Annotated in this window: 104 protein-coding genes and 1 pseudogene (2 of these 105 running past the window's edge); 44 read left to right on the forward strand and 61 right to left on the reverse strand. The window is 68.9% G+C overall.

The window, feature by feature from the left end:
* The 3 genes in view from ACZ63D_RS12995 to ACZ63D_RS13005 are tightly spaced (at most 28 nt apart) and all read left to right on the forward strand, a layout consistent with a single transcriptional unit that may run on beyond the window.
* A protein-coding gene (locus ACZ63D_RS12995) for an aldehyde dehydrogenase family protein (RefSeq protein ID WP_465354475.1) crosses the window boundary here: on the forward strand, positions 1-1,289 show its 3' portion. The gene continues 211 nt to the left of window position 1, outside the view; only the last 1,289 of its 1,500 coding nucleotides appear in the window; the start codon falls outside the window, past its left edge; its stop codon occupies positions 1,287-1,289.
* 28 nt (positions 1,290-1,317) lie between these two features.
* The gene (locus ACZ63D_RS13000) at positions 1,318-2,439 is read left to right on the forward strand and encodes an NDMA-dependent alcohol dehydrogenase (RefSeq protein WP_465354476.1); all 1,122 of its coding nucleotides are present in this window, start codon (positions 1,318-1,320) and stop codon (positions 2,437-2,439) included.
* Complete coding sequence (locus ACZ63D_RS13005) at positions 2,436-3,374, forward strand: AAA family ATPase (protein WP_465354477.1); 939 nt, start codon at positions 2,436-2,438, stop codon at positions 3,372-3,374. Before ACZ63D_RS13000 ends, ACZ63D_RS13005 begins: the two co-directional genes overlap by 4 nt.
* Positions 3,375-3,393: 19 nt before the next feature.
* On the opposite strand, the gene ACZ63D_RS13010 is transcribed toward ACZ63D_RS13005, so the two are convergent.
* A complete protein-coding gene (locus ACZ63D_RS13010) occupies positions 3,394-3,582 on the reverse strand; it encodes a hypothetical protein (RefSeq protein ID WP_465354478.1) in 189 nt (62 codons plus the stop codon).
* Here ACZ63D_RS13010 and ACZ63D_RS13015 point away from each other — a divergent pair.
* Positions 3,569-4,306, forward strand: a complete 738-nt coding sequence (locus tag ACZ63D_RS13015; protein ID WP_465354479.1) for a vWA domain-containing protein — start codon at positions 3,569-3,571, stop codon at positions 4,304-4,306. The two genes, ACZ63D_RS13010 and ACZ63D_RS13015, sit on opposite strands and share 14 nt — an antisense overlap.
* Positions 4,307-4,361: 55 nt before the next feature.
* On the opposite strand, the gene mftR is transcribed toward ACZ63D_RS13015, so the two are convergent.
* Together mftR and ACZ63D_RS13025 are read right to left on the reverse strand one after the other, a co-directional pair.
* On the reverse strand, positions 4,362-5,030 hold the full coding sequence (gene mftR / locus ACZ63D_RS13020) for a mycofactocin system transcriptional regulator (protein WP_465354480.1): 669 nt from the start codon (positions 5,028-5,030) through the stop codon (positions 4,362-4,364).
* Positions 5,031-5,160: 130 nt separating this feature from the next.
* Positions 5,161-6,015 (reverse strand): haloalkane dehalogenase, encoded by an 855-nt coding sequence (locus ACZ63D_RS13025; protein ID WP_465354481.1) that lies wholly within the window; start codon positions 6,013-6,015, stop codon positions 5,161-5,163.
* Between the two features lie 89 nt (positions 6,016-6,104).
* On the opposite strand from ACZ63D_RS13025, the gene ACZ63D_RS13030 reads away from it, so the two are divergent.
* On the forward strand, positions 6,105-6,575 hold the full coding sequence (locus ACZ63D_RS13030) for a MarR family winged helix-turn-helix transcriptional regulator (RefSeq protein WP_465354482.1): 471 nt from the start codon (positions 6,105-6,107) through the stop codon (positions 6,573-6,575).
* Between the two features lie 6 nt (positions 6,576-6,581).
* Here ACZ63D_RS13030 and ACZ63D_RS13035 read toward each other — a convergent pair whose 3' ends face one another.
* On the reverse strand, positions 6,582-7,046 hold the full coding sequence (locus tag ACZ63D_RS13035) for an Lrp/AsnC family transcriptional regulator (RefSeq protein ID WP_465354483.1): 465 nt from the start codon (positions 7,044-7,046) through the stop codon (positions 6,582-6,584).
* Between the two features lie 173 nt (positions 7,047-7,219).
* Between ACZ63D_RS13035 and ACZ63D_RS13040 the strand changes: the two genes are divergently transcribed.
* Together ACZ63D_RS13040 and ACZ63D_RS13045 are read left to right on the forward strand one after the other, a co-directional pair.
* Positions 7,220-10,663: an indolepyruvate ferredoxin oxidoreductase family protein gene (locus ACZ63D_RS13040; protein WP_465354484.1), complete on the forward strand. Its 3,444-nt coding sequence runs from the start codon at positions 7,220-7,222 to the stop codon at positions 10,661-10,663.
* 571 nt (positions 10,664-11,234) lie between these two features.
* Positions 11,235-12,605 (forward strand): IniB N-terminal domain-containing protein, encoded by a 1,371-nt coding sequence (locus ACZ63D_RS13045; protein WP_465354485.1) that lies wholly within the window; start codon positions 11,235-11,237, stop codon positions 12,603-12,605.
* On the opposite strand, the gene ACZ63D_RS13050 is transcribed toward ACZ63D_RS13045, so the two are convergent.
* The gene (locus tag ACZ63D_RS13050; RefSeq protein ID WP_465354486.1) at positions 12,599-13,405 is read right to left on the reverse strand and encodes an SDR family NAD(P)-dependent oxidoreductase; all 807 of its coding nucleotides are present in this window, start codon (positions 13,403-13,405) and stop codon (positions 12,599-12,601) included. The two genes, ACZ63D_RS13045 and ACZ63D_RS13050, sit on opposite strands and share 7 nt — an antisense overlap.
* A gap of 14 nt (positions 13,406-13,419) precedes the next feature.
* Positions 13,420-14,850 carry an MFS transporter gene (locus ACZ63D_RS13055; protein ID WP_465354487.1) on the reverse strand — a complete coding sequence of 477 codons (1,431 nt, stop codon included), beginning with the start codon at positions 14,848-14,850 and terminating at the stop codon, positions 13,420-13,422.
* 52 nt (positions 14,851-14,902) lie between these two features.
* Here ACZ63D_RS13055 and ACZ63D_RS13060 point away from each other — a divergent pair, with 52 nt between their 5' ends.
* The gene (locus ACZ63D_RS13060; RefSeq protein WP_465354488.1) at positions 14,903-15,625 is read left to right on the forward strand and encodes a TetR/AcrR family transcriptional regulator; all 723 of its coding nucleotides are present in this window, start codon (positions 14,903-14,905) and stop codon (positions 15,623-15,625) included.
* 555 nt (positions 15,626-16,180) lie between these two features.
* On the opposite strand, the gene ACZ63D_RS13065 is transcribed toward ACZ63D_RS13060, so the two are convergent.
* From ACZ63D_RS13065 to ACZ63D_RS13085, 5 genes are all read right to left on the reverse strand, one after another.
* A complete protein-coding gene (locus ACZ63D_RS13065; RefSeq protein WP_465354489.1) occupies positions 16,181-16,978 on the reverse strand; it encodes a sigma-70 family RNA polymerase sigma factor in 798 nt (265 codons plus the stop codon).
* 212 nt (positions 16,979-17,190) lie between these two features.
* Entirely contained in the window at positions 17,191-17,694 is a 504-nt protein-coding gene (locus tag ACZ63D_RS13070; RefSeq protein ID WP_465354490.1) for an SRPBCC family protein, read from the reverse strand.
* Complete coding sequence (locus ACZ63D_RS13075) at positions 17,691-18,047, reverse strand: metalloregulator ArsR/SmtB family transcription factor (RefSeq protein WP_465354491.1); 357 nt, start codon at positions 18,045-18,047, stop codon at positions 17,691-17,693. The genes ACZ63D_RS13070 and ACZ63D_RS13075 overlap by 4 nt, the downstream gene beginning before the upstream one ends.
* A gap of 41 nt (positions 18,048-18,088) precedes the next feature.
* Entirely contained in the window at positions 18,089-18,451 is a 363-nt protein-coding gene (locus ACZ63D_RS13080; RefSeq protein WP_465354492.1) for a DUF5313 family protein, read from the reverse strand.
* A gap of 20 nt (positions 18,452-18,471) precedes the next feature.
* Positions 18,472-19,338, reverse strand: a complete 867-nt coding sequence (locus tag ACZ63D_RS13085) for an RNA polymerase sigma-70 factor (protein ID WP_465354493.1) — start codon at positions 19,336-19,338, stop codon at positions 18,472-18,474.
* Between the two features lie 135 nt (positions 19,339-19,473).
* Between ACZ63D_RS13085 and ACZ63D_RS13090 the strand changes: the two genes are divergently transcribed.
* On the forward strand, positions 19,474-20,208 hold the full coding sequence (locus ACZ63D_RS13090; RefSeq protein WP_465354494.1) for an SDR family oxidoreductase: 735 nt from the start codon (positions 19,474-19,476) through the stop codon (positions 20,206-20,208).
* Positions 20,209-20,369: 161 nt separating this feature from the next.
* Here ACZ63D_RS13090 and ACZ63D_RS13095 read toward each other — a convergent pair whose 3' ends face one another.
* Both ACZ63D_RS13095 and ACZ63D_RS13100 read right to left on the reverse strand, forming a co-directional pair.
* Positions 20,370-20,915: an HAD family acid phosphatase gene (locus ACZ63D_RS13095; protein WP_465354495.1), complete on the reverse strand. Its 546-nt coding sequence runs from the start codon at positions 20,913-20,915 to the stop codon at positions 20,370-20,372.
* Positions 20,916-21,117: 202 nt separating this feature from the next.
* A complete protein-coding gene (locus ACZ63D_RS13100) occupies positions 21,118-22,032 on the reverse strand; it encodes an oxidoreductase (RefSeq protein WP_465354496.1) in 915 nt (304 codons plus the stop codon).
* 100 nt (positions 22,033-22,132) lie between these two features.
* Between ACZ63D_RS13100 and ACZ63D_RS13105 the strand changes: the two genes are divergently transcribed.
* From ACZ63D_RS13105 to ACZ63D_RS13125, 5 genes are all read left to right on the forward strand, one after another.
* Positions 22,133-23,320, forward strand: a complete 1,188-nt coding sequence (locus ACZ63D_RS13105) for an amidohydrolase (RefSeq protein ID WP_465354497.1) — start codon at positions 22,133-22,135, stop codon at positions 23,318-23,320.
* 86 nt (positions 23,321-23,406) lie between these two features.
* Positions 23,407-24,762, forward strand: a complete 1,356-nt coding sequence (locus ACZ63D_RS13110; protein ID WP_465354498.1) for a serine hydrolase domain-containing protein — start codon at positions 23,407-23,409, stop codon at positions 24,760-24,762.
* Positions 24,763-24,822: 60 nt separating this feature from the next.
* On the forward strand, positions 24,823-28,581 hold the full coding sequence (locus tag ACZ63D_RS13115) for a serine/threonine-protein kinase (protein ID WP_465354499.1): 3,759 nt from the start codon (positions 24,823-24,825) through the stop codon (positions 28,579-28,581).
* A complete protein-coding gene (locus ACZ63D_RS13120) occupies positions 28,578-29,858 on the forward strand; it encodes a hypothetical protein (RefSeq protein WP_465354500.1) in 1,281 nt (426 codons plus the stop codon). The genes ACZ63D_RS13115 and ACZ63D_RS13120 overlap by 4 nt, the downstream gene beginning before the upstream one ends.
* Complete coding sequence (locus ACZ63D_RS13125; RefSeq protein WP_465354501.1) at positions 29,855-30,829, forward strand: alpha/beta hydrolase; 975 nt, start codon at positions 29,855-29,857, stop codon at positions 30,827-30,829. Before ACZ63D_RS13120 ends, ACZ63D_RS13125 begins: the two co-directional genes overlap by 4 nt.
* A gap of 40 nt (positions 30,830-30,869) precedes the next feature.
* Here ACZ63D_RS13125 and ACZ63D_RS13130 read toward each other — a convergent pair whose 3' ends face one another.
* The gene (locus tag ACZ63D_RS13130) at positions 30,870-32,306 is read right to left on the reverse strand and encodes an aldehyde dehydrogenase family protein (protein ID WP_465354502.1); all 1,437 of its coding nucleotides are present in this window, start codon (positions 32,304-32,306) and stop codon (positions 30,870-30,872) included.
* Positions 32,307-32,447: 141 nt separating this feature from the next.
* On the opposite strand from ACZ63D_RS13130, the gene ACZ63D_RS13135 reads away from it, so the two are divergent.
* Positions 32,448-33,887 (forward strand): GMC family oxidoreductase, encoded by a 1,440-nt coding sequence (locus tag ACZ63D_RS13135; protein WP_465354503.1) that lies wholly within the window; start codon positions 32,448-32,450, stop codon positions 33,885-33,887.
* Between the two features lie 545 nt (positions 33,888-34,432).
* On the opposite strand, the gene ACZ63D_RS13140 is transcribed toward ACZ63D_RS13135, so the two are convergent.
* Genes ACZ63D_RS13140 through ACZ63D_RS13150 form a run of 3 tightly spaced genes read right to left on the reverse strand, consistent with a single transcriptional unit; the run spans position 34,433 to position 38,717 of the window.
* Positions 34,433-36,043: an amidohydrolase gene (locus tag ACZ63D_RS13140; RefSeq protein ID WP_465354504.1), complete on the reverse strand. Its 1,611-nt coding sequence runs from the start codon at positions 36,041-36,043 to the stop codon at positions 34,433-34,435.
* Between the two features lie 3 nt (positions 36,044-36,046).
* Positions 36,047-36,835, reverse strand: coding sequence for a MoaF C-terminal domain-containing protein (locus ACZ63D_RS13145; protein ID WP_465354505.1), 789 nt, complete (start codon positions 36,833-36,835; stop codon positions 36,047-36,049).
* 10 nt (positions 36,836-36,845) lie between these two features.
* Complete coding sequence (locus tag ACZ63D_RS13150) at positions 36,846-38,717, reverse strand: primary-amine oxidase (protein ID WP_465354506.1); 1,872 nt, start codon at positions 38,715-38,717, stop codon at positions 36,846-36,848.
* 142 nt (positions 38,718-38,859) lie between these two features.
* Here ACZ63D_RS13150 and ACZ63D_RS13155 point away from each other — a divergent pair, with 142 nt between their 5' ends.
* The 4 genes from ACZ63D_RS13155 to ACZ63D_RS13170 are packed head-to-tail and all read left to right on the forward strand — an operon-like array spanning position 38,860 to position 41,336.
* Positions 38,860-39,576: an SDR family NAD(P)-dependent oxidoreductase gene (locus ACZ63D_RS13155; RefSeq protein WP_465354507.1), complete on the forward strand. Its 717-nt coding sequence runs from the start codon at positions 38,860-38,862 to the stop codon at positions 39,574-39,576.
* Between the two features lie 16 nt (positions 39,577-39,592).
* Positions 39,593-40,390, forward strand: coding sequence for an SDR family NAD(P)-dependent oxidoreductase (locus tag ACZ63D_RS13160; RefSeq protein WP_344286145.1), 798 nt, complete (start codon positions 39,593-39,595; stop codon positions 40,388-40,390).
* A gap of 15 nt (positions 40,391-40,405) precedes the next feature.
* Positions 40,406-40,867, forward strand: coding sequence for a hypothetical protein (locus tag ACZ63D_RS13165; protein ID WP_465354508.1), 462 nt, complete (start codon positions 40,406-40,408; stop codon positions 40,865-40,867).
* 4 nt (positions 40,868-40,871) lie between these two features.
* Entirely contained in the window at positions 40,872-41,336 is a 465-nt protein-coding gene (locus ACZ63D_RS13170) for a hypothetical protein (protein WP_465354509.1), read from the forward strand.
* 377 nt (positions 41,337-41,713) lie between these two features.
* Here the strand turns inward: ACZ63D_RS13170 and ACZ63D_RS13175 are convergent, their stop codons facing one another.
* The gene (locus ACZ63D_RS13175) at positions 41,714-42,397 is read right to left on the reverse strand and encodes a TetR/AcrR family transcriptional regulator (protein WP_465354510.1); all 684 of its coding nucleotides are present in this window, start codon (positions 42,395-42,397) and stop codon (positions 41,714-41,716) included.
* Positions 42,398-42,461: 64 nt separating this feature from the next.
* Between ACZ63D_RS13175 and ACZ63D_RS13180 the strand changes: the two genes are divergently transcribed.
* Both ACZ63D_RS13180 and ACZ63D_RS13185 read left to right on the forward strand, forming a co-directional pair.
* Positions 42,462-43,217 carry an SDR family oxidoreductase gene (locus ACZ63D_RS13180; protein ID WP_465354511.1) on the forward strand — a complete coding sequence of 252 codons (756 nt, stop codon included), beginning with the start codon at positions 42,462-42,464 and terminating at the stop codon, positions 43,215-43,217.
* A gap of 29 nt (positions 43,218-43,246) precedes the next feature.
* Entirely contained in the window at positions 43,247-43,576 is a 330-nt protein-coding gene (locus ACZ63D_RS13185; protein WP_465354512.1) for a nuclear transport factor 2 family protein, read from the forward strand.
* Between the two features lie 46 nt (positions 43,577-43,622).
* Here ACZ63D_RS13185 and ACZ63D_RS13190 read toward each other — a convergent pair whose 3' ends face one another.
* The 12 genes from ACZ63D_RS13190 to ACZ63D_RS13245 form a co-directional block, all read right to left on the reverse strand.
* The gene (locus tag ACZ63D_RS13190; protein ID WP_465354513.1) at positions 43,623-44,318 is read right to left on the reverse strand and encodes an ABC transporter ATP-binding protein; all 696 of its coding nucleotides are present in this window, start codon (positions 44,316-44,318) and stop codon (positions 43,623-43,625) included.
* The gene (locus tag ACZ63D_RS13195; protein WP_465354514.1) at positions 44,315-46,033 is read right to left on the reverse strand and encodes a branched-chain amino acid ABC transporter ATP-binding protein/permease; all 1,719 of its coding nucleotides are present in this window, start codon (positions 46,031-46,033) and stop codon (positions 44,315-44,317) included. The genes ACZ63D_RS13190 and ACZ63D_RS13195 overlap by 4 nt, the downstream gene beginning before the upstream one ends.
* Positions 46,020-46,880 carry an ABC transporter permease subunit gene (locus ACZ63D_RS13200; protein ID WP_465354515.1) on the reverse strand — a complete coding sequence of 287 codons (861 nt, stop codon included), beginning with the start codon at positions 46,878-46,880 and terminating at the stop codon, positions 46,020-46,022. Before ACZ63D_RS13200 ends, ACZ63D_RS13195 begins: the two co-directional genes overlap by 14 nt.
* Positions 46,881-46,910: 30 nt before the next feature.
* Positions 46,911-48,089, reverse strand: coding sequence for an ABC transporter substrate-binding protein (locus tag ACZ63D_RS13205; RefSeq protein WP_465354516.1), 1,179 nt, complete (start codon positions 48,087-48,089; stop codon positions 46,911-46,913).
* A gap of 97 nt (positions 48,090-48,186) precedes the next feature.
* Positions 48,187-48,573, reverse strand: coding sequence for a nuclear transport factor 2 family protein (locus tag ACZ63D_RS13210; RefSeq protein ID WP_465354517.1), 387 nt, complete (start codon positions 48,571-48,573; stop codon positions 48,187-48,189).
* A gap of 11 nt (positions 48,574-48,584) precedes the next feature.
* A complete protein-coding gene (locus tag ACZ63D_RS13215; RefSeq protein ID WP_465354518.1) occupies positions 48,585-49,352 on the reverse strand; it encodes a MoaF C-terminal domain-containing protein in 768 nt (255 codons plus the stop codon).
* Positions 49,353-49,504: 152 nt separating this feature from the next.
* Positions 49,505-50,446, reverse strand: coding sequence for an AraC-like ligand-binding domain-containing protein (locus tag ACZ63D_RS13220; protein WP_465354519.1), 942 nt, complete (start codon positions 50,444-50,446; stop codon positions 49,505-49,507).
* Between the two features lie 82 nt (positions 50,447-50,528).
* Positions 50,529-51,581: a 3,4-dihydroxyphenylacetate 2,3-dioxygenase gene (hpaD, locus tag ACZ63D_RS13225; protein ID WP_465354520.1), complete on the reverse strand. Its 1,053-nt coding sequence runs from the start codon at positions 51,579-51,581 to the stop codon at positions 50,529-50,531.
* Complete coding sequence (gene hpaE / locus ACZ63D_RS13230; RefSeq protein ID WP_465354521.1) at positions 51,578-53,086, reverse strand: 5-carboxymethyl-2-hydroxymuconate semialdehyde dehydrogenase; 1,509 nt, start codon at positions 53,084-53,086, stop codon at positions 51,578-51,580. The genes hpaD and hpaE overlap by 4 nt, the downstream gene beginning before the upstream one ends.
* Before the next feature lie 2 nt (positions 53,087-53,088).
* Entirely contained in the window at positions 53,089-54,033 is a 945-nt protein-coding gene (gene dapA / locus ACZ63D_RS13235; RefSeq protein ID WP_465354522.1) for a 4-hydroxy-tetrahydrodipicolinate synthase, read from the reverse strand.
* Positions 54,030-54,722, reverse strand: coding sequence for a GntR family transcriptional regulator (locus ACZ63D_RS13240; protein WP_465354523.1), 693 nt, complete (start codon positions 54,720-54,722; stop codon positions 54,030-54,032). The genes dapA and ACZ63D_RS13240 overlap by 4 nt, the downstream gene beginning before the upstream one ends.
* On the reverse strand, positions 54,710-56,155 hold the full coding sequence (locus ACZ63D_RS13245) for a fumarylacetoacetate hydrolase family protein (protein WP_465354524.1): 1,446 nt from the start codon (positions 56,153-56,155) through the stop codon (positions 54,710-54,712). Before ACZ63D_RS13245 ends, ACZ63D_RS13240 begins: the two co-directional genes overlap by 13 nt.
* A 216-nt stretch (positions 56,156-56,371) precedes the next feature.
* Between ACZ63D_RS13245 and ACZ63D_RS13250 the strand changes: the two genes are divergently transcribed.
* A complete protein-coding gene (locus ACZ63D_RS13250) occupies positions 56,372-56,632 on the forward strand; it encodes a hypothetical protein (RefSeq protein ID WP_465354525.1) in 261 nt (86 codons plus the stop codon).
* Positions 56,633-56,766: 134 nt separating this feature from the next.
* On the opposite strand, the gene ACZ63D_RS13255 is transcribed toward ACZ63D_RS13250, so the two are convergent.
* A complete protein-coding gene (locus ACZ63D_RS13255; RefSeq protein ID WP_465354526.1) occupies positions 56,767-57,834 on the reverse strand; it encodes a DmpA family aminopeptidase in 1,068 nt (355 codons plus the stop codon).
* Positions 57,831-58,442 carry a TetR/AcrR family transcriptional regulator gene (locus ACZ63D_RS13260; RefSeq protein WP_465354527.1) on the reverse strand — a complete coding sequence of 204 codons (612 nt, stop codon included), beginning with the start codon at positions 58,440-58,442 and terminating at the stop codon, positions 57,831-57,833. Before ACZ63D_RS13260 ends, ACZ63D_RS13255 begins: the two co-directional genes overlap by 4 nt.
* 157 nt (positions 58,443-58,599) lie before the next feature.
* Here ACZ63D_RS13260 and ACZ63D_RS13265 point away from each other — a divergent pair, with 157 nt between their 5' ends.
* The 5 genes from ACZ63D_RS13265 to ACZ63D_RS13285 all read left to right on the forward strand — a co-directional run bounded on the left by ACZ63D_RS13265 (position 58,600) and on the right by ACZ63D_RS13285 (position 66,176).
* Complete coding sequence (locus ACZ63D_RS13265; RefSeq protein ID WP_465354528.1) at positions 58,600-59,997, forward strand: APC family permease; 1,398 nt, start codon at positions 58,600-58,602, stop codon at positions 59,995-59,997.
* A gap of 75 nt (positions 59,998-60,072) precedes the next feature.
* Positions 60,073-61,026, forward strand: coding sequence for an MsnO8 family LLM class oxidoreductase (locus ACZ63D_RS13270; RefSeq protein ID WP_465354529.1), 954 nt, complete (start codon positions 60,073-60,075; stop codon positions 61,024-61,026).
* A gap of 131 nt (positions 61,027-61,157) precedes the next feature.
* The gene (locus tag ACZ63D_RS13275; protein WP_465354530.1) at positions 61,158-62,087 is read left to right on the forward strand and encodes an ABC transporter ATP-binding protein; all 930 of its coding nucleotides are present in this window, start codon (positions 61,158-61,160) and stop codon (positions 62,085-62,087) included.
* On the forward strand, positions 62,084-63,433 hold the full coding sequence (locus ACZ63D_RS13280; protein WP_465354531.1) for an ABC transporter permease: 1,350 nt from the start codon (positions 62,084-62,086) through the stop codon (positions 63,431-63,433). The genes ACZ63D_RS13275 and ACZ63D_RS13280 overlap by 4 nt, the downstream gene beginning before the upstream one ends.
* Before the next feature lie 4 nt (positions 63,434-63,437).
* A complete protein-coding gene (locus ACZ63D_RS13285; RefSeq protein ID WP_465354532.1) occupies positions 63,438-66,176 on the forward strand; it encodes a bifunctional YncE family protein/alkaline phosphatase family protein in 2,739 nt (912 codons plus the stop codon).
* 208 nt (positions 66,177-66,384) lie between these two features.
* Here ACZ63D_RS13285 and ACZ63D_RS13290 read toward each other — a convergent pair whose 3' ends face one another.
* Both ACZ63D_RS13290 and ACZ63D_RS13295 read right to left on the reverse strand, forming a co-directional pair.
* Positions 66,385-67,080: an AMIN-like domain-containing (lipo)protein gene (locus ACZ63D_RS13290; protein WP_465354533.1), complete on the reverse strand. Its 696-nt coding sequence runs from the start codon at positions 67,078-67,080 to the stop codon at positions 66,385-66,387.
* A 155-nt stretch (positions 67,081-67,235) separates the two neighbouring features.
* Positions 67,236-68,543: a lipase family protein gene (locus ACZ63D_RS13295; RefSeq protein ID WP_465354534.1), complete on the reverse strand. Its 1,308-nt coding sequence runs from the start codon at positions 68,541-68,543 to the stop codon at positions 67,236-67,238.
* 618 nt (positions 68,544-69,161) lie between these two features.
* On the opposite strand from ACZ63D_RS13295, the pseudogene ACZ63D_RS13300 reads away from it, so the two are divergent.
* The 4 genes and pseudogenes from ACZ63D_RS13300 to ACZ63D_RS13315 all read left to right on the forward strand — a co-directional run.
* A pseudogene (locus tag ACZ63D_RS13300) lies at positions 69,162-69,341 on the forward strand (hypothetical protein); the annotation flags it as partial.
* A complete protein-coding gene (locus ACZ63D_RS13305) occupies positions 69,338-69,682 on the forward strand; it encodes a PadR family transcriptional regulator (protein ID WP_465354535.1) in 345 nt (114 codons plus the stop codon). The pseudogene ACZ63D_RS13300 and the gene ACZ63D_RS13305, both read left to right, overlap by 4 nt.
* Positions 69,683-70,298: 616 nt before the next feature.
* On the forward strand, positions 70,299-71,264 hold the full coding sequence (locus ACZ63D_RS13310; RefSeq protein ID WP_465354536.1) for a hypothetical protein: 966 nt from the start codon (positions 70,299-70,301) through the stop codon (positions 71,262-71,264).
* Positions 71,265-71,303: 39 nt separating this feature from the next.
* Positions 71,304-73,034: an arabinofuranosyltransferase AftB family protein gene (locus ACZ63D_RS13315; RefSeq protein WP_465354537.1), complete on the forward strand. Its 1,731-nt coding sequence runs from the start codon at positions 71,304-71,306 to the stop codon at positions 73,032-73,034.
* Positions 73,035-73,250: 216 nt separating this feature from the next.
* Here the strand turns inward: ACZ63D_RS13315 and ACZ63D_RS13320 are convergent, their stop codons facing one another.
* Entirely contained in the window at positions 73,251-73,730 is a 480-nt protein-coding gene (locus ACZ63D_RS13320) for a carboxymuconolactone decarboxylase family protein (RefSeq protein ID WP_465354538.1), read from the reverse strand.
* A gap of 135 nt (positions 73,731-73,865) precedes the next feature.
* Between ACZ63D_RS13320 and ACZ63D_RS13325 the strand changes: the two genes are divergently transcribed.
* Positions 73,866-74,831: an EamA family transporter gene (locus ACZ63D_RS13325; protein ID WP_465354539.1), complete on the forward strand. Its 966-nt coding sequence runs from the start codon at positions 73,866-73,868 to the stop codon at positions 74,829-74,831.
* On the opposite strand, the gene ACZ63D_RS13330 is transcribed toward ACZ63D_RS13325, so the two are convergent.
* On the reverse strand, positions 74,806-75,282 hold the full coding sequence (locus ACZ63D_RS13330) for a (2Fe-2S)-binding protein (RefSeq protein WP_465354540.1): 477 nt from the start codon (positions 75,280-75,282) through the stop codon (positions 74,806-74,808). The genes ACZ63D_RS13325 and ACZ63D_RS13330 overlap by 26 nt on opposite strands.
* Before the next feature lie 8 nt (positions 75,283-75,290).
* Entirely contained in the window at positions 75,291-77,627 is a 2,337-nt protein-coding gene (locus tag ACZ63D_RS13335; RefSeq protein ID WP_465354541.1) for a molybdopterin cofactor-binding domain-containing protein, read from the reverse strand.
* A 184-nt stretch (positions 77,628-77,811) separates the two neighbouring features.
* Between ACZ63D_RS13335 and ACZ63D_RS13340 the strand changes: the two genes are divergently transcribed.
* Complete coding sequence (locus ACZ63D_RS13340; protein ID WP_465354760.1) at positions 77,812-79,431, forward strand: sigma-54-dependent Fis family transcriptional regulator; 1,620 nt, start codon at positions 77,812-77,814, stop codon at positions 79,429-79,431.
* 129 nt (positions 79,432-79,560) lie between these two features.
* On the opposite strand, the gene ACZ63D_RS13345 is transcribed toward ACZ63D_RS13340, so the two are convergent.
* From ACZ63D_RS13345 to ACZ63D_RS13370, 6 genes are all read right to left on the reverse strand, one after another.
* Positions 79,561-79,710, reverse strand: a complete 150-nt coding sequence (locus ACZ63D_RS13345) for a hypothetical protein (protein ID WP_465354542.1) — start codon at positions 79,708-79,710, stop codon at positions 79,561-79,563.
* 369 nt (positions 79,711-80,079) lie between these two features.
* On the reverse strand, positions 80,080-80,565 hold the full coding sequence (locus ACZ63D_RS13350) for a hypothetical protein (protein ID WP_465354543.1): 486 nt from the start codon (positions 80,563-80,565) through the stop codon (positions 80,080-80,082).
* On the reverse strand, positions 80,562-81,602 hold the full coding sequence (locus ACZ63D_RS13355; RefSeq protein ID WP_465354544.1) for a DNA polymerase III subunit beta family protein: 1,041 nt from the start codon (positions 81,600-81,602) through the stop codon (positions 80,562-80,564). Before ACZ63D_RS13355 ends, ACZ63D_RS13350 begins: the two co-directional genes overlap by 4 nt.
* A 54-nt stretch (positions 81,603-81,656) precedes the next feature.
* Positions 81,657-82,496, reverse strand: a complete 840-nt coding sequence (locus ACZ63D_RS13360) for a DUF4111 domain-containing protein (protein ID WP_465354545.1) — start codon at positions 82,494-82,496, stop codon at positions 81,657-81,659.
* A gap of 18 nt (positions 82,497-82,514) precedes the next feature.
* Positions 82,515-83,123, reverse strand: coding sequence for a CatB-related O-acetyltransferase (locus tag ACZ63D_RS13365; protein ID WP_465354546.1), 609 nt, complete (start codon positions 83,121-83,123; stop codon positions 82,515-82,517).
* Between the two features lie 60 nt (positions 83,124-83,183).
* Complete coding sequence (locus ACZ63D_RS13370; RefSeq protein ID WP_465354547.1) at positions 83,184-83,813, reverse strand: DUF5701 family protein; 630 nt, start codon at positions 83,811-83,813, stop codon at positions 83,184-83,186.
* 94 nt (positions 83,814-83,907) lie between these two features.
* Here ACZ63D_RS13370 and ACZ63D_RS13375 point away from each other — a divergent pair, with 94 nt between their 5' ends.
* Positions 83,908-84,537: a TetR/AcrR family transcriptional regulator gene (locus ACZ63D_RS13375; RefSeq protein WP_465354548.1), complete on the forward strand. Its 630-nt coding sequence runs from the start codon at positions 83,908-83,910 to the stop codon at positions 84,535-84,537.
* A 201-nt stretch (positions 84,538-84,738) separates the two neighbouring features.
* The gene (locus ACZ63D_RS13380; protein ID WP_465354549.1) at positions 84,739-86,262 is read left to right on the forward strand and encodes an MFS transporter; all 1,524 of its coding nucleotides are present in this window, start codon (positions 84,739-84,741) and stop codon (positions 86,260-86,262) included.
* Between the two features lie 123 nt (positions 86,263-86,385).
* Here ACZ63D_RS13380 and ACZ63D_RS13385 read toward each other — a convergent pair whose 3' ends face one another.
* Positions 86,386-87,231 carry an SAM-dependent methyltransferase gene (locus ACZ63D_RS13385; protein WP_465354550.1) on the reverse strand — a complete coding sequence of 282 codons (846 nt, stop codon included), beginning with the start codon at positions 87,229-87,231 and terminating at the stop codon, positions 86,386-86,388.
* Positions 87,232-87,315: 84 nt separating this feature from the next.
* Complete coding sequence (locus tag ACZ63D_RS13390) at positions 87,316-88,461, reverse strand: pyridoxal phosphate-dependent aminotransferase (protein ID WP_465354551.1); 1,146 nt, start codon at positions 88,459-88,461, stop codon at positions 87,316-87,318.
* A 108-nt stretch (positions 88,462-88,569) separates the two neighbouring features.
* On the opposite strand from ACZ63D_RS13390, the gene ACZ63D_RS13395 reads away from it, so the two are divergent.
* Positions 88,570-89,328 (forward strand): GntR family transcriptional regulator, encoded by a 759-nt coding sequence (locus ACZ63D_RS13395; RefSeq protein WP_465354552.1) that lies wholly within the window; start codon positions 88,570-88,572, stop codon positions 89,326-89,328.
* Between the two features lie 44 nt (positions 89,329-89,372).
* On the opposite strand, the gene ACZ63D_RS13400 is transcribed toward ACZ63D_RS13395, so the two are convergent.
* The 8 genes from ACZ63D_RS13400 to ACZ63D_RS13435 form a co-directional block, all read right to left on the reverse strand.
* Entirely contained in the window at positions 89,373-90,860 is a 1,488-nt protein-coding gene (locus tag ACZ63D_RS13400; RefSeq protein ID WP_465354553.1) for a CoA-acylating methylmalonate-semialdehyde dehydrogenase, read from the reverse strand.
* 78 nt (positions 90,861-90,938) lie between these two features.
* Positions 90,939-91,733 (reverse strand): SDR family NAD(P)-dependent oxidoreductase, encoded by a 795-nt coding sequence (locus ACZ63D_RS13405; protein WP_465354554.1) that lies wholly within the window; start codon positions 91,731-91,733, stop codon positions 90,939-90,941.
* Positions 91,730-92,893, reverse strand: a complete 1,164-nt coding sequence (locus tag ACZ63D_RS13410) for a glycine C-acetyltransferase (RefSeq protein WP_465354555.1) — start codon at positions 92,891-92,893, stop codon at positions 91,730-91,732. Before ACZ63D_RS13410 ends, ACZ63D_RS13405 begins: the two co-directional genes overlap by 4 nt.
* On the reverse strand, positions 92,890-93,441 hold the full coding sequence (locus ACZ63D_RS13415) for a cysteine hydrolase family protein (RefSeq protein WP_465354556.1): 552 nt from the start codon (positions 93,439-93,441) through the stop codon (positions 92,890-92,892). Before ACZ63D_RS13415 ends, ACZ63D_RS13410 begins: the two co-directional genes overlap by 4 nt.
* Entirely contained in the window at positions 93,438-94,766 is a 1,329-nt protein-coding gene (locus ACZ63D_RS13420; RefSeq protein WP_465354557.1) for an MFS transporter, read from the reverse strand. Before ACZ63D_RS13420 ends, ACZ63D_RS13415 begins: the two co-directional genes overlap by 4 nt.
* Positions 94,767-94,806: 40 nt before the next feature.
* Positions 94,807-96,519 (reverse strand): hydantoinase B/oxoprolinase family protein, encoded by a 1,713-nt coding sequence (locus ACZ63D_RS13425; RefSeq protein ID WP_465354558.1) that lies wholly within the window; start codon positions 96,517-96,519, stop codon positions 94,807-94,809.
* Positions 96,516-98,594 (reverse strand): hydantoinase/oxoprolinase family protein, encoded by a 2,079-nt coding sequence (locus tag ACZ63D_RS13430; RefSeq protein ID WP_465354559.1) that lies wholly within the window; start codon positions 98,592-98,594, stop codon positions 96,516-96,518. The genes ACZ63D_RS13425 and ACZ63D_RS13430 overlap by 4 nt, the downstream gene beginning before the upstream one ends.
* A gap of 532 nt (positions 98,595-99,126) precedes the next feature.
* A complete protein-coding gene (locus tag ACZ63D_RS13435) occupies positions 99,127-99,888 on the reverse strand; it encodes an alpha/beta fold hydrolase (protein WP_465354560.1) in 762 nt (253 codons plus the stop codon).
* A gap of 67 nt (positions 99,889-99,955) precedes the next feature.
* Between ACZ63D_RS13435 and ACZ63D_RS13440 the strand changes: the two genes are divergently transcribed.
* Entirely contained in the window at positions 99,956-100,375 is a 420-nt protein-coding gene (locus ACZ63D_RS13440) for a MarR family winged helix-turn-helix transcriptional regulator (RefSeq protein ID WP_465354561.1), read from the forward strand.
* On the opposite strand, the gene ACZ63D_RS13445 is transcribed toward ACZ63D_RS13440, so the two are convergent.
* Positions 100,318-101,370 carry a helix-turn-helix transcriptional regulator gene (locus ACZ63D_RS13445; protein WP_465354562.1) on the reverse strand — a complete coding sequence of 351 codons (1,053 nt, stop codon included), beginning with the start codon at positions 101,368-101,370 and terminating at the stop codon, positions 100,318-100,320. The genes ACZ63D_RS13440 and ACZ63D_RS13445 overlap by 58 nt on opposite strands.
* 84 nt (positions 101,371-101,454) lie before the next feature.
* Between ACZ63D_RS13445 and ACZ63D_RS13450 the strand changes: the two genes are divergently transcribed.
* Positions 101,455-101,853, forward strand: a complete 399-nt coding sequence (locus ACZ63D_RS13450) for a VOC family protein (RefSeq protein ID WP_465354563.1) — start codon at positions 101,455-101,457, stop codon at positions 101,851-101,853.
* A 52-nt stretch (positions 101,854-101,905) separates the two neighbouring features.
* On the forward strand, positions 101,906-102,442 hold the full coding sequence (locus ACZ63D_RS13455) for a phosphoribosyltransferase family protein (protein WP_465354564.1): 537 nt from the start codon (positions 101,906-101,908) through the stop codon (positions 102,440-102,442).
* A gap of 149 nt (positions 102,443-102,591) precedes the next feature.
* Here ACZ63D_RS13455 and ACZ63D_RS13460 read toward each other — a convergent pair whose 3' ends face one another.
* From ACZ63D_RS13460 to ACZ63D_RS13485, 6 genes are all read right to left on the reverse strand, one after another.
* A complete protein-coding gene (locus ACZ63D_RS13460; protein ID WP_465354565.1) occupies positions 102,592-104,286 on the reverse strand; it encodes a bifunctional diguanylate cyclase/phosphodiesterase in 1,695 nt (564 codons plus the stop codon).
* A gap of 218 nt (positions 104,287-104,504) precedes the next feature.
* Entirely contained in the window at positions 104,505-105,413 is a 909-nt protein-coding gene (locus ACZ63D_RS13465) for an SAM-dependent methyltransferase (protein WP_465354566.1), read from the reverse strand.
* 218 nt (positions 105,414-105,631) lie between these two features.
* Entirely contained in the window at positions 105,632-106,657 is a 1,026-nt protein-coding gene (locus ACZ63D_RS13470; protein WP_465354567.1) for a hypothetical protein, read from the reverse strand.
* Positions 106,654-107,199 (reverse strand): RNA polymerase sigma factor, encoded by a 546-nt coding sequence (locus tag ACZ63D_RS13475; protein WP_465354568.1) that lies wholly within the window; start codon positions 107,197-107,199, stop codon positions 106,654-106,656. The genes ACZ63D_RS13470 and ACZ63D_RS13475 overlap by 4 nt, the downstream gene beginning before the upstream one ends.
* Positions 107,186-107,434: a hypothetical protein gene (locus ACZ63D_RS13480; RefSeq protein ID WP_465354569.1), complete on the reverse strand. Its 249-nt coding sequence runs from the start codon at positions 107,432-107,434 to the stop codon at positions 107,186-107,188. The genes ACZ63D_RS13475 and ACZ63D_RS13480 overlap by 14 nt, the downstream gene beginning before the upstream one ends.
* A 206-nt stretch (positions 107,435-107,640) precedes the next feature.
* Entirely contained in the window at positions 107,641-108,234 is a 594-nt protein-coding gene (locus ACZ63D_RS13485) for a TetR/AcrR family transcriptional regulator (protein WP_465354570.1), read from the reverse strand.
* A 78-nt stretch (positions 108,235-108,312) separates the two neighbouring features.
* Here ACZ63D_RS13485 and ACZ63D_RS13490 point away from each other — a divergent pair, with 78 nt between their 5' ends.
* From ACZ63D_RS13490 to ACZ63D_RS13505, 4 genes are all read left to right on the forward strand, one after another.
* Positions 108,313-109,710 (forward strand): cytochrome P450, encoded by a 1,398-nt coding sequence (locus ACZ63D_RS13490; protein ID WP_465354571.1) that lies wholly within the window; start codon positions 108,313-108,315, stop codon positions 109,708-109,710.
* A gap of 135 nt (positions 109,711-109,845) precedes the next feature.
* Positions 109,846-110,412 (forward strand): TetR/AcrR family transcriptional regulator, encoded by a 567-nt coding sequence (locus ACZ63D_RS13495; protein WP_465354572.1) that lies wholly within the window; start codon positions 109,846-109,848, stop codon positions 110,410-110,412.
* Positions 110,413-110,468: 56 nt separating this feature from the next.
* On the forward strand, positions 110,469-110,966 hold the full coding sequence (locus ACZ63D_RS13500) for a nitroreductase family deazaflavin-dependent oxidoreductase (RefSeq protein WP_465354573.1): 498 nt from the start codon (positions 110,469-110,471) through the stop codon (positions 110,964-110,966).
* Complete coding sequence (locus ACZ63D_RS13505) at positions 110,966-111,421, forward strand: NUDIX hydrolase (protein ID WP_465354574.1); 456 nt, start codon at positions 110,966-110,968, stop codon at positions 111,419-111,421. The genes ACZ63D_RS13500 and ACZ63D_RS13505 overlap by 1 nt, the downstream gene beginning before the upstream one ends.
* A gap of 134 nt (positions 111,422-111,555) precedes the next feature.
* On the opposite strand, the gene ACZ63D_RS13510 is transcribed toward ACZ63D_RS13505, so the two are convergent.
* Positions 111,556-112,107 carry a GlcG/HbpS family heme-binding protein gene (locus ACZ63D_RS13510; RefSeq protein WP_465354575.1) on the reverse strand — a complete coding sequence of 184 codons (552 nt, stop codon included), beginning with the start codon at positions 112,105-112,107 and terminating at the stop codon, positions 111,556-111,558.
* 185 nt (positions 112,108-112,292) lie between these two features.
* On the opposite strand from ACZ63D_RS13510, the gene ACZ63D_RS13515 reads away from it, so the two are divergent.
* A protein-coding gene (locus tag ACZ63D_RS13515) for a sensor histidine kinase (protein ID WP_465354576.1) crosses the window boundary here: on the forward strand, positions 112,293-113,025 show its 5' portion. The gene runs 386 nt beyond the window's last position; only the first 733 of its 1,119 coding nucleotides appear in the window; the start codon lies at positions 112,293-112,295; the stop codon falls past the right edge of the window.

A 113,025-nucleotide genomic window follows, 5' to 3' on the forward strand; every position in this document is an offset into this window, starting at 1 on the left:
TCGACGAAGGACCGTGGGCGGCGATGAAGCCGAACGAGCGGGAACGGCTGATCTGGCGCATCGGCGATCTGCTGTCCGAGCGGGCGGAGATCTTCGGCCAGCTGGAGGCGCTCGACAACGGCAAGTCCGCGGCGATCGCGACGGCCGTGGACACCGGCTGGGCGGCCGACGTCTTCCGCTACTACGCGGGCTGGGCGACCAAGATCGAAGGCAGCACAGTGAACGTGTCGATGCCCTTCGCGCCCGACGCGCAATTCCACGCCTACACGCTGCGCGAGCCGGTCGGCGTGTGCGGGCAGATCATCCCGTGGAACTTCCCGTTGCTGATGGCCGCGTGGAAGATCGCGCCGGCGCTCGCCGCGGGCAACACCGTGGTGCTCAAGCCCGCCGAGCAGACGCCGCTGACCGCGCTGCTGCTGGGCAAGCTGTTCGAGGAAGCCGGATTCCCGCCCGGCGTGGTCAACATCGTCACCGGTTTCGGCGACGCCGGGGCCGCGCTGGCCGCGCACGACGGCGTCGACAAGGTCGCCTTCACCGGCTCGACCGAGGTGGGCAAGAAGATCGTCCAGGCGGCGAGCGGCAATCTCAAGAAGGTTTCCCTGGAACTGGGCGGAAAGAGCCCGAACGTGGTGTTCGCCGACGCCGATCTCGACCTCGCCGTGCCGGGTTCGGTCAACGCCTGGATGTTCAACCACGGCCAGTGCTGCGTCGCCGGAACCCGGTTGTACGTGGAGGACACGATCTTCGAGGAGTTCACCCAGGCGGTCGCGCAGGCGGCGAGCCAGGTGAAGATCGGACCGGGCCTCGACCCGGAAACCCAGCTGGGCCCGATGGTTTCCCAGGAGCAGTTCGACCGCGTTTCGCGCTATCTCGGCGAAGGCCTCGCCGACGGCGCCCGCGCGCTCACCGGCGGAAAACGCTGGGGCGACACCGGATACTTCATCGAGCCGACCGTTTTCGTGGACGTGAAACCGGAATTCAGCATTGTCCGGGAAGAAATCTTCGGCCCGGTCGTGGCGGCGATGCCGTTCAACGCCGAACAGGGCGTCGCCGCCGCGGCCAACAACAGCGAGTACGGACTGGCCGCCGGGGTCTGGACGCGCGACGTCGCGAAGGCGCACCGTACTGCCAAGGAACTGAAGGCAGGCTCGGTGTGGGTCAATCAGTACAACGGCTTCGACACGGCGATGCCGTTCGGCGGCTACAAGCAGTCCGGCTGGGGCCGGGAACTGGGTGCGGCCGCGCTCGACCTTTACACGCAGACCAAATCCGTGAACATCGCGCTGTGATCCGCCCGCTCGAACAAAGGAGTTCCCGATGAAGACGAAAGCCGCGGTCGTCTACGAGGTGGGCAAGCCGATCGAGGTGGTCGAACTCGACCTCGAAGGCCCTGGCGAGGGCGAGGTGCTGATCCGGTACACGCACGCCGGGCTGTGCCATTCGGACGTGCACATCGCGCACGGCGACCTGGAGGCCCGGCTGCCGATGGTGCTCGGCCACGAGGGCGCGGGCGTCATCGAGGACGTCGGCCCCGGCGTCACCCGGGTCAAGCCGGGCGACCACGTGGTGTGCTCGTTCATCCCGAACTGCGGCGTGTGCCGCTGGTGTTCCACCGGGCAGCAGGCGATCTGCGACATGGGCGCCACGATCCTCGAGGGCTACCTGCCCGGCGAGCGATTCCCGTTCAGCGGCCCCGGTCCGGTCAAGGAGTACGGCGCGATGTGCATGCTCGGCACGTTCAGCCAGTACTCGACCATCCACCAGAACTCGGTCGTGAAGGTCGACGACGACCTTCCGCTCGACAAGGCGGTGCTCGTCGGCTGCGGCGTCCCGACCGGATGGGGTTCGGCGGTCAACGCGGCCGACGTGCGCCCGGGCGAGACGGTGATCGTGTCCGGGGTCGGCGGCATCGGCATCAACGCCGTGCAGGGCGCGCGCTACGCCGGCGCGAAGAACGTGATCGCGCTGGATCCGCTGGAGAACAAGCGGGAGAAAGCGATGGAACTCGGCGCGACGCACGCGGTCGCGACGCCGGAGGAAGCCGCGGAGCTGGCGCAGTCGTTCACCAACGGCAACGGCGCGGACAAGACGATCGTCACCGCGGGCATCGTCACCGAGGAGATCGTGACCGGTGCGTTCAACGCCACCGGCAAGGGCGGCACGATCGTGCTGACCGGGCTGAACAAGCTGTCGGTGAACAACGTCAATCTCCCCGGTTCGATCCTGACGCTGTTCAAGAAGACGGTGAAGGGCAGCCTGTTCGGCGACTGCAACCCGACCGTGGACATCCCGAAGATCCTCGGGCTGTACCAGAGCGGGGACCTGAAACTGGACGAGATCATCACCCGCACCTACACCCTGGAGCAGGTCAACCAGGGGTACGACGATCTGCTGGAGGGCCGGAACGTGCGCGGCGTGCTGGTCCACGACGCGCCGTGACGGCTTTGTCCGCGGGCTGCGAGCCGGTTTCCGGTCCGCGGCCCGCGGTTTCCCTCCTGGCCGAGGACGTCGTCGGCCGCCGCCGCGAAATCGAACTGCTGCTGGCCGGTCTCGACTGCGGTGCGCACGTCGTGCTCGAAGGTCCGCCGGGCACGGGCAAAACCACGCTGCTGCGTGCGGTCGCGGAAGCTGGCGGTTCGCCGTTCGTGTTCGTGGAAGGCAACGCCGAACTGACCCCGGCCCGCTTGGTCGGGCAGTTCGACCCGTCGCGGGTACTGGCCGAAGGCTACGTGCCGGAGACCTTTGTGGACGGTCCGCTGATCGAAGCACTGCGCGTCGGCGGCCTGCTCTACGTCGAGGAGGTCAACCGGATCCCGGAGGAAACGCTCAACGTCCTGATCACCGTGATGTCCGAAGCCGAACTGCACGTGCCGCGGCTGGGCCGGGTACGCGCGGCGGACGGATTTCGCTTGGTAGCAGCCATGAATCCATTCGACGCGGTCGGCACCGCGCGGATCTCGTCGGCCATCTACGACCGGGTCTGCCGGATTGTGATGGGCTACCAAAGCCAAGCCGAGGAAAGCGACATCGTTGCCCGGCGCGGTCCGTCGGTGCCTGCCGAATGGCGTGACCTCGTCGTGGATTTGGTGCGCCGCACTCGCGAGCACGCCGACGTACGGGTCGGTTCGTCCGTCCGCGGCGCGATCGACGTGGTGCGGCTGGCGGTTTCGCTGGCCCGCATCCGCGGCGGCTCGGCCACCGACTGGCGAATCGGCTACGACGCCGCGCTGGCCGCTTTGTCCGGCCGGATCGGCCTGCACGAATCCAGCGGCCGCACCGCGGAATCGGTCATCGACGAGCTGTACGCGGCGGTTTTCGGGGCGGAATCCCCTTCGCCAGATCCGGAAGGGAGTGAACCGCCGGGGGAAGCCTGAGCCCGCCACCGGCGGGCCCTCAGCAACGACCACCCCGGCCAGGTTCGGCGCGCAGCAGCACCACGCCGCGTTCGGAGCTTTCCCGCAACGGCCGGTTCGCGGAAATCTCGCCCGAGGTCGGCGTTCTGGACGAAGAAGCGTTCAGCGCCGTCTTCCGCGAGGACGCGGACGAGGCAATGGCTTTGCTGGTCGAAATGAGCAAAGCCACCGACGAATCCTTGCGCGCCGCCGCCCGCGGCCTGGCTCGCCGCCTGATGATCGACGTCGCGCGACGGGGGATAGCACGCGGCCAGGGTGTGGGAAAGCTGCGCCGAGACCGGGCTGACCGGGGCGGCGAACTCGACCTCGACAGGTCGCTGCCCGCGTTGGTGGACGCGGCGGCAGTCGGCGGCGTTCCGGCATTGGACGACCTTGTGGCACGCCGGTGGGCCAGGCCGGAATTGGCTCTGTGCTTGGTGATCGACACAAGCGGTTCGATGACGGGCGCACGGCTGGCCGCTGCCGCGCTTACCGCGGCGGCGTGTTCGTGGCGGGCTCCGGTGGAACACGCGGTGGTGTCTTTCGCCCGGACGGCGGAGATCATCCGGCCGTTGCGGTCGTCTCGGTCGAAAGCGGCGGTAGTGGAGTCGGTTTTGTCGTTGCGCGGCCACGGCGTGACAGCACTGGCGGCGGCACTGCGCAAGGCGAACGAACAACTCGCGGCGTCGCGGGCGGCTCGCAAGACGGTGCTCCTGCTGTCGGACTGCCGGGCGACGGACGACCAAGATCCGCTGCCCGCCGCCCGGGCGTGCGAGGAACTGCTGATCCTCCCCCCGGCCGAGGATTGCGACGAGGCCGAACGCCTGGCCCGCGACTCGGGCGCGCGATGGCATCCCCTCAGCGGTGCCGCGGCTGCTCCCGCCGCGCTGGCTGCCTTGCTGGATCGTCCGTGAGGTCCTCGTGCGCGGCGAAGCCGGTTCTAACCGGCATTGCCGCGCACGACGTCGCTTAGGCGGGAGCGTCGGGTTCGTCGGTGAGGACCTCGTCGGCGAAGCCGGCGGCGAGGGCGCGCAGGGCGGCGTCGAGGTAGAGGGTCAGGTCCGCGTCGGCGCGGGCGGACCAGCGCTCGTAGGCCGCGCGGCAGGTGGCCAGCACCGCGCGGCCGACGGCGAGGGGGTACAGCGAGTCCTCCGGCTGACCGGTGCGGCGGGCGACGAAGCTGGTCACCGCGCGCTCCCAGGCGTCGTAATGCCGGGTCGCGCTCGCCGCCAATTCCGCGACCGTGCCGAGAAGGTTCATCCGCATCCGCAGTTCGGGCACGTCCTCGGCGCGGTAATGGTTGGCGGCCAGCACAGCGCGCCGGACCGCCTCCAGCACCGGCAGGTCGTCCGGGGTCTCGGCGAGCAGCGCGCGGATGGTGTCCACTTCGGAATCGAACTCGTTCCACAGCACGTCCGACTTCGCGTCGTAGTACCGGAAAAAAGTCCGTTTGCTGACCCCCGCCGCGCTGGCGATCTGGTCGACCGTGGTTTCGTGGAAGCCCTGTTCGGTGAACAGCCGCAGGGCGATCTCCTCCAGCTGCCGGGCGCTGGTGCCGCGCGGGCGGCCGCGGCGGGGTTTGCTCCCCGGGGCTCCGGACGGCTCCGCGGGCGGCTCGGCGGACGGGTCAGCGGACATGCGGATGCCGTTCCCTCCGGTGCGGGAGTTCTTTCGCCGGGTGACACTACTCGCCCGCCGGGTGGCTGAGCGCGTCCACCGGGACCGTCCCGGCCGCCAGACTGCCCATTGTGGACAGACTGGCGACGCCCTAGAGCAGATGCCGACGCGCCCACGAGCTGATCGCCTTGGCGATGGCCTCCGGCTGGTCTTCCTGGGCGTGGTGACCCGCCGGTCCGCAGTGCTCGATTTCCAAGGCGGCGATATTCGCCGCACACCATTCGGCGATCTTCTGGCCGATGAGCAGGGTGGGCGAGGAATCGAAGGTGAGCAGCAGCTTGGGGACGTCGTCGCTGCTCGCGAGCCACTTTCCGTACTGCTCGACGCGCTCGGCGACATTAGCGGGCTGGCCGTCCAGCGGCAGCGAGCGCGCCCATTGCAGGATCGGGCGGCGGCTCTCCCTGGTCGGGTACGGCTGGCGGTAGACGGCCAGGTCCGCTTCGGGCACCGGGTTCAGCACGCCGCCGGTGAAGGCCGATTCCAGGAAGAAATTCCGGTCGAGCACCAGCGCCTCGCCCTCCGGTCCGCGCATGGCCTCGGCGCGGGACCGCGGCCCCTCGCCGAGTTCTCGCCAGGACATCGGCCGCACGATCGTTTCGAAGAAGGCCACGCCGCGCACGCGACCGGGGTGGCGGGCCGCCCAGTCGAAGGCCAGCGCGCCGCCCCAGTCGTGGCCGACGAGCACCACGTCGTCCAGTTCCAGCCGGTCGAACCAGGCGTCCAGGTAGCGTGCGTGGTCGCCGAACCGGTACGGGATCTCGGGTTTGCCGGATCTGCCCATGCCGATGAGGTCGGGAGCCAGCAGCCGGGCGGGGGCGTCGAACTTCGCCAGCACGGTGCGCCACCCGTGCGACGAGCCGGGGTTTCCGTGCAGGAACACCATCGGTGCGCCGCTGCCGGTTTCCTCGTAGTGGATCGACGAGTCCAGCACGGTGAGCTCGGGCATCGGGCCCTCCTAATCGTTAGTCTGACTAACCCTGTGCCGGGAACGCTAGTTCGTTAGTCCGACTAACGCAATAGGGGTAGGCTGCGGCCATGAGCAAGCGATCCGATCTCGCGGAACCAGCCGGTCAGCGCACGGCCGCGCGGCTGCGCCGGTCGCGCACCCGGCAGCTGTCCCTGGCCGCGATCCAGTCGGACCGCCGGGTCAACGAAGCGCTCGCGCGGATGAACGCCCGCAAATGGCACTACGCCGTGCTCGCGACCCTGGCGGAATTCGGGTCCGCGAGCCAGGCCGAGCTCAGCGACCGGACCGGCATCTACCGCAGCGATCTGGTCGGGGTCGTCACCGAGCTGACCGAGCGCGGGATGCTGGACCGCTCGCCCAATCCGGCCGACCGGCGGCAGAACTCGATCACCCTCACCGCGCAGGGCCGCCGTCACCTGCTCAAACTGGACAAACTGCTGGCCGAAGTCGAGAACGAGGTGTTCGCGCCGCTGACCCCGGCCGAACGCGAACAGCTCAGCCGGCTGCTCACGCTCCTGGTTGAGGGTCCGCGCCCCTGAGCCCGGTCACTCCGGAGCGGGCCGGTCCTGCCCGCGCACCCACGAATCGAGCACGATCAGGGTCCGCGTGCTGGTGATCCGGTGGCTGCGCCGCAGTTCGTCGATGGTGCTCTGCAGGTGCGCCATGTCGCGGCTGCGCAGCCACACCACCGCGTCCGGGTCGCCGGCGATGGTGAACACCGCCTGCGCCTCCGGGATCCGGGTGGTCGTCTCGACGATCTCCGCGACGTTCGTGCTGCCGAAGAACCTCAGCTGCGCGAACGCCTCGATGCCCCAGCCGAGTTTCGCGGGGTCGACCTGCACGGTGAAGCCGGTGATCACGCCTTTCTCCCGGAGCCGGTCGACGCGCCGCTTCACCGCGGCGGTGGAGAGCGACACCCGTCCGGCGATGTCCGAGAACGTGCGCCGGGCGTCCTCGCGGAGCAACGCGATGATCTCGTGGTCGGTCGCGTCCAGCAGTTCCTCGGCCATGCGCGGCATCGTACGCAACAGATCTGCCGGAACGGGCCTCTCGCGCGTCATCCTTTGCGTCCTTGCCACTACAGTGGCCGGGCACGTTGCGCCGGGCTCAGGCGTGGGGTGAGGTGGCTCACGTCCCAGCGGCGGGTGCCCGTGGGCTGATGGCGTGCGGAAGGGAAGTGCGGATGAACGCCTTCACGTTGGAAGACCGGTACGTGCGCGAAGCGGGCACTGTCTACTTGACCGGGGTGCAGGCGCTGGTGCGGGTCCTGCTCGACCGGATCCGGCTGGACCGGCAGGCGGGCGCGGACTCGGCGGCCTTCGTGTCCGGGTACCAGGGTTCGCCGCTCGGCGGATTCGACCTGGAGCTGGCGCGGCGCTCGGCGTTGCTGGCCGAGCACAACATCGTGCACAAGCCGGGCGTCAACGAGGAACTCGGCGCGACCGCGGTCATGGGCAGCCAGCTCGCCGCCCGCGCGGGCACGATGCGGCACGACGGCGTGGTCGGCATGTGGTACGGCAAGGCTCCGGGCCTGGACCGGGCCACAGATGCGCTGCGGCACGCGAACCTCGCCGGCACCGATCCGCGCGGCGGCGCGGTCGCGCTGGTCGGCGACGACCCCAACGCGAAATCCTCGACCATCCCGTGTGCGTCCGAGCACGCGCTCGCCGACCTCGCGATGCCGGTGTTCTTCCCGGCCGATGCGCAGGACGTGCTGGAGCACGGCAGGCACGCGGTCGAACTTTCCCGCGCGAGCGGGCTGTGGTCGTCGATGAAGATCGTCGCGAACGTCGCCGACTCCGGCGGCACCGCGCTGGTCGATTCGGCGTGGACCGCGCCGGAGATGCCCGAGGGCGCGTACAAGCACCAGCCGAACAGCCGTCTGCTCGGGCCGGAGCTGATTACGCTCGAGCACAGCCTGCACCGGGTCCGGCTGCCGCTCGCGATGGACTACGTGCGGGCCAGCGGAATCAACCGGATCGTCCGATCCGGACCGGGCGACCGCGTCGGCATCGTCACCGCCGGGAAGTCCTATTTGGACCTTCGGCAGGCGCTGCGGATGCTCGGCCTCGGCGAAGCCGAACTGTCCCGCTACGGCATCAGGCTGCTCAAGCTCGGCGTCGTGTACCCGGTCGAACCGGAGATCATCAGGGAATTCGCCGACGGTCTCGACGAAATCCTGGTGGTCGAGGAAAAACGCGCGCTCGTCGAACCGGCGATCAAGGAAATCCTCTACGGCCGCACCGGCGCGCCGCGCGTGTACGGCAAAACCGATCCGCGCGGCCAGGTGCTGTTCACCGAACTCGGCGAACTGGACCCGGACCGCATAGCCAGCGGTCTGGCCAAGCGCCTGCCGGACGCGGAACCGGTCGCGGCGTGGAAACAACGGCGCCGCCGCGAGCGGATTTCCGTGCCGCTGCTGGCCCGCACGCCGTACTTCTGCTCCGGCTGCCCGCACAACTCGTCCACCAAGGTCCCGGACGGCACGCTCGTCGGCGCCGGAATCGGCTGCCACACCATGGCTTTGTTCATGGAGCCGGAACAGGTCGGCGAGGTCGTCGGGCTGACCCAGATGGGCGGCGAGGGCGCGCAGTGGATCGGCATGGCCCCGTTCGTCGAGACCCCGCATCTGATGCAGAACATCGGCGACGGCACGTTCATGCACTCCGGCAGCCTCGCCGTGCGCGCGGCGGTGGCCGCGGGCGTCGACATCACCTACAAGCTGCTTTACAACTCCGCGGTCGCGATGACCGGCGGTCAGGACGCGGTCGGCGGGCTGTCCGTGGAGAAGGTCGCCGCGCTGCTGCTGACCGAGGGCGCGGCGAAGGTCGTCATCACCTCGGACGCGCCGCGCCGGCTGCGGAAGCGCAAGCTGCCGCGCGGGGTCGAGGTGCGGGACCGGTCCGAACTTCTTCGCACGCAAGAAGAACTGGCCGCGCACCGCGGGGTCACGGTGTTGATCCACGAGCAGGAGTGCGCGGCGGAGAAGCGACGCAAACGCCGTCGCGGCAAGCAGGAAACGCCCGCGCGCAAGGTGTTCATCAACGAACGCGTCTGCGAAGGCTGCGGCGACTGCGGCGTGAAGTCGAATTGCCTTTCGGTGCAACCGGTCGAGACGGAATTCGGCCGCAAAACCCAGATCCACCAAGCGTCGTGCAACGTCGACTACTCGTGCCTCGACGGCGACTGCCCGTCGTTCCTGACCGTCGTGCCGACCGGCGAGGTCAAGCGGCGGCATCTCGCGCCGATCAGCGCGGAAGACCTGCCAGAACCGGAGAAAACCCGGTCGGACGTCGCCGTGCGGATCACCGGCATCGGCGGCACCGGCGTGGTCACCGTCGCGCAGATCCTCGGCGTCGCCGGAGTTCTCGACGGCAAGCAGGTGCGCACCCTCGACCAGACCGGCCTCGCGCAAAAGGGCGGCGCGGTCGTCTCGGACGTGAAGATCTCCACCGGCGCCGTCGAGCAAGCCCCGAAACTCGCGAACGGGGAGTGCGACCTCTACCTCGCCTGCGACGCACTGGTCGCCGCCGACCCGGCGTACCTCGGCGTGGCCGACCCCGGGCGGACCGTCGCCGTGGTGTCCACTTCGGAGGTCCCGACCGGCCGGATGGTCGTGGACAAGGAAGTGTCCTACCCGGACCAGTCGAGCATCCGCGGCGCGCTCGGCGACGCGACCGCTGCCGGGCACTACCTCGACGCGCGCGGCCTGGCCGAGCAGATCTTCGGCGACGACCAGTTCGCCAACATCCTCCAGCTCGGCGCGGCCTACCAGACCGGCTCGCTGGCGGTCACCGCGGAAAGCCTGGAACAGGCCATCACGATCAACGGGACCGCGGTGGAGACGAACCTGCAGGCGTTCCGGCGCGGCAGGCAGCTGGTCGCCGACCCGGACGCGCTCACCGCGGAACTCTCCTCGGGATCGGACAGCCCGGCCCCCGCCGCGGCCGACGCGGAAGCGGTCCGCCGGGTGCGTGCGCTGGTGCGGGCCGACGGCGAACTCGCCCGGGTGCTCGACCTGCGCATCCCGGACCTGATCGCCTACCAGGACGAGCGGTACGCGCGGGAGTACGCGGAGTTCGTCGAGCGGGTCCGCACCCGCGCCAGCGCGTCGGTGACCGAGGCAGTCGCGCGGAATCTCTACAAGCTCATGGCCTACAAGGACGAGTACGAGGTAGCGCGGCTGTCGCTGGATCCGCAGCTGACCGCGGAAATCGAAGCCCAGTTCGGCGTCGGCACGCGGTTCGCGTACCGGCTGCACCCGCCGGTGCTGCGCGCGCTGGGCATGAACCGCAAGATCAGCCTCGGCGGCCGCGGCTTCCGGCCCGCGTTCGCGGCGCTGCGGGCCATGCGAAAACTCCGCGGGACGAAGCTGGACCCGTTCGGCCGCGCGGAGGTCCGCCGGGTCGAGCGGGCGCTGATCGGGGAGTACCGGCAGGCGCTGACGCGCGCGCTCGAGGTGGCCGACCGGGGCGACGCCCGGCTGGTCGAACTGGCCGCGCTGCCGGACTCGGTGCGCGGATACGAGGAGATCAAGCTGGCGAACGTGGCGGCGTACCGGCGGCGGCAGGAAGAGCTGCTGCGGGAGCTGGAGATGCCGGACTCGGTCCGGGTCGCCACTGCCTGACCCGAACCTGGCTGGACGACCCGTGCCGGATTCGGTGCGGGTCGTCCAGCTTGGGGTTTCGGACGAGGTTTGCGCTGTGATCGTGACGTAATCCGCGAAGGCGTCCGAAAAAGGAAACGAGATCGGCTCCTTCCTGCACTTTTCCCGGTGTATTCCGCGCCCGCCTTCTCGGCGGCAGCGGAAACGGCGGGGGATCGGGCGAACCCGGCCTTTCCGCCGTTCCGGCCTCCCGCCCGGCCCGGAAAGCCCTGCGGCTGTCACACCTTCGGGTGGTCCTGGGGAACCTCTCCGGGCGACTCGCGTCCGTCCCCCGATCGGTGGGGTGGGCGGCGCTCGGCGGGGTGGCGCGCGGGCAAGGCCGTGACCAGCGCGGACGCGGCAAATCCCCTAATGCCCCTAATCGGGGGAGCGGCGAAGTCCCTAGTGGGTGCCCCGGCTAACCCGGGCGACCCCCCGATGGCGGGCATTCGGCGGAGTCCTATGTTCGGAAAAGGAGCCGGCTCTGGGGCCGGCTCGTCCGTTTCCCGGACACCCCACCCCGATCCGTTTTCACCACAGGAGAATACAAACTATGGGCCCGGTGCAGACGCTGCACGAATTCGCGCTGAACCTCCTGAACGACCCGCAGTCGCTGGCGGAGTACAAGGCCGACCCGCAGGGGGTGCTGAACGGCGCCGGCCTGGGCGAGCTGAACCCCTCGGACGTCCAGGACATCATGCCGCTGGTCATGGACAGCGCCCCGCTGCCGGCCGCCCCCGCCGTCCCGGCCGTTCCCGCGGTGCCGGGCGTCCCGGCCGCGCCGAGCATCCCGGCCGTGCCGGGCGTGCCCGCCGTCCCGGGCGTTCCGTCCGCTGACCTGGGCCGGGCTTTCGACCAGGTCAACGCCGCCGCCGAGCCGGTGGCGCACGAGGCGGGCCAGGGCCTCGGCGGTCTCGCCGGCGCCCTGCCGAACCTGAGCCCGGTCTTCGAGGGCGTCAGCAACGTCGCGGGCGCGACCGGCCTGAACACCGTCACCCACGGCGCGCTGGGCGCGGTCTCGGGCGTGCTGGACCACGTCGCCGCCGCGACCCACCCGGTCCCGGTGGTCGGCCCGATCCTCGACGCCGCCGCGATCGACACCCAGCACACCGTGAACGCGGTGGGCGAGCACGTCTTCGACGGCAAGCTCGTCGGCTCCGCGGTGGACGCGACCACCAACCACCTCGGCGACGCGCTGACCTGGAAGGCCGTCGTGGCCGAGTCCGGCAAGCTCCCGGTCGTCGGCGGCCCGGTCAGCGGTCTCGTCGAGGACGTCCGCCAGGGCGGCTCGCACCTGCTGGGCACCGTCAACGAGGCGATCGGCTCGACCCCGGTCGGCGTCCACGGCGACGACGTCCGCGCCGACCTGACCCAGGCGGCGGGCGACCTGACCTCGGCCGGCGACCTGTCCGGCACGCTGGACCACGCGACCGGCGGCGCGCTCCCGGCCGTCCCGGGTCTCCCGGGTCTCCCGGCGATCCCGGGCGCGGGCGAGCTGCCGCAGGTTCCGGGCGTTGGTTCGCTGCCGCAGGTCCCCGGTGTCGGTTCGCTGCCGCAGGTTCCGGGCGTCGGCTCGCTGCCGCACGTGCCGGGTGTCGGTTCGCTGCCGCAGGTCCCGGGTGTCGGCGAGCTGCCGCACGCCCCGGCGCTGCCGGCCGCCCCGAACGCGGGCTCGCTGACCCACGCCATCGAGGGTGCGACCGCGCACGCTCCGGCGGTCAACGCGGCCGCGCAGCACGTCACGAACACCGTGCACGACGCGGTCGAGACCGGCACTCAGCACGTGACGGCCGGCGAGCTGCCGGACGCCTCGCACACCGCGCCGGTGCTCAACGAGGTGCAGAACCACGTGCACGACCTGGCCAACGGCCTCGAGTCGCACGCGGGCAACCTGCACCTGGACAACCTGCACCTGGGTCACTGATCCTGGCGCACTAAGGGTTTTCCCGCCGCGGGCCCGGACCGGACGAGGTCCGGCCCCGCGGTGTTTTCCGTACCGGGCAGCAAGGACAGCAAGAGCCGCCCGTCGCGGAAGAGCCCGCCGGTCGGGCCGCCGGGCGGCAACGTCGCGGCCCACACGACGCCGCGAGCGCTTTCCAGCGCCGGGCGCGCCGTGTCCTCGTCGCCGCGCTCGGGATGGGTCGCGGTCTCTCCCGGATCGACGGCGTTGACGAGGATCGAGGTGCCGCGCAGTGCCGCGGCGAGCACCCCAGTAAGAGTATTCAGCGCGTGCTTGGCGAAGGAATGCGCCGGAGCGCGCAGGCTCGCGCCGAGGTCGAGCCCGGTGGAGATCTGCAGCGCGGAAACGCTGGAAACATTGACGATCCGGCCCGCTGGGGCGGCTTTCAGCAGCGGCAGCACCAGTTGAGTCAGTTGCCAGGGGCCGAGCACGTCGATGTCCAATGTGGACTGGACGGCGGCCAGATCGGCGTCGAGTGCGGACAGCGTGGCGAAATCGACGGTGTCGCTGGCGTTGTTGATCAAGACGTCGAGGTGGCCGAAGGAATCCGCGAGGAACTCGGCGGCAGCGGTCATGGTGGCGAGATCGGTGAGGTCGAGCCGCACCGCGGTGGCGTCCGGGAGCCGCGCGGCAAGGGATTCGGCTTTCGCTAAATCGCGAGCGGTGAGGGTTACGTGGTAGTCCTGGTCGGCCAGAAGACGGGCGATGGCGAACCCGAGTCCGGCGGCCCGGCTGGTTCCGGTGATCAGAGCGGTTTTCGGCATGATGGTCTCTCCGGTCAGTGCGCCGGACGTTTCGGAAGGAATCCGACGAGGGCCAGTGCCACGAGGCACAGACCGGCGCAGAGGCCGAAAACCAGTTCCGCGGCAGGAATCCACGACGGTGCGGCGGCCGGCCCGACGCGGGTGAAGAACATCGTGCCGAGCGCGGCGACGCCGATCGCTCCGGCGAATTGCTGGGCGGCGTTGAGCATTCCGGAACCACTGCCGACTTCTTCTCCAGTGGCGTCGCCGAGAATAAAATCGAAAAGCGGAATGAACAACAACCCGGAACCAGCACCGGCGATGAACAATGCGGGAGCCAGTTGCCAAATGGTGCTGGCAGTACCCGAATGCGCGATCGACCACCACAGGGCGAGCAAGCCGACGACCGCGATGGCCAGTCCTAAGTGGAGTGACGCACGGCCGAGTTTCGCGGCGAGCACCGCGCCGGACAAGAGAGTCGCGATCGCGGTGCCCGCGGCCCACGGGAGCAAGGCGAACCCAGACCGCAACGGCGTCCAGCCGAGCCCAGACTGCAACAGCAGGTTCACCACGAGCACGAATCCGCTGAGCGAGGCGTAAAACGCGCCGGTGATTAGCAGCCCGAACACGAAGCCGCGCTTGGAAAACAAGGACGGCGCGATGACCGGATGACTGCTGCGGCGTTCAGACCTCGCGAACAACCCGAAGGCGACCACACCGGCGGCCATCAATACGTACGTCCACACTGGCCAGCCGAGTTCGCGGCCTTGGATGAGCGGGACGATGAGCAGCGCGGACGCCACGGTGAGCAGGCCGACGCCGCGCAAGTCGAGCCGAGCGTCGCGGTCCTCGCCGCTGTACCGCGGCAGCACGCGCAAGGCGAGCAGTCCGGCGAGGACGCCGAACGGGACGTTGATCAGGAAAATCGAGCGCCATTCGCTGCCGAACAGATTGAGGTGCAGCAGCCATCCGGCGAGGATCGGTCCGGCGACGGTGGCCAGACCCATGATCGGGCCGAACGGCATCAGGGCTTTGCGCAGCTGATCGGGCGGGAACACGACCTTCACCAGCGCGATGCCCTGCGGGATCATCGCCGCGCCGAACAGGCCTTGGCACCCGCGGGCCGCGATCAGGAATCCAGGGCTGGGCGCGAGCCCGCAAGCCAGCGACGCGAGCGTGAACCCGGTCATGCCGAGCAGGAACAGCCTGCGCCTGCCGAGCAGATCGCCGAGTCGGCCGGAGGTGACGAGGCCGAGCGCGAACGCCGCGGTGTAAGCCGACAGGACCCACTGCAGAGTCACCGGCCCGCCGCCGAGATCCGCGCGAATCGACGGACCGGCGAGAGCGGCGACGCTGGTGTCGATGAGGTCCATCAGGTCGGCGATCACCACGACCACCAGGACCAGCCACGCCTGAGCCAGCGGAAGCGATCTGGCAGGCGGGGACGAACTAAGTTCAGTAGCCACGAACTAAGTTCTAAGTGACGAACTAAGTTCGTGTCAAGCTATAGTGACGGGCATGCCCGCTGCTCCCCGAGAACGCCGCGCCGCCCGGCACGCGTCCACCAGCGCCGAGGCCGCGCCCAAACCGCGGAAAGAACCCATCACGGTCGACCGGATCACCGACGCCGCGCTGCAGGTCATCGCCACCGAGGGCTACGACGCGCTGACCGTCCGCCGGGTCACCGCAGTGCTCGGCACGGGCCCGTCGTCGCTGTACGCGCACATCGTCAACAAAGAGGACCTCGACGATCTGCTCATCGGAAGGCTCTGCGCACAGATCGAACTGCCCGAACCGGACGCGGCGACCTGGCGGCAGCAGGTGCTGGACGTCTACGGGCAGATCCGGGATCTGTACCTGAAGTACCCGGGCGTGTCCCGCGCCGCGCTCGCGATGGTCCCGACGCACCTGGAGACGCTGCGGGTCAGCGAGGGAATTCTGGCGATCCTGCTGGCTGGGGGGATCGAACCGCAGACTGCGGCGTGGGCGCGGGATTCGCTCACGCTCTACGTCACCGCGTATGCCTGGGAACAGTCGCTGATGCGACAACGGCAGCAGCACGGCGGGGAGTGGGTGCTCAGCCGGGAGGAACTGATCGACCGGTTCACCGCGCTGCCGGAGGAGAAGTTCCCGCACACGCGGCAGTACGCGGCGGAGTTGACTTCTGGTGCGGGGCATGACCGGTTTGCTTTTACGATCAACCTGATCACGCGGAATCTGGCCAGCGGGGTTTCGGGGTGATTCGCACCGGCGCGTGGTGCGGCGGATGTCCGGTCGTGCGGTGGAGTTTCGCCGTCGCTCGGCCGAGGCTGACCGGTTTGTCTTCGCGGCCAACCTGATCGGACCTCTTTGGAACTGCGGGATGGCCCGGCGGTGTGCCCTCGCTGTCGCGAGGCTCGCCTGGCGATCGGCGGCGCGGCGGCATCCGGGGTGGTTCGCCCGCATTCGGGTCGCGCGGAAAGTTCATTAGCGGGGCTTCGAGATTGCCTGATCGCCGCAGTCCGCCCTCCTGGGCGGTTTGCGATCGGCCTCGGCTGATTCTGCGGCGAACGGTTCGCCCGCACCCGGGTAGCCGGGGGCTCGCTAGCGGGGTTCCGGGATTGCCGGGTCCCGCTATCCAGGGCTGTTCGCGGTCGGCCTCAGCTGGTTCCGCGGGTGCCGGGTCGCGCGGAAGTTCGTTAGCGGGGCTTCGGGATCGCCGGGCCGCCGCAGCCCGCCCTCCAGGGCGGTTCGCGGTCGGCCTCAGCCGGTTCAGCCACGACCAGTTCGCCCCCACCCGAACCGCCCTGAGGCTCGCTACCGAGGCCCCGGGATCGCCGGATCGCCGCAGCCCGCCATCCGGGGCAGTTCGCGGTTGACCTCCGCCAGTTCGGCGGCCACCGCGTGGCAGGGTTCGCAGGACGCGAGGTGGCTGGCCAGTACTCCGGCGCGGCGGGCGGGCAGGGTGCCGCGCAGCCACGCGCCCATCCGGCGGCGGACTTCCTGGCACTGCGGCAGTTTCGCGTCGGGCACTTGGACTTGCAGGTACGCCTGCCGCAGTCCCTCGCGGGCGCGGCGGGCGAGCACGGCGACGCCGTTCGGGGAAACGCCGAGCACCGGCGCGAGTTCGGCTGGGGTGTCGCCCTCTGCCGACATGCGCCAGAGCACGGTTCGCCAGCGGCCGGGCAGGGTGCGGTAGGCCGACCACACCAAGCGGTCTTCCGAGCGCATGACGGCGAGTTCGTCGGCGCCGCCGTCGAGAGTCACCGGTTCCGGGACTGTCGCGTAGAGATCGATGCGGTTTTCGTGGCGGCTCCAGCGGGCGAAGAGATTACGCATCGTGGCCACGAGATACGCCGGCGCGTTCGACTCCGGGCCGCCGCCCGCCGCGACCGTGCTGAGCACGCGCGCGAAGGCTTCGGCGACCAGGTCGTCGCGTTCGGCTTGCTGGCGCACCAAACCGGCGGCGACGCGGCGCATCAGCGTGACGTGCCGCCGGAACAATTCCCCGCCGGCCTGGCAATCTCCGGCGCGTACGGCGGCGAGGAGTTCAGCGTCGGTGCGCTCGTCCTCGTCCGCGTCGGCGACCAGCGTGCTGCCCAGTGTCGCGTCCACCGTGCACCTCCCACCGGACTGGCCCACACCTCGTCACGCGGGACTACTGAAAGTAACTGGTACAGCAGTGTACTCCATATGCCGCACAACGCCGGGCAGTCGGGCGCGCGATTCCTGGCCGGCCGCGACTGTCAGCCGAACGGGGAAGTCGGGGCCGCTCAACGACATTTCGTTCGGCGGCCGACTGTCCGAAGTGGACTATTGACGTCCGGTCAGGAAAACTTTCCGGCCAATTCGGTGAAATAGGGCGTCATCGCCGGGTGATAGTCGGCGAAGTCCGGTTTCGGGGCGCCGTCGAAGGAGGCGGTGAGCAAGTCGAGGTAGTACTCCCAGCCCGGCCCGGCGTCCCGGATCTTGCCCGCGGAGTCCAGGTGGTGCACCAGCCGGAGTTCGGTCGCCGCGCCCTGGGGCTCCAGCAGCAGCTCCATCCGCCAGGCCCCGGATTCGTCGGTGGACGAAACAGCCAGCCGGCGCGGGGGCTCGCAGGCGTCGACGCGGAGGTCTATCCAGGGTTCCCCCTCCTCGAACACCATCTGGACGCGAATCATCCGACCGGGTGCCCCCTCGCCGTCCCAGGGGCCGAACCAGCGTGCGGTGCGTTCCGGTTCGGTGAGCGCGGCCCACACGTCGTCGATCGGGGCGCGGAAAGTGCGGGGCAGAACGAGGTCGATGCCCTCGGCGAGGCGGTGCGCGGTGGCGGTGGGCACGGGCTTCATGCGGTGTGTTCCTCTCCGGAAACGGGGTTCCGAGGGCGTTCGCGGCGGGTGCGGTGGACCTCGGTTTCGAGTGCGTCGAGCCGCTGCTGCCAGGCGGGCGGGGCGAGCAGCTGGGTGAGCCAGGCGGCGAGTTCGGCGAAGCCTTCCGGGGCGAGGGTGTAAAACCGTTGCCTGCCCACGAGTTCGTCCCGCACCAGTCCGCTTTCCCGCAGCACGCGCAGATGCCGCGACACCGCGGGCCTGCTGATTGCGAACCGCGCGGCGATCTCCCCGGCGGGCAGCCGCTGGTGCCGCAGGAGCGCCAGGATGTCCCGCCGCACCGGGTCGGCGATCGCGCTGGCGGCCAGATCCACGGCAAAAGCGTAACCTATGGGTTACGCGTCCGGCAAGCGCCTCACGGCCACGTGGACGCGCCGCCGCGGCGTTTGCGGACTTCTTTCCCGGTGCCACGCGGGAAACCATGCTTGGCGAGCCGGACTTCGGCGAGTTCGTCGGCACTGGTGACGGTGAGGAAAAGGCTCAGCAGCAGGCTGATCAGCAGCGCGGCGACGATCAGCCCCGCGGGCATCGGCGTGACCAGCGTGAGCACGACGTAGCCCGCGATCAGCCACGGCAGCGCCTCCACGAAGATCCGGAACACGAAGCGCAGCACCCAGGTTTTCGCGGTCGCGTCGTGCAGCACCCACTCGCGGTACTCCTCGGGGAGTACCCCGCCGTAGACATAGTGCAGCCAGCGCACCGGACCGGGTCGCTTCATCCCCGCCGGGTACCCCGTGCTCAGGCGGCGTACGCCCCGAGCTTGGCCGGGTTCATCAGCCAGAACACGCGGTGGATGCCCTCGGCCGACGCCGACACGGTCAGCACCGCGGTGACCGTCCCGCCGTTGCTCACCACTGCCGCGGGCTGGCCGTTGACCTCGCTCCAGCGCACCTCGGTGCCCGGCCAGAACCGGTCGGCGAACGCGCGGACGTACTTCGCCACCGTGACCGCGCCGAACACCGGGATCCGCGTCGCGCGAACTGCGCCGCCGCCGTCGGAGTAGCTGACGACGTCCTCGGCGAGGAGTTTCTCCAGCGTCGCCAGGTCTCCGCTGCGTGCGGCGTCCACGAACGCCGCGAGCAGCCGCCGCTGTTCCGCCGGTTCGACCGGCGTCCGGCGTTCCGCGGCGAGGTGTTTGCGCGCGCGGCTGACCAGCTGGCGCGCGCTCACCTCGGTGGTCTGCACGATGTCGGCGATCTGCTGGTACGGATAATCGAACGCTTCGCGCAGCACGTACGCCGCGCGTTCCGTCGGCGGCAGTTTCTCCAGCAGGAACAGCACAGCCACCTCGAGCGCGGCGGCCCGCTCGGCGCCGAGCTGCGGGTCGGCGGAGGTGTCGACGGGTTCGGGCAGCCACGGCCCGACGTAGGTTTCGTGCCGGGCGCGCGCGGTCTGGCTCGCGGTGATGGCCAGCCGGGTCGTGGTGGTGGCCAGGAACGCGCCGGGGTTGCGGACGGCCGAGCGGTCGCAGGTCTGCCAGCGCAGCCAGACGTCCTGCAGGAGGTCCTCGGCGTCGGCGACGCTGCCGAGCATCCGGTAGGCGATCCCGAACAGCCGCGGCCGGACCTGTGCGAACACCGAGGCGGCCTCGGCGATTTCGTCCATCGGCGGCGCGTTCCTTCCTGCTTCTGGCGGGCCTTCGCGAGCTTAGCGGGCCGGGGTGTCACAAATCGGCGCGCTGTCCGGTCCTGACTGGCGACGCCCGCGGCAACGGCCGCGGCGGAAACGGAGGGAACGGGCATGAAGATCGTCGTCATCGGCGGGACCGGGCGGATCGGTTCGCAGGTCGTGCGGCTGCTGGAAGGGCACGAGGTGGTGGCTGCCGCGCCGAGCACCGGCGTGGACACCTTGACCGGCGAAGGACTGCCCGGCGCGCTGCGGGGCGCCGACGTGCTGGTGGACGTGTCGAACTCGCCGTCGTTCGCGGACGACGACGTGCTGGAGTTCTTCCAGCGCTCGACCGGGAATCTGGTGCGGGCCGCGCGCGAAGCCGGGGTCGGCCATTTCGTCGCGCTGTCTGTCGTCGGCACCGACGAGCTGCCGGATTCCGGGTATCTGCGCGCGAAGGCCGCGCAGGAGAAGCTGATCCGGGAAAGCGGTCTGGCCTACACGATCGTGCGCGCGACGCAGTTCTTGGAATTCGCGGTGGCGATCGCGGACACTTCGACGGTGGACGGCGTGGTGCGGCTTTCCGACGGCGGCACACAGCCGATCGCGGCGGAGGACGTCGCGGTGGCGGTCGCGCGGGCCGCGGAGGAGCCGCCGGTCGGCGGGATCGTCGAGATCGGCGGTCCGGACGTGCTGCCGATGGACGAATGGATCCGGCGGGTGCTGACCGCGCGGAAAGACCCGCGCGAGGTGGTGACCGACCCGGACGCGAAGTACTTCGGGACGCTCCTGGGCAAGGACAGCCTGGTGCCCGCGGAAGGAGCGTGGCGGGGGAAGGTCGGGCTGGCGGAATGGCTGAGCCGGTAAAGCTCGTGAGTGGGGGGGGGGGGGGGGGGGGGGGGGGGGGGAGAGGGGGGGGGGGAGGGGGGGGGGGGGGGGGGGGAGGGGGGGGGTGGGGGGGGGGGGGGGGGGGGGGGGGTGGTGCGGGCCTTCCTCCCCCCCCCCCCCCCCCCCCCCCCACTCACGAGCTAGGAAAGCTGGCCGTCGTAATCCGGCAGCTTGAAGCCCTTTTCGTAGTTCCCGCCCTCAAGGTCGGTGGACCGGTTCCCGATGTTCGCCGTGATCGTGTAGCCCTGGCCGGTCAGTTCGGCGCGGCAGCGCTGCTTGCCCTTCGCGGTGCTCTCGCCGGACTTTCGAGTGCAGATCGCGTCGATCGGATAGCCCGCGTCGCTCAACTGCGTGCGCGCCGAGGAAGAACTGGTCCGCGCCGTGACGAACAAGACGGACACCTTGTGCTGGTCCGCCCATTGAGCGACCGCGAGCACCGGCCGGTTCGGCTCGCCGGGGTGGTATTCGGTTTCGAGCGAGGTGTTGTCGATGTCCAGCACGATCGCCAGTCCGGACCCGCCTCGCGCGACCCGGTCGGTCAGCCACGGAATGGCCGGGCCGACGGCTTCGCGCACGTCGGCCTGCCATTGGTCGTAGCTGGGCAACTCGGCCGCCGAGGCCGTGGCCGGGGCGGCGATCAGCCCGGCGACGGCGAGAATCGCGGCGCAGGCGGTTTTGACGTTCATCGGCGCGTTTTCTCCTTAGCGTGGCGGAAACTGCCGCCGATCACGCTAATCGCGCCTGGACTTCGGCCGCACCCGTCCTTCGTCGGTTAATCAAGCGAACGGAATTCGCGAGCTATTCATCGGAAACTTTCGCCAGGTTTTCCGTGGTGCAGCGGGGTGCTGACCGTGCGCGAGCCGGACGGCCAGCACCCCGGATCTGTCGTTAGCCGGCGATAGTGTCCAATTCGGCCAGGACGTCCGCGGGCAGTTCCAGATCGGCCGCCGCGACGTTCTCCCGCAAATGCGCGACCGACGAGGTGCCGGGGATCAGCAGGATGTTCGGCGACTGGTGCAGCAGCCAGGCCAGCGCGACCGCCTTCGGGCTGGCGCCGAGCCGGGCGGCGACGTCGTCCAACGTCGAGGACTGCAGCGGGCTGAACCCGCCGAGCGGCCAGAACGGGACGTAGGAAATACCCTGCGCGGCAAGGGATGCGATCAGCTTCTCGTCCCCGCGGTGCGCGACGTTGTACCAGTTCTGCACGGTGACCACCGGCGCGATCGACTGCGCCTCGGCCACCTGCTCGGCGTCGACCACGCTCACGCCGAGTTCCTTGATCTTGCCTTCCTGGCGCAGTTCGGCGAGCGCGCCGAACGGTTCGGCCAGCGAACCCGGCACCGGCGAGTGCCCGTCCGGTCCGCCGCCGACGCGGAGGTTCACCACGTCCAGCGCCTCGACGCCGAGGTTGCGCAGGTTCGACTCCACCTGTTCGCGCAGCTGCTCGGGCGAACGCTCGTGGATCCAGCCGCCGTTGTCGTCGCGCACCGCGCCGACCTTGGTGACGATCTGCAGCCCGTCGTAGGGCGCGAGCGCTTCGCGGAGCAGTTCGTTCGTCACGTACGGCCCGTAGAAGTCGGCGGTGTCGATGTGGTTCACGCCCAGTTCGACGGCCGTGCGCAGGACCGCGAGCGCCTCGTCGCGGTCGTTCGGCGGCCCGAAGACGCCGGGGCCGGCCAGCTGCATCGCGCCGTATCCCAGGCGGGCGACGGTGTGCCCGGCCAACGTGAACGTCCCGCCGGGGAGGTTGTCGGTCAATGTTCCGCCCTTCTTTCGTGCCGCGCGGTCGCGGCTGCCGTCCATGGTGCGGCCCGCCGCGCAGCGCGGCCAGTACCCCTCGGTCCTGGGAGTGTCAGGGCCAGGCTCACGGGCACTCCCTGCTCAAATTTGGTATACCATTAACATGGCTTCTCTCACTGTGACCGGCGTGCGCCCGTGGGGCGGCGCCCCGGCCGACCTCGTCCTCGAAGGCGACCGCATCTCCGACGTCCGGCCCGCGGGTTCGGCCCCGGTCGAAGGCGAGCGGATCGACGGCGCGGGCCTGCTCGCGCTGCCCGGGTTCGTCAACTCGCACGCGCACGTCGACAAGAGCTGGTGGGGCAAGCCGTGGGTGTCCTACGGCGGGGTCGCGACCACCGAAGGCCGCATCGCGCACGAGCGGGCCGAGCGGGACGCGCTGGGGATCCCGAGCGTCGAGGTCGCCGAGACAGTGCTGCGCGAGTTTCTGCGGCACGGCACCACCGCGGCGCGCAGCCATGTGGACGTCGACCTGGGGCTCGGCCTGCGCGGCATCGAAATCGTGCGGGAGGCCGCGCAGCGGCTGGGCGGCGCGGTAGAGGTCGAGATCGTGGCCTTCCCGCAGGACGGCGTGCTGCGGCGGCCCGGCGTGCTCAAGCTGCTCGACGAGGCCGCGGCGGCGGGCGCGGGCCGGATCGGCGGTCTCGACCCGGCGGGCATCGACCGGGACCCGGTCGGCCAGCTCGACGGGCTGTTCGAGATCGCCGAACGGCGGGGCGTCGGCCTCGACATCCATCTGCACGACGGCGGCGAGCTGGGCGCGTTCCAGTACGAGCTGATCGCCGACCGGACGGTGCGCGCCGGGCTGCAGGGCAAGGTCACCGTGTCGCACGGCTTCGCGCTCGGCGAGGTTCCCCCGGCGCGCCAGGCCGCTCTGCTCGACCGGATCGCCGAGGCGGGCATTTCGCTGGCGACCGTCGCGCCGGTGCGGACGGCTCCGCTGCCCTGGACTGAGCTGTCCGCGCGCGAGGTGCCGGTCGGCCTCGGCACGGACGGAATCCGCGACCTCTGGTCTCCGTACGGCGACGGCGACCTGCTGCGCATCGCGCTCGGGTTCGCCCGGTTGCACGGCCTGCGGACGGACGAGGAACTGACCGCGGCGGTGGAACTGGCGACGCGGCGGGCGGCGTCGTTCGTGGACCGGGACCGGCATGATCTGGCGCCGGGCTGCCGGGCGGACGTCGTGCTCGTGGCGGCGGAGAACGTGCCGGACGCGCTGACCCGGGTGCCGGTGCGGTCGCTGGTCATCGCGGGCGGCCGGGTCGTGGCGCGGGACGGGGAAGTGCTGATCTGAGACGTTCGTCCGGCGCTCCAGGCGAGCGCGGGTTTTTCCGTGGCTGAGACGAACTTTCCGCCTCGGCGCGGCGCTACCTTCCCGGGATGGACAAGCTCGACGCTCTCCGCACGCGGCTGGACCAGGAACTTCCCGCCCTGCTGGAACACCACCGCGTTCCCGCCGCCGTGCTCGCAGTGGCCGTCGGCGACGAGACGGCCACCGCGGCCGCCGGGGTGCTGAACCTCGGCACCGGCGTCACCGCCACGGCCGATTCGGTATTCCAAATCGGCTCGATCACCAAGGTCTGGACGGCCACCCTCGTCCTGCAGCTCGTGGACGAGGGCCTGGTCGACCTCGACGCCCCCATCCGGCAGTACCTCCCCGAGGCCAAGCTGGGCGACGCGGGCATCACCGTGCGCCAGCTGCTCAGCCACACCGCCGGATTCGAGGGCGACCTGTTCACCGACACGGGTCCCGGCGACGACGCGGTGGAGAAGTTCGTCGCGACCCTCGACGGCGTCGCCCGGCTTTTCCCGCCCGGGGAAATGTTCTCCTACAACAACGCCGGGTATGTCGTCCTCGGCCGGCTGGTCGAAGTGCTGCGCGGCAAGCATTACGAGGACTGCCTTCGCGAACACCTCGCCATTCCGCTGAACCTCCGGCAGTTTTCGCCGAACGCCAATGACGCGATCCGTTTCCGCGCCGCGATCGGGCATCTCGAACCCGAAGCGGGCGCCGGGCTCGTGCCCGCGCCGTTCTGGTCGATGCTGCGGTCCAATGGTCCGGCCGGGTCGTCGCTCGCGATGTCCGCGGCGGATTTGCTCTCCTTCGCCCGCATGCACCTTTCCGGCGGAGCCGGAGTGCTGAGCGCGAAGAGCGCCGCGGCGATGCTGGAGCGGCAGGTCAGCCTTCCGCCGCTCGGCATCATGGGCGACGCCTGGGGGCTCGGCTGGGAACTGTTCGACACCCCGGCTGGCCAGGTCTACGGCCACGACGGCAACACCATCGGCCAGGCGGCGTTCCTCCGACTGGTTCCCGAAAGCGAGCTGGTGGTGGCGTTGCTGACCAACGGCGGCGACGCGATGAGCCTGTACGCCGACCTCGTTCCCGCGCTGCTCAAGGAATTCGGAGGCGTCGAGGTGTCGCCGCCGCCCCGGCCGCCCGCCGAGCCGCGGCCGTTCGCCGCCGACCGGTATCTCGGCACTTACGCCAGCTCGGTCGCCGATCTCGTGGTCTCCCAGGACGAAGAGGGCCGGGTCTGGCTGGAACAACGTCCTAAAGGGACAGTCGCGGAGCTGGGCTCCGCGAGCAAATCCGAACTGGTCCTGCTCGAAGGCGACACGTTGATCCTTCGCGAGGCGCAGGGCGGGATCCACCTGCCGCTGGTCTTCCTCGGCGACGACGGCACCGGCCGGGCGCGATACGTCCATTCGGGGAGGGCGACCCTGCGCGCCGGGTAACCGGAAGGCTTTGCCCGAACCGAACGACCCGGCGGCCGTCCCCGGGTAAGGTTTTACCTCGTGGCCGCTGATCTGGGGTGGAATACGGGGCAGACGCGGATCTACGCTGCCGACGGCCGCCTCCTCGGCGCGGGCGTGCTGATCGGCGGCCGGTACGTGCTGACCTGCTCCCGGGCGGCCCGCGACGAAACCGCCTTCCGGGTCGAATCGGCCGGTCTCGCGGCGCTGGCCGGGCTGGTCCCGCCGCTCGCGGGCGCGCGCGGCGACCTGGCGCTGCTCGAACTGGACACTCCGGTGCCGCACGGCGCCACGCTCCGGCGAAAGGTCGAGCCCGGGCGGGAAGTCCGGATCCACAGTCTCCCGCTCCGCCTCGGCTACGGCATCTGGGTGCGCGCCACCACGGGTGCGGCCGAGGGCGAACGCGTGCCGCTCACTCTGCTGGAGGGCCGCCTCGATCCGGATCTGTCCGGCTGTCCCGCGTTCGACCGCGCCACCGGGCGGCTGCTCGGCATCGTGGTGGTGGACTACGCGGTGCGGCTGGTTCCGGCGGACACCGTGCTGGCGTACTTCCCCCAGCTGCGCGAATGGGTGACCGACGATTCGGCGGTCGAGGACCGGCTCGACGAACTCCTCGTCCGCACCGGCGCGCTGCCGCCGCCGGTCGCCGGCGACCTGCGGGTCGCGCTGCCGAAAGCGGTCCCGCCGGACCCGTTCGACGCCGTGCTGACGGACGCGGCGCTGCCGGAGCGGCACCGGTTTTGCGTGGAATGCGGCAATCCGGTGGGCCGGAGCGAGGCCGGGCGGCCCGGCCGGGTGCGCGGCTACTGCGTGCACTGCGGCACCCCGTTCACCTTCCTGCCGACCCTGGAACCGGGCACGGTCGTCGCGGACCGGTACGCGGTGCTCGGCTGCCTCGCGCACGGCGGGTTCAGCTGGATCTACCTCGCCCGCGACCAGGCCGACGGCGGCCGGTTCGTGGTGCTGAAGACCTTGATCAGCGAACGGGACCGCGGCGGTGCGCTGGCCGCCGCGCAATCCGCCGTCGTCCCGCAACTGCTGGAATTGGACCATCCGAACGTTGTCCGCACCCTCTCGCACGTCGAGCATCCGGACCCGGAAACCGGCCAGCCCACCGGATATCTGGTGATGGAGTACGTGCGCGGGATTTCGCTGCGGACAGTGTTCCAGCGCGCGAAGCGGCTGCGTCCGGAGCACGTCGCCGCGTACGGGCTGCAGTTGCTCGATGCTGTCGGCTACCTGCACGAACAGGGGTTGCTGTACGTCGATGTGAAACCGGACAACGTGCTGCAGGACGGCGATCGGATCACGCTCGTCGATCTCGGCTCGGTGCGGCGGGAGAACGACCGGGACAGCGCGATCGTCGGCACCCCGGGCTATCAGCCTTCGCGGGCCGAGCTGGAACGCGAAGGCCTCAGCGTCCGCTCGGATCTCTATTCGGTCGGCCGGACCATGGGGGAACTGCTGCGGGCGTGTTCCGGGTTCTCCGGCGGTCTCGGCCGGAGAATGCTGGAGGACCTGATCGACCGCGCGACCGCGGATTACGCCAACCGGTTCGCCACCGCCGAGGACATGGCCGAACAGCTGCGCGGAGTCTTGCGGCAACTGCTCAGCGAGCGCACTCGCCTGCCGCATCCAGCTGAGTCACAGGTCTTCGGCGAGCCCGGCGGACCTGTCGCGGCCGGGCTCGGCGTGCCCGAGTGGGATGCCTGGGCGGACGGGCCTCCGCTGCGTGCCGACGGCGTGCCGAAGCACGAGGACGCGGTGGCCGCGTTGCCGTCCGTGCTTCCGGCCGCTCGCGAAGAAATCGCCGAGGGCTGGCGCAGTGCTGTCCTGGCGTTGGAGGATGAAAGAGTCGAGGAGGCCGAAGGCCGGTTCCGCGAGTGCGCGCGGCTGGTGCCAGGTGAGCTGGCACCGTTGCTGGCCTTGGGTTTCTGCGCGGAACTGCTGGGCGCTGATGCGGCGCGGTACTACGAAGCGGTGTGGGTGCGCGACCGGGACATGGTCGCGGCGGCCTTCGGGCTCGCCCGGAGCCGGCTCGCGCTGGGCGACCGCGTGGGCGCGGCCGCGGTTCTGGACGAAGTGCCCGCGGCCAGCGGGGGATCCAACCTCGCCGCGCGGGCCGGTGCGGTGCGGGCGCTCGCCGCGACCGGGCCGGAGGAAGAGCTGCCGAGCCTGGACGAAGCCGTCGCCGCCTGGTCCCGGCTCGGCGAGCTGGACTTGGCCGAGGACGAGCAGGATCGCCTCACCGCGCTGGCTGGCGAACCGCTGCTGCGGCTGGCGGCCGAAGATCCCGCGTCCGCCAGGCGGCTGCCGGATCTGCGTCAGGTGAAGCACGATCTCGCGCACATCTACTGGGAGCACGCGAACCGGGCGTGGTCGATGCTGCGGGAGCACGCGAGCCGGGTGCGCGGCCTCGAGGTGCCGGGACCGGTTTCGGCCCCGAAAGTCGTGGTGCATCATCCGCGCTCCCTGCCGTCGCGGATTTCCAGCATGACCGTGAAGTTCACGGTCACGGCCGGCGACGGCGGCCCGGTGCGGCTGTTCGTGCGGGATTCGCCGGGGTGCGTGGTGTACCGGGTCGACCAGCTGGCTCCGACGGAACTGCCGCTGCCCTTGCCACAGCGGCAGTTCAGCGATCTGGTGCTCGATCTCGGGCAATGGGGCGCGGGGGAAACGAGGAATTACGCGTTGAGTCTGCTCGTGCCGTCGAGGTTGCCGGTCGGGCACGAGCATCAACTGGCCGCGATGTGGGTGCAGCAAGGCTCCGCGCGGTCGGAGGCGGAGACCGTCTCCGTGCGGCTGACCGACGACCCGGCCGAACTCTCCCGGACGCCGATCGGGCAGCACTTGGGCATCGAGGCCGCGGTGGACGCCGCGTTTTCCGCGTACCGCGTGGGAAATCTGGGCGCCACGCGGGAAGCGCTGGGCTCGGCGGTGACTCTGGCGGCGGCGCAGCGGAACGAGGCCGTGCTGGGCCGGCTGCGGTTGCTGGTGGACATCGTGGACGCGGAGAGCGGGCTGGTCAGTCTTCGCGGACCGCTGAACGGGGAAGACTTCCTTTCCGAGCGGATTTCGGTGCGGTTCCGGGAGCCGGTCGCCGCCGACGCGCCGGAGCTCACCGACGTGGACTACGACATGGTGGCACCTATTGAGGGGGTTTACGGGACGGTGCTCAGCGCGCGGGTCGATTCCCGGCGCGTCGACTCGCGCCGGGCGGATTCCCGGCGGGTCGATTCCCGCCGAGCGGATTCCCGCCGGGTCGACTCGCGCCGGGCCGATTCGCGCCGCGTCGATTCCCGGCGGGCGGATTCGCGGCCCGCTACCTGGCGTACCGGCCGGGTCGGCTACCCGGTGCGGCCCGAGCAGCTGGATCCGGACCCGCTCCGCCTTCGGCGCGTGGTCTGGAAAGGGTGGCGGAGGAACGAGGCGAGACCTCCGGACGACGCCCCGCCGCCGGAGCCGGGCTTGCTGGCGGCGACCGTCGAATGCCTCCCCGACGCCCCGGTGGTCGTCGGGAAGGTGGTGCGAGTCGCGGTTTCGGTGCGGCGCAAGGAACCCGCGGCCGAACCCGCCGGGGTGGTGCGGGTCCGGGTGCTGCTCGACGCCCCGCCCGGCGTGGCCCAGCCGATGTCGCGGATCGGCTGGATCACCGGCGACCGGCTGCGGGATCCGGCGGAATTCGACGTCGTCCCGCTCGCACCGGGGCCGCTGCGGCTGGTGTTCCGGATCTACCGCGAGCACGACGCCCAGCTGCTCCTGGAAATCGCGGCCGCGCTGCCGGTGGAGGTGCCGTCATGACCCGACAGCTGAGCGCCGAGGTGACCGTCGACAACACCGCCGGGCTGAGCCGTGTCGCGGTGCCGCCGTACAACCGGGCGCGGACGGTCAACCTGCGGTTCCTGGAATTCCCCGGGGCGCCCGGGCTGATCGTGCAAGCGTGGGGCAGCGCGTTCCCCGAGGACGGCGGCGGTGGCTACCAGGGCCGGATCGCGCACAGCCTCGGCGAGCTGAACTCCCGGATCGACATCCTCCGCGAAACGTGGCAGCGGCACGTCGTGGACCTCGCCGAGCGGACCGAACGCGGCCCGCGCCGGCACCCGTTCGCCGACGGCTGGGATCTGTCCGGCCGTCCGGAACTGTTGCGGCGCGCGGGTTTCGCGCTCGCCGACGCGGGTTACCTGATGTACCGGTTGCTGTTCGCCGGTCCCGACAGCGGGCTGCGGCGGATCCGGGCGCTGCTGGAACTGGCGCTCGCCGAGAGCGAGAACGTGATCAGCATCGAATCGGACAGCCTGATCGTGCCGTGGGGAATGCTGTACACGTCGCCGCGGCAGCCGGACGAGTATCCGGAGGAAGAAAACTGGTCGCTCGCCGGGTTCTGGGGCTACCGGCACGTCGTGGAGCACACCTTCTCCCGGGTCGACGACTTCGACGCGCGGATCACTGTGGACGGTGGCAAACCGGTGGTCGGGCTCAACGTCGACCACGGCGTGGACCGCCAGTTCCCGGACACGCCGTACATCGCGCCGGTGGTCGATTTCTTCCACGGCCGGGCCGAAGTGGTGCTGCGGCCCGACAAGAAAACGCTGGCCGCGCACTTCCGCAGCCGCGATTTCGCCGACCACGTCACGTATTTCGGCTGTCACGGCAAGGTGAGCGGCTCCGGTGGCTTGGTCGAACAGCCGTATCTGAAGCTCGGCGACGGCGAACGGATCTACGGCACCGACTTGATCGCGTGGCTGGCGGAAGCGCCGCTGCCGACGCGGCCGTTCGTTTACGTCGGGGCGTGCCAGGGCGGGCAGGTGACGTCGGCGTTCTACTCGGCGTTCGGAAAAGCGTTGCTGGGCAACGGCGGACGCTGCCTGATCGGACCGCAGATCGACCTGCCTCCCGCGTTCGCGTGCGAGTATTCGCGGCGGTTGTTCACCGAATTCATCGATTCGGGCGCGAAACTGGGCGACATCGTGCGTTCGCTGGCGCGCACGTTCGCCGACGAACACCACAATCCGCTCGGGCTGATGTTTTCGCTGTACCGCGGGATCGACGTGCATCTGTGGCAGGAAGGGCGACCGTGACCGAACCGGTGATCCTGGACCTCGACGAGCACGGCGATTTCGTGGACCCGGAAACCGGAAACCCGGTGCCGGCCGAGGCGACGCCGCGCTTTCTGGCCCGGTGGCTGGAAGTTCCGGAGACGGCCACCGACATCGTCGTGTTCGTGCACGGCTGGCAGAACAACCGGGAAACCGCCGACCGGCGAGCCCGGCAGTTCTTCGGCCTGCTGGAAGAACGCTACGCGGACGGGTCTTACGAAGGAATCGGTGCGTGGCAAGGGTTTTACGTCATGGTGCGCTGGCCTTCGATGAGCAACCCGTTTATCACCGGCTACCGGCGGATCCGCGATCGTGCGCACAAGATGACCACCGACGGGCGGGCCGCGGAAGCGCTCGGCCAACTGCTCGGCTATCTCAACGCGGAACGTCAATTGCCCGGCAACGCGCCGAGTTTGCGGACCGTCACCGGCCAGTACCTGCATTGCGTCGGCCATTCCTTCGGCGGCCGGTTCGTGTTGGAAGCGGTGCAGTCCGCGGCGGGGGACGGCCCGCCGGTGCTCGGCTGGGACCGGGCGGATCCGCGTTATCCCTACACTGTGGACACTCTGCTGGTCTTTCAGATGGCGGCCCGGCCGGACATTTTCACCAGCCGTTTCGCGCCGGTGCTGCGCGACGCCCCGATCAACGGACCGATCGTGCTGACCCGTTCCCGCTTCGATCGCGCCACCGGCTTGTGGCATCGGCTCGCGGAGGGCGTGCGGGGGATCGGGAACATCGGCGTCAAAGCCCCGGCCGACGAGATCGCGAACACCGTGCTGCACAAGGTGACAGCGGAGTATTCACGGTCCGAAATGGACCGGCGGATCGTCAACGTCGAGTCGGGCTGGCGGTTCCGGCGCGGGCGGTGGTGGAATCCAGCCGGGGCGCATTCGGACATCTGGTACCCGGAGTCGGCGCATTTGCTGCTGTCGCTGGCCGAACTGGCCCGCTGAACGAGGCTCGGCGGTCTGGCCCGCCGAGCCCCGGAAGCGTTCAGTAACCGTAGTGCAGCCAAACAGCTTTCGTTTCGGTGTACGCGTCCAGCGCCCACGGACCCATTTCGCGGCCCCAGCCCGATGCCTTGTAACCACCCCACGGCGCGGCCATGTCCGGAATCGGCGGCATGTTCACGAATACCGCACCCGCGCGGATCCCGTCCGCATAGCGTTGCGCGGTACGGATGTCGCGGGTCCACACGGTCGCGGCGAGGCCGTACTGCGTGTCGTTCGCGCGCGCGACCAGCTCGTCCGGGTCGTCGTAAGGTGTCACCGCCAGCACCGGGCCGAAGATTTCCTCCCGCATGATCGTCATGGTGTCCGTGACGCCCGCGAACAGCGTCGGCTGGTAGAAGTAGCCTTCGCGGTCTACTTCCGAACCCCCGGTGATCAGGTCCGCGCCTTCGGAACGGCCGGTGGCCACCAGGTTCGCCACGTGCCTGCGGTGCTTGTCCGACACGAGCGGCCCGACTTGCGTCGTCTCGTCCAGACCCGGCCCGACCCGCAGTCCGGCGAGTCCGGCGGCCATCTTCTCCACGAATTCCTGCTCGCGCTTGCGGTCGACGTAGAACCGCGTGTACGCCGCGCAGACCTGCCCGGTGTTCAGCGTCGCGCCGGCGAGGTTGCCCGCGACGGCGGCGTCCAGGTCGGCGTCCGCGGCGATGATGCTCGGGGCCTTGCCGCCGAGTTCGAGGGTCAGCCGCTTGAGGTTGGATTCCGCGCTCGCCGCGGTGATCAGCTTCCCGACCGCGGTGGAACCGGTATAGGAGACGTGGTCGACGTCCTGGTGCGAGCTCAGCATCGCGCCCACCGGACCGTCGCCGGTCACCAGGTTGACCACGCCCGCTGGGATACCAGCCCGCTCAGTCAGCTGTACCAGCCGGATGCTGGTCAGCGGCGTGACCTCGCTGGGTTTGATCACCACGGTGTTACCGGTGGCCAGCGCGGGCGCGAGCTTCCACACGAGGATCATCAGCGGGAAGTTCCACGGCGTGATCAGCGCGTTGACGCCGACCGGCTCGCGGCGCGTGTAATGCAGGGTGTCCGGGAACGAAACCGGGTTCGTGGTGCCCTGGATTTTCGTGACCCAGCCGGCGAAGTACCGCAGGTGCTCGGCCGCGCCGGTGACGCTCACCTGGCGCGAGATGCCGATCGGCTGGCCCTGGTCGCGGGTTTCCAGCGCGGCGAGTTCCTCGTGGTGTTCGTCGACGAGGTCGGCGAGGCGGAACAGCAGTTTCGCCCGCTGCACCGGCGCGAGCCCGGCCCACTCCGGCGACGTCAGCGCGCGACGCGCGGCGGCCACCGCGGCGTCGACGTCGGCCTGCGTTGCCGTCCCGACGTCTTCGAGAACCGCGCCGGTGGCCGGATCGCGGGTCGGGATGGGCTCCCCGCCGGCCTCGGTCCACTGACCGTCGATGAACAGGCGTGTCGCCATGGTGCTCCCTAGTCCCGATCTTCTGGTCGCTCCCGAGTATCGGCGCGCGGCGGGCGAGCGGTCTTGTCCGCGAGGGCACGCCCGTTGTCGGCGAGTGAAGACAATTCCGGGCGGAGCCGGGGGACCGGTCAGGATCAGCACATGGACGTGATCGTGGCAGGTGCGGGTTCGGCGGGCTCGGTGGTGTGCCGGCGGCTGGTCGACGCGGGCGCGAAGGTGACGCTGCTGGAAGCGGGCGGACCGGACACGAACGCGGCGATCCACGACCCGTCGCGCGCGGCGGAACTGTGGCACGGCGCGGAAGACTGGGATTACTACACGGTGCCGCAGCCGCACGCCGGAAACCGCAGGCTGCACCTGCCGCGCGGCAAAGTGCTCGGCGGCTCGCATTCGCTGAACGCGATGATCTGGGTCCGCGGCGCGGCGGCGGACTACGACGGCTGGGACCTGCCCGGCTGGTCCTGGGACGACGTGCGCCCGGTGTACGAACGGATCGAACGCGACCTGCTCGACCTGGAACGGCACGACCCGCTGCAGCCGATCCAGCAGTCCATTGTGGACGCCGCGCAGGAAATCGGCCTGCCGTTCAACGACAATTACAACGATGGCACCCTCGACGGCATCTCCGTGCAGCAGGTCACCATGACCGGCGGACGGCGGCGCAACACCTGGCTCTGCTACGCCGAACCGGTCGCCGGGCAGATGACCGTGCACACCGGTGCGCTAGTGCATCGGGTGCTCTTCGACGGCGATCGCTGCATCGGCGTGCAGGCGGAGATCGACGGCAAACTGGAATCGCTGTTCGCCGACCAGGTCGTGCTCGCCGCCGGCGCGCTGGCGTCCCCGGCGATCCTGCTGCGCAGCGGAATCGGCCCAGCCGACGACGTCGCCGCGCTGGGCCTGGACGTCGTCGCGGACCTGCCGGGCGTCGGCGAGAACCTGCACGACCACCTGCTGTCGCCGGTCATCTTCGCCACCGACCGGCGAGAGGTCGCCCCGCCGCGGACCGGGCTTTCGGTGACGCAGACGCACCTGTTCTGGCGCAGCCGCCCGGGACTGCCGGTGCCCGACACCCAGCCGATCCACTTCAGCGTGCCGATGTACGAACCGTGGATGACCGGACCGCCGACCGGGTTTTCCCTGATGGCGGGCATGATCACGCCGCAAAGCCGCGGAACGCTGCGGCTGCGCAGCGCGGATCCGGCCGAGATGCCGCTGATCGATCTCGCCGCCCTCGCCCACCCGGCGGATTTCGAGAGCCTGGTCGCGTCGGTAGAACAATGCCGGTCGATCGGCCGCGCCCCGGCACTGGCCGAAGAGTGGGGCGCGCGAGAGCTGTACCCGGGACCGGCGGACGTCCGGGAGTACGTCCGCCGCACCGCGATCACCTACCACCACCAGGTCGGCACCTGCCGGATGGGAACGGACGAGCTGGCGGTGACGGACCCGACGCTGGCGGTGCGCGGCGTGTCCGGCCTGCGGGTCGCGGACGCCTCGGTGCTGCCGCGGGTGATCAGCGGGAACACGAACGCGCCCGCGGTGCTGATGGGGGAGCGGGTGGCGGAGTTCATGCTGGGGTGAGGGATTCGTGCGTGGCGATCGCGGTTCTCACTGCGATTGCCACGCCCTCAAGTCCTCGGTGGCGGGCGGTTGTGGGGTGCGGTTCTGGACGGGCATCATCCCTCGGTGGCTCGGTGGCTCGGTGGCTCGGTGGCTCGGTGGCTCGGTGGCTCGGTGGCTCGGTGGCTCGGTGGCTCGGTGGCTCGGTGGCTCGGTGGCTCGATCGCTTGGCAGTTGGGCTGCTCGGTCGCTTGGCAGCTCGGCGTCGCTGGGCTGCTCGGCTGCTCAGTCGCTTGGCAGCTGGGCTGCTCGGTCGCTTGGCCACCGTGCTGTCACGGCACGGCCGCGCTGTCGCGGATTGGTGTTCCTTGCCCATGCCCCCGCGGAGCAAACCCCCGCCCACCTCGGGGGGACGGCCCTTGCCCAGTCTATCCGCCCCCACCGACACTCCCGGCCCCCTCAGCCAGGTTGTCCACAGCAAGCGCGAGTTGGGGAAAAGCCCCGCACGCGCCGCAGGGGTCGTGCGGGACGAGTCCGGTCAGAACCGGTACCGCCCCGCACAACCCTCAATCTCGCGCGAACACCCGCTTGCCGCCGAACCACGTCTCCCGCACCGTGATCCCGGCCAGTTCGTTCGCCGGGGTCTTGAACGGATCCTGGTCCAGCACCACGAAATCCGCCGACTTTCCCGGCGTCAGCGAGCCGGTCACGTCGTCCAGCCCGCAAGCCCGCGCCGAGTTCAGCGTGAACACCTGGATCGCCTCGGCCAGGGTGATCGCCTGCTCCGGCCACAGGCTTCCCGGATGCCTGCCGTACGGGTCCTGCCGCGTGATCAGGCCCTCGATGCCTTCCCAGGCGTTCGGGGATTCGCTCACCGGCCAGTCCGAACCCCCGGCGACCAGTGCGCCGGTGTCCAGCAGCGCCCGGTTCGGCTGCATGCGCGCCGCGCGTTCGGCCGGGATCACCTGCGCGATGGCGTCCGGGATCACGCCGGGAACCCACAGGAACGGTGAGATATCAGCCGACACGTTGAGTGTCGCGAATCGTTCCAGATCGTCCGGGTGGATGAACTGTCCGTGCGCCACCTGGATTTTCGTCGTGTAGTCGCCGCGGGCGCGCAGGGCACCGGCAGCGTCCAAAGTGGCCCGGACGGCCGCGTCGCCCGCGCAGTGGATTTTCGCGGAAAGCCCAGCCGCGGCCGCGACGTCCAGCCAGCTGGAGAGTTCTTCGGGCGGCATCGTGGTGTCGCCGCAGAAGCACTCATGGTGCAGGTACGGCTCCAAGAACGCCGCGGTGTGCGCGGGCGGCGTGCCGTCGAGGAAGATCTTCACGAAGTCCGGCCGGTGGTGCTCGCTGCGGTACGCCGCGGCGCGGTCGAGCAACGGTTTGCCGATCGGGTCCGCGCCGAAGATCGGGTCGTTCACCAGCATTGACGACACTACCCACGCGGCCAGTTCGCCCGCGTCGTCCAGCGTTTTCAGCGCGGCGAGGATATCCAGCGTCGCCCCGGCGTCTTGAAACGCCGTAATGCCGTACGAGTGCAGGATTTCGATCGCCCGCCGCGACGCTTCGGCGTGCTGCTCGGCGGTGAGCGTGCGGGTGTCCCTCATCGCCCGCTCCACTGCGAGGCCTGCGGTCTCGATGAGCAGGCCGGTCGGTGCGCCGCTGTCCAGGTCGCGGTGGATCGTGCCGCCCGCCGGGTCCGGAGTGGACTCGGTGATCCCGGCCAGTTCCAGCGCCCGGCTGCTTGCCCACCGGTTGTGCCGGCTGTCCTCCATCAGCACCACGGGCCGTCCGCCCGCGGCTTCGTCCAAGGCGCGCCGCACGGAGTCGTGGCCGAGCTCGGTGGCCAAAGTGGACGGCCAGGCCCCGCCGACCACCCACTCGTCCGGACCGAGCTTCGCCGACCATTCCCTTACCGCAGCGAGGATTTCGTCGAGACCCGAGCCGCTTTCCAGGCGCAGTTCGAACAATTCCCGCCCGGCGAGGGCATGGTGGCTGTGCACGTCCACGAACCCCGGCAGCACGAACGCGCCGCCGAGATCGACGACCTCGGTGTCCGGACCAGCCTCAGCGGCGGTGATCCGGCCGTTCTCCACCGCGAGCGAGGTCGCCCACGGCCGGTCTTCGTCCACTGTGTACACAGTGGCGTTGGTGAGGAGCAGTTCAGGCGCCACGGGTCACTGTCCAGCAGGGTCGTAGTTCGGCGAATAAACGGTGTTGCTGAGCAGACGGCCGTATGCGCCGAAGGTGAAGTGCGTCGGCGTCTTGCCATCTTCCGCGAGCCCGAACAGCGAACCGTGCGAACGCAGCTCCCGCACGTTGCGGTGGTCTGCGACGGTCACCGAGGCGCACGGGATGACCTTCTCGCGCCAAGTGAACACGTAGATTCCCGGCCGGATCTGGTAGACAGAATTCTCGTCGGTGTCGGCGAGCCCGCGCTCCGGACCGGAGAGGCACTGCCAGCTGTACCAGTGCGGGGTGAGGTAGACGTGCTCGTACGCGTGCTCTTCGCTGTAAACCCACTGCACGCGGCGGCCGATCAACGCCGTGCTGGGCGCGATTTCCTCGCCGTGCGCCTCGCGGCCCTGAATGGTCGCGGGACGGAACCGTTGTGTCACCCGGGGAAGTCCGTCGCCGATGGTGCTCGTGATGAGCAGCGCACGGCCCTGGCGCACGTCCAGCAGCAGGCTGTACGAGGTTTCCGCGCCTGGGTGGAACTGCACGTAGAAGAGTCCAGCGTCCACGAGGAATGTCTCGGACGCGGTCTCTCCGGTGGTGCCGTCTTCGTCCCAGGACGCCTGGCCGCCGGAGAAGCTGATCGAGAACGCGCCGCCATCAGCACAGTCCAAAGTGAACGACTGGTTGTCGAGATCGTCCACAGTGGCCGCTTTGTTGGCGTCGAAGCCGGGAGCGAGACCGTCGAGCGGAAGCCAGGTGGAGGTGTCGGACAGATTGGTCGCGGGCATGGAGCCTTCCTCAGTGTTCACAGTGGCCGTGGGCGGCCGAGGGCAGGTCGAGTGCCGGGTTCCGGTCGCAGAACCCGTAGGGGCGCAGCATGAATCCGGAGTAGTCGACCGGCATCACCGGCCAGTCCTCCGGACGGGGGATGTGCGTCGGTCCGAAGACGTGCCACAGCACGACGTCGGTGTCGTTGACGGAGCGGTCGGCTGCTGTCCACGCGGGCAGGCCAGCACCGCCTGGGTGCGCGTTGGGCCGGTCGCCGGCGGGGAAGCGTTCGTCCGGCGCGTACGGCGTGACCCATAGGTGGTTCGTGGCGAAGGTTGCGCGCTGGTACACCGACGATTCCGGTTGTGCCATAAGGGTTGCCGACGGTCGCGGCACGAGCTGGTAGGCGGTCGGCGCGCCGAGCCGGTTCGTGTGCTCGGTGCTGCGCACCTCCCACACCCGCGCTGCCGCCGGGTTCGCGTGCCGTTTCGCTTCCTGCTCGGTGCGCAGTTCCGTGGCCTTCCACGTGAAGGCGTTGCCATACGGATTCTCGTCGCCGATCGGAATGCCGACCGCGTCCACTTCGTACACCGAGTTGCGCTGGCCGTCGACGGCGAAGTCGAGCCGGGCGCAGAACAGGTGCTGGTGCACCGGTGCGAACAGGCCAGGCGCGATCTCGGACGCGTGCGGCTGCGCGGACCCCGGCTCGGCGGCTCCGGAGAAGACGATGCCGGTTGCCTTGGCCTCGCATTCGATGGTGCCGTCGAGGTAGAGATACCAGAAGAAGCCGTAGTCGTAATTGCCGATGGTGGAGATCGATGAGATCACCAGCCGGCGCGAGCGGCGGACCTCGGCCTTGCCGTCGAGATCTGTGTGCTTCCAGAGGATTCCGTAGTCCTCCTCGTGCATGCAGATCGCGTTCGGCACGCGCACCGGCTGACCGTGGTCGTCGGCGAGGAAGGCGTCGAAATAGTGGATCACGCCGAGGCAGTCGCAGCCGAGGCGCAGGCTGTTGCCGTTCTTGCCGAGCAGGTATTCGCCAGCGTCGAAGTAGCTGATCCAGAACCGGCCGATTGATGTATCACCGTAGGGAACAACCATCTCAGGCACCGACGCGCGATATAGCACCGAACGGTCCTGGAAGGTCAGCTGATGCAGGGTGAGGCCTTCACGCGCGTTGAAGCCGACGCGCAGCTGCCAGCCCTCCCAGGTCACCAGCGAGCCGTCGACCTGGAAGCTCGGGCCTTCCGGCTGGGTGATCTCGATCGGCTTGAGCGTGGTGCGCGCGGGATGGTGGCCGTAACGGCCGGAGTCCTCCGGGACAGCGGCGTCGCCCTCGTCCTCGACCCGGAGCACGCGCTGCTCAGTGAGGTTGAGGTGCGTGACGAGGCCCTCGACGGGATGCGCCCAGGGGCTGTCGGTGCTGTCTTCGCGCAGGAAGGTGAGCGAACGGATGACGCGGCCAGTCTCGTCCTCGCGGCCGAAATAGCCGGGAGCGAGCGGGGCGCAGAACGCGTGCTCGATGCGGTCGCCGAGGCCACGGCGGTGCATCGCCGCCTGCCATTCCGGGGAGGCCTTCGTGATGGCCTCGGCCAGGTCATATTCCTCGAAGAGATACGGAGGCTGGCCCTCGCCGCACTTCTCGTGGCTGACCAGCTCCCCGGCGGTCACCGAGACGACCGCGTCGGCCGATTCGCCGGTCGCGGTGTCGAGCAGGGTGAACTGGATCCGGCGGTCGGCCGGGGCTCCGGCCAGCACGGCGGCCTTGTCCGGCTCCACCGGGAGGACCTGCGGAAACCGGGTCGTCTCGGTGATCAGCCCCTGTGCCTCCAGCACCGCCCGGCCGGCGGCGAGCTCGTCGGCGGTCAGCGGGTCAAGGGGGTGCGGGTGTGCGTTGCTCATGGTGTCCCTTCGCGCTCCTCGCCGCAGTGTTCGCGGTGGCCCGGGGGCAGCGGTAGCCGGGCAGCGGGGGTCGTGCGGTCGCTGACAACAAGGATGCACTCGTTGCCAATCCCCGCGGCGGCCGTTGCTGCACGATTGCCGGATGCGACTCGATCTCTCCGGCAAGGCCGTGCTGATCACCGGTGCCGCGTCGGGCATCGGGCTGGCCTGCGCGCGGGCGTTCCTGGAAGAGGGCGCGCGGGTCGGCGTCCTGGACCGGGTCCGGCCGCCGTCGCTGCCCGGGGACGTCGTCGCGGCGCGGGCGGACATCACCGACGAGGCGCAGGTCGCCGCGGCGGTGCAGCTCGTGGCGGAGTCGTTCGGCGGGATTGACGTGGTAGTCGGCTGCGCTGGGATATCAGGACCGGTCGGACGGCCGCTCGCCGAAACCAGCGCCGAGGACTTCACGTCGGTGCTGGCGGTGAACGTGCTGGGGCAGTTCCTGGTCGCGAAGCACGCCCGGCCGTGGCTGGGAGACGGGAGTTCGATCGTCTTCCTCGCCAGCGATTCGGCCTTCGTGTGCGCGCCGGGGATGGTGCCCTACTGCGCGTCGAAGGGCGCGGTGGTGTCGATGACGCGGGCGCTGTCGGTCGAATTCGACGGCGTCCGGGTCAATTGCGTGTGCCCGTCGGTGGTCGATACGCCGATGGCGCGCGGGGATCTGGGGGATCTGCTGGACGCACCGGGATTTCCGGTGCAGGCGGCCGAGGACGTCGCCCAGCAAGTGGTGTATCTGGCTTCCGCGCGGGCGCGGACGGTGAACGGACAGGCCTTGCTCGCCGACTTCGGCGTATCCGCTCGGTCTGGGTTTCCTGCTTGAGAGGGAAGGAAAAACGATGGCAGACACGCGAGTCGTGGCGATTACCGGCGGAGGGACGGGCATCGGGGCCGCGGTTGCCCGGCGGTACGCCGGCGAAGGTGCGCAGGTCGTGGTCCTGGGGCGGCGGCGGGAGCCGCTGGAGAAGGTAGCGGCGGAGACCGGTGCGCACGTGATCGCTTGCGACGCCAGCGTCCGGGAGGACGCGGAGGCGGCGATCGCGGAGATCCTCGAGAAGTACGGCAGGTTGGACGTAATCGTCGCGAACGCCGGCGGGCACGGGTTGTCTTCGGTGGTGGACACAGGGGACGAGGAGTGGGAAATCGCGCTCCGGTCCAATTTGTCCAGTGCGTTCGTGTTCTGCCGGGCGGCATTGCCTTCGCTCGTCGAAAGCGGCGGGCAGGTCGTGATCGTTTCTTCGCTGGCCGGGTTGTTCGCCGGGCCGAATGTCGCCGGGTACACCGTGGCCAAGCACGCGCTGATCGGCTTGACCCGGTCTATCGCGCGGGACTACGGGCCGCGCGGAGTCCGGGCAAACGCGGTGTGCCCGGGGTGGGTCCGGACGCCGATGGCGGACGGCGAGATGGAGCAGTTCGCGGAGGCGGCCGGGTTCGACGGCGGGCACGACGAGGGGTATCGCAGGGTGACGGCCGAGGTGCCCTTGCGGCGTCCGGCGGAACCGGAGGAAATCGCTTCCATCGTGCGGTTCCTCGGGTCTTCGGAGTCGTCGTACATCACCGGTGCGGTGCTGGTCGCCGATGGCGGGGCGCACGCGGTCGACTTGCCCACCTTGGCCTTCGAGCGGGCCGGAATGTAGCCCCATAATGGCCGGATGACGTTCGAGCGCGACTGGGCCGAGAAGACCGCGACAGCCAACCAGCGGTTCGCGGACAAGGCCGTCGCGATAGCCCGGGAAGTCGAAGGACTGCTCGGGCACGAGGCCATGACCTACCCGCGGCACCCGGTCGAGCGCGCGCGAGACGCGCTCGCCGACCGGGTGTTCGCCCTCCTGGCCGCGGCGCGCGACGCCAGCACGACCTTCTACAACGTCGACCGGGTGCCGGTGGCGATCGTGTCCGACGCTTACGGCGACGATGGGGTCGAGAACGTGGCCGACGCCGCTGGCACGCTCGCCGCCGCGATGGCGCGAGCCGCCACCGTCCTCACTGGCGTGGTGGACAGCCAGTTCAAAGACGCCGACACGCAACAGTGGCTCACCGGCGTCCTCGACGACGTGCGCAACGCCGCCGCTGCAGTCCTCCGCGAGGCGGCCAACCGACGTCCGGCGATCTGACGCCATGCCGCCAGAAGCGACGCAAGCCGCCGCCCGGGCGCGATTGCTGGGATATTTCACCGAAACCCTCCGGACGCTGCCGTCCGGATCGGCCCTGGTGCTGCGGCATCCGGACCTGCCGAAGGCGGTGTTCCACAACGGGGTGACCCTGTCCGACGATTACGGCCGCGACGAATCCCGGCGCATGTTCGACATCGCCTACTGGGTGCTCGGAGCCACCGCCGAGACGGCTGATCAGTACCTCGACCTGACGATGCGTTCGTGGCGCGACCAGGGCTGGGCGACGGAGTTCCACGCGGAACCGCCGCTGTCCGCCGGTTATGCGAGCACTTCCGACGGATACGGGTTCGCGATTCGGCGGAGTATCAACGGATATCTCAGCATGGCGGGGACGACGCCTGTCTTCGATGCGGACTCGGTTGAGGGGGAGCCGTTTCCGGCGCGGATTGATCGCCCGGTGGTTGGTTAGGCGGGAGGTCCGGCGGGTTCGGATCTGGCGCAGGACCAGCTGATATCTCAGCTTCGGAGGTGACCCTCTGGCTTCGCCGTGGACTCGCCTGAGAGGGACTCGTTTCCTGGCCGGATTGATCGCGCGGTGGTTGGTTAGGCGGGGAGGTTCGGTGGGTTCGGATCCGGCGCAGGACCAGCTGATATCTCAGCATCGCAGGTGACTCTCCGGCTTCGCCGTGGATCCGGCTGAGGGAGATCCGCTTCCTGGCCGGAGTGATCGCCCGGCGGCGAGCTAGGCGGGGACTTCCGACGGGTGCGTATCCGCGATCCGGCGCGACCCCAGCTGATATCTCAACACCACGGCCCACCCCCATCACCGCGGACACGCCCGCAGAATCAGCCTGATTCCGCCAGCGTCCGCAGCCACTTCGTCAGCAGTTGAGTCTCCGCGGCCCCCAAAATGCCCGGATTCGCCGCGGCGTGTTCCAGCACGCGGTGAATCTCCGCGTGCCGGTCGGCGGCGGCAGTGCCGGTGATTGCGGCGATCGCACCTTCCCTGACCGCTACCGAGAGTGGGCGGTCCTCCTCGGCGAGGATGATCTGCCGCAGCGTGACGCCGATGTTCGCCACGAGGATGTGCGCGGCCGCCTGGTCCGGCGGGACCGTGAGCCGTCCCTGGTCGGCGGCGGCCCTGGTCAGGGCGCGCAGCATCGCGCTGGGCCGTTCCTGCGCCTCGGGTGCGTAGCCGGGGCGAACCTGGCCGTACATGAGCGTGTAGAAGCCGGGATTCGCGATCCCGAAGGCGACGTGCGCGTCCCAGCCGTCGCGCAGGTCCTGGATCGGGTCGCCGGACGGCTCGTGCGCGCCTTTTTCCGCCAGGTACAGGTCGAAACCGCGCTCGACCACCGCGTCCAGCAAGCCCTGTTTGCTGCCGAAGAAGTGGTACAGCGTCGGCATTTTCACGCCGGCTTGAGCGCAGATCGCGCGCAGCGAGATGTCCTCGCCCGGGGTCGCGGCGACCTGCTCGGCGGCGGCGTCCAGGAGCCGGGTCCGCGTATCCGCGTTCGCAATCTGTGTCACACCGCTACAGTAGTCTGTATTGCAGTGATACAGTCGTGCATATCAGCGATAAAGAGAGGTGCGCATGACCGATCACACGCTCAACGGCAAGAACGTCCTTGTCGCCGCGGGGGCGAAGAACCTGGGCGGGCTCGTCAGCAGGCAGGCCGCCGAGGCCGGCGCGAACGTCGCGATCCACTACAACTCCGAGTCGACCCGTCCGCAGGCGGAGGAGACTCTCGCCGCGGTCGAGGCGGCGGGCGGGAAGGGCGTCGTCCTCACCGGCGACCTGACCGTCCCGGCGAACGTGGAGAAGCTGTTCGTGGACGCCGAAGCCGCGCTGGGAAAGATCGACGTCGCGGTGAACACGGTGGGCAAGGTGCTGCGCAAGCCGATCGTCGAGACCACCGAGGACGAGTACGACTCGATGTTCGACATCAACTCGAAGGCGGCGTACTTCTTCATCAAGGAAGCGGGCAAGAACGTCGCCGACGGCGGCAAGATCATCACGATCGTGACCAGCCTGCTCGCGGCGTTCACCGACGGGTACTCGACCTACGCGGGCGGCAAAAGCCCGGTCGAGCACTTCACCCGTGCCGCGGCGAAGGAATTCGCCCCGCGCGGGATCTCGGTGACCGCGGTCGGGCCCGGCCCGATGGACACGCCGTTCTTCTACGGCCAGGAAACCCCGGAACGGGTCGAATTCCACAAATCGCAGGCGATGGGCGGGCAGTTGACCAAGATCGAGGACATCGCCCCGATCGTGTCGTTCCTCGCGACGTCCGGCTGGTGGATCACCGGGCAGACTATCTTCGCCAACGGCGGCTACACCACGCGCTGAGTTTCACCCGCGACAGCAAGGGAATCGCTATGTCCGAAGTGGAGATACCGGAACCGGTGGCGTCGTTCGTCGACGCGGTGAACCGGCACGACGACGCCGCGTTCCTGGACGCCTTCACCGAAAACGGCGTCGTGGACGACTGGGGCCGGTCGTTCGCCGGGCGCGCCGGAATCAAAGGCTGGAGCGACGTCGAGTTCATCGGCTCGCGCGGCGTCCTGACCCCGGAAGAGGTCACCGTCTCCGGCGACGTCGTCACCGTGGTCGGGGACTGGCGGAGCAACCACGCCAACGGCCGGTCGAAATTCGTCTTCGACGTCGACGGCGACCGGATCGCCAAGATGACCATCCGGGAAGGCTGACCGGCCGGGGTGCGGACGTCCCACCGCGGAACGTCCGCACCCCGGGTCAGCTGGTGCCCAGATACGCTTGGTGCAGGGTGTCCGGGTTGTCCAGCAAGGGCTGGGACTCCCCGGAGTAGGTGACCTTGCCGGACGAGACGACCAGGGCTTCCTGCGCGACTTTCAGTGCCAGGTGGGTGAACTGCTCCACCAGGAGAATCGCCGCGCCCGCGTTGGCGAATTCGGTGACCGCGGGCAGGAGCCTGGTGAACACGGCCGGGGCCAGGCCCAGCGACATCTCGTCGATCAGCAGGAACTGGGGTTTCGCGGCGAACGCCCGGCCCAGGACTACCATCTGCTGCTCGCCGCCGGACAGCAGCGCGGCGGGGGAGTTCTTGCGTTTCTCCAATTCCGGGAAAAGGGCGAGGACTTCCTCGACGCCCGCTGGGGTTTTGGCGGTCAGCCGCAAGTTTTCCAGGACGGTCAGGCCCGCGAAGACCGCCCGTCCTTGTTCCACGTGCGCCAGTCCGAGCCGTGCTCTGGCCACCCGCGAATGTTTCGTGACGTCCGTGTGTCCAACGTGGATAGTGCCGGTCGCGGCGGGAATCACGCCGGACAGGGCTTCCAAGAGGCTGGTCTTGCCCGCGCCGTTCGGGCCGACCAGTGCGGTGATCTTGCCTGGCTCCAGCGTCAACCCGACGTCGGCGATGACCGGACCCGCACCGCGCGTGACGGTCAGGTTCTCGATTCGCAGCGTGCTCACAGCATCTCCGTTTCGCCCAGGTAGGCCTTCAGAACCGCCGGATCGGCCAGCACCTCCGCCTGCGGGCCGCTCGCCAGCACCTCGCCGAAGTCGAGCACAGTCAGGGTGTCGCAGACCGACCGGACCAGGTCCAGGTCGTGTTCGATGATCAGCACCGAGACACCGAATCTGGCCGGAACCTGGCGCAGACGTTCGCCGAAAGCGACGTGTTCCTCGTGCGGCAGGCCCGCCGCCGGTTCGTCCAGAAGCAGCACTTGGGGTTTCGCCATCAGATGGCCCACGACTTCGACCAGGCGGCGCGCGCCCACGTCGACGCGATCCAGCGGTGTCGCTGCTGGCGGGCAGCCGAAGAACTCCAGTGCGGCGGCGACTTCGGCGGCGGGCGGGCGCCGGCGGGCGACGAAGCGGACGTAGGCCTCGATCGTCAGTCCTGCTGGGACCCGGTCCTGCTGGAACGTCCGGCGGAGACCGGAGCGGGCGCGCTGCGTCGGATTGCCGGTGAGCGGACGGTCGGCCAGTTCCACGGTTCCTTCGGCTTGCGGCAGGAAGCCGCTGATGGCGTCGACCAAAGTGGACTTTCCCGCGCCGTTCGGCCCGATGACGCCGAGGACTCCGCCCTTCGGAACGGCCAAGTCCACTCCGGACAATGCCTTGACTTGCCCGAAGGTGACGCTCAGGCCGCGGACGACCAGCACCGGCTCGCCAGGCGGCAGGCGCGGAGGTTCCTCGTCCAAGGCAGTGATCTGCACCCCGGCGCTGGCCCGCGAGCGACGACGCCACAGTTCGCGGATCGCGGTCCCCAGGTTGCCGCGGCCAGCCAGGGCTTGGATGCCCAGCAGGCCGAAGATCACGTAGCCCCAGTCCTGCGGTACGCCCCATCGCTTCAACAGCTCTGGTACAGCAACCCAAAGGACTGCGCCGAACACTGCCATATCAATCAGGTGCGCACCGGACATGATCGCCAGCACGTACAACGCCAGCGATTGCAGCGGAGCGAAACTGGTCGGGAACGCGAACCCGACCTGTGCGGTGAGCAGGCCGCCGCTGATGCCGCCCAGAGTGGCACTGACTGCGAAGGCGGAGAGTTTGGCGGTGCGGACGCTCGCGCCTGCCGCGGCGGTGCCGCGTTCGGAGAACGCCACCGCGGCCCAGCTGCTGCCCCACGGACCGCGCCGGAGGAAGTGCACGAGCAAGGCGCAGACGATCAGGACGATGACGCAGAGCAGGAAGTACGCGTTGTCGTCGGCGACCAAGGACGGCCGGTCCACTGAAACGCCTTCGGTGGTGCCGGGGAACTGGATTTCCACCAGGGTCACGTCGGCGGCCGCGGCCAGGCCGAGCGTCACCACCGCCAGGTTGATGCCGCGCAGCCGCAGTGCGGGGAGTCCGATAAGGACACCGACCACGCCTGCCGCCAGACCGCCCAACAGCAGCCAGAAGAGAAAGCCGCCGGGGGCGTGAACGACGTTCAGCGCGGAGACGACCCACGCGCCGATCGCGCCGAAGGTCAACTGGCACAAGGAGATCATGCCCGCGCTGCCGGTCACCACGCCTAGACCGAGCAGGGCGATGGCGGCTACAACGACGCTGATGCCGAGGTAGGCGAAGTAGCCGTTGAGGCCGACGGTCAGGCCGATTCCGGCTAATACCGCGACCACCGCGACGACCAGTGGGGTTCCGAAGCGGGACACTGCGCCCCGGTCAGCGAGCTGCATCCCACACCTCCTTGCGCTGAGACCACACGAGCAGGCCGACGATGGCCAGGAACGGGACGAAATTCCGCACTACCGAAAGCTGGTCGACCTGTGCGAGCGCGCCTTGCAGCATGCCGAGCACCAGCCCGCCGACGACGGCGAGGTCCAGCCGGCGGAACCCGCCGAGCAGGGCCGCCGCGGCGGCGGGAACGACCAGCATCGACAGCGAGGTGGCGTCGTTTGACTGGGACGGAGCGACAATCACGATGATGATGGTGCTGATCAGTCCGGTGGCGCCCCACACCGCCGCACTGAGACGTTTCGCGGGGATGCCTAACAGCTCAGCTGTTGTCGGGCGTTCCGACAAAGCACGCAGTGAGATACCAACGGGCGTTTTTGTCAGTATCAGCCGCGCAGCGAAGGCGATCACCACAGCCAGCGCGACCGTCACGACCGTCACCTGGCTGATCACCACCCCGCCGACGGTGAAGGCCGGACCGGCCAGCAACGCCTGGAACGGCTGCGGTTTGTTGCCGAACAAGATGAACGACAGCGAGATCAACAGCAGCAGCACCGCGACCGTGACGGCCGAACGGGTGCCAGTGCCCGCTTCGGCCAGCCAGGTCGAGACGACCCAGCCGATCAGCACACTCAGCACCCCGCCCAGCAGCACGCCGAGCACCACTGCCAGCCATTCCGGCAGTCCGCCGTGGACCGACAGCGCCACCCCGACGTAACTGCCGAACATCCCGGTGGCCGCCTGAGCGAAGTTGACGACCCGGACCAGCCGCGACATCAGAGTCAAGCACACCGCCAGCACCGCGTAAAGCCCGCCGGCGGCAAGTCCGGCCAGCGCTCCCTGCACCATTGCAGTCTCCTCTTTCCAGACCGGATCGGGTCAGCGCCGCGGGATCCGCAGCCAGTCGGTACCGGCGATCTGCCACCGGTTGGCGCCCGTCGCGAGCTTCACCGGCCAGCCCGCGATGTTGTCGTGATGCGTCTGCCCGGGACCGAACACATACGGCGTGCCGACCATCGGGTCCGAGATCGGCTTCATCTCACGCAGTGCCTTCGTCACCGATTCCCGGGTGATTTCGCCCTGCATGCCGTTGAGCACCTGCAGGAAGTACTTCGCCGCGAGGTAACCGCCCTGGCTGAACGAGGTCAGCGGAATGTTGTTGCGGGTCATGAGATCCCGCCATTCCTTGGTGCGCGGGCTCGAGGGGTCGGTGAACGGGTAGAACTCGGCGGGAACGTAAACCCCGGCACCGGCGTCCGAAACCGCCTTCGCGTACTGTTCACTGTAGACACTCGTGAGCAGCAGCCAGGTCACGTCTTTCCAGCCCTGTGCCTGCGCGGCTTTCAGCTGGCCGATCGAATCGGGCTCGACCGGGTTGACGGTCACGGCTTTGCACCCGGCGGCACGGGCCTTGACGATGTAGGGCGTGTAATCGGAACCGTTGTATGGCACGGTCGCGTCGACGTACTTCAGTTTCTTGCCGGTGATTTTCGACCATTCGTCGATGGCCGCGCGGTAAGATGGCAGCGTGTTCCCGGCGATCTCTAGCAGCGCGCACATGTCTTGCAGGTGCAGCACTTCGGAGCCGTACAGCAGGGTCAGTGTCATGTCATGGAACGGCCCGACGTTGGCGGGCCCGATGTTCGGGCTGGTGAAGCACGACGGGTCGACGCCGATTCCGGAGATCGACAGCACCTTTTCCTGCTGGTAATACTTGGCGTTGATCTGGCATTCGATGAGGCTGGACGAACCGACCAGCGCCACCGCCTGGTCGCCGCCGACGATTTCGCGCGCGGCGGCCGCCGCGGCGGCGGGATCGCCCTTGTCGTCGATGGCGTGGTATTCGATCTTGCGCCCGTGCACGCCGCCCGCCGCGTTCGCCGCGTCGAACACGGCCTTGGCGGCCTGGGAGGATTCCGGGAAAGTGGCGGGTCCGCTCAACGCGTTGACCGAGCCGACCACGATCGGTCCGTTCGGATCGGCGGTGCCCGCGCAGCCCGCCGCGACCAGCGTGACGAGCACGGCCGAGGCGAGCGCGGGCAGGAACTTTCTCATCATGGCTCGGCTTTCCGGTCCGCAATGACCAGAGGGGGGAGGGGAGAGAGAACGGGGGCGGTGCCGGGGGAAGGACCGGCACCGCCGTCGCGCGGGAGGTTCAGTCGGTCGCCGCGGCGACCGGGGCGGAATCGACGATCTGCTCGAAGCTCGCGACCTTGTCGCCGTCGAACTTCCACACGTGCGCGACCCGGGCGGTGAAAGCCTTGCCGGACTTGCGATTCGTGCCGGTGTACGTGCCGAGACCGACAATCGAGTCTCCAGCGTCCAGCAGCGCGGACAAGGTGAACGTGTAGCCGTCCCAGTCGCGCGCGATCGCTTCGAAAACGTTGCGCCGCACCTCGTCCGGGCCGGTATAGGTGCCCGCGTAGGGGAATCCGGCGGCCTCGGTCCAGGTGGTTTCGGGGCCGATCGGGGCGAGCATGCCGTCGAGGTCGCCGCGGTCGCTGGCCTCGTAGTGCGCGGTGATCACGTCCATATTGGACACGGGAGAACTCCTTAGACAGGCTGGACGTCGGGGTAGCTGATCGAGCCGAGCGGGTAGATGTGCCCGCCCGCGCGGGAATGCTCGGACCGGCCGTCGCCGGTGATGCCGAGGAAAACGCCGGTGGTGCGAAGGTCGTAGCCGAGGTCGTGCAGCCACACGCTGGCCACCGCGATCCGGAATTCGCGGAAGCAGAACAGGTACAGGCCGTCGGCGAACTTCCAGACGGTCGACAGGTCCACGTCGCCGTGCCCGCGCTGCACACCCTCGACGCACTGCCAGCAGTAGCGCTCGGAGGAGAGGTAGACGTGCTCGTACAGGTGGTTCGGGCTGTAGCGGTAGACGTTGCGCTTGCCGATGAGGTCCCGCGACGGACCGGGCACGTCTCCGGTCGGCTCGCCGCCGTCGGTGGTGCCGGCGTGGAAGGTCTGCGAAACCCGTGGCGTGCCTTCGATGTCCTCGTCGCCGATCACCGACCGCACGGTGAGCGCGCGATGCGTGGTGGTCGAGTAGACGACGGTAAGGGCCTCGCCCTCGACGCTCGTCAGCGGCAAGTTCACGAAAAAGACGTCGGGACGCACGGCGACCGCGTCGTACGGGTCCTCGACGCCGTTGCAGGTAAGCCGTTCGCTGTCGAGGAACCGCAGTTCGAGCTTCGCTCCGTCGTCGAGCGTGACGGTGAGTTCCCGCCCGGAGAGGTCCGCGTTGGGCAGCCGGTAGGTGTCGATCCCGGCGGCGAACTCGTCGTAGGTGCGCCATTCGTCAGGGGAAGGGTCGGACATGCCCATCATGCTCGCCGCGTCCCGGCCCGGGAGCGAATGTTCATGCGCTGGCGGGCAACTCCCGGACGCTCGCGGTCAATACCAGCGGATTCGCGGTGGAACGACAACGGCGCCCCCGGTGACCGGGAGCGCCGTGAGTGTCGTGGATCGGGTCAGCCGCGGGCGCGCAACTCACTGGGCGACTGCGCGAACGCCGCGCGGAACACCCGCGAAAAATGCGCCGCGTCGACAAATCCCCACCGCGCCGCGATCGCCGCCACCGGACGTGCCGCCAGCAACGGATCCCGCAGGTCCCGGCGGCAATGCTCCAGCCGCCGCTGCCGGATCCACCCCGCGACCGTCGTTCCCTGTTCCTGGAACAACCCGTGCAAATGCCGCGTGGAGATGTAATGCTCCGCGGCGATCTGCGCCGGACCGAGATCGGATCGGGACAGGTTGGCGTCGATGTAGCTGCGGATCCGCCGCATCAGATCGTGGTGCGGGTCGGCGGCCGTGCGGTCCAGGTCGAGTTCGGTGGCCAGCATGGTGGTGAGCAGGTCGACCGCGTTGTGCGCCAGCCGCACGCCCACCGGGCTCGACAGCACGTCCAGATTTCCGCCCAGCTGCGCCAGGAACGGCACCACCACGTTGCCGACGCCCTCGCGCCCGGACATCCGCACCGCGGTGAGCTGACCAACCAGATCGCGTGGCAGGTCAACCTGCTGCTGCGGGAACATCAGCACCAGCGTCCGGAAATTCTCTTCGAACACGAGCGAATACGGCCGGTTCGTGTCGTACAGCGCGACGTCGCCGGGCCGCAGCACCGCCTCGCGGCCGTCCTGGGTGAGGATGCCGGTGCCGGCCAGCATGACGCTCAGCTTGTAGCACGGCCGGTCGGCGCGGGCGATGAGTTCCGGCGTGCGCTCCACCGCGTGCGGCGACGCGGTGATCTCGCTGAGCGCGATCTCGCCCGCCTCGTGCGTGCGAAGCCTGCCGTGGAACCGGTCGCGGTGCTCGGTGCTCACCTGCAGCGGCACGAACGATCGCAGGACAGCGGACCGGAACTCCGTGAAGTCCTGCGCGACCGTGGTCGGCGTCTGCAAGATAGCCGTCATCATGTCACCTCTCCGTCGAAGTGCCGGTACCGCTGAGTGTCCGTGAGGGAAACCAGGGTTCCCCTCACGGACGGGACGCACCTTAGACCTGTTCGCCCAGTTTGAAACCCTGCTCGGCCCCGCCGGCGCGGGTGTAGGAGAACCCGTCCGCGCCGATGGTCACGTCCATTTCCTTCGTTTCCGTGCGTTCCTCGACCGGCTGGAGCTTCCCGTCCAGGTCGAGCACCCGCGAGGCCTCGGTGTACCAGCTCGGCACCACCGGATTGCCCCACCAGTCGCGGCGCTGGTTGTCGTGCACGTCCCAGCTGATCACCGGGTTGTCCGGGTCGCCGGTGTAATAGTCGTGGGTGTAGATCTCGATCCGGTGCCCGTCCGGGTCACGCACGTACAAATAGAACGCGTTCGACACCCCGTGCCGGCCGGGGCCGCGCTCGATCTGGTCCGATTTCCGCACCGCGCCGAGGTGATCGCAGATGTGCAGGATCTGGTGCCGCTCGTGCGTCGCGAACGCGATGTGGTGCAGCCGGGGTCCCGCACCGCCGGTGAGCGCGACGTCGTGCACGGTCGGTTTGCGGAACATCCACGCCGCGTACACGGTGCCCTCGTCGTCGCGGATGTCCTCCGACACCCGGAAACCGAGGCCCTCGTAGTACGCCCGCGCTGCCGGGACGTCCGGCGTGTTCACGTTGAAGTGGTCCAGCCGCGACAGCGCGCCCGCGCCGTGCACGTCGTAGCGCTGGGTGAACCGCTCGACGTGCTCGGCCTCATAGAAGAACTCGATCGGGAAGCCGAGCGGGTCCAGCACGCGCACCGCTTCGCCGATGCCGCGCGTCGTGCCCGCCGGGACGCGGCGCACTTCGACGCCGAGTTCCCGGTAGTACGCCTCGGCGACGTCGAGTTCGCCTTCGCTGCGCACGCGGTACGCGAGCACGGCCAGCGCGGGTTCCGCACCCTTCCGCAGGATCAGCGAATGGTGCAGGTATTCCTCAAACGCGCGCAGATATATCGCTTGGTCGTCCTCGTATGTCACGACGAGGCCGAGAACGTCCACATAGAACTCTCGCGACGCTTGCAGGTCGCTGACGACGAGTTCCGCGTAGGCGCAGCGGATGACGTCCGGTGGGGTCGTGGTCATGCCTTGTCCTTCCCGGCCCCGAAGCGCGCCGTGTGCACGTCGCCGAGCGTGATGTGCACGGCCTGCTGTTCGGTGTAGAAGTCGATCGAGCGATAGCCGCCTTCGTGGCCGAGGCCGGACGCCTTGACCCCGCCGAACGGCGTGCGCAGGTCGCGCACGTTGTGCGAGTTCAGCCAGACCATGCCGGCGTCGATGCTCTGCGCGAAGGTGTGCGCGCGGGTCAGGTCGGCGGTCCAGACGTAGGCGGCCAAGCCGTACTTGACGTTGTTGGCCAGTTCGAGAGCTTCCTCGTCGGTGTCGAACGGGGTGATCGCCACGACCGGGCCGAAAATTTCCTCCTGGAAGATCCGCGCGTCCGGCTTCACGTCGGCGAATACCGTCGGAGCCACGTAGTTGCCGGTGTCCAGTCCCTCCGGACGGCCGCCGCCGGCGAGCAGTTTCCCTTCCGTCTTGCCGATTTCGATGTAGCCCATCACCTTGTCGAAGTGCTCCGGGTGCACCAGCGCGCCGACTTCGGTGGCCGGGTCGTGCGGGTCGCCGACGACGATGTTCCGGGCGCGTTCGGCGTACCGGGCGCAGAACTCCTCGTAAATCGGGCGCTCCACGAGGATCCGGCTGCCCGCCGTGCAGCGTTCGCCGTTGAGCGAGAAGACGCCGAACAGCGTGGAGTCCAGCGCCGCTTCGAAATCCGCGTCGGCGAACACGACGGCCGGGGACTTGCCGCCCAGCTCCATCGACATGCCCTTGAGCCCGGGCGCGCAGTTGCGGAAGATCGTTTCGCCGGTGGTGGTTTCGCCGGTGAACGAGATCAGCCGGACGTCCGGGTGCTTGACCAGCGCGTCGCCCGCTTCCTCGCCGAGGCCGTTGACGAGGTTGAACACCCCGTCCGGCACGCCGGCCTCGCGGAAGATGTCCGCCCACAGGCTCGCCGACAGCGGCGTGAACTCGGCGGGCTTGAGCACCACGGTGCAGCCGGACGCCAGCGCCGGCGCGAGCTTCCAGCTCTCCAGCATGAACGGCGTGTTCCACGGCGTGATCAGCCCGGCGACGCCGACCGGCTTGCGGTTGACGTAGTTGACCTGGCGGCCGGGCACCTTGTAGGTGTCGTCGGCCTGCGCGACGATAAGGTCGGCGAAGAACCGGAAGTTCTCCGCCGCGCGCTGCGCCTGGCCGAGCGCCTGCTTGATCGGCAGGCCGGTGTCGAAGGTTTCCAGCTCGGCCAGCTGCTTGTCGCGGCTCTCCACGAGATCGGCGATCTTGTTGAGGATCCGGGCGCGCTGGCGCGGCAGCATCTTCGGCCACGGGCCGTGGTCGAAGGCCTTCTTGGCCGCGGCGACGGCGAGGTCGATGTCCTCGGCCTTGCCCGCCGAAGCCGTCATGTACGGCTTGTTCGTGACCGGGTCGAGCACCTCGAAGGTCTCGCCCGAGACGCTGTCGGCCGGCGCTCCGCCGATGTAGTGGCGGATGTGCTCCGGCAGGTTCTCCGGCACGTAGTGCGCGGTCATGGTCACTTTCCTTCCACGGTGAAGCCGTCGACGGGCGAGAGGTACTGCTCGCCTTGGCGCATCAGTTCGGTGATCCGGGCGATGCCCGGTTCGGTCGGGGTGATCAGCGGCGGGCGCACGAAGCCCGAGCGGATGAGCCCGCGCTGCTCCAGCACCCATTTGCCGGGAGCCGGGTTGGTCTCGACGAACAGCAGGTCGACCAGCGGGTGCAGGCCGTAGTGGATCTCGCGGGCGCGGTCGAAGTCGCCCTCGGTCCACGCGCGGTACATCTCGGCGCTGGCGGCCGGGGCGATGTTGGCGGTGGCGCTCACGAAACCGGTGCCGCCGAGGGAAAGCAGCGGCAGGCACAGCAGTTCGATGCCGGACCAGACGAGCAATTCCTTGCCGCACAAGTGAAGTATGCGCGAGAAGTGCTCGAAGTCCTTGGTGGTCTCCTTGATCCCGACGAAGTTGTCGAAATCGCGGAACAGCCGCGCGACCGTCTCCGGGGCGAGGTCGACCGACGTCCGGCTCGGCACGTTGTAGGCGACGATCGGCAGGTCCGGGAATTCCTTCGCGACCGTGGCGTACCAGCGGTAGAGCGCTTCCTGGGTGGGCCGCGCGTAATACGGGGTGATGATCAGCGCGGCGTCGATGCCCGCGTCGCGCGCTTCGGAGGTCAGCTCCAGCGTCTCGTCGAGCTTCGCCGAACCGGTCCCGGGCATGAACGGCACCTTGTCGTCCACCGCCTTGGCGACGGTGCGGATCGTCTCCGCGCGCTCGGCCAGCGTCATCGCGCCGGGTTCGCCGGTGGAGCCGCCGATCGAGACGCCGTGCGAACCGGACGCGAGCTGCCAGTTGACGAGGTTGGTCAGGCTCTCGTGGTCGACCGCGCCGTCCGCGGTGAACGGGGTCATCAGCGGCGCGATCGAGCCGGTGATGGCGTTCGGGGTACTGCGGAACCTCATGGGGTGGGGTCCTTCCGGGTAGCTTCGGCGGGCGGGGCGGCCCGCCGGTCGAGGTAGGCGTCGAGGGTCGCGGTGCGGTGCCGGCGCGCGGCCAGCTCGAGTTCGAGCGGGTCGGCGTTCTGCTCGATCAGCACCAGCAGTTGTTCGTGTTCCTTGACCGATTCGTGCGCGCGGCCCGGGACGAAGCTGAACGTCGAATCGCGCAGCGACGCCAGCCGGTGCCAGCCGCGGTGCACGAGGTCGAGCACGTGCGGGTTCGGGCACGGTTCAAAAAGGACAGAGTGGAACTCTTGGTTCAATTCGGTGAACCGGTGCGGTTCGAAGTTCTCCAGCGACAGCCGCATCTGCTCGTTGACCGCGCGCGCCCGTTCGATGTCCTCAGTGGACAGCTTCGGCGCGGACAGCGAGGTGGCGAAACCTTCCACCAGGGCAAGGGTTTGCATGGTGTGCTCGTAAGCGGTCTCGTCGACCATCACCACTTGCGCGCCGACGTTGCGCTCGAACGTGACGAGCCCTTCCGCTTCGAGCAGCCGGATCGCTTCGCGCACTGGAACGACGCTGACGTCCAGCTCTTTGGCGATTTGCCCCAGCACCAAGCGATAGCCGGGACCAAACGTCCGGTCGGCGATCCGGTCCTTGATCCAGCGGTACGCGCGCTGGGATTTGCTTTCGCCTGCTACGGGCGCCACTGGGCGTACCTGGCCTTCCAGTGGTCGTTCATCGGGTAGAGGCCGTCGACGCTTTCGCCGTTCGCGACCTGTTCCGCGATGAACGTTTCCTGGCGTTCCTGTTCGATCGCCGCGTCCGCGATTTTCTCCACCAGGTGCGGCGGAATCACGAGCACGCCGTCGGAATCGCCGACAATCACGTCGCCCGGCTGAACGGTCGCGCCACCGCACGCGATGGTGATGTCGATGTCCCAAGGAACGTGGCGGCGGCCGAGCACCGCCGGATGGGGGCCGGAGTGGTACGTCGGAATGTCCAGCGCTGCCACCGCCGCCAGGTCGCGAACGCCGCCGTCGGTGACGATTCCCGCCGCGCCGCGGACCTGGGCGCGCAGGGCGAGAATGTCGCCGATCGTGCCGGTTCCCTTTTCCCCGCGGGCCTCCATCACCAGGACGTCGCCGGGGTTGAGGGAATCGATGGCGCGTTTCTGAGCATTGAAACCGCCGCCGTGCGTTTTGAAGAGATCTTCGCGGAACGGGACGTAGCGGAGTGTCCTTGCCCGGCCGATGAGTTTCTTGTCCGGGCGGGTGGAGCCGAGACCGTCGATGGAGACGTGGTTATAGCCGTTTTTGCGCAGCTGAGCGGAAAGCGTTGCAGTGCCTACGCTGGTGAGCTTGGTCTTGAGTTCTTCGGTGAGCACGAACTCCGCCGGGAGTCCTGCGGATTCCCGGTCGCCGTAAGCCTGCTCGCGCTGATTGTCGTCGATTTTGGGCTGAGCACTGAATTCTGGAAGCGGCGCGGTGCCTTCTACCACCGGCGTGATCAGCCGTCCGGTGGTCTTCTCGCCGTGGCTGACCTCCACTTCGACGGTATCGCCCGGCTTCACGACGGACGACCCGGCCGGGGTCCCGGTGAGGATGACGTCGCCGGGTTCGAGCGTGCTCAGCTGCGACAGGTCGGCGACGAGCGTGCCGAAGTCGAAGATGAGGTCTTCGGTGGTGTCGTCCTGGACGAGCTCGCCGTTGACCCAGGTGCGGACGCGAAGGTTCCTGGGGTCGACCTCGGCGGCCGGAATCGTGGCCGGACCGAGCGGAGTGAAGCCGTCACCGCCTTTGGAGCGGAGGTTGGAACCGCCGTCGGCGTGCCGCAGATCGTATACGCCGAAGTCGTTGGCGGCGGTGACGCTCTCGACGTGGTCCCAGCCCTGTTCAGGCGTGACGCGCCGGGCCTGCTTGCCGATGATCAGCGCGATCTCGCCCTCGAACGCGAGAAGCTCAGTGCCCGCCGGGCGCTCGATCGGGGTGCCGGAGGAGCTGATCGAGGTGGTGGGTTTGACGAAGTAGGAGGGCTTCGCCGGGGTCCGCCCACGCTGCTTCGCGCGGGACGGATAGTTCAGATGAAGCGCGATGACCTTGCCCGGCCGCTCCGGCGGGGTAGCGCTCGATACGGAACTCATGGGGGTTGACCTGCCCGGATGTCGTCGGGAGAGGAAGATATCTCAAAAGATATACGATCCTGGCGGTGCGGGGCAAGAGGTGCGGGCCTGGCTGGTTCTGGCGAGGTTGGGCGATGCCGATGGGAGTCGGGCGCGACCTGTCTTTGAGCTGGCATGTCGTCGCCGTGGAGGGTGCTGTGCGAAGCTGTGCTTGTGCAGGCCAAGCTGGCGCGGAAGATGACCATTGCGCTGCTCATCGTGTGGGCGGGAGGAGCGCGTGTCTTGTCAGACGTCTCCGGAACCGCTGTGCTCTCGCACGCTAGCTGGCTGGTGGCGACCACGCTGGTGAGTGCGGCTGCGCTCGTGCTCGAGACGAAGACGCTTCAAAAAAACCTTCAGTACTTAACAAACGATCTGAGCGGATGTAAAGCATCCCGAGCACAGGCTGAATATTTCAATGTCCAGCCTGTGCTCGGGATGCCGATATGGGCCTCGTGAGTGCCTAAGCCCGAAGGACCCAGGCACTCACGAGGCTTTTTTCGGCGGGGGCGGGGTCTCTGTGCCGAAGCTCCGGCTCGCCCAGGCGCGGCGCGTGGTCAGCCAAGCGCCCGGGCGAGCCCGCCGCGCCTGCTCTAGGCCCCCCAGCGCGCCAGGGGAAGCGCCGGAACCCGGTGTCCTCGGTGTCCGGTCATCTCCTCGTTCGCCACCAGCGCGTTCAGCACCGCCTCCTCCACCGTCTGCACCACCGCCTCGAAGAACGGATCGATCGCACCCCACGGAACAAACCGCATGCTCTCGTACGGCTCATCGTCCGGCCGGGGGAAATGGCTGGTCAGAGCGCCCGCATTAGCCGTGCTGAACGCCAGGAACAGATCTCCCGAGAAGTGCGACCCGGTGGTCCCCGTCCGCGCCAACCCCAACGGCACCCGCCGGGCCAGCGCGGTGCACTGCCCGGGCAGCAGGGGAGCGTCGGTGCCGATCACGACGATCACCGAACCGGCACCGGCCGGAGCGAGCCAGCTGGTGTCGGCCATGGGGTTGTCGTCGGCGAGTTCGGCCCCCAGGGGCGACCCGGCCACGGTGAGTTCCGGACGGCTTCCGAAGTTCGCCTGCACCAGCGCGCCCACGGTATAGCTGTCCGAACCGTGAGCGACAACCCGCGACGAAGTGCCGGTGCCGCCCTTGAACCCGTAGCACGTCATCCCGGTGCCACCGCCTACCGAACCCTCGGCAATGGGACCCGAAGCAGCCGCGTCGATAGCGGCTACAGCGTGCTCAGTCCGGATGGTCGGGGCGTTGACGTCATTGAGATACCCGTCCCAGGTCTCCGCGACCACCGGCAGCAGCCACTCCGCCGCGGCGTCCGGGCGTTCGCGCAGCACCCAGTCGATCGTCCCCCGATGACACTGCCCGACCGAGTGCGTGCTGGTGATCAGCACCGGCAAGGTCAGCGACCCGGTCTCGGCCAGCCAGGCGCGGCCGGTCATTTCCCCGTTGCCGTTCAACGAAAAAGTGCCCGCGGAACACGGTACGTCGAACTGGTCCCGGCCGCGCGGCAGGATCGCGGTGACGCCCGTGCGCACCGAATCTCCTTCGATCAAGGTGGTGTAGCCAACCTCGACGCCTGGGATATCAGTGATCGCGTTGTGCGGGCCGGGCTTTCCGCCGAGGGGCAAGCCTAGGTCGCGGGCGCGGGTCATGCGGGGCCCTCCAAGGAGCATCGGGTCGAAACGCGGGCGTACGCGAGCACCATCGCCTCGGCGACGGAGCGGTCGAGCGGCGGCACTGCTTGCGTCAGGTGCAGTCCGTACCCGTCTTCCAGGGTGACGAGGTTGCGCGCGATGGTGACCGGGTCGTCGGTCAGGTCGAAAATCCCTGTCGCCGCACCGGCTTCCAGGATGCCGACATATCCGCGGACCTGGCGTTCGTACAGCGCGATGTGCCGCGCGGCGTACGCCGGTTCGCGGCGGGCGATGGTGCCCAGCTCATACAGCAGCACGCACAGTTCGTCGTTCTTGCCGTTCGGCAGGCCGCTGCCGATCATCGCGCGCAGCCGAGCCCGCGGATCGGCCTCGGCGGCAACCGCAGCTTCGCGCGCTACGCAGAAGCGTTCGACGGCCTCCTGCTGCACGTCTTCGAGCAAGTCGCTCAGGGAAGGGTAGTAGTACAACAGGGAACCCGGCGACATGCCGGCGTGGTCGGCGACGTCGCGCAGCTTCAGGTTCAGCACGCCGCGTTCGACGACCGCGTGCCGCGCCGCGGCCACCAGTTCCGCCCGCCGCTCGGGGGCCTTGCTCGGTCTTGCCATGCCTTGATTCTTTGAACAAATCTCGAAAAACGCAACCCCCCTGTGTCGTTTCCGTGCCGTGAACCCTTGACGTGGCGCGCTTGAGGGCCTTAGCTGAACGCCCGGCTGGTTATCTGAGTTCCATTCAAACAACGTCACGACTTGATGGAGGCCAGCGTTGTCCACCCCTGTCTTGCGCCGCGGGTTGCGCACCCTCGGCATGCTGCTGATCACGCTTTCCGCGATCAGCCCGGCGTCCTCGGTGTTCGTCATCGCGCCGGGCGTCCTCACCGGCGCCGGATCGGGCGCCTTCTACGCCTTCCTCGCCGCCGCCGTGGTCGGCGTTTTCATGGCCTTCGTCTACGCCGAGCTGGGCTCGGCCTTCCCGAGCGCGGGCGGCGAGTACGCGATCGCCGCCCGCACGCTGGGCAAACTGCCCGGGTTCATGGTGCTGGGCATCATGATCGTGACGCAGGTGCTGATCGTCGCGGTGATCGCGCTCGGCGTCGGCACGTACCTGAGCGTGGTGCTGCCCGGCGTCTCCCCAGCGGTCGTCGCTTCGGTGACGTGTGTGCTCGCCGCGATCGTCGCGGTGTTCGACATCAAGCTGAACGCCTGGGTCACCGGGGTTTTCCTCGCGGTGGAGCTGCTGGCGCTGGCCGTGGTCGCGATGCTCGGCCTCGTCCGCCCGGCGCGGCCGTTCACCGATCTGCTCGCGCATCCGGTCGCCCCGGGCGGCGGTCCGGCGACGATCAGCGCGGTGATGATCGCGACGGCGATCGCGATCTTCGCCTACAACGGCTATGGCTCCGCTGTCTACTTTGGAGAGGAAACCAAGGACGCCGGACGCGGTGTGGCGCGGGCTGTCCTCATGGGACTTGGCGTCACCGTGCTGGCCGAGCTGATCCCGGTCACCGCGGTCCTGATGGGAGCGCCGGATCTCGGCACTTTGTTCAACTCTCCCAACATGTTGTCCTATTTCGTGCAGGCTCGCGGGGGCAGCACGCTCGACACTGTGCTGAGCCTCGCGGTAGCGCTCGCCATCATCAACGCGGTGCTGGCGATCGTGCTGATCAGCTCCCGGCTGGTGTTCAGCAGCGGCCGGGACCGCGCGTGGCCGAAGGCGATGAACCGTGCGTTGGCCGCGGTGCACCCGAAATTCGGCACCCCTTGGGTCGCGACGCTGGCGACTGGAGTCATCGCCGCCGCACTGTGCTTTGTGGACCCGCAAATCCTGACAGTCGTGACCAGCACGTCGATCGTCGCCGTGTACGCGGCGCTGTGCCTCGGCGCGATCATCGGCCGTCGCTCCGGAGCGACCGCGGGCGCGAAGTACCGGATGCCCGGGTTCCCGATCGCGCCGGTGGTCGCGTTGGTCGCGCTGGCGTTCGTGCTGTACGTGAACGCGACCGACCCGGTGATCGGGCGGCCGAGTCTCATCGTCACCGCGGCGATCGCGTTGCTGGCTTTGGTGTACTACCTGGTGGTGCTGCGCCGCCGAGGTGGCTGGCAGCTGAGCGAGGCGGTAGTGGAGGAGGAAGAGGCCGCGCCCGCGCCGGTGCGAGAGACGTCGTAGGCCGCGGCTGGACCGTCCACAGGGGACGTGGGCGGTCCGGTTGTCCTGCTTCGCCGGTTCCGGGACGATGCCCGGGTGCGGGTTTCAGTGCTGGACACATCGCCGATCGTCGCGGGATCGACCGCGCGCGAGGCGTTGCGGCACAGTGTCGACCTTGCCGAGCTGGCCGACGAACTGGGATATCACCGCTACTGGTTGCCCGAACACCACAGCATGCGTGGTGTCGCGAGCGCCGCGCCTGCCGTGGCAGCCGCCCGGATCGCGGACGCGACGAACCGTATCCGGGTCGGTGCGGGCGGCGTCCTGCTGCTCAACCACCCGCCGCTCGTCGTCGCCGAGCAGTTCGGCACGCTCGCCGCGTTCCATCCCGGCCGGATCGACCTCGGGCTCGGCCGCGCGCTCGGCGGTCCGCGGCGAGTGGCCGCCGCGCTGAACCCCGGCCCGGTGGAAAGCTTTCCAGCTCGCGTCAAGGAATTGCTGGAGTACTTCAACGACGACAGCCAACCGCTGCGCGCGACTCCCGCCCCAGGCAACGTGCCGGACATCTGGCTGCTCGGCTCCGGCACGGCAAGCGCGCACCTCGCCGCCGAACTCGGCCTGCCGTACGCGTTCGCCTACCATCTCCGCCCCGCCGAAGCCGCCGCCGCGACCCGGATTTACCGCGAGAACTTCCGTCCCGGATGGACCTCCGAGCCGTCCATTGTGGTCAGCGTCGCGGTGATAGCCGCCGCGACCGAGGAACGAGCGGAATGGCTCGCCAGGTCCATTCGGGCTAAAGCGCTGAGCCGTTCGCGCGGCGAGCGGATCTTGTTGCCCCGCCCGGAAGACGCGGTCGTGGACCCGGCCGTCGGTCCCGGCCCGGTGCTCGCCGGAGCTCCGGCGGCCCTGCGGAATTCGTTGCGCACAGTCGTTGCCGAAACCGGCGCGGACGAATTGATGATCACCAGCCCGATCCATGATCACGCGGAGCGGAAACGGTCCTATGTGCTGGTCCGGGAGATCTCGACCACATTGCCCTCGCGTGATTGATCCCGTTTTGTCCGATTGACTGCCGAAGGGTCCCTTCCGGCGCACGGGGTTTCCCCAACGTTCAACCTGGCGCGGGTTCGCATGTCATTTGTCGTGCCTAGGTTCCTCACGGCTTCGGAAAGTGGGGAATCATGAACACCAGCGACGCGGTGCGAGCCCGCGCGATCACCAAGTGTTTCGGCGACGTGATCGCGCTCGACGGTGTCGATCTCGACGTGGCGTACGGCGAGATCCACGGTCTCGTCGGACCGAACGGCGCGGGCAAGACGACCTTGCTCGGCCTGCTGCTCGGACTCGCGGCCGCGGACGAGGGCGAACTCGAGATCCTCGGCCGCCCGGTCGGCCGCGCGCTCGCCACCCCGGACGGCATCTCCGGATTCGTGGACGGGCCGGGGCTGTACCCGTCGCTCACCGCGCGGCAGAACCTGGCAGCACTGGCCTCGCTGCGCGGACAGCAGGCCGACCTCGACGACCTTCTCTCGCAGGTCGGGCTCACCGACGTCGCCGACGACCGGACACGCGGGTTCTCTCTCGGCATGCGCCAGCGCCTCGGCCTCGCCGCCGCGCTGCTGACCGCACCGCGGCTGCTGATCCTCGACGAACCCGCCAACGGACTCGACCCGGCGGGCAAGAAACACGTGCACAGCGTGCTCACCCGGCTCGCCGACGAGGGGACCGCGGTGGTGCTGTCCAGCCACCGGATGGACGACCTGGAAGCGCTGTGCTCGGAGGTCACCATCCTGTCCGCCGGCCGCGTCGTCTTCACCGGCCCGCTGGCGAAACTGTCCTCTGTGGACCGGGAGCTGGCCTACCGCCTGGTGACCTCGGACCAGAAAACCGCCCGGGACATCGCCGAAAATGTGCCCGGGCTCAGGATCGACGACACCCAGACCCCGCGCGGACAGGCCGACGTCCTGGTGGTGAGCGGCCTGGTTCCGGCGCTGGACGATCTGGTCGCGCGCGTCGTCGGCAAGGGCATCGGCGTACGGGAACTGGCTCCGGTCGTTTCGCCGCTGGAGGCGGCGTTCCTGGAGCTGACGGAGCAGGGGGAGAAGCGATGACCGTCACCGACGCGCCCGTCGAGCGGCAGGCCTCGGCCGGACTGGGCCGCGGCTACCGGTTCGAACTGGTGAAACTGGTGGCACAGTGGCGGATTCGCGTGCTGCTGCTTGCCTGCTGGCTCGCGCCGGCGGTGTTCGTCGCCGCGGTCAGCCAGCAGAGCGATCTGCCGGTGGACACCCTGTTCGGCCGCCTGATGAACGCCACCGGCTGGGCTGGGCCGCTCGTGCTGCTCGGCTTCGCCGGCAGTTACGCGCTTCCGCTGCTGACCTCGCTGGTCGCCGGGGACGTCTTCGCCGCCGAGGACCGGCTCGGCACTTGGCGGCACCTGCTGGTGGCGATGCGGTCCTACCGGCGGATTTTCGTCTCGAAAGCGCTCGCCAGCCTCACCGTGATCCTGCTGCTGGTCCTCGGGCTGGCGGTGTCCAGCACGGTCGGCGGCCTCGTCGCGGTCGGCGGGCAGCCGCTGGCCGGGCTCGACGGGCACCTGCTGTCCTCGGGCGACGCGGCGGTCAAGGTCGGGCTCGCCTGGATCTGCGTGCTCGCCCCGACCCTGGCTCTGGCGGGGATCGGCCTGCTCGGTTCTGTCGCGTTAGGACGGTCGCCGATGGGCTTGCTGCTGCCCGCGGTGGTCGCGCTCGTGATGGCAGTGGCGCAACTGCTGCCGCTGCCGGTCGTCGTGCGGCTCGCGCTGCCGACGTATGCGTTCATCTCGTGGAACGGGCTCTTCACCGACCCGGTCCAGCTCGGCCCGCTGCTGATCGGTGCCGGAGTGAGCCTGGTATGGGCAATTGTCGCGACTGCACTGGCCTACGTGCTGTTCCTGAGACGCGACTTCACCGATCTGACATACGACGGAGCCGGTCGTCGCGTACTAACCGCGGGCTTGCTGCCGCTCGCCGGGCTGATCGCGCTCACGGCAGCGGTCGTCGCGGTCGCCACGCCGGCGTCGGGTTCCGGCATCGACCAGGCGAAACTGCAGCGGTCGCTGTCCGTCGAGTTCGCCCACCTCTACCGGCTCCAGGCCGCCCAGCTGCACCGTCCGGACGTCACGGAGGAGCAGCTCGCGGCCAGTACGGAATGCACGAAGGGCGGTGGCCTCGTCGAGGCCGAAGGCCCCGGCAACGACTGGCGCTGCGTCGTCTCCTGGCATCTCCCTGGCATCTCAGCGACCGGGCAGGCGATTTACCAGCTCGATGTCACCTCGGACGGGCGGTATGTCGCCGACGGCGACGGACCGAAGGAAGTGAACGGCTACTTCCAGGTGCGGACCCCGGAAGGGGACCAGCCGAACCCGCTGTGGCAGTTCGACGGCAACGTCGAATTGCTCTCCTCCACGAAGGGATGAGGACATGCAAGTAACGCGCCGTCGCAGGCGTGGCGGGAAGAAAGTACTCCGCGGATCCCGCAAGCTGCGTTTCGTCACGGCGGGGGCGACCGCGGTCGCGCTCGTCGCCGCGGGCTCGGGCATCGGCCTCGCCTCCACCAAGCAGTTCGGCACCGACCAGGTCGGCCAGGAAACCGAAAACGGCCTGACCATCTCCAGCGACCAGTACCTCAAGCCGATCGGCGAGCGGCTGGTCCTGCCGAACGGCAAGATCATGTCCTCGTCCGTCAGCCCGGACGGCAGCCACCTCGCCGCGCTGACCACCGACGGCGGCATCGCGCTGACCATCGTCGACCTGAAGAACTGGAAGGTCCAGCAGCTCGTCGGCAAGGACAAGAAAGCCGACCTGCAGCTGCCCGGCAACGACGTCGGCCAGGAGGGCCCGTCGTACTCGCCGGACGGGAAAACCCTGTGGCTGGGCCAGATCGACGGCTATCGCAAGTTCACCGTCAACCCGGACGGTTCGGTTGCGAACCCGACCTGGGTCGCGATTCCGGCTGACGGCTCGAAGCATTCCCTTGCCGCGGGCGCGATCTTCTCCCCGGACGGGTCCACTGTGTACTCCGCGGTGAACGGCCAGAACCGCGTCGTCGCGATCGACGCGGCCAGCGGCCAGATCAAGCAGAGCTGGACCGTCGGCAACGCGCCGCGCGCACTGGTGCGGATCGGCGACCGGATCTACGTCAGCAACGAGGGCGGCCGCGCGGCGAAGCCGGGCGACACCACGATCAACTCGTACGGCACCGACATCGTCGCCGACCCGAAGACCGCGGCCGCCACCACGGGCACGGTCAGCGTGATCGACCTGGCGAACCCGTCTGCTCCGGTCAAGAGCATCGACGTCGGCCTGCACCCGACCGCGTTGCGCGCCAAGAACAACACCCTGTTCGTGGCGAACACCGGCGGCGACAGCGTTTCGGTGATCGACACCCAGCGCAACGCCGTGGTGCAGACCATCGCGACGCAGCCGTGGCCGGAGGCGACGGTCGGTTACGAGCCGACCGACCTCGCGCTCACCGACGACGGACACCTGCTGGTGACCCTCGGCCGGGCGAACGCGGTCGCGGTCTACCGCTACTGGTTCCCGCAGGCCCCGGCCGCCTTCATCGGACTGCTGCCGACGGACTACTTCCCGTCTGGTATCTCAGCGTCGGGCAATAAGATCCTGGTCGCGAACACCCGCGGCATCGACGCCCGCCGCCCCACCACCGCGGCCGGGCACGCCACGCACGACACCACGTCGAGCCTGCAGCGGTTCACCCTGCCGACCGACTGGCAGACCTGGACGCAGACATCTCAGGTGTTCAAGCAGAACGGCTGGACGCCGGGCTCGGTGCAGAAGGCGAACGGCAACCGCAACGTCAAGCCGGTTCCGGTGCCGCAGCGACTCGGCGATCCGTCCACGATCAAGCACGTTTTCCTGCTGGTCAAGGAAAACCGGACGTACGACCAGCTCTTCGGCGACATGCAGAAGGGCAACGGCAATCCCGCGCTCGCGCAGTTCGGCCAGGCCGTCACGCCGAACCAGCACGCGCTGGCCAGCCAGTTCGGGCTGTACGACAACACCTACGACATCGGCACGAACTCGGCCGAGGGGCACAACTGGCTGATGCAGGCGGACAACCCGGAGTACACCGAGTCGTCCGCGGGCGAGTACAAGCGCAGCTACGACACCGAGGACGACGCGCTGGGACACCAGCGCAGCGGCTTCCTGTGGACCGGGGCGCAGGCGGCGGGCAAGACCGTGCGCGACTTCGGCGAGTTCCAGCAGTTCCTGACCAAGCCCGCGGGCGCGAGCTGGCAGAACCTGTACTGCGACTCGAAGAACATGGCCGCCACCGGCGAGCCGACCGCCTACCCGCTGATCTCGTCGTCGCCGATCCCGTCGCTGAACAGCGTTTCGGTGCCGGGCTTCCCGAAGTTCGACACGGACGTGCCGGACCAGTACCGGTACGAGATCTGGAAGAACGACTTCGAGAAGAACGGCCCGGCGAACCTGAACATGTTCTGGCTGTCGAGCGACCACACCGGCGGGCCGCCGAGCCCGGCCGCGCAGGTCGCCGACAACGACCTGGCCGTCGGCAAGATCGTGGACAAGATCTCGCACAGCCAGTACTGGAAGGACTCGGCGATCTTCGTGGTCGAGGACGACTCCCAGGCCGGGCTGGACCACGTCGACGGGCATCGCGCCCCGATCCAGGTCATCAGCCCGTACGCGCAGCACGGCAAGACCGACAGCCGGTACTACTCGCAGATCACCATGATCCGCACCATCGAGCAGATCCTCGGGATCCACCCGATGAACCAGAAGGACAGCGCCGCCACCCCGATGGCGACCGCGTTCACGCCGCAGCCGGACTACACGCCGTTCTCCGCGGTGCCGAACCAGACGTCGCTGACCGCGGGCTTGAAGACGCCGCCGTCCTGCGGCACGGACAACGTCCCGACCGCCTCCACCGCGGCGGCGTCGGCGGCGGTGCCCGCGGACAAGCAGCAGGTGGCGCAGCAGTGGCAGCAATGGCAGGCGCAGCAGAAGCTGACCGGCCCGAACGCCACGGCGGACTACGCCAACCCCGCGCAGATGGACCACTTCACGTGGTACCAGGTGCACGGGTGGACCCAGCCGTATCCGGGTGAGGACAAGATCTTCGCCCCGGACCAGGTGCCGGGAGCGTTCATCCCGTCGGCTGATTCGGACGGCTGATTCGTTAGCCGGTAAGGGAAAGCCCCTGTCCGCGAATGTGCGGGCAGGGGCTTTCCGTGTGATATCTCAACCCGCGTCCGATAGTGCGGACTACGCCGAAGCGGGGGTCGATCGGGTGCTGTTCGAACTCGAAGACCACGAGGACCCCGCCGACGTGGTACGGCAGCTCGACCGGTTGGCATCTTTCCTTCGCTGATCCGGGATGGGTTCAGTGCGCGAGGTCGATCACGACCCGGCGGATCTGGTCGGCGGGCACGTCCTGGCTGCGCACCCGGAACGGCACCCGTTCCCGGACGCCGATGGCGATGGTGCATTGGCCTTCGAAGGAGCCCGCGAACCGGACTGCGAGCAAGGACGGCCACCCGGTTGGCCGCGCGAAATAATCGCCGATCCGGGCGAGCACGCGGCCAGGTTGGTGTCCGTTGTCATCGAAACCCCGCGCGGGTGCGCGAACGACTGCTTGCAGGACCGCGTTTCCCTTCACTGGCAAAGGCTTTCCAGACGGATCGGCGGTCACTAATGGCACATACCGCACGGTGAACCCGGCTGCGGCCGCACCGTTGATGGTGAAGACCACTTCGTCGTAGCAGGCGTGCCTGCTGACGGTGACCAGGTATAGCGCGTTCGTGGTCGAGCCGGAGCTTTCTTTGGTCCCAGTGCCCCAATTTTGGGTCGATGCGCAGGGCGAGACGCGCTGACTGTCCGAAGGGGACGGACTTGGACGGTCCGAAGAGGACGGAGCGGCCGTGGCGTTGGAGCCTGGAGCTGACGGCGTGGTGATTGCCGGGGCACCGGCTGGCCCGCCGCACGCGGCAAGCAGCAGAATCCCGGCCGCGACCGGGATCGCGCATCGGGCGGCAGTTCGCGCCACGAGTTCGCACAGCGGGGGAGAGCTGGTGTTCATGACGCGCCTGCCTGGGTAGTCCGCCGCGAGGGCGGGCGAAGGTCCCGGGGCAGGCCGGGTGGATGCGGTCAGTGTGCGGGCGGCCGGGCGGTTCGGCGACGACGGTGACGCAGTCGCAGGGATTTCGTCGCCGAACCGTTGCCCGGATCAGCCGGTCAGGACCCGGTGTGCTGCTCCGGTTCCAGCGAGTTGCCCGGCGGGATGTGCCCGCAGCTGGACGGCGCCGCCTTGCCCGCGAACCGGTCGCCGAGCCAGGCGATCGCGGCCGGGGCCCACACCGGGACCGCGGTGGCGTGGCTGAGCGCGTCGTACTGCGTGTACTTGATGGAAGAGTTTCCGTCCGCGCAGTACTGATTCGCGAGCGCGCGGACGTCCCCGGCCACCATCACGCCGTCGCCGGTGCCGATGCCCGGCTCGTTGCTGACAGTGCCCTCGAGCGCGCCGTTGCTGGCCTGCGCGATGAACCCGGGAATCGAGGGCGTCGCCGCCGAGCCGATGTTCACCTTGTTGACCGCGTCGACGTACGGCGGCACTGAGTTCGGGTTCGCGTACTCCGGTTTCACCAGCTTTTGCCAGGTCAGCCCGGGATAGTGGCCGAGCGCGTTGGCGATCGACGCGTGTTCGAGTTCGGCGAGCACCTTGAGGCCGTACTCGCTGGCGTACGGCTTGAGGTCGATGCCGTAGCTGCGCGAGACGCCGATCAGCGCCATCGGGATCACCCCGGACCAGACCGGACTGCCGCTGACGTACTTGAGGTTGTGCGCGGGATCCACGAGCACCCCGCCCTCGGCGAAGCCGACGAGGTTTTTCTCGACCTCCGGCGCGTAGCTCCCGGCGATCGCCGACGCCCAGCCGGTCGCGATCGCGCCGCCGGAATAGCCGAGGAGGCCGAATTTGGCGGATTCGGTCAGACCGGTCCCGGACGCGTGCGTCGCGGCGCGGATCGAGTCCAAAGTGGTCTTCCCGTATTCCGGGCCCGCGGCGAAATCGGCGGTCGGGCCTTCGGTGTCCGGGATGACGACGCTGTACCCGAGGGCGAGCGCCGGCGCGATGAGCAACGATTCGGCGTTCGGCAGCGCACCGCCGAGCCGGACGTCGCCCGCGATCGCGCGGGACGGCGCGTCCTCGGGATCGAGCGAGTCGTACGCGGATTGGTAGGAGACGGCTTTCCCGCTGTCGCCCGCCGGGTTGCGGACGACCGAGGTGACGTTCGCGGTGGGATTGCCCTGTGCGTCGGTGGTCCGGTAGAGCAGTTGGGTGGCCTGCACTGGAGTCGGGAAGCCGAAGACGTGATATGTCAACGTCCGCGTCTTCAATACGGTGCCCGGGGCGTACGACGAAAGCGGCGTGCTGCCGTCGTAGCTGTAGAAGGAATCGGCCGAGGCCGCGGCGGGCAGCGCGACGGCGGACGTGATCGCGAGAGCGGCGGCGGCGATCAGCGCGCGGACGGGTTTCCGGATCATGACTCCCCTTTGAACCATGAAGTGGATCACGACTGGCGGGTAACTTACCAGCGAGTAGGTATCCGCACAACTACGGAAGGTGCAGGCAGCGCTGGTGCGGGGAGTCAGGCGGACCCGGCGTAGGCGGCGGTGATCGCGGTGGCGCGGTCGTGCAGTGTGGTGCGTAATGCTTGTGGCGCAAAGACTTCCGCGCTCGTGGCGAGGTGCCGCAGAGCCCATTCGGCGTGCCGGGAATTCTGGAAGCAGCCTCCAGCCGAAGCCGTCCGGCTCGATTTCTTCGGCGGGAATGGCAGGCGCGGTGCGGGTTAATTCTTCGCGTTGTTCCGGATGAATTCGGACTAGCGCGACGATTTGGTCGCCTCCGCCTGGAATCGCGTGCTGCGTTCCTGTCAGGCCTGTCCTAGGTCGACGCGGTCGGGCCGCTGCGCGGGCTCGTCGAGTTCCTCGGCCGCCAGCAGCCGGTATGTCCGGGTCTGCCCCGTCGCGGGTGGCCAGCAAATATCCCTGCTCCCGCAAGGTGACCAGGCCGTTCAGATGCACTGCGCGCCACTTCGGGGCCTGGCGGACCGCTTGGTAGCGGGTGCGCACCTGGTGCCCGGCGAACACCGCGCGACGGATTTCGGCCACCACGACGTCCTTGCGTCCCGGCTGGGTGTGGCTGACGTCGCCCCGCCGACCACGATGCTCGGCGTGACCCGGCTGGCCATCCCGACCCTGCTGGTCGAACTGGAGGGGCCGCCGTCTCCCCTTGCTTCGGCCACCCGCATATATCGCGACGTGATATATATGGACGGGTGACCGAACGAGGCATGTCGGAGCAGGTCTTCCTGATCCTCACCGCACTCGCCGACGAACCGAAGCACGGCTACGGCATCGTCCAGGCCGTCGAAAAGCTGTCCGAAAACCGGGTCCGGCTGCGAGTCGGCACGCTCTACGGCGTACTGGACCGGCTGGTCGCCGACGGCTGGGCGGAGCGGGACAAAGAGGAGATCCACCAGGGCAGGCTGCGCCGGTACTACCGGCTGACCAACCTCGGCGCGCGGATACTGGCCGAACAGTCCGCCCGGCTGGCGGCGAACGCGGCCGCGGCGGAGTCGGTGCTGCGGGCGAGGGGCTGGGCGCTCGGGGGTGGGGCATGACAGCTCCCGGGGTTCAGGGTGGTCGGATGGCGGGGTGGTGGCCTCGGTCCTGCTGCACCGGCGACGCGTTGGCGGCGTCGTTGGTGGGCTCGCGGCTGGATATGGCGGGCGGGGATGCGGGGCGCCGCGGATCGGCGGGGCCGCTGCCGGGGCCTTGCGGCGGGCCGTCCGGGAGGTCGGCTGTTTCGGGGTTGTGCCCGCGGCTGGATATGGCGGGCGGGAATGCGGGCCACCGTGGATTGGCGGGGCCGCTGCTGGAGCCTTGCTGCGGACCGTCCGGGAGGTTGGCTGCTTCGGTGTTGTGCTCGCGGCTGGGTGCAGTGGGCGGGCATGCGGGGTGCCGCGAGCCAGCGGGGTTGCGGTCTGGCCCTTGCCGGTCCGCTGGCCAGTCGTCCGGGAGGTTGGCTGTCTCGGTGTTGCCCCCGCAGCTGGATGCTGCGTGTGGGAACGCGGCGCTCCGGTTCGCGGGCCAATCCTCCGGGTGTCTGGCCGCTTCGGTGTTGTGCTCGCGGCACGGCCCCGCAGGCGAGCACCGCCGATCTGCGGAGTCGCGGCCAAGCTCTCCCAGGTTCGCGCCGCAACCGTCCGAGCGGTTAGCCGGGACGGGAGCCAGAGCATGACCGCTCCAGAACTCCGTTACCGCCGGATGGTGCGGCTTCTTCCCCGCTGGTACCGAGCCGACCGGGAGGACGAAATGGTCGGCGTCCTGCTGGACGCGCGGGAAGCCGGGCGTCTCGCGGAAGGACGTGAACTGCTCGCGATGCTCGGGCTGGGCCTTCGCGCCCGGCTGGCCGCGGGCTCGGCCCCAGCGCGAGTGGTCGCTTTCGGTGACACCATCCGCCTGGTAGCCCTGCTCGGACTCCTGTGGGGAGTGATGAAGGGTGCCCTCGCCGTCGGCCACGACTTGTACGACGCGCTCGGCTACCCGCGCGCGAGCAGCCTGTATTCCGCGCCCGGTTCGTCGGCCGAGGCTGCCTTGTCGCTCTATGTCGCGCAGTCGGTGCAGCAACTCTGGCAGGACGTCGCGCTGGCCGCCGCAGCCGCCGTACCTCTCGCGCTCCTCTTCGCCGGACGGCGCCGAGCCGCGCGGGCCGTCGCCGGGATCGTGCTGGTCGCCGGGTTCGCGGCGTTTCTGTTCCGGTATTCCTTCAGTTTCAGCCCCGATCTGCTGGGCTATTTCATTCCGCAATGGCTTCCGCTGCTGCTGATGGTCACCGGGTTTCACGTTGGCGCGCCACTGCCGTCCGCGCGTAAATGGTGGCTTGCTTTGGCCGGTGTTACGGCTTCCTCGCTCTACTTCGGCTTTTTCGGTGAATCGGAACTGCGCGGGCTTTCCTGGTTCGTCTGGGCGGCGGCGCTGGTCATTCCCGCTTATTTCGCGTTCCGGCGACGCTCGCCCGCGTGGTCGTTCTCGCTCGCCGCGTGCTGTTCGCTCGTGCTGATCCAGCCGCTTGTCCTCAAAACCACCATGGCCTCAGCCGACTTCCAGGCGCTGGAGCTGGTGCAGGTCTCCCTGGTCGGCGCGGGCATCGCAGCGCTGATCGCGGCCGGAATCGTCGACTATCGCCGTCAAACCACCTAGCACTCTCCAGCAAGGACATTCATGAATACCATGCCAAGGGTGCTTCCGCACGCCCTCAATCAGCCAGTTTCCCCTCGCAACTACAATCGAAGAAACAGCTGGATAATCGCCGCTTCGATTTTCCTGATCGCCATTCTTGGCTACTTCACTCGCTGGATCTGCGACGACGCCCTCATCTTCACCAGAATCGTCGAGCAGATCCTCGCCGGGAACGGCCCGGTCTACAACCTCGGCGAACGGGCCGAGGCTTCCACGAGCACGCTGTGGCAATGGCTGCTCGCGTTCGCCGGATTCGTGTTTGGCCAATCGGACACCTCGACGCTCTCCTGGATGCTCGGCCTCCTGCTGACCGCGGCCGGGTTCGGCTTCGCCGTCAGCGCGACGAGCCGGCTGCACGGCGGGCCGGTCGCGGCGATGGTGCCGTGCGGCGTCCTTGTGCTGCTGGGCGTGCGGCCGGTGTGGCAGTACGCGACGTCCGGGCTGGAGACCGGCCTCAACACGTTCTGGATGGCGCTGTGCTGGTGGCTGCTCGTGCGATTGCGCGGCAGCACGTCGGCCAAATCCGTTGTCACGGCGGCGTTTGTGCTGGGATTGGGGCCGCTGGTGCGCCCCGAGCAGACGTTGGTGGCAGCAGTGTTCCTTCTGGCGCTGTGGTCGGTGACGAAGCCGACCTGGCGCGTCACTGTCGCCGCGGTCGCTGCCGCCGGAGCGCTGCCGGTCGGTTACGAGATCTTCCGCATGGGCTTCTACGGCATTCTCGTGCCGATGCCCGCGCTCACCAAGAACGCGAACGAATCCTTCTGGGCGCGAGGATTCGAGTACGTCGGCGATTTCGTGAACCCGTACCTGCTGTGGCTGCCGCTGATCCTCTGCACTGTCCTGCTCGCCGGGGTGCTCCGGAGGCAGAGCAACGATCGGATCGTCACGCTCGCTCCGGTGGTCGCCGGTGTGCTGTCGCTGGGATATCTGCTGAAGGTTGGCGGCGACTACATGCACGCGCGCATGGCGCTCCCGATTTTCTTCCTGGTGATGCTGCCGGTGCTGGTGCTCCCGGCGTCGAAGACCAGCCGCGCGACCGGCGTCGTCCTGCTGGCGTGGGCAGTGCTCTGCGCCAGCGCCGGAGCCGGACAGTTCGTTCCGCGGAACGGAAAACTCATCGACGACGAGCGCGGGTACTACCACGCGTGGACCGGGCAGACGTATCCCACCGAGTCCGCGGATTTCACCCCGAAGATGAAATATCTCAACGACGCCGTCAGTCCGCGCACCCTGATCTACGAAGGCCCCGGCCCGCGGCAGCAGATCCTGACCGCACGGCTGCGCGCGGACGTCCCGTCGAAGTCCATGATCGTCGGGGTATATCTGGGGACGGCCGGTGTCATGTCACCGGCGGACGTTGGTGTCGTCGACTTCTGGGGCCTGGCCAACCCGGTCGGCGCGCGGTTCGAATTCCCGACGGTGAAACCGGGACACTCGAAACCCCTGAGCAACACCTGGCTGCTGGCGGATTACGCGGACCCGGCGGACCCGGCGGCACTGACCTCCAGCCCGGGCAACTTCGCCCTGCGCGCGGACGTCACCGCGGACCAGGTCGCCGCCGCGCGCCACGCGTTGAGGTGCGGAGACCTGGCGGAGATCCAGCGGTCCACGCGCGAGCCGATGTCGTTCGGCCGGTTCTGGGCCAACCTCACCGGAGCCGTGCACCGGACCGGGGTGACCGTCCCGCCGGACCCGTTCGAGGCCGAACGGACCTTCTGCGGAAACCCGTGATCCGTCCGGCGGAACCGCGCTTGCCCAGGTCAGAGCGGCAGCGCATGCTGGAGTCCGCAGGGACGTGGCGGAGGTGGACGGGAATGGCGGCTGAGCCGGTCTCGATCGCCGATCGCGCGGATCGAGCAAGCGCCGGAACGACGCACGGGATATCCCGCGCCGGGTAACGGGTCGCCGCCGAGTTCCACCGTTGCTCGGCGGCGACCCGTGCCGGGCTCAGCTGAGCGTCGCGAACTGGCCCGGCTGGTACAGCCCGGCGGGCGTGCGCACGATGACGTTCATCCGGTTGGCGGCGTTGATCAATCCGATCAGGCATACCAACGCGGCGAGCTGGTCGTCGTCGTAGTGTTCGCGAGCCTGCGCCCACGTTTCGTCGGAAACGCCGCCGCCGTCCGCGATCCGGGTGCCTTCCTCCGTCAGCGCGAGCGCGGCCCGCTCGGCGGGGGTGAACACGGTCGCCTCGCGCCAGACGGCCACCAAGTGGAGCCGTTCCGCGGTCTCGCCCGCCGCGGTGGCGTCCTTGGTGTGCATGTCGGTGCAGAAGCCGCAGCCGTTGATCTGGCTGGCGCGCAGCGAAACCAGCTCCTGCGTCGGCTTCGGCAGCGGCGAGTTGTGCAGCAGCATGCTCAATCCGGCGAACCGCTTGCCGAGCGACTTGCCGAGGTCGTTGGTCATCAAATCGAAACGGGCACTCATCAGATCCTCCAGTGGTGTGCAGCGGATGCCCATGAGATGCCGCCCGCCCGCCGGATGTGACAACTCTGGATGTGACCCGCGTCGCACGCGGAAAAGCGGTGGCCGCGGCTCCCAGCCGGACCGCAGAATGCGGAGATGGCCGACCAGCGCAACACCGTGCGGGCGACCGGGCTGAGCCTGATCTCCTGGGTGCTGTTCGCGAGTTCCGGCCCGCTCGCCAAGGCGATGCTGGACGCGGGCTGGAGCGCGGCCGCGGTCACGGCGGTCCGGATCGGACTGGCCGCGGTTCTGCTGGCACCCGGCGTCGCGCTGCTGCGGCCGCGGGCGTTGCGGTTCCGGCGTGCTGAACTGTGGCTGCCGATCGGCTACGGACTTCTCGGCGTCGCGGGCGTGCAGTTGTGCTTTTTCCTTGCAGTGTCGCGGATTCCGGTCGCGGTAGCGATGGTGCTGGTGAACCTGTCGCCGGTGCTTGTCGCGCTGTGGGTGCGCGTCGTCCGGCGGACGCGGCTGTCCGCGGCGGTGTGGCTGGGCATCGCGCTGGCGATCGCCGGGCTGGTGCTGATCGCCGGGCTCGGGCCCGGGGCGAAGCTGGACCTTCTGGGCGCCGCGGCCGGGTTGGCGTCGGCGGTCTGTTCGGCCGGATACTTCCTGCTCGGCGAACGCGGTGCACAACGCCACGATCCGCTGGGGATGACCGCTGCTGGGCTGACGATCGGAGCGGTGGCGACTATTGCGTTGAGTCCATTATGGACTCTCGAATTCGCGTCGAACCCGGTGGCGCTAGGCAATGCGACGATCCCGGTCTGGCTGGCCTTGCTGATCCTGGCCGTCTTCGGCACCGTGCTGCCATATCTGGCCGGATTGCATGCGCTGAGCGGCCTGCCGGTCGCCGTGGCCGGAGTGCTGGCGCTGGCCGAACCCTTGGTCGCCGCCCTGCTCGCCTGGGCGCTGCTGGGCCAAGCACTGGGGCCAGTGCAGCTGATCGGGGTGGCGGTCCTGCTCGGCGGCGGGACGCTAGTGCAAACCAAAAAGCTTGCCCCACAGCCGGAAATGACTGCGGGGCAAGCGAATCCGGTCACATCTTCGCGGCGCCGGCCTTGATCGCCTCGCGGATCCGGGAGTACGTGCCGCAGCGGCAGACGTTGCGGATCTCGTCCAGGTCGGCGTCGGTGATCTCGCGGCCCTTCGCCTTGGCCTCCTTGACCTTCGCGACCGCCGCCATGATCTGGCCGGGCTGGCAGTAGCCGCACTGCGCGACGTCGTGCTCCAGCCAGGCCTCCTGCATCGGGTGCAGCTCGGCCTTCACCGTGTCCGGCAGGCCCTCGATCGTGGTGATCTCGTCGGTGGCCTTGATGTCGGCCACCCGCACCGAACACGGGTTGAACGCCTTGCCGTTGAAGTGCGACGTGCAGGCCTTGCACACGTTGATGCCGCAGCCGTACTTCGGGCCGCGGACACCGAGCACGTCGCGCAGGACCCACAGCAGCCGCACGTTGTCGTCGACGTCGACGGACACCGGCTTCCCGTTGAGGATGAAGGTGTGCTTGCTCATCGTGCTCCTCAGTAGGTGTGGCTCAGGCTGTCGGTCGGCGATTCGGGAACGGGCGGGACGAACGACTTGACCTCGAAGCCGATCGGGTCGTCGTGGTTGATCGGGAACCGCTTCGGGACCTTCCCGGTCGCGCGGGCGTACGCGCACGCGACAGCCGCGACGGAACAGGCCACGCCCGCTTCGCCCGCGCCGCCCGGCTGTTCCCCGTTGGACGGCATCGCGATCGCGGTGAAGTCCTGCGGGATGTTCCACTGCCGGGTGTAGAAGTAGTTGTCCCAGCTGGCTTCGAGGAAATGCCCGTCCTTCAGGTGGACACTGCTGGTGAGCGCCAGCGCCAGCCCGTCGGCGAAACCGCCCATGATCTGCGCTTCGAGGCCGCGCGGATTGATCACCAGCCCGGCGTCGAGTGCGATGACCGCCTTTGTCACGCGCGGGCCGGTGACGCCGTCGCGGACCTTGCGGTTCACCGTCTCCGGGCGGCAGTCGATTTCCACCAGGCAGGCGCTCGCACCCTTGTATTCCTTGTGGATCGCGATGCCCTGTGCGGTGCCCGGGGCCATCTTCCTGCCCCAGCCGCCGACCTCGGCGACCTTGCGCAGAACGCCCTTCACCTTGTCGTTCTTGAGGAATTCCATCCGGAAGTCGTACGGGTCCTTGCCCATCGCCTTGGCCAGCATGTCGACCACCAGCTCGTTGGCGCAGCCGACGTCGGGCGAGTAGACGTTGCGCATCGACCCGGTGTTGAACCGCTGGTCGGTTTCGGTGAGCGTCTGGTCGACGACGCCGAAGTTGTACGGCATTTCCTGGCTCAGCACGAAAACCGCCTCGGCCACGCCGAGATTGCCCAGTCCGGTCGGGAGTTTCGTGGCCACCGAGGTGAGCATTTCGCCAAGCCCGTGGCGGAACGACGTCTCGACCGAGGTGTGCCGCTGCTCGAAGGTGAGCACGTTCCCGGCGAGCACGGTCGCGCGGATCCGCGACGTCGCCATCGGGTGCAGCCGTCCCTGCCGCGGTTCGTCGGCGCGGTGCCACATCAGCCGCACTGGCTTGCCGAACGCCTTCGACGCCTGCGCCGCTTCGATGGCGTGGTTGCCGAACAGCTTGTGCCCGAAGGAACCGCCGCCGGTGATGACGTGCACCTTCACCTTGCCCTGCGGCAGGCCGACCGCCTGCGCGACCTCGCCCTGGGTGACGATCGGCGATTTCAGCCCGGCCCAGATCTCCGCGCTGCCGTCGCGCACGTCCGCGACCGCGCAGTACGGCTCCAGCGCGGCGCTCGACCGGAACATGAATTCGAAATCCGCCTCGACCGTCTTGGCCAGCACCGGAACCTTCGGCACGGCCAGCGGAAGCTCGGCACGGCGCAGGTTGGCGAGCACGGATTCGTCGTTCTCGCCCTCGGCGCTGCCGGGGCCCCAGTCGACCTGCAGCGCGCGCACGCCGTCGATGCACTGGCCGAACGTCTCCGCGCGGACCGCGACGCCGGTCGGGATGATCGCGACGTCGGTGACCCCGGGCAGCTTCAGCACGTCTGCCTTGTTGCGGATGCCCTTCGGCGTGCCGTTGAGCGTCGGCGGACGGCAGATCATCGTCGGCAGCGCGCCGGGGATGTCCAGGTCCATCGCGAACTGCTTCTTGCCGGTCACGATGTCGAGCGCGTCGAGCCGGGTCTGCGGCTTGCCGAGCACCTTGAACTCGCTGGAGCCCTTGAGCTTGCTCGGATCCAGCTGCACCTGCTTGGTGGTGCTGGACGCGGCCTTGGTCGCGAGTTCGCCGTAGGTCGCGGTCTTGCCGTTCGGCGCGGTGACGACGCCGCCCTTGACGATGAACCGCTCCGCGGTGCCGCCGAGCAGGATCGCCGCCGCTTCGAGCAGCTGCTGTTTGGCGATCGCGGCGGCGACGCGGATCGGCGTGTAGGTCGAGACCGTGGTGTTCGACCCGCCGGTGAGCTGGTTGAACAGCAGTTCCGGACGCGCCGGCGCGAGCGTGACGTGCACCTTCTCGACCGGCAGATCCAGTTCCTCGGCGATGATCATCGCGGTCGAAGTAGTGATGCCCTGGCCGACTTCGGCGCGCGGAATCTCGAAGGACGCGCTGCCGTCCTTGTTGATCGTGACGGTGATCAGCTGCGACGTCGGGAGAGCGGCGTCGGTGAGCGCGTCGTTGAGGTCGTACAGCTCGGGAGGCTGCGGAGCGGACGGCACGGCGGCCGAGGCGGGAGTGGCGAGCCCGACGTCCGCGGCCACGACGAGCGTTCCGGCCGCGACGACGTACCCGAGGAACCCGCGCCGGGAAACGCCCGCGCGCTCCTTCCCGGTGTCCGGCTCGGAGTGACTGAGAGTCACGCTGATTCCCCTTTCGAGGTAAGGACCGCGTGCCGGAAAGCAGCACGTGCACGCGGGTGGTGGTGAGGGACCACCTTGCCGGGTGAATCCGGGTGTGAGTGTTCAAGTTCTGTACAGCGTCAGCGGAGAGCGATGGTTATCCTGCTGCGCGTCACCAACGAAGGTGGAGATCCGCGTGAGCTCGATGACGTCCGCGCGCACTGTCGCGCTGCGGGAACCGATCGCCCAGTCCTGGCGGCGCGCGTCGCTCGCCGGGGTGCGGCCCGAAACCGCGCTGCTCGACCTGCGGTGCGAGGAGGTCGACCCGGCCAGCAGGCTGCTTTCGGCGGCCGCGCCGGTGCTGGAGGACCTCGACGAACGCCTCGCCGGCACCGCGATGTCCACTGTGCTCGTCGACCACGACGGCAAGCTCGTCCACCGGTGGAGCGCGGACCGCGCCGCCGCGAACTGTCTCGATCAGCTGGGCATCGGGGTCGGCACCTGCCTGCTGGAGGACGAGGTCGGGACCACCGGTCCGGGCACCGCGCTGGAAACCCGGTCGAGCATCGTGGTGCACGGGGAAGAGCACTACGCCGAGGCGCTGCGCGGGTTCAGCTGTTACGGGCACCCGATTTTCCACCCGGTCACGCGCCGGCTGGAGGGCGCGCTCGACATCACGCTGCTGGCCGCTCAGGCGAACCCGCTGCTCGCACCGCTGGTCGCGAAGGCGGTCGAGGAGATCGAACGGCAGCTGCTGGAAGGCAGCCGGGTCTCCGAACGGTCGCTGCTGGCCGCGTTCCAGGCGGCGTCGCGCCCGACCCGGCCGGTGGTCGCGATCGGCCCGGACCTGTTGCTGTGCAACCAAGCCGCCGCGGACCTGCTGGAAGGCGCGGACGTCGCGCTGCTGTGGAACCTGGCGGGCGAGGCGGCCGGACCGTCCGAAATGGCGACTGAACTGCGCTCCGGCCAGCGTGCCCGCGTCCGTGCCGAACCGGTGCCCGGCGCTCGCGGCGGAATGCTGGTCGAGATCCGCCCGCTGAGCGCTTCCGAGGCCCGGCGGTCGCGCCACCGCGCCGCCGCCGCACCCGATCCGGTGACCGGGCACGTGCACATTTCCGGCCCGCCCGGGAGCGGCCGCACCACCGAGGCCAGGCTGCGCGTGCCCGAGGAACCGTGCGTCACGTTGACCGGCTCGGAAGCGGTGCTCGGCGGGTCGGCGGCCTGGGCCGCGCGGTTCGCCGACGCTGTTTCGGCTGGTACGGGAAGCATCTGCGTCGACGGCGCGGACCAGCTGCCAGCCGAACTGGTCGACCTGGTCACCACCCACGCCGCCCGCGGCGTCGGCCCGCACCTCGTGCTGACGACCGGCCCGCGCGAGGGACTGACCGGCCCGGAACGGGCGCTGATCGCCTCGTGCGCGGAGAACGTCGAGCTGCTGCCGCTGGCGCACCGGCCGGACTTCCCCGAGGTCGCGACGCGAATGCTGGCCGAACTCGGGGCCGCGCGGACCCACAACATCACGCCGGGCGCGCTGCGGATCCTCGGCTCGTACGACTGGCCGGGGAACCTGCCGGAACTGCGCGGCGTGCTGAGCCAGGCGATCCGCAAACGGTCCGCGGGCGCGATCAGCCCCGGAGACCTGCCGCCCGCCTTGGTGGCGGACGCTTCGGGGCACGAGCTGGCCCCGATCGAACGAGCGGAACGCAACGCGATCGTCGCGGCACTGCGATCGGCTGGCGGGAACAAGGTGCGGGCGGCGAGCACGCTGGGGATTTCGCGGACGACGTTGTATGCGCGGATGCGGGCGTTGAAGGTGCCGGGGTAGTCGTTCGGGACGCTGGGGCTTGGTGGGTGAGGAAAGCGTTGGCGTTGAGCCGGTTTTTCGATGGGTTCGTCGCTTCTCGGGGTGTGGTGCTTCGGGGCTGGGTGGTTAGTCGCGGGGTGAGTGTCCGGTTCACCGGCGAAACACTCGCTGGGACGCGTTGTCGTCGGAAAAACCCAGCGGTTGAGCCAGTTTCTCGATCGATTCGTCACCGTGGCTGAGGCTGGCAGGGCCGCGCCGGACCGCGTCCCGGGCCTCGTTGATCGGCATCTTCTCGGGCACGCGGCAATCGGCGCGACTGCTGGATGCTGGCCCCGAGCCGCTCGGCGATGTCGTCCGGCGCTGTGGTGCCATGCTCGGCAATGGTGTGGTCCGCGTGGGTTGAGCCGTACTCGCGGACGACTCAAAGCTAGCTGGTGGTTAACGGGCGGCTCCGCGCGATTTTTCTACCCGATCGGGTGACACGGCTCGGTCGGCGGTCTTCGGGCTACCGCCTCAGGGCGAGCCCCCCGGACTCGTTCGTCTCGGACCCGCCGACGACCATCGACGCGCGCGGCCTCAATCCGACAGCCCCCGTTCCAGCTATTCGACCCCGGGCCCCGCCGACGGCCACCGACGCGCGCGGCCCCAACCCGACAGCCATCTTTCCGGCTATCCAACCCCGGGAGCCGTCGGGCGTCGTTCGGTGGATCGGCGTTCGATGGCCTCCGCGACGCCGTCGATCGCCTGCCGGATCATCGCACCGTAGCCATCGTCGGCCAGTGCGTCCTGCCGGTTTCGCGCTGCCTCGACCTGCTCCGCCGCGGCGGAGAACGAGCCCAAGCGGCGGAAGTCGTCGGCCAGGTTCAGATGCAGTGACGGGTAGAAGCCCGCGATGCGAAGCCCGGCGTCATGGGCCTCGACCTCCTCGTCGGTCACCAGGGCCGCGGCGTCGAGGGCTCTGATATCCCAGACCAGTGCCTCTGCCGGGTCAGTGAACAGATCTGCCTGGTAGTGCGCCAGAACGCAGCGGTGGAACGGATCCCCGCCCGGTCCGATTTCGTTCCACAGTTCCTGCAGACGCGTCCGCGCGGCGTCCGTCGAGCCAGCTCGGCCCTGCGTCACCGCGGCGGTGATCTCGGCCATCGTGTCTGTCATCCGGTACTTCCTTTCACTGGCATGGCAAGAGTGGTCAGGTCGCCGTCGTCGGCGGAGCGCACGACGACCGGCAGGTGCGGGCCCGCGACGTCCAGCATCACGTCCGGGCCGACGGCGGTGCTGATCGCCGGGTGCAGGGTGCTGACGGCGAAGGCGAGCGTGATCGGCGGCCCGGTGACGTCCGCGGGGATGGTTTCGCCGCCTATCGTCACTGTGGTGGCGGAGAGGTCCAGCCGGATCTGCGGGGAGTAGTGGCGCTCCAGACATGCCACGAGCGCGTTGCGAGATATCACCGCCCGCGTAAGGACTTCTGGCAGAGACGCGAGCATCAGCCGGTAGTCGGGGAAGTCCTCGGCAAGCGTGCGACAGGTTCGTACCGCCCCCTCGTCGCCCTGGAAGCAGATCTCCTCGGCACGAACGCTCAGCCGCAGTTCGTGCTGACGGCGCGTCCACGGCATCGCGAGCCGCAGTTCGTCGGCATGGACGGTCGCGGTCCAGGCTGACTCGCTCGGTTCGGCTGGCCGCAGCGTGCGGGTCGACAGCCGGTACCGGTCGGTGGCGGTGAGCACGATCGCCTCGGGAGAGACTTCCAGGTGCACGCCGTTGAGCACCGGAAAGTCCTGCGTCGTCGCGGTCAGCACTTGCTCGACGGCAGCGGTGAACACCGGGCCGGTGACCTGGACTGACGGTGTCAGTGCGGCAGAATCCAGAGTGGCCTTCACCGTCGCAGCGGTTTCCCGCGCCTGCTGCACCTGAGATACCAACCCGGCGACGTGATCGTCGATGATTCGCATCGCCTCGGCGGGCTTGGCGGCGAGGACCGCGCTGACCCGCTCCAGCGGCAGGCCGATTTCCCGCAAGCGCCGGACGAGCAGCGCGGTCGAGACCTGGTCGGGGGAGTAATAGCGGTAGCCGGATTCCTCGTCGACCCGGATTGGCCGCATGAGGCCGCAATCGGCGTAGAAGCGCAGCGCGCTGGCGGTGAGGCCGCAGCGGCGGGCAAACGCGCCGATGGTCAGCAGGTCGGAGGTGGACACCTGCCCATCATCGGGCTTCAAGCAGCTTGAAGGTCAACCCGGGCGTGCCTCCAATTACGCCAGGGCGAGCGCGTCGTCGATGGTGGCGTCCAGGAACGCGAGAGTGTCGCGTCGCCGAGCAAAGGGATTACGGTAGCTGCGACGACCCTCCGCGCCTCCGGTGCGCAGGCTCAAGCTCTCGGCGATGATGCGATGCCATCGCGAGTCGAATTCCCTTGCCGCATAACGGCCCGCACCGCATTTGGACGTCAATTCCCCGGTAGCCAGCAGATGGTGCAGGCGGCTCACTCCGAGCACCGCCCACACCGGGAACCACGGACTCATTCCGATCGCGAGCGACAACGCGCTGGTCCGGCGGTTCTTCTCCCACCAAGGCCGCCAATAGCTGCTCAGGTTGCCGACTGTGAACTCGCGCAAGGCATCCCGATCCGCCCAGACGTCCAAGGTGGACGGTTCGGGCCCGCGCAGCGCGATCCCGTGCCTGGCGAGTTCGCAGAAGGTCACCGGGTTGAGGCCGTCCCGGCCCGCCGCGGTGAACCGGTTTTCTTGCGCGCACGGAACGTCCGGACAGCCATCTGGTCCGGTGGCGAGGTCAGACCAGGTCAGTACGGCTCCGTCGAAATGCGGCTTCGGGAACCGGGCCACCGTGGTGGCATGCGCCTGCCCCAGCGCTGAGATCTCACCAGGCTCAAGACGTCTGTCAGCGACCGCGACGAAATCGATGTCGCTGCCTGTGCTCAGCCGCCCGCGTCCGGCACCGCGGGCGTGGAAGTCGCCGAAGCAGACCGAGCCGACCAGGTAAAAACCGGTCAGCAAACCTGGCGCGGCCCGGTCCACTGTGGACAGAAACAGAGTGGTGCTTCGGCGGACTTCCTCTGGTATCTCACTCGGCACGTCTGCCACGTTACCGAGTCAGCCCAGTTCGGCCGCGGCTTTCGCCAGTTCGTCGACACTGCCGGACATCACTGTGCGGACGTGCCGGGTGAGGTGGTCCAGCGGCCAGTCCCACCAAGCGATCGCCAGCAGCCGTTCGACGTCCTCGTCGCTGTACCGGCGACGGATCAGCTTGGCGGGGTTGCCGCCGACGATGCCGTAGTCCGGCACGTCGTCGACCACGACGGCCCCGGACGCGACGACCGCGCCGTGCCCGATGCGGACGCCCGGCATGACCATCGCCCGGTAGCCGAGCCAGACGTCGTTGCCCAGCACTGTGTCGCCGCGGCCGGGCAGGCCGGTGATGACGTCGAAGTGCTCGGCCCAGTCGCCGCCCATGATGGGGAACGGGAACGTCGACGGCCCGTCCATCCGGTGGTTCGCGCCGTTCATGATGAACCGCACGCCCGTGCCGAGTGCGCAATACTTGCCGATCACGAGCCGCTCGGGCCCGTAGTGGTACAGCACGTTGCGGGTCTCGAAAGCGGTCGGCTCGTCCGGGTCGTCGTAGTAGGAGAACTCGCCGACGTCGATCAGCGGCGAGGTGACCAGCGGTTTCAACAGCACCACGCGCGGCTGTCCGGGCATCGGGTGCAGGACGTTCGGATCAGGGAAAATGGGAGATCTCCTTGGTGTGGCGATGGTATCTCAACGGCGGCCGGTGGCGGACCCGAAACTCAGCCAGGTGTGCCGGTTGCCCCACCAGCACCAGCCTACCTTCGGGGCGTTGCGGTGCTCGCTGCCGTCGCGGCCAGTGCCGTTGCTGATCCACAGCGCCGGCGTGCGCGCGTCGAACTTGCCGTTCTCCTTGCGCAGCCGGGAGCCGATGGTCATGAAGCAATGGTTGCGCTCGAGCACGGACGGCTGCTGCAGCACCCAGTGGATCCCCTCGGTCAGCAGCAGCGGACTGCGCCCGGCTTTCGTGATCGCGGGCAGGGCTTCCTCGGGACTCCAGTTGGCCATCTCGTCACCGCGGTCAATCCTGGTCACGAGGTACAGCGGCGAGTCGGGCAGGTCGATGTCGCGCGGTGCGAACTGGTCGACGTCCGGCATGTCGACGACGACGAACCCGGCTTTGCCTTCGCGGCGCAGCAGTGGCGCGAGCGCCGACGCCGGAGCGCGATCCGGGCGGATCGCCAGCAGCGCACCGTCCGCGTCGTTGTGGTCCTTGGCGAAAGTACGCAGGTCATCGGCGGAAAGCCGGGCGATCTCGGGCACCCCCAGCGCGATCAGGTGGTCGGCCTGGTCCGCGAGCGACGGGAGAGCGGCGATCGACAAGAGGTTCTCCTTCGGGCTATATTTACGTCGGTAGTAAAAGTATGCCGAGACGCCAGAAGGGTGTCAAGGTAAAATTACGTCGGAGGTAAATTTTTTGAGCGAGCTAGGCCTGCGGGAAGCCAAGAAGCAGGAGACGCGCCAGCTGATCTCCGACCACGCGACGCGGCTGTTTCTGGAGCAGGGCTTCGAAGAGACGACGATCGCCCAGGTCGCGGCGGCCGCGCGGGTCGCGAAGAAGACGGTGACCAACTACTTCGCCCGCAAGGAAGACCTAGTCCTGGACCACCAGGACGAATTCGTCGCGACCCTGGCGGACGCCGTGTCGGCGCGGAAACCCGGGGAGTCCGCGCTCGCGGCGCTGCGGCGGGCGTTCGAGGCCGCGGTCGCGGCGAAGGATCCGGTGATCGGCTTCGCGGGCCTGGAGTTCAGCCGGATGATCGCCGACAGCCCGACGTTGTCCGCCTGCCTGCGCGGCCTGCACGAACAGCGCGAACGGGCCTTGGCGGACGCGCTGGCGGACGCGGTGGGCAGCTCCCGGTCGGACCTCACCGTCCGGACCGCGGCCGGGCTGCTAGGGGCGGTGCACCACCTGCTGTTCCAGCGGATCGAGGAGCTGACCCTGGCCGGACGGCCGGTCGACGAGGTCGCGGAAACGGTCGCCGCCGAGGCCACGCAGGCGTTCGACTTGCTGGAACCCTCGCTCGGGGACTACGCGGTGGCCTGATGCGGCTGGTACGAGACGACGTCACCTGAAGCTGCCACCCAGCCAAGGCGCCTCAAGCGGTCTCGCCGAACACCTGGCTGACCAGCCTCCCGACCTGCTGTATCAACCCGCGCGAAGAAAGTTTTCCCCGCGATGTCGATCCGCGCGCACCCCGATCGTCGCTTGAGTGAGACGACCGGAAAGTGACCAGGGGAGAACGAAATGAGTGCCGGACGACGCGAGTGGCTGGGCCTGGCGGTGCTGGCCCTGCCGACCGTGCTGTTGTCGCTGGACATGAGCGTGCTGCACCTCGCGGTTCCGCACCTCGCCGCGGATCTGCGGCCCTCGGCGACGCAATTGCTGTGGATCATCGACATCTACGGCTTCATGATCGCCGGGTTCCTCGTCACGATGGGGACCCTCGGCGATCGGATCGGCAGGCGGAAGCTGCTGATGATCGGCGGCGGGGCGTTCGGGCTCGCGTCGGTCGCGGCGGCGTTCTCGACCAGCCCGGAAATGCTGATCGCCGCGCGCGCCGTGCTCGGGATCGCCGGGGCGACGCTCATGCCGTCGACGCTCGCGTTGATCAGCAACATGTTCCCGGACGCCAAACAGCGCGGCACCGCGATCGCGGTGTGGATGAGCTGCTTCATGGGCGGCATGGTGGTCGGGCCGGTCGCGGGCGGGTTCCTGCTGGCGCATTTCCGCTGGGGTTCGGTGTTCCTGATGGGCGTGCCGGTGATGATCCTGCTGCTCGCGACCGCGCCGAAGCTGCTGCCGGAGTACCGCGACGCCTCCGCCGGACGCCTCGACCTCGCCAGCGTCGGACTGTCGCTCGCCGCGATCCTGCCGGTCATCTACGCGCTCAAGGAAATCGCCAAAAACGGCTTGTCCCTGACCGAAATCGCCGTCCTCCTCGCGGGCCTCGGCGTCGGCGCGGTGTTCGTCCGGCGGCAGCGCGGGCTGGAACACCCGCTGCTGGACCTCCAGTTGTTCCGGGTGCGCGCGTTCAGCGCGGCGGTGGCGATCATGCTGGTCGGCGCGGTCACCATGGGCGGCGTGTTCCTGCTGGTCAGCCAGTACCTGCAGCTGGTCGCCGGGCTGAGCACGGTGGCCGCCGGGTTGCTGCTGGTGCCGCAGGCGCTCGCGGTGGTCGCCGGATCGCTGATCGCGCCGCGGCTGGCGCGCCGGTTCCGTCCGGAATTCGTGCTGGGCTTCGGAATGCTGGTGGCGGCGGCGGGAATCGTGTTGTTCACATTCGCCAGTGGTGCCGGCGGCGTGACGTTCGTGGTGCTGGGCATGGCGATCGCCAGCTTCGGGATGGGGCCGCAGGGCGTGCTGTGCACCGAAATGGTGGTCGGTTCGGTCCCGCCGCAGCGGGCTGGCGCGGCGTCGGCGATGTCGGAGACGAGTGCGGAATTCGGGATCGCCATGGGGATCGCGGTGTTCGGCAGCGTCGCGACGGCGGTGTATCGCGGCCAGATCGCGGTCCCGGCTCACGTGCCCGCGGCGGCGGCCGCCCAGGCGACCGACAGCATGGCCGGTGCGGCCGAAGCATCGGCAACGCTGCCCGGTGCGATGGGGGAGCAATTGCTGGCGACCGCGCGGGAAGCGTTCAGCTCGGGACTGCACACGGTGGCCGGGATCGGTGCGGCGATCGTGGTGGTGTTCGCGGTGGTGGGGATGGTCGCGCTGCGGCGTTCCCCGGCGGCGAAGGAGAAGGAACCGGTGCCGGTCGCGGCGTGAAGTTGTGGTGCGGCAGGGGTTTTCGCACGCGCTTCGGGTGATATGTCACTGCGGGCCGGTGTTCCTGCCAGGCGGCAAGCCTGACCGGGACACCGGCCCGCAGTGGCAAAACCTCTTGTGCGGTCAGGGTTTCCGCGCGACCCCGATCGCCACGATCCGCTGCGCGACCGTCGGTTCGCCCAGCAGCGGGCCGTCCGGCCACCATTCGACCACCGGCACGATTTCCGCCGGTTTGTTCGGTCCGCTCGGGATCAGCTCCAGATCGTGGAACAGCGCCTTGATCTCGGCGCGGGTGCGGGACGAGACGTCCTTCATCGACCCGTTGTGGACCGACTCGACGATCCCCTGCACGACTTCGTCGTCCTCGGAGCCGTCGTGGGCGTCGAGCAGGTGCGAGATCGCCACGTACGAACCGGACGGAAGCCGGTCGATGAATTCCTTCGTCACCTTTCCCGGAAGATCGCGGTCGCCGGTCTGGTGGTGCAGGGCCAGCAGGAACAGCACCGCGATCGGCTGGCTCCAGTCGAGGTGCTCGGTGACCGTCGGGTGGTCGAGAATGCTCGGCGGGTCGAAGAAATCGGCCTGGATGTATTCGGTGAATTCGTTTTCGTCGAGCAAAGCCCGTCCGTGGCTGGCCACCACCGGGTCGTAGTCGACGTAGACGACTTTCGCCTGCGGGTCGGCCCGCTGGACGATCTGGTGCACGTTCTCCGAGGTCGGCATGCCGGAACCGCAGTCGATGTACTGGCGGATTCCCGCGTGGTAGGCGAGGAACCGGCAGACCCGGGTCATCAGGTGCCGGTTGACCCGCGCGGTTTCCGCGATGTCCGGCATCACCCGGGCGGCTTCCCTGGCGACCTGCCGGTCGATCTCGTAATTGTCTTTCCCGCCCAGCAGATAGTCGTAAACGCGGGCGGCGCTCGACTGGTTCGGGTTGACCCCCGGCGGTGCGTTGACGGCGTCGGTCACGACGCGTACCTCCCGCGTGTTGACACGGTGATAGATGCCATACCGAGAGTAGCGGACTACCCCGGAGTCGCGAAACCGGTTCGGCTATGCCTGGAGCAGGGCGTGTTTCACCCCGCTGACCAGCTCTTCCAGCACCGGTTCCGGTGCGCCGAAGGTGAGCCGGACGTGGGTGTCCGGGGCGTGCAGGTCGGCGCCGCGGATCGCGGTGATTCCGTTGCGCAGCAAGGCTCGGTCGATGTCTTCCGGGGTGTCGCCCAGCCGGCCGCAGTCGGCGAGCAGGAACGCGCCGCCGCCGGGGCGCACCGGGGCGGGAAGCCCGCTGGCCGCGATGCCGTCGCACACGAGATCGCGTTTTCGCTGGTACGTCGCGAGTTCGCGGTCGAGCCATTCGCGCGGGCCGGTGAGGGTGGCGACCGCGGCGTGCTGCGGGACCGCGCCGCAGCACACGGCTTCCCATTGCAGGCGGCGTTCCATCGAGTCAACGATTTCCGGCGGAGCCAGCACATAGCCGAGCCGCCAGGTGGCCAGCGCGTAGTACTTGCTGAGGCTGGTGACGGTGATCAGATGCGGCCATTCCCCGGCCATTCCCTCGATCGGATGGTGTTCGTTCCGATCGAAGGCGAAATGCCGCCACGAATCATCGGAGATCACGACAAGGCCGTGGCGGGCGGCGAGGCCGGCCACCGCGGCGATCGTTGCGGCATCGGGGAGGTAGCCGGTGGGATTGACCGGATTGCACAGGAGAACGGCACGGCTGCGCGGGGTGACCGCGGCGGCCATGCCGTCGAGATCGAAGGCCCAGCCCTCTCGGGACGGGACGTACGCGGGCACCGCACCGGATTCGCGGATCGCTCCGTCGAAGAAATACGCCGGGGTCGGCACGATCACCTCGTCGCCGGGTTCGAGGACGGTCCGCAGCACGAGGGAAAGCCCGTGCTGCGCGCCGTGCGTCACCAGCAGCCTGCGTTCGGGGTCGATGCCCGGGCCGAGTTCCGCGGCGATGGCCGACCGGAGTTCGGGAAGGCCCCGGCTGTCGCGCGGGTCGGGTTTGTCCATCGCCTGCCGGACGGCCTCGCGCACGTGCTCGGGCATTGGCAGGACCGGGGCGCCCACGAGCGGGAGCATCCGGACCCCGGTCCGGCGGGCCCGGTCGCGGGCGCTCATCGCGCCCAGCGCCGGGACGTCGCGGGAAGCGGGGAGAACCCAGGGGGTCGAGTTGCTTCGCGGCATGAAACCAGCTTCGCACACTGAGATATCAGTAGCAATAGTAGATATCTTTGGAGGTGCCTAGAGATGTCCGCGTGCTATATCAACCGCCGGTACTGGTATTCTGAAAAGGTGTCCGACATCCACACCGTCCTCGCCAGTCCCGCGCACATTCCCGCGTTGCTGCTGGTCGGCATGGACGAATCCGGCCTCGACCGGACCAGCCAGGCGTACCGGGCGATCCGGCGCCAGATCATCGATCTGACGTTGCCGCCAGGCAGCAGTTTCACCGAGACGTCGCTCGCGCAGCAGTGGCAGATCAGCAAGACGCCGGTGCGCGAAGCGCTGGCTCGGCTGCGGCGGGACGGGCTGGTCAGCGCACTTCCGCGCGCGGGCTATCTCGTCAGCTCGATCACGTTGCAGGACACCGACGATCTGTGCGGCCTGCGGTCGCTGCTGGCCGCCGAGGCGGCTGCCGAGGCGGCGCGCAACGGCGTCTCGGCGGCGGCGCTCGACCGGCTCGGAATCCTGTCGGAAATCTCGGCCAGATACGTGGCGGGCGAAACGAAACTCGACGACTGGCTGCCGGTCGGGATCGAATTCGAGGCCATCATGGCCCATTTCAGCGGCAACAACCGGCTCGTCAAAGCGCTCGTCGACGTGCTCGACGAATTGGAGCGGGTGCTGCGGCTGGTGCTGATGATGGCCCCGGACGTCGCGAGCCCGCCGGGTGAGCTGCAGGCGATCTTCGAGAGCCTGTGCGACCGGGACGAACAGGCAGCGCGCTCCTCGATGCTGGCCCGGTGCGAGCGGGTGCGCCGCGACGTGCTCCAGGTGCTGACCAAGAGCACGTCGGTCAGCAGGGCGAACATCGAAATCCCGCTGAGGTGACCGATGCGGCCCGGGGAAAGCGATTTTCCCGGGCCGCGCACCGGTCAGACCGCCGTCGGGAAGTGCAGGCTCGCTTCCTCCGGCGACTCCGGCCAGCGGCTGGTCACAGCCTTGGCCCGGGTGTAGAAGGCGACGCCTTCGGGGCCGTGCATGTGGTGCGCGCCGAACAGGGACTGCTTCCAGCCGCCGAAGGAATAAAACGCCATCGGCACCGGGATCGGCACGTTCACGCCGATCATTCCCACCTGTACCGACCGCTGGAATTGCCGGGCCGCCCGGCCGCTGCCGGTGAACACAGCGGTGCCGTTGGCCCATTCGCTCGCGTTGATCAGCTCGATCGCCTCCGTTAGCGAAGCAACGCGAACGACCACGAGCACCGGCCCGAAGATTTCCTCGCGGTAGACGGTCATTTCGGGGGTCACGCCGTCGAAAAGCGTGGGGCCCACGAAGAACCCGCCATCCTCGGCGGTGACGTCCCGCCCGTCGACCACGAGTTCGGCACCCGCGGCGACCCCGGCGTCGATGTAGCCCCGGACACGGTCGAGTGCTTCCGGCGATATCACCGGTCCCATTTCGGATCCTGGTGTCAGCCCCGGACCGACCTTAATCGACTGTGCCTTCTCGCCGATCAGCTTGACCAGAGGCTCGGCCACGTCACCGACCGCGACCGCGACGGAAATCGCCATGCAACGCTGGCCCGCCGATCCGTACGCGGCGGAAACCAGGTGTTCGGCAGCGTTTTCGAGATCGGCGTCGGGCAGTACGACAGCGTGGTTCTTCGCGCCGCCGAGCGCCTGCACGCGCTTGCCGTTCGCGGTCGCGCGTTCGTGCACGTACCGCGCGATCGGGGTCGAGCCGACGAAGGACACCGCGGCGACATCCGGATGGTCCAGCAACGCGTCCACCGCGACCTTGTCGCCATGCACGACGTTGAAAACGCCGTCGGGCAATCCTGCTTCGGCGTACAGTTCGGCGATGAAATTGGCCGAGGAAGGGTCGCGTTCGGACGGTTTGAGCACGAAGGTGTTTCCGGTCGCGATGGCGATCGGGTGCATCCACATCGGGACCATGGCGGGGAAATTGAACGGCGTGATGCCCGCGCACACGCCGAGCGGCTGCCGGAACGAAAACAGGTCGACGCCGGTCGAGACCTGGTCCGAGTACTCGCCTTTGAGCAGTTGCGGGATGCCGCAGGCGAAATCGATCACCTCCAGGCCGCGGACGAGTTCGCCTTTCGCGTCCTCGAAAACCTTGCCGTGTTCGGCGGAAACGATCCGGGCCAGATCGCCGAGGTGTTTCTCGACGAGGTTGCGGAACGCGAACATGAGCCGCGACCGGCGCATGACCGAGGTGTCGGCCCAGTCCGGCAGCGCGATGCGCGCGGCTTGCACCGCCGCGTTGACGTCGGCGGGTTCGGCGAGCAGCACGCTGGCCTGGCGCGCGCCGGTCGCGGGGTTCCACACCGGCGCGGTCCGGGTCGAATGACCGGTGGTTTCCCGGCCGCCGATGCGGTGTCGGATGATGGGGTGCACGAGGGAACTCGCCTTCTGGTCAGGGTTGCGGGCGGCACCGGGCTCCGGTGCCGCTGGTCTGGTCTTCGGCGGTGAAGCTCAGGCGATGAGGTCGCCGCCGTTGATGTCGATCGCGGCGCCGGTGATGTAGGCCGCCCGGTCGGACGCGAGGAAGGCGACGAGTTCCGCCACCTCCCAGGGCAGCCCGGCGCGCGGCACCGGGAACGATTGGGTGGCTTCGCTGAGCGCCGCCGCGGAAAGCAGGCCGCGGACCATCGGCGTGTCGATCAAGCCGGGACAGACGGCGTTGACCGTGATCCCGTCCGGCCCGTAGTTCTTCGCGAGGTGCCGGGTGAGGCCGAGGACGCCGTGCTTGGCCGTCGTGTAGTGCGCGCCGCCCGCGGTACTGATCGTCTTCCCTGCGGTGGAGGAGAAATTGACGATCCTGCCCCAGCCGCCGGACCGCATCGCGGGCACTGCTCGCTGGCAGCACAGGAAAGTCCCGTGCACGTTGACCGCGAGGACGCGATTCCACTCGGCTTCGGTGATATCTTCAAACGCCGTCGGTGGCGCGATTCCCGCCGCGTTCACCAGGATGTCCAGCCGGGCCTGGTCGGCCAGCACCGCGTCGAACGCGCGGCTGACCCGATCGGCGTCCGTGACGTCCAGCGCGATCGACTGGATCCGTTCCGCCGGAACTGCCAGCGTGACCGCCAGTTCTTCGGCGTCTCGCGCGGTCGAATCGAACACCGCCACGGTCGCGCCCCGGCTGGCCAGCGCGTGCACTGTGGCCAGTCCCATGCCGCTCGCGCCGCCGGTCACGATCGCGACGCGGCCGGCGAGTTCGCGGCTGTCGGCGCTGGTCGGGGCGCGGAAGTTTTCGTCGGTGCTCATGCGGCCGCCACCAGGTCGCGTACCCGGCCGAACGCGGCGACTGTTCGGTCGAGGTGTTCCGGTGTGTGCGAAGCCGAGACCTGCACGCGGATCCGTTCTTCACCGGCTGGGACGACCGGATGCGAGAGGGCGAAGACGAGGACGCCTTCGCGCCGCAGCTCTGCTGCCATATCAACGGCGAGCGTTGCGCCGCGCAGCATCACCGGGATGATCGGGTGTTCGCCCGGCAACACCTCGTACCCGAGATCTGTCAGCGCGCCGCGGAGCCAGGAAGTGTTGGTGGACAATCGTTCCCGCAGCTCCGGACGGCTGGTGGCTAGCCGGATCGCGGTCAGCGCGGCGGCCGCCAGCGGAGGTGCCATCGCGTTGGTGAAGATATACGGCCGCGAAACCTGGCGGAGGGTTTCGGTGACCGTGCGCGCCCCGGCGACGAAGCCTCCGGCCGCGCCGCCGAGCGCTTTCCCGAGCGTTCCGGTCACCAGGTCGACCTCGCCGGCCAGCCCGAAGTGCTGGGCGGTGCCGCCGCCGAGCACCCCGGTCGCGTGCGAATCGTCGACCAGCAGCACCGCGTCGTACCGTCGCGCCAGTTCGGTGAGCTGGGGGAGCGCGGCGAGGTCGCCGTCCATGCTGAACACGCCGTCGGTCACGATCAGCCGGTGCCGTGCGTTCATGCTCTCGTTGAGATATCGCTCCAGCTCAGTGAGATCTGAGTGGGGGTACACGCGTCGTTGAGCCTGCGACAGCCGGATGCCGTCGATCAGGCTGGCGTGGTTGAGCGAGTCGCTGAGGATGACGTCGTCCGGGCCGAGCAGGGCAGCGAAGACGCCGAGATTCGCGTCGAAGCACGAGCCGTACAGCACCGCGTCCTCAGTGCCGACCAGTTCGGCGATGGCTGCTTCGAGTTCACTGTGGACGCTCCGGGTGCCGCAGAGCACCCGGCCAGCGGCTACACCGAGTCCTTGGTCGCGCATCGCTTCTTCCGCCGCGGCAAGGACTTCCGGAGACTCAGCGAGACCGAGGTAGTCGTTGGAAGCGAGGTTGACCAAGACCTCGCCGTCCACACTCAGCGTCGGCCCTTGGGGACCGGAAACCACCAGGTCGCGTCTGAGCTGGCGGCTCTCCAGTCCGGTGCGGAGCCGGTCCAGCAACGCGGTGTTCACGCGGTGCCCTCGATCCACTCGGCACAGGACACGACCTCGAATCCCCGGCTGGGAAAGACCTTGTCCAGCAAGAAGTCGTTGACGGCTTGGTCGCCGTCGGCGCATCCGTCGCGCAGCACTGTCACCTGGTAACCGCGATCCGCCGCGTCGTAGCACGTGGCGGTGACCATCGCACTGGTCGCTACACCAGAGATCGCGACCTCGCGGACACCTCGAGCGCGAAGCACCAGGTCGAGGTCCGTGCCCGCGAATGCGCTGGCCCGGCGTTTCAAGACGACAACGTCCTCTTTGGAGACTGGCAACGTCAATTCGGTGCCTGGCGCACCTTCGTGGAAAGCGTCCCCGGCGTCGAAGAACGACCGGTACAGCGCACCGTCGGGCAGATCGGTTCCATTGTCCCGCATGGCGAAGTGCACGAACACGACGAGCACGCCGGCTTCCCTGGCCCGCGGCAGGAGGGCGGTGAGCGGAGGCACCACCTGGCGGGCGAACGGGTAGCCGTCCGTGATGCCCCGCTGGAGGTCGCCGACGATCAGTGCAGTGGTCATGAAAGGTTCCCGTCCAGTCGTTCCATCCGCCGCCCCGTGGTGAGCAGGGCGGTGAGTCCTGCCGTCATGATGATCGCGATCGCCAGCAGCGCATAGGTGAAACTCCCGGTCGCCGACGCGACCGCCCCGGTGAAGTACGGGCCGAGGAATCCGCTGAGGTTGCTGACCGAGTTGATCAGCGCGATCCCGGACGCGGCGGCTGCGCCGGTCAGCCCGATGGCCGGGATGCGCCAGAACTGCGGCATCGCGGTGAGAATCCCGGAGACGCTCAGGCAGACCGCGATCACGAACAGCGTGCCGCTGCTGGTGAACGTCGCGAGCAGCAGGCCGACAATACCGAGCGCCATTGGTATGGCAGTGGCAGCGACTGCGGTACGCCGAGCCGCGAACCGAGCCCACACCAGCAGCGCCAGCAATGCCACCGCGTACGGGATCGCGGACAACAGAACGCTGCTGACATCTCCGGCGCTGCCGATGGTGTGCGTGATGGACCGCAGCATCGTCGGCAGGAAGAACTGGAGCGGGTAGAGCCCGAACGCGATGGCGAACCACGTCACGGCCATGATCCAGACCCGGCGGCTGGTCAGCGCCTCGCGCAGTCCGGAAAGCGCGCCGTGGGCCCGGTGTTCTTCGGCTTCCGCGGCCAGCGTCGCCTCGATCGCGGCCTTTTCCTCGTCGTCGAGCCAGCGCGCGGTGGCCGGGCGGTCCGGAAGGAAGACGAAGACCAGGATGCTGACCACCACCGTCAGCAGGCCCTCGACCAGGAACAGCGACCGCCATCCCGCGATGCCGAACAGCTGCTGGCCCCATTCGAGCAGCGCGGCGGCCAGCGGCGAGCCGATGATCGACGCCACCGGGGTCATCAGGAAGAACGCCGACAACGCCCAGGACCGCTGGCGGCGCGGGAACCACAGCGTCAGGTAGAGCAGGATGCCCGCGGCGAGCCCGGCCTCGGCGAACCCGAGCAGAAGCCGGGCCAGATAGAGCGTCGCGGCCGAGTTCACCGCCGCGGTCGCCGCGGTGACCAGGCCCCAGGTGATCATGATGCGCGCGATCCACTTCCGCGCGCCGAACCGCCGCAGCGCCAGGTTGCTCGGCACCTCGACGAGGATGTAGCCGATGAAGAACAGCCCGGCGGCGAGCCCGATCTGGCCGGTGCTCAGGTGCAGGTCGCGCGACATCGGGGCGGCGAGGTAGCCGACGTTGGCGCGGTCGATGTAGCTGGCCACGTAGGCGAGACCGACCAGCGGGATGATCCGGATGCCCGCTTTCCGCCACGTGCGCGGAGCGACAGTGCTCCGGCCGGCGGCGACATGGGAACTCATGGCGAAGTCCGATCTGTCGGGGAATGGGAGTGGTGGTGCGTCAGCGCGCCCCGCCGCGTGCGGCGGCGGTAGCGGCCAGGTCGATCCCCCCGTCGGCGATGACGACGCCGTAGTCCCGTTCGGCCCCCTCGCGGGTGACCTTGCCGTCCAGGACGTCTTCGAGCACCCGCTCCGGTTCACGGCCGAACGGATGCCCATGACCGCCCCCGCCTGCGGTCACATGCCGGTGCCGGGACCCGGCGGTCATGGTGAAATGCGGTTTGGACTCCAGCACGCGTTCGTCCGGCCCGCCTTGGTCGAGGACGTTGAGCGACGGCGTCCCCGGCGCACCGCCAGCCAGCCCGTACGGCAGGAATTTCCGCCGGTCGGACCGGATCTGCACGCTGGCCTCGGGAGCCAGCAGCGTCATGTCGCGGAACGTCGCGAGCCCGCCGCGCCAGCGTCCCGCGCCGCCGCTGTCGGGCAGGTAGCCGTAGCCGTCGATGCGGAGGTGACCGGAGCGTTCGAGTTCCTCGACCGGGGTGTTGGTCAGGTTCGCGCCCAGCGAGCTGATCCCGTCGACGCCGTCGCGGTCGGGCCGGGCGCCCCACGCACCGGCGAGCGGATCCCACAGCACCATCGATTCGCCGTCCGCTCCCACGAGCCCGATCGCGATGCCGTCCGGACCGCCCTCGCCCGCGGCGGGCACGCGGTCCGGGAACACCGGCGCGAGCGCGCCGAGCACCGCGTCGATGATCCGGAAACCGACCAGCCCGCGGGCCCCGCGCGCGGCCGGGCGCTGTCCATTGAGGATGGACGCTTCCGGGATGACGAAGCTGAACGGCCGGTAGAAGCCGCTGTTCGCCGGGATGTCCGAGGCGAGGACGCCTTGCAGCGCGGCGTAAGCGGCGGAGCGGGTGAACGATGCGGTCGCGTTGAGCGCGGAGCCGACCTGCGGCGAGGAACCGGTGAAGTCGAGTTCGATGCCGGACTCCGACAGCGTCGCCTTGACCCGGATCGGGATCGGCCCGGAGCCGAGGCCGTCGTCATCGATGTGATCGGTGAACTCGTAAGTGCCGGGGACGGCTTCGGCGAGCGCGGCGCGCAGGAGTGTTTCGGAGTAGTCGAGCAGTTCGTCGATAAGCTCGGCGAGTCGGTCGGTGCCGTGGCGGGCGGCGAGGTCGCGCAGCCCTTCGGCCCCGGTGTGGCAGGCGGCCAGCTGAGATTCCAGATCGCCACGCAAGAGTTCGGGCTCGCGGACGTTGCGCAGCAGTACTCGCAGGAAGGTTTCGTTCGTGGTGCCAGCGTCGATCAGCCGTGACGGTGGGATCTGAATTCCTTCGGCAAAGATATTAGTTGACTGGACTGCCATCGACCCGGCCGCCCAGCCGCCGACGTCGGTGTGGTTGACGACGGTGACCGCGAAGCCGAGCAGTGTTTCTCCCGTGAACACCGGCGAAACCGCGAAGATGTCCGGCAGGTGCATGCCGCCCAGAGACGGGTCGTTGAGCAGGTAGAGGTCGCCGGGCCGGACCGCATCGCCGAATTCGGCGAAGATCGCTTCCATCGCGTCCGGAATGGACCCGAGATGCACCGGCAGAGTGTTCGCTTGGGCGATCACCCGGCCGCGGGCGTCGCACAGCGCGGCGGAGAAGTCCATGCTGGACGCGACCAGCTGCGAATGCGCGGTGCGCAGGATGGTGATCGCCATTTCGTCGGCGATCCCGGTGACGGCGTTGCGGAAGACTTCGAACGTCACGGCGTCGCGGATCATGCGGCACTCCAGGTGATCACGATGTTGTTGAACCGGTCGCGGTGCGCCTGCGCGCCGGGCGGGACGAGCGTGGTGGCGTCCATGTCTTCGATGATCATCGGCCCTTCCGCCGGCTCGGAGCCGAGTGCGGAGCGGGTGAGGACGGGGGCGGAAACCGTTTCGGCGAAACGGCATTCGCGGATCGCCGGTGTGGTGCTTTCGGTTTCCGGCAGGGCCAGTACGTCCGAAATGGACACTGGAGTAGGTTGCCTGCCGCGCACGCGAAGGTTGACCGGCTCGACGAGGTCGTCGGTGCCCGCGCGGCCGTAGGTGCGCTTGTGTTCGGCGTGGAACCGGGCGCGGGTCTCGGCGAGCAGATCCTCGGTGAGTTCTCCCTCGGGAACCTGGATCCGCAGCTCGAATCGCTGTCCGCGGTAGCGCATGTCCAGCAGCCGGTCCACGATCGCGTCCTCGCCGAGTTCTTCTCGCACCTTTTCGGACAGTCGCGCGAATTCCCTGGCGAGCGCTGATATCTCAGCGAATTCGGGGCGGTATGGCGCGAGTTCGTGTCGCTCTGTATCGGCGACGAGCAGCCCGAGACTGCTGAAAAGCCCGGGATGCACCGGTACGAGCACGGTGTCGATGCCCAGTTCACGCGCCAGCGCTGCGGCGTACAGCGGACCCGCGCCGCCGAATGCGACCATCGTGGCCTCTCGCGGATCCCTGCCCCGTTCGCTGGTCACCGCTTTGACCGCGGTTGTCATACTAGAGACGGCGACCTGATATGCCCCGCGTGCGGCTCCTGGGATGTCATCGCCGAGCTGTTCGGCCACTGTGGACAGTGCCTTTTCCGCCAGGTCCGGGTGGATCGCGACGCGGCCGCCGGCAAGGGACTGCGGACTGAGATATCCAAGCGTGACGTTGGCATCCGTGAGGGTCGGCAACTCGCCGCCCTGGCCATAGCAGGCCGGCCCCGGCCGTGACCCGGCACTCGCCGGCCCGACGTGGAGCGCGCCAGCGGCGTCGACGGAAATGATGCTCCCGCCGCCGGAACCGACCTCGGCGATGTCGATCGACGGAGCCCGCACCGGGTAGCCGGCCCCGGAACTGAGCCCGCGCGCCACGTTCATTCCGCCGCCGACCTCGTAGTCCGCCGAGACGAACGGTTCCCCGTGCTCGATCAGCGAGGCCTTCGCGGTGGTTCCGCCCATGTCGAAAGCGACCACTGTGGACAGTCCGATCAGCTGTGCGAGCTTCTGCACCGCGGTGACCCCGGCGGCCGGACCGGACTCGATGATCTGGACCGGCCGTTGCGCTACCGAAGCGGCGTCGAGCAGACCTCCGCTGGACTGCATGACCAGCAGCGGTGCTTGGACGTTTTCGGCGCGCAGTCCCGCTTCCAGCCGGGTGAGGTAACCGTGCACTGCCGGGCCGACGTAAGCGTTGACCGTCGCCGTGCTGGTGCGTTCGAATTCGTGCGGCTGCGGGGAAACGTCGACCGACGCCGTGACGTAGACCCCCGGCAGTTCAGCGCGCAGCAGCTCGGCGACCCGGCGTTCCTCGTCCGGCCGGACGTAGGAGTTGAGCAGGCACACGGCAATCGCTTCGATGCCGTCCGCACGCAATCGCTCAGCCAGCGCCCGGACTTCGTCCGCGTCAGTCGCGGGGGAGAGCTGTCCGTCGGCGGTGATGCGCTGATCGAGTTCGTAGCGATTCCTCCGGCGGGCCAACGGTTCCGGCTTCGACCAGGACAGGTCGTAGAGCGCCGGACGCCGCAGCCGCCCGATCTCCAGCACGTCGCGAAAACCCCGGGTGGTGACCACCGCGGTCCGGACGCCGCTCATCGAGAGGATCGCGTTGGTGGCGACCGTCGTGCCGTGCAGCATCGCGACGACTGCCTCCGGCTGCGTTCCCGCCGACGACAGGACCGCGGTCGTCGCCGTCACCACCCCCGCGCCGTAGTCGGGCGGCGTCGACGGCACCTTCATCGGAACGACCTCCCCGGCCGGGCCGAGCGCGATGACGTCGGTGAACGTACCGCCGATGTCGGCGCCGACCCGCCAGCCGGCCGGTCGAGGATCGTGACTGCGAGGCACTGCGATCTCCTTCGTTCAGCGAGCGACTGGGATCACAGTAGGTGTGAGTTGAGATATCAGCAAGCAGGCGTTGCCATTTTTTAACCCGGGATTGGTCGTAGTACTAGAGCGGCGGAGGTATTGCTGAGGTTCTGGGTGATGGGCGGTTTTAGGGGATCCACCTGTGGGTTCTCGGACGCTTTGGTCGGCCGGGGTTGGGGGCTTGCGACTGGTCGTAGTGCCAGAAGGCGGGAGGCGTTGCTGAGGTTCAGGGCGGTTCGGGGTGCGGCGTTGCGGGGTTTCGGCGGTGCTGGCCCGACTGGGACGCGGTGACTCGTGGCGGCTCGGCCTCGGAGGTGAGTGATCCGGGAGGCGGCGCGGACGGGTGCGCAAGGTTTGCTGGGCGTGTTCGGCGGCAAGTCCCGGTTCTCCGTTGACCGCGTCGGCCGGTCTTGCGGTGGAAAGGGGCTAAGTCGCCGGGTCACGCCGTCATAAGGCCCCGGTGCCGGGGCGTTCGCTGAAAGAGCCTCGATCCCGGCAAGGCCGCCGCCGGTTATGCGTCAAGAGCAAGCAGCGCGTCGAGCAATTCCTCCGGGGTTTCGACCTGGGGCAAATGCCCGGTGCGGGGAAGCACCGTGAACGTCGCACCCGGGATCGCCGCGGCGTAAGCCTCCCCGTACTGCGGGTCGGCGATCCGGTCGCTTTCGCCCCACAGCACATGCACGGGAATGTCCGCTTCGCCCAGACGCTCGGCCAGGGTCGGGTCGGCCATCGTCGGGCCGGTGTACCCGACCAGCGCCAGGACGTCCGGGCTCGGGCCGCTGCTGCCCGTTGGCGGGGTCGGCGCCTTCGCTGGGTCGTGGAACGAGAACTGCTGGATTTCCGCGACGGTTTTGCCGCGGACGTCGGCCAGCGGATGGCCTTCGACCTCGATGCCGACGGCGTCGACGAGCACCGCGCGGTTGACGCGCGGACTGTGCAGCAGGGCGATTTCGGCGGCCAGCCAGCCGCCGAAGGAGTTGCCGGCCACGGTGACGTTCGAGGCGTCGAGGTGGTCGAGCATCGCGACATACGCCTTGGCCAGTGCGGTGACGTCGGTGAGCTGGGCGGCTTTCGGGGTGCCGTTGAAGCCGGGGTGGGTGGGCAGCAGGACTCGCGAACGGGTGCGCTCGGCCAGCAGATCGGCGAAGCCGGTCATCGTCGCGACGCCGCCCCCGCCGTGCAGCAGCAGGAACGTCTGGGTGCGGTCCTGGTCTCGGACGGCGATCTCGACCGGGCCGGCGGAGGTGAGCTGGAGTGTCTGGGAGGAAGTCATATCAGGAACCTTATATAAGGAAGTTTAGATAAGCAACCTGGCTTGGCACCGGGTAGGCTCCCTGGGCATGAAGTACCGCCCCGCCGACGTCGCCTTGGCCGTCAAGCGCTTGCAGCATCGCCATCACCGTGCGTTGAGCCAGGCGTTGCAGCCGCTCGGGTTGTCGCTGGTGCAGTGGGACACCTTGCGGCACTTGGGCAATCACCCGGAGGCGTCGCTGCACGACCTCGCCGTGCTGACCTTTCAGACCGACCAGTCCTTCGGCACGCTGGCCGCCCGGATGGTCGATCGCGGCCTGATCGAACGGGTGCCTGGGCCAGGGCGCGCGGTGCGGCATCGGCTCACGGAGAAGGGCGCCGAGTTGCGGGCGGCGGGACAGGAACTTGTGGACGCAGTGGTGAAGACGTCGTTCAGCAGGCTTTCGGCGGCTCAGCTCAACGAGTTGGGGGCACTGCTGGACGTCGCGTTGGAGTCCGACCCGGCGTAGTCGGGAAGGATCGGCGAGTTCGCCGAGCCGGGTGGCACACTCGCGTCTGCGTAACCGGTCAGCCGGTCGGCGAGCGCGCGCATCTGGTCGCGGAGGGCGTCCGGCCGCTCGATGACGAACGGACGGTCCAGCGCGGCGAGCCGCGGCGGGATCCAGTCGAGGCGTTCGGCCCGGATCCGCGCGCGGATCCCTGAGCCGTCCGCTTCCAGGATGGCGATGGACGGCGGGAACACCGCGCGGATCTCTTCCGCGGTGGCCTGGATCCGCACTGTTACGTCATGCCGGTGCGGTGCCTCGGCGATGCCGGTGAGCACTTGTTGCGTGGGGTCGAAATCCGTTGGTGCGTGGAAGGTTCCGTCTTGCGGTTCGGCGCGCTCGATCCGGTCGACGCGGAACGTGCGCACCTGTCCGGCACTTGAGTCGAAGCCGGTGAGATACCAACGCCCGGAATGTGCCACGACACCGTACGGCTCTACGACGCGTTCGCTGCTCCGGCCGTGAGCTGCGGTGTAGGCGAGTTTGACTGGACGCTGATCGCGCGCTGCCTCGGCGACTGCGAGAAGGATTTCGGCTTCCGCGGTGAGCGAGCCACGGGCGGGTGCGGTGAAGTCGGCGACCTCCAGCAATGCGTCAAGCCGGCGGCCGAGTGCCTCGGGCAGCACCCGGCGAACCTTCGCGACGGCGCTTTCCGCGGCCGCGACCGACGTGGTGACCAACCCCGCGCGCCGCCCGGCGACCAGTCCGAGCAGGACCGCGAGCGCTTCCTCGTCGGTGAGCATCAGCGGCGGCATCCGGTAGCCGGGGGCGAGCCGGTATCCGCCGTAGCGGCCGCGTACGGAGCGAACCGGAATGTCCAGGTCGAGCAGGTGCTCGACGTACCGGCGGACGGTGCGCTCGTCCACCTCCAGCCGTCTGGCGAGTTCGGCGACGGTCCGGGTGCCGCCGCTCTGCAGGATCTCCAGCAGAGCCAGTACGCGCGCGATCGGCCGGGGCATGCCGGAATGCTACGCAATACCGGGCGGATTCTGTCCGCTATTGCTCCTAGCGTGGCCAGCGAGCAACCAGAAAGGAATGTGGCCATGCAGTTGACTTCCGTCCGGATCATCACCGGTGACGTCGATCGTCTGACGTCCTTCTACGAGCAGGTGACCGGCGTCGTGGCGAGCCGTCCGGCGAAGCAGTTCGCCGAGTTCGTCGGCGAGACAGCGACCCTGGCGATCGGCAGCGCCGAGACGATGGAGCTGTTCAGCGCGGGTGCCGCGGTGCCGGAATCGAACCGGACCGTCATCCTGGAGTTCCTGGTCGAGGACGTGGACCGGGAGTTCGCGCGGCTCCGGCCGCTGCTGGCGGAGGTCGTGCAGGAGCCGACGACGATGCCGTGGGGCAACCGTTCGCTGCTGCTGCGCGACCCGGACGGCAACCTCGTCAACCTGTTCGCGCCGCAGACCGAGGAGGCCCGCGCCCGGCTCGCCAGGTGACCGCCGGGAAAACGCCTCGCGTCGGCGCCGGGCGACCGGTCAGGATCGCCGCATGACACGTGCGCTTCTGCTGGACCGTTTTCGCTGGGTCGACGGACATGCTGATCTCTGGCCGGTTTTCCGGGACGGCGCGGCGTTCGCCGAAGTGGTGAAGGCGCTGGCTGAGCCGTTCCGGGACGCGGGCGTGACCGCGGTGTGCGGGATCGAATCGCGGGGCTTCCTGCTCGGCGGGGCTGTCGCGCTGGAACTGGGTGTCGGGTTCGCCGCGATCCGGAAGGCCGCCGGGCTGTTCCCCGGGGAGAAGCTGACCCGCGAAACGGACCCGGACTACCGGGGGTTCCGGCACGTCTTGCGGATGCAGCGCGCGGCACTGGCGTCCGGCGACCGCGCGCTGCTGGTGGACGACTGGATCGAGACGGGCAGCCAGGCGCTGGGCGTGCGCGACCTGGTGGCTGAGGCGGGCGCGGAATTGGTCGGCTGCGCGGTGCTGGTCGATCAACTCGACCCGGTGGTGCGGCCACGGCTCGGGCGGGTGCACGCGTTGCTGGCTGCGGACGAGTTGCCGGAGTGCTTGCCACCGGCGGAATAGCTGCGCTGGCTCGCGCTCGACGGAACCGGATTCCGCCGCGCTTTGATTCGGCGAAAACCGATCTCGTTCGGCGGGCACCGGAAAAGGCGAGCACCAGCGGGGTAACCGCCTTGCTGCCGCGCCGATTTCGGTCCTTAGCCAGTGGTATCTCAGCGCGGAGACAGCAGCATCGGCGACCGGTCGCCGTTTTCCTTGCCGCCACGGAGAATCTGCGCCCGCCCGGCGCCCGGCCAGCTGTTGATCCAGCTGGATCCCCGAATCGCCTTGGCCTGTTTCTTCAACGGTGCCAGCAATCTCGCGCTTTCGCGGTACGAACCCGCTGAGGCGCCGGTGTGCACGAGGCTCGCCAGGGAGAGCGTGACCGGGACCCCGTCGGTGGACCAGTCGCGGCCGAGGACGGCGTCGGCGAGCGCGGTGATGTCCTCGACGCCGCACACGACCAGGAAATCGTCGCCGCCGACGTGGCCGACGGTGACGTCGCCGAGCCGCCGGGCGTGATCGGTCAGCGCGCGGCCGATGGCCCGGATGAGGTCGTCGCCCGCGGCGAACCCGGCGGTGTCGTTGAGCCGTTTGAAGTGGTCGATGTCCAGCCAGGCCACGACAAACGGCCGTCCGGCGTCCGCGCGGCGGGCGACGTCCTGGGCGATCGCGTCGCTGCCCGGCAGCCGGGTGAGCGGGTTGAGCGCGACCGCGGCCTCGACCTTCACCGCGGCCATCCGGCGCATCACCTCGTTCGGCCGCACCACGCCCTGGTACCGGCCGGACGCATCGATCACGACGAGATCGTCGCCGCTGTGCTCGGCCCCGCCGTCCGCGATGAGCTCCAGCAGTTCGCGGGTGCCGGTGTCGATCCGCACGAGCCGGGGCGGGCCGGCCAGTTTCGCGGCGGGTTTCCCGGAGTACAGCGCGTGTCCGTATCTCCCGGTCACCGCCAGCAGGAACCGCATCCGGTCGATCGTCCACTGTGGACGGGCCTGCTGGTCGAGACCGACGATGGCATTCGGCGCGTGTTCGGCGGACAGGATCGCGTGGACGTCGTCGCACGTCGCGTCGCCGGGCAGGGTTCTGGCCTGGCGGAGGAACTCGGGGATCCGCAGTCCGGCGGCGGGCGAGACCACCATGGCTCCCGGCTGGTCGCCGCGTTCGGCGGTCGGCAATACTCGTTCGGGGGCGGCGGTGGCGAACAGATTCCCTTGCACGAGCCGGATTCCGGAGCGCCGGGCGACGTCGAGTTCGGCGTCGTTCTCGATCCCGGTCGCGACGAGCCGCAGATCGGTTTGGGCGGCGAACCGCACGAGCGCCTCGACGAGCGCGACGGTCGCCGCGTTCGCCGGGAGCCGGCGCAGCGTCGCGCGATCCAGTTTGATCATCTCGATCGGCGCTTCGGCGAGCAGGTTCATCGGCAGGCCCGCCGCGCCGAGCCGGTCGAAGGCCAGCCGGAAACCGAGGTCGCGGAGCCGGTGCAGGCCCCGCAGCAAGGTCGCCGGATTCGGGATGGCGGCCGGTGCGGTGACTTCCAGCACGACGTCGGTGGGACGCCGGCCGGTGCGTTCCAGGGTTTGCAGCAGCGGGATGAACCGCTCGGCGGGGGCTCCGGCGGTGCTGGCGCTCAGGTTGAGCTGCAGCGACACCCCGGCCGCGGTCGGTCCGGCCGCCGCGGCTGCCCGGACCGCGAGGTCGAGGTCGGTGTCGATCAGCTGGGCTTGGTCGCCCGCGGCGTCGACGAGATCCTGGACCCAGCCGGCCGCGGGATGCCCGACCGCTTCGATTGCGACAACCGAGCCGCTGTAGAGGCTGTACAGCGGCTCGAAGGCGAAACGAACCTGGTCGGCGGGCGCGAGCACACGCAGATCCTCGCTCGGAACATCCGGATCTCCATGAAACCGTTATCTCCCGTTGACCTTGCCTGGCGAGCGGGGAACCGGAAATCCCTTCGGGATCGCCTGCGGCGCTGGGGATCCGCGACCGCCTCGGGCAAACCCGCGGTATGGCCCGTGACCACCATCACAAACCGCCTGCGAAGCGCGTGACCAGGCGTGATGGCTTGGCCACCGGTGATGCGCTAGGCCAGCACGCCGGTGATGTACCGAAGGTCGCCCATGCGCAGATCGTCCTCCCGCAGCGGCGGCAGGCCGTTGGCCGCGAGCAGTTCGCGGACGGTGCTTCCCCGCACTTCCCAGCCGAGCTCGGCCAGGTAGGGAGCGGCCTCGTTGCGCTCGCCGAAGTAGCGCAGCCTGGTCATGTCGGTGTCGAAACCTTCGCCGCGCCATTGTTCGGAGATGCGGTCGAGGCGCTCCTTCGTCTTTTCCTCGTCGCCCGGACGCGGGTTGGGCCGGTTTTCGGTGGCGACGCGGCTGCCTGGTGCGCTGAGCTCGGTAATGGTGTCCAGCAGGCGATCCTGCGCCTCCGGCGGCAGATATCCCAGCAGGCCTTCGGCGCTCCATGCGGTCGGCCGGACCGGGTCGAAACCGGCCGCGCGCAGAGCAGCGGGCCAGTCGTCGCGCAGATCGACCGCGACCGGCCGCCGGTCGGCAGTGGGCTCGGCGCCAAGCTCAGCCAGGGCGCGGGCCTTGAACTCGACCACCGGCTCCTGGTCGATCTCGTACACCACCGTCCCGTCCGGCCAGGGCAGCCGATAGGAGCGGGAGTCCAAACCGGACGCCAGGATCACGGCCTGCGCGATGCCCGCGGCGGCCGCGTCGAGGAAGAACTCGTCGTAGAACTTGCCGCGGATCTTGGCCGCGTCGACCCAGACCTGCCCGACGAGCGTGCCCGAACTGGTCTCGCCGGACGCCAGCTTCGCGAGCAGATCGACGCCGACCGCCTGGACGAGCGGTTCGGCGAACGGGTCCGAGAACAGCGTGCCGTCCTCGCGAGTCGCGATCGCCCGCGCCGCCGCGGCCATGGTCGCGGTCGCGCCGACGCTGGACGCCAGGTCCCAGGTGTCTCCGTCGTGCCGGGCAGAAGTCATTGTGCTGCCTTGCCTTTCACTGGGTGCTGTGACCGCAACCTACTCCGATCCCGGCACCGCGTCGCACGATCTTCGAAGCTCATGTCCCGAACTGTGCAGCCGGTGCGGGAAGACCAGCGGAGTTCTGGGCTCGCGCTTCATCCGGGGGATGGGAATATTGGTCACCCTTGGCTGGGCGGCAACCGTTTGAAGGCCTCGTGGGCGGTTCGGCGCGGGCGTCATCGAGTTGTCCGGCTCAGGTTGCGTGGACGACGCTGGATTTCGAAAACCCCAGGCTTGATCTCAGCAGAGGTGCGCCGGATGTGCTCTTCCCACTCCGTCGGCCATCGGGTAGCGCTTGACCAGTGAAGGCCAACGAGCGGGATACCTGCGAGGTCGGCTGAAGCAAGGTCTGCTCCGGTGAAGTCGCTGGTTGCCCGGCGAATGCGGTTGACGGCTTTCGTGATCGACGAGGAAAACTTTTCGTCGGCACCGTCTTCTCGCAGTCGGCGCAACTCACGCTTGAGGGCTTCGGTGAGCTCGGCGTCGATAGGATCCACCCGGGAGATCGCGTGCGTGATGGAGAGCCCGGCATCAATGGCGGATTCGAACCGGCGTGCCACGAAGTCGAGACGAATCTCGCGAAGGCGGTCGGCCCGAATCAGGTTGATCCAGGTTGTTGCCAGACGCCTGGCGTCGAGGAGCTTTTCGTTGTCGCGAAGGAATCGGCCGCTGAGACGGCCGTAGCGAGGTGCGGAGCGGTATTGGTCGACGGCTTTTACGCAGGTCCCGACGAGGTCGAGCACTCGAAGACTGGCCTGGGGATCGACCGGATTCTCCCGCTGGAGTTCTTCGTGCGCCGCCATCAGGTTGCCAGCGAGCTTCTGGAAGGTGGTCTGCCAGGACAGTTCCGAGTCGATCTCGTGGAGTTCGTTGTAGGGCATCCGAGCACGCAAAGCCAGTCGCGTAAGCGCTGGCCTCGTTGTCAGGGCGAGAGAATATCCAGGTAGATCGCAGCCGCCCGACGGGTCCGCAGGTGGTGCTGCCGGATGGGCGGTTTCCGATCGAGAGATCAAAATTGCGCCCAACCCCGCACCCGCATCGACCGCGTTGCTGAGCGCACGGTCAAGGTCGAGCCGATAGTCGGGGAAACGAGAGTCCTGCAAACCGGCGTGGAGGTCGAGCACTGCCTCAAGGGAATCGCTCAGTGCACGCTGACGCGCGCCGAGCCATCGATCGAGTTCCCGCTCTGGATGAGCCGTCATCGGTTCCCCTCCTTCCTCGGCAGGTGCCGGGCGAGCGCACGGCGTGCCTTCATCAGATTGGCCCGGACAGCATCCGGTCTGATCCGGAGCTCGTCGGCGATCTCTTTGGGGGTATAGCCGTATAAAGTCCAGGCGATGACTTGCCGTTGCCGTGGTGGCAGTCCGGCGAGCAGGACCACGATGTCGTGCTGTTGTTCCCACCCGTCAATCGGAGTCGCGCGAAGCAGTGGGCTCGGCTCTGGCGGTTCGCCGACCAGGTTTTCCCGGCCGCTGACGAACCGGCGGACAAGGGCGCGGGAGGCGGTCCGATACGACCAGGCGCGAGGATTGGCGATCGTGTGCCAGTGGCGGTAGGCGCTGCAGAGCGTGTCCTGTGCGATGTCCGCGGCGTCCGCCAGCCGGGCACCCTGCATGATCAGGAAGCCGGTCAGATCACGGACCGTCGAGTAGTAGAACTGGCTGAACTCGTCGTTTCGGGAATCGTCGCTGCTCGCGTGCGATGGTGGTGCCGCGGGCGAATGGGGGCGGTTACGCTCCGGCATGGTTCTCCGTCTTCTCCGCCTGCCGTGCGACGATCCGTATTGTCCGGCGTCTGCCGTCGCTGCGGATGTCGTCCAGTTCGATTGCCCCGCCTGGCGGGAGTCGCGCGGCGATGGTGTCGACGGTTTCCTGGTGTCTCTGTTCCCGGACGGCTTGCCAGCGCAGCCGTACCGCGAACGCTGATAGCGAAGCCAATGTGCTGGCGAGTCCGGATACCAGCGTGATGATCGAATCCATGCCTCGTCGCTTCCTGGGAGGGGTAGTGGTCGGAAGCTAAGAGGCAGACGAGGCTGCCAGCGTGAACTTCACTCGGCTCATCGGATCGGTCAGTCGTCGACGCGTTCTCTGCCGAGAGCAGGCTGCCGCTTGCACAGGTTGCCGACGCGACGGAATCCGCCAGGGTGGAGCTGCGGGTAGCCAGGAATCGAGTTTTCCGAGCTTGTTCAGGCAGGATTCGAAATCTCGTCAGGATCCACGTCGACCGCGGCGAAAAGAGTCCGCGCGCATAGCTCCCGCAGTTCCTCCGTGCTGATCTTGGGCTCGTCCAGCCAGTCCAAAATCAACGTCGCCACAAACGAAAGCCACCCTCGAACCGCCAATCGCGTGGTCGGCGTGACCGGTCGCAGGAGACTCACCGCGGCTAGGATGCGCTCGGCGTTGGCCGCCATCCCGGCCTCGCAGATTTCCCGGATCTCCCGGTCGGCGTCGCCCGCGCTGCGGTGCACGATGCGGTAGCCGTCCGGGTGGGTGCGGGCGAACTCCAGGTACACCTCCAGGCCGGCGCGCAGTTGTTCGGCTACCGGCAGCGCGGGGTCGGGTTCGCTCATCGCCAGCAGCTGGTCGCGCTGGCCGCGGACGATCGCGGCGAAGAAATCCTTTTTCGTGGGGAAGTAGTGGTACAGCAGGCCGCGCGAGACGCCGGCTATTTCGGCGACTTCCTCGATCCACACCTCGTCGTACGGGCGTCCCGCGAACAGGCCGGCTCCGATGGCCAGCAGTTGTTCGCGCCGCTGCTCGGTGCTCAGGCGCGTCCGCATCCTCCCAGCTTACTTGACACCGGTTCAGTAGCGGGGGATCGTGACGCTATTGGATGTGGGTTCAGTAGGGAGCGAGCTGTGGACACGACCGCGATTCCGCACCGGCCGGGCAGGCTGCCCGTGCTCGGCGACCTGCTCGGGGCCAGTCTGCGCACGCCGCTGCAGGGCACCATGCGCGCCGGCGCGGGGCTCGGGCCGATTTTCACCCGCAAGTTCTTCGGCGTGGAGATCGTGTTCGTCGCCGGGATCGACCTGGTCACCGAGCTGAACGACGAGACGAAGTTCGGCAAGCACGTCGGGCTCGGCGTCGAGCGGTTGCGCGCGGTCGCCGGCGACGGGCTGTTCACCGCCCACACCCGCGAGCCCAATTGGCGGCTCGCCCACGACATTCTGCAGCCCGCGTTCTCCGCCGAGTCGATGCGCCGCTACCACTCGACGATGCTCGAGGTCGCCGGCGAGCTGACCGCGTCGTGGGACCGGGCGACCGGTCCGGTCGACGTCGCCGCCGACATGACGCGGCTGACCCTCGAGACGATCGGCCTCGCGGGCTTCGGTTACCGGTTCGGGTCGTTCGAGCGCGCCGAACCGCATCCGTTCGTCACCGCGATGATCCGCGCGCTGCGATTCGCGCAGCTGGAAACCGTCAAGCTCCCGTTCGTGCGGCGCGCGCTGGCCGGGTCGGCGGCGCAGAACCAGGCGGACATCGCGACCATGACCGATCTGGTCGACGAGGTCATCGAAGCACGCCGCCGGGAAGGCGGCGAGGCTCGCGATCTGCTCGGCCTGATGCTCGCCGAGGGCCATCCCGAGACGGGCGAACAGCTCGACCCGGTGAACATTCGCAACCAGGCCATCACTTTCGTCGTCGCGGGTCACGAGACGACGTCCGGCGCGTTGTCGTTCGCGTTGTATTACCTGACGCGCCATCCGGAACTGCTGGCGAAGGCCCGTGCCGAAGTCGACGCGGTGTGGGGCGAGCGCGAACCAGCCTTCGGCGATGTCGCGAAGCTGCGGTACGTCCGCCGCGTGCTCGACGAGGCGATGCGGCTGTGGCCGACCGCGCCCGGCTACTCCCGGGAAGCCCGCGAAGACCTGGTGCTGGGCGGAAAATACCCGATGCGCAAAGGTGATTCGGTCATCGTGCCGCTGCCGATGCTCCACCGCGACCCGACAGTGTGGGGCCCGGACCCGGAGAAATTCGACCCGGACCGCTTCGAACCGGCGGCGGTGCGGAAGCGCCCGGCTCAGGCGTACAAACCGTTCGGCACCGGGGAACGCGCGTGCATCGGCCGCCAGTTCGCGCTGCACGAAGCGGTGCTGGCGCTGGGGATCATGTTGCAGCGTTACGACTTCGAGGCAGATCCGGCGTATGAGCTGAAGATCGCGGAATCGCTGACGCTGAAGCCGAGCGAGTTCACGCTCCGGCCGCGGCTCCGGGAACGGGCGGCCGGGCTGACCTCGGCTGCTGTCCGTTAATTCACCCGTCACCCCATCATCAGGTGAGCTTTCGATCATCGCTTCTCCCGCCGCGGAAGACCGCGCTACGATCAGGGCAGTCGTACAGGACGATCGCCCTGTACGACTGCCCGGGGCGATCGACCAGGAGAGCGGATGACTTCACCGGCGGCGGCACGCGGCCGTGACGTGCGGCAGCGGTTGCTGGCGGCGGCGACGGAGCTGGTGCCGGAACGCGGCTGGAGCGCGGTGAGCACCCGCGTGCTCGCGGACCGGGCCGGGGTGACGCCGAGCGTCGTGCACTACCACTTCCCGTCCTTGCAGGCGTTGCTGCGCGAGGCGGTTCTCGACGCGATGCGCGAGGTGCTGGAAAGCGTCGGACCCGCGCTGGCCGCGACGCAGAACCCGGCTGACCTGGTGACCGCGCTGTTCGGCTCGGTCGAGCCGTACACCGGGGTGGACCCGGTGTCGGTGCTGTTCGTCGAGGCGTACCTGGCCGCGAGGCGCGACGACGAGCTGCGCGACCAGATTGGTGGGCTGCTCCTGGCGTTCCGCGCGCAGGTCAGCCGGTGGCTCGCCGAGCGCGGCGTGCCCGAACCGGACGCGACCACGGAGGTGCTGGTGGCGGCCATCGACGGCCTGCTGCTGCACCGCGGTCTCGCTCCCGGCGGAGATCCGGCCGCAGTCACCGGGATTCTGCGCGGGTTGGTCACCCAGCCCTAGGGAGGGGCGCCTGCGATGCGGAACCCGCACCATTCGGCGAGGGAAGGAGTCCGACCGTGAACCCGATCGCGCGCACAGTCTTCAAAGCACCGGCGAAGCTGTACGACCATGACCTGAGATGGTTGCTGGGCAAGCGGTTTCTGTGCCTGACCCACTTCGGCCGCAAATCCGGCCGTCAGTACCGGACCGTGCTGGAGGTGATCGGACTCCGCCCGCAAACGGAGGAAGTGCTGGCCATCGCCGGACTGGGTCCGTCGTCCGACTGGTACCGCAACATCCAGGCGGCCCCGGCGGCGGAAGTGGCGCTCGGCCGCCGGAAATTCGTCCCCTCGCACCGAATCCTCGACGAATCCGAAGCAGCCGACGCGATCGCCGACTACGAACGACGCAACCTGCTGCTGCGTCCGGTTTTGCACCCCGTGCTGAGCAAACTGCTGGGCTGGCGCTACGACGGCTCCGCCGCCGCCCGGCGCCGGATGGCCCAGCAGCTGCCGATCGTCGCCTTCCGCCCGCGCGGCGGAACCGTCCCCGACCAAGAAGGTACAGACCACTGATGAACTACATCGCCGAGCTGCGCGAACTAGTCGGCACCCGCCCGCTCATCCTGCCCGGCACGTCGGTGCTGATCGCCGACGAACGCGGCAGGCTGCTGCTGGTGTTCCGCCAGGAAAGCCAGGACTGGGGGCTGCCCGGCGGATTCCTCGATCCCGGAGAGTCCTATGAGGACGCTGGCCGCCGCGAGGTGCGGGAGGAAATCGGCCTGGAGGTACGGGACCTCGAACTGCTCGGCGTCTACTCCGGTCCGGAGTACTTCTACCGCTACCCGCACGGCGACGAGGTCCACAACGTCACCGCCGCGTTCACCGCGACCGTCGAGAACACCGAGGTCACCGTAGACGGCTCGGAGATCACCGGCTACGAGTTCTTCCCGCTGGACCGGCTCCCGGACGACATCATCACGCCGGAACGGCCGATCGTCGAGGACTACGTGAAGCGGTTCGGCGGCTGACGCCCGGTCGCTGGGGTTCGGTGGTCGCGGCGACGGAACGCTCCGGCATGCACTCGGCCGACCGCCCTTGCCGCCGCGCCTGGCGGGCTCCGCCGTCCGAGACGAAGCCCGCCAGGCAAAAGCCGGACCCGGCCTCACTTGCCGAGCGCGTCCACCCCGGCCTGCGCGAAGCTCTCGTCCTGCGCACCCGACGGCGCACCAGCCACGCCGACCGCCGCGATCGGGGCGTTGTTCGCGTCCACTGGGACCGCACCGGCGAGGAACAGCGTGCCCTTGATGTCCTTCAAAGTCGGGGTCTGCTGCAGCCGGCCGGTCAGCTCCGAGGTCTTGGCGTTCCACGAAACCGCGGTGAACGCCTTCTGCTCAGCCGACGAGTACGACTGCGGGCCCGCACCGTCGCCGCGCAAGGTGACGATGGTGTTGCCGTCGCGGTCGACCACCGCGACCGACACGTGCTGGCCCGCCTTTTCGGCGGCGGCGAGCGCGGCCTGCGCGGCCTTCTGCGCGGCGGCGATCGACAGGTGCGTGGTCTGGACCAGACTCTTCTGCACGGCCTGAGCAGCGGGGGCTGGGGCAGCGGGCTGGGTGGCGGCGTTGGCGGCCAGCGCACCGGTGGTGGCGGCTCCGATCACGGCGAGGCCGCCGACGACGGTGGCGATGCGGGTTTTGGCGGTGAAGTTCTTCATCGGGGGCTCCTTGGCTTGTCCGGCTTGATGCGTTCATCGTGCGTCCGGGACCGCCTTCACCGGATCGGAGTCCCGGCTCGCCTCGCGGTGTGGAACGGCCGACACTCAGGTCATCCGATCGGCTGATGCCGGCCGGGTTCGCACAGGTCAGGCTCCACAGACGAGACGGAAAGCGGAGGGCGGCGATGACCGATCGGGACGCGCGGTGGCTGGCCGCGACCATGCACACGGCGTTCTTCCTGCTGCTGGTCGCGTCGGTCGTGCGCTTCCTCGACCACCACCGCGGCGAACCGGCCGCACCCTGGGTGATCGCGCTGACCGGCTGCCTGGCCGCGGTCTACGCAGTCGGCTTGGTGCTGCGGGTCACCGGGCCCGAGCAGGTGACCGTGCCGTATCTGGCCTGGCTGACCGCCGTGACCGCGCTGTGGGTGGTGCTGGTGCTGCTCGCGCCGAGTTTCGCGTGGTGCGCGGTCCCGCTGTTCGTCACCGGCCTCCGCACGCTGCCCACCGGACCGGCGTTGGTGCTGGTGACGCTGGTGACCGCGCTGGTGGTGCTCTCGCAGAACCGGCTCTCGACCGGCTTCGACCCGAACCTGACCATCGTTCCGGTGGCCGTCGCCGCAGTGACCGCCGCGGTGATCACGTACCTGCGGCGGCAGGCGGTGCGGCTCCGGGAAACCGAGCGGCGCGCAGGAATGCTGGACGAACGCCAACGGCTGTCGCGCGAGATCCACGACGCACTGGCGCAAGGTCTCTCCAGCCAAGCGATGCTGCTCCAGGCGGCCGACCGCGCGTGGAACAATCCGGACCTGGCCCGGGAGCATCTGCTTGCGGCACAACAGATCGGCGCGCGAAACCTGGCCGAAACGCGCGGCCTCGTGCAGGACTTGGCCCCCGCCGACCTCGACGGACATTCCG

The organism is Amycolatopsis sp. NPDC104775 (assembly GCF_055583325.1).

Coding starts and splice junctions, on each gene's coding strand:
- ACZ63D_RS13170 (WP_465354509.1), top strand. CDS start 40,872: ATGCCGCCAGAAGCGACGCAAGCCGCCGCCCGGGCGCGATTGCTGGGA.
- ACZ63D_RS13415 (WP_465354556.1), bottom strand. CDS start 93,441: ATGACCACTGCACTGATCGTCGGCGACCTCCAGCGGGGCATCACGGAC.
- ACZ63D_RS13250 (WP_465354525.1), top strand. CDS start 56,372: ATGACCATTGCGCTGCTCATCGTGTGGGCGGGAGGAGCGCGTGTCTTG.
- mftR (WP_465354480.1), bottom strand. CDS start 5,030: ATGTCCGCTGACCCGTCCGCCGAGCCGCCCGCGGAGCCGTCCGGAGCC.
- ACZ63D_RS13420 (WP_465354557.1), bottom strand. CDS start 94,766: ATGAGTTCCCATGTCGCCGCCGGCCGGAGCACTGTCGCTCCGCGCACG.
- ACZ63D_RS13480 (WP_465354569.1), bottom strand. CDS start 107,434: ATGGATTCGATCATCACGCTGGTATCCGGACTCGCCAGCACATTGGCT.
- ACZ63D_RS13485 (WP_465354570.1), bottom strand. CDS start 108,234: ATGCGGACGCGCCTGAGCACCGAGCAGCGGCGCGAACAACTGCTGGCC.
- ACZ63D_RS13135 (WP_465354503.1), top strand. CDS start 32,448: ATGGACGTGATCGTGGCAGGTGCGGGTTCGGCGGGCTCGGTGGTGTGC.
- ACZ63D_RS13035 (WP_465354483.1), bottom strand. CDS start 7,046: ATGGCCGAGGAACTGCTGGACGCGACCGACCACGAGATCATCGCGTTG.
- ACZ63D_RS13350 (WP_465354543.1), bottom strand. CDS start 80,565: ATGACAGACACGATGGCCGAGATCACCGCCGCGGTGACGCAGGGCCGA.
- ACZ63D_RS13200 (WP_465354515.1), bottom strand. CDS start 46,880: ATGGTGCAGGGAGCGCTGGCCGGACTTGCCGCCGGCGGGCTTTACGCG.
- ACZ63D_RS13205 (WP_465354516.1), bottom strand. CDS start 48,089: ATGATGAGAAAGTTCCTGCCCGCGCTCGCCTCGGCCGTGCTCGTCACG.
- ACZ63D_RS13095 (WP_465354495.1), bottom strand. CDS start 20,915: ATGAACGTCAAAACCGCCTGCGCCGCGATTCTCGCCGTCGCCGGGCTG.
- ACZ63D_RS13110 (WP_465354498.1), top strand. CDS start 23,407: ATGGACAAGCTCGACGCTCTCCGCACGCGGCTGGACCAGGAACTTCCC.
- ACZ63D_RS13425 (WP_465354558.1), bottom strand. CDS start 96,519: ATGATCCGCGACGCCGTGACGTTCGAAGTCTTCCGCAACGCCGTCACC.
- ACZ63D_RS13285 (WP_465354532.1), top strand. CDS start 63,438: ATGCAAGTAACGCGCCGTCGCAGGCGTGGCGGGAAGAAAGTACTCCGC.
- ACZ63D_RS13465 (WP_465354566.1), bottom strand. CDS start 105,413: ATGACTTCTGCCCGGCACGACGGAGACACCTGGGACCTGGCGTCCAGC.
- ACZ63D_RS13455 (WP_465354564.1), top strand. CDS start 101,906: ATGACACGTGCGCTTCTGCTGGACCGTTTTCGCTGGGTCGACGGACAT.
- ACZ63D_RS13105 (WP_465354497.1), top strand. CDS start 22,133: ATGGCTTCTCTCACTGTGACCGGCGTGCGCCCGTGGGGCGGCGCCCCG.
- ACZ63D_RS13060 (WP_465354488.1), top strand. CDS start 14,903: ATGCCCGCTGCTCCCCGAGAACGCCGCGCCGCCCGGCACGCGTCCACC.
- ACZ63D_RS13040 (WP_465354484.1), top strand. CDS start 7,220: ATGAACGCCTTCACGTTGGAAGACCGGTACGTGCGCGAAGCGGGCACT.
- ACZ63D_RS13080 (WP_465354492.1), bottom strand. CDS start 18,451: ATGAAGCGACCCGGTCCGGTGCGCTGGCTGCACTATGTCTACGGCGGG.
- ACZ63D_RS13340 (WP_465354760.1), top strand. CDS start 77,812: ATGACGTCCGCGCGCACTGTCGCGCTGCGGGAACCGATCGCCCAGTCC.
- ACZ63D_RS13445 (WP_465354562.1), bottom strand. CDS start 101,370: ATGCCCCGGCCGATCGCGCGCGTACTGGCTCTGCTGGAGATCCTGCAG.
- dapA (WP_465354522.1), bottom strand. CDS start 54,033: ATGAGGTTCCGCAGTACCCCGAACGCCATCACCGGCTCGATCGCGCCG.
- ACZ63D_RS13145 (WP_465354505.1), bottom strand. CDS start 36,835: ATGCCCGCGACCAATCTGTCCGACACCTCCACCTGGCTTCCGCTCGAC.
- ACZ63D_RS13470 (WP_465354567.1), bottom strand. CDS start 106,657: ATGACGGCTCATCCAGAGCGGGAACTCGATCGATGGCTCGGCGCGCGT.
- ACZ63D_RS13495 (WP_465354572.1), top strand. CDS start 109,846: ATGACTTCACCGGCGGCGGCACGCGGCCGTGACGTGCGGCAGCGGTTG.
- ACZ63D_RS13120 (WP_465354500.1), top strand. CDS start 28,578: ATGACCCGACAGCTGAGCGCCGAGGTGACCGTCGACAACACCGCCGGG.
- ACZ63D_RS13090 (WP_465354494.1), top strand. CDS start 19,474: ATGAAGATCGTCGTCATCGGCGGGACCGGGCGGATCGGTTCGCAGGTC.
- ACZ63D_RS13450 (WP_465354563.1), top strand. CDS start 101,455: ATGCAGTTGACTTCCGTCCGGATCATCACCGGTGACGTCGATCGTCTG.
- ACZ63D_RS13070 (WP_465354490.1), bottom strand. CDS start 17,694: ATGAAGCCCGTGCCCACCGCCACCGCGCACCGCCTCGCCGAGGGCATC.
- ACZ63D_RS13435 (WP_465354560.1), bottom strand. CDS start 99,888: ATGACTTCCTCCCAGACACTCCAGCTCACCTCCGCCGGCCCGGTCGAG.
- ACZ63D_RS13015 (WP_465354479.1), top strand. CDS start 3,569: ATGAGCAAAGCCACCGACGAATCCTTGCGCGCCGCCGCCCGCGGCCTG.
- ACZ63D_RS13325 (WP_465354539.1), top strand. CDS start 73,866: ATGGCCGACCAGCGCAACACCGTGCGGGCGACCGGGCTGAGCCTGATC.
- ACZ63D_RS13025 (WP_465354481.1), bottom strand. CDS start 6,015: ATGCCCGAGCTCACCGTGCTGGACTCGTCGATCCACTACGAGGAAACC.
- ACZ63D_RS13215 (WP_465354518.1), bottom strand. CDS start 49,352: ATGTCCGACCCTTCCCCTGACGAATGGCGCACCTACGACGAGTTCGCC.
- ACZ63D_RS13160 (WP_344286145.1), top strand. CDS start 39,593: ATGGCAGACACGCGAGTCGTGGCGATTACCGGCGGAGGGACGGGCATC.
- ACZ63D_RS13165 (WP_465354508.1), top strand. CDS start 40,406: ATGACGTTCGAGCGCGACTGGGCCGAGAAGACCGCGACAGCCAACCAG.
- ACZ63D_RS13280 (WP_465354531.1), top strand. CDS start 62,084: ATGACCGTCACCGACGCGCCCGTCGAGCGGCAGGCCTCGGCCGGACTG.
- hpaD (WP_465354520.1), bottom strand. CDS start 51,581: ATGACCACGACCCCACCGGACGTCATCCGCTGCGCCTACGCGGAACTC.
- ACZ63D_RS13255 (WP_465354526.1), bottom strand. CDS start 57,834: ATGACCCGCGCCCGCGACCTAGGCTTGCCCCTCGGCGGAAAGCCCGGC.
- ACZ63D_RS13295 (WP_465354534.1), bottom strand. CDS start 68,543: ATGATCCGGAAACCCGTCCGCGCGCTGATCGCCGCCGCCGCTCTCGCG.
- ACZ63D_RS13185 (WP_465354512.1), top strand. CDS start 43,247: ATGTCCGAAGTGGAGATACCGGAACCGGTGGCGTCGTTCGTCGACGCG.
- ACZ63D_RS13100 (WP_465354496.1), bottom strand. CDS start 22,032: ATGGACGGCAGCCGCGACCGCGCGGCACGAAAGAAGGGCGGAACATTG.
- ACZ63D_RS13510 (WP_465354575.1), bottom strand. CDS start 112,107: ATGAAGAACTTCACCGCCAAAACCCGCATCGCCACCGTCGTCGGCGGC.
- ACZ63D_RS13330 (WP_465354540.1), bottom strand. CDS start 75,282: ATGAGCAAGCACACCTTCATCCTCAACGGGAAGCCGGTGTCCGTCGAC.
- ACZ63D_RS13390 (WP_465354551.1), bottom strand. CDS start 88,461: ATGCCGCGAAGCAACTCGACCCCCTGGGTTCTCCCCGCTTCCCGCGAC.
- ACZ63D_RS13275 (WP_465354530.1), top strand. CDS start 61,158: ATGAACACCAGCGACGCGGTGCGAGCCCGCGCGATCACCAAGTGTTTC.
- ACZ63D_RS13045 (WP_465354485.1), top strand. CDS start 11,235: ATGGGCCCGGTGCAGACGCTGCACGAATTCGCGCTGAACCTCCTGAAC.
- ACZ63D_RS13130 (WP_465354502.1), bottom strand. CDS start 32,306: ATGGCGACACGCCTGTTCATCGACGGTCAGTGGACCGAGGCCGGCGGG.
- ACZ63D_RS13260 (WP_465354527.1), bottom strand. CDS start 58,442: ATGGCAAGACCGAGCAAGGCCCCCGAGCGGCGGGCGGAACTGGTGGCC.
- ACZ63D_RS13000 (WP_465354476.1), top strand. CDS start 1,318: ATGAAGACGAAAGCCGCGGTCGTCTACGAGGTGGGCAAGCCGATCGAG.
- ACZ63D_RS13085 (WP_465354493.1), bottom strand. CDS start 19,338: ATGGACGAAATCGCCGAGGCCGCCTCGGTGTTCGCACAGGTCCGGCCG.
- ACZ63D_RS13155 (WP_465354507.1), top strand. CDS start 38,860: ATGCGACTCGATCTCTCCGGCAAGGCCGTGCTGATCACCGGTGCCGCG.
- ACZ63D_RS13050 (WP_465354486.1), bottom strand. CDS start 13,405: ATGCCGAAAACCGCTCTGATCACCGGAACCAGCCGGGCCGCCGGACTC.
- ACZ63D_RS13310 (WP_465354536.1), top strand. CDS start 70,299: ATGACCGCTCCAGAACTCCGTTACCGCCGGATGGTGCGGCTTCTTCCC.
- ACZ63D_RS13405 (WP_465354554.1), bottom strand. CDS start 91,733: ATGAGCACCGACGAAAACTTCCGCGCCCCGACCAGCGCCGACAGCCGC.
- ACZ63D_RS13245 (WP_465354524.1), bottom strand. CDS start 56,155: ATGAGTTCCGTATCGAGCGCTACCCCGCCGGAGCGGCCGGGCAAGGTC.
- hpaE (WP_465354521.1), bottom strand. CDS start 53,086: ATGACCGCGCACTACGTGCCGGAGAACCTGCCGGAGCACATCCGCCAC.
- ACZ63D_RS13290 (WP_465354533.1), bottom strand. CDS start 67,080: ATGAACACCAGCTCTCCCCCGCTGTGCGAACTCGTGGCGCGAACTGCC.
- ACZ63D_RS13150 (WP_465354506.1), bottom strand. CDS start 38,717: ATGAGCAACGCACACCCGCACCCCCTTGACCCGCTGACCGCCGACGAG.
- ACZ63D_RS13475 (WP_465354568.1), bottom strand. CDS start 107,199: ATGCCGGAGCGTAACCGCCCCCATTCGCCCGCGGCACCACCATCGCAC.
- ACZ63D_RS13180 (WP_465354511.1), top strand. CDS start 42,462: ATGACCGATCACACGCTCAACGGCAAGAACGTCCTTGTCGCCGCGGGG.
- ACZ63D_RS13380 (WP_465354549.1), top strand. CDS start 84,739: ATGAGTGCCGGACGACGCGAGTGGCTGGGCCTGGCGGTGCTGGCCCTG.
- ACZ63D_RS13440 (WP_465354561.1), top strand. CDS start 99,956: ATGAAGTACCGCCCCGCCGACGTCGCCTTGGCCGTCAAGCGCTTGCAG.
- ACZ63D_RS13030 (WP_465354482.1), top strand. CDS start 6,105: ATGAGCAAGCGATCCGATCTCGCGGAACCAGCCGGTCAGCGCACGGCC.
- ACZ63D_RS13195 (WP_465354514.1), bottom strand. CDS start 46,033: ATGCAGCTCGCTGACCGGGGCGCAGTGTCCCGCTTCGGAACCCCACTG.
- ACZ63D_RS13220 (WP_465354519.1), bottom strand. CDS start 50,446: ATGACGGCTATCTTGCAGACGCCGACCACGGTCGCGCAGGACTTCACG.
- ACZ63D_RS13365 (WP_465354546.1), bottom strand. CDS start 83,123: ATGCCCGGACAGCCGCGCGTGGTGCTGTTGAAACCGCTGGTCACCTCG.
- ACZ63D_RS13505 (WP_465354574.1), top strand. CDS start 110,966: ATGAACTACATCGCCGAGCTGCGCGAACTAGTCGGCACCCGCCCGCTC.
- ACZ63D_RS13320 (WP_465354538.1), bottom strand. CDS start 73,730: ATGAGTGCCCGTTTCGATTTGATGACCAACGACCTCGGCAAGTCGCTC.